The following is a 115,343-nucleotide window of genomic DNA, read 5'->3' as shown; positions in this document are numbered from 1 at the left end:
GGCAGTGCCAATCGACAGTGGGGTATTTCGGTTCAGGCCGGGGCGGTTCAGCTGGTTGAGCTTTTCGAGGGCCAGGATTGCGACAGGTAGCTTTACCAGACTAGCCGGGTTGAAATACTGCCGGGGATTCAGATGGAAAGTATGCTGAGTGAAATGAGGACGGTTCTGCTTGTCCCGGTTGATTTGGGTATAGATAATCTGCACTTCATACTCCTGAGCGCGCCTAATGATGGGTAGCAACTGGGCATCACTACGCAGCAGGCTGTCGAGCAAAGGGCTGTCCGGGGAAGCTTGGCTGCCCTGCGGAAGCTGCGGATACGACAACAGGGCCGCCGCGGACGATAAGAGTAGCGCCAGACTCAGGAGGACGACGGTAGTACGCATGACTAGTCTTGTTTTTGGGGCCGGCTCCGATACCTACTATATATAGAGTGGCGGCTTCACTTTTCTATAACAGAACGGGGCGCCAACCTGAGTTGTTGGCGCCCCGTCGTTGCTTTCGGTAGTGCTTCAGCTTGCTGGCGGTGTGCGCCGCTTGGCCAGCAGAAGATTGGAGTCGTTCTGGCGCCAGTTGTAGCCGGTGCCGAAGGGCAAAGGGCGGGGCTTGTGCACCGAATCGGCGTAGGCCTGGGTGAGAGCGGGCTGATACTGCTTGGCAAACAGGTTGATGGGCCGCTTGTAGGCACCGTAAAAGGTGAACTTCCAGTCGGTGGGGCGGAAATACTTCATGGCAATGCCCGAATCATCCTGCAGAACATAGTTGCTGCGCTCCAGCACCAGGTTGCGGACTTTGGAGAAGTAGCTCTTGTGCATCAGATAAGTGGCCGACTTAACGTAGGTCGTCAGGGGGCCCAGGGAGCGGACGTAGCGCAGGGCAGCTTCCTTGGTCTGGCCCAGCTTCCAGTCGCTGAGGTCGGCGGAGAAGTAGTACACGCTTTTCTCCCGGCCTTTCTGATCGGTAATCTTCATTTCCACGCCGGGCACTACTTTCGGGCCGGGCCGGTGAATAGTAGCCGTATCAGCATCGATAATCTGCCCGGCGGCATCGAGCTGCACGTAGCGAATGGCCGTTACCTGATGGTCGGTGCGGGCGGCAAAAAGCATCATCAGCGGCAAGGCGCCGTCGAGTTCCACCGACTTGAGGTCAACAGCCATGTCGTTGGTGCGAAAAAAGCTGAAGTTGAGCACCGACCACAACGAGGCTTTCAGGGCGCTGTACAGCTTCGGATTGGCCAGGGTGGCCAGGCGGGGCACCGACCCGACGGGCTCCAGCCCCACCAGCACGTAGGCTTGACTGGCCGGGAACATCGTTACAACATTCAGCAGGTCGGGGCCACTGAACGGGTAGAAAATGGTGGGGCTGGCCGCCCGAACGGAATCAAGCTCGGTAGCGGCCCACTGCTGAATCTTACTGGTGCGCGTCTGGTGGTAGTTTACCCAGCTCTTGTCGGCATCGGCGGCAAAAGCCTGCCAGGCGGCCGACGACGTTAAGGAGCGCAGCTCACTTGCGCGGCTCACGCGGCGGCCGGCCATGTAGGCAGCCACGTCCTGCAGTTTGGTGGTGTCGGGGGCGGGCGGGGGCACGGGAGCCGGGGCAACTGAATCGGCGGCAACGGGCGGCGGGGAGGCTACCGGGGCTGCTTGCTCAGCGGCGGGCTTTTTTTGTTCGGAGCATGCGGCCAGCAGTAGCATGAGGGCCGGCAATACTCGGAGACAGGATAAACGCATGTAAGACAAAAAAGGACTACGAAGAATATATGTAAAGGCAAATGTAGCCGGTTCGGGCTTATGGCGACTAGTGGCTCAGACGCGCATCAGGCGGCGCCCCAGAAAGTATACGCCGGCCCCAACGGCCAACGTTGCCAGGCCATAGAGCGACTCAGTGGGTTTGTCGCGCAGAATAAACAGCAGCGTCCAGCCACTAAGGGCCAGGAAAATCAGTGGGGTGATGGGGTAGCCCCAGGCGCGGTACGGGCGGGGCAGTTCCGGTTGGCGCAGGCGTAATACAAACAGGCCCAGCACGGTCAGAAACGTGAACAGGCTCAGGATGAAGCCGGCGTACAGCAGCACCTGCTCGAAAGTGGAGGTCAGGATAAACACCAGCGTGAGAATAGTCTGGAGCAGCAGGGCCCGCACCGGAATGCCGTTTTTGCTAACGACGGCTAGGCTGCGCAGAGCGGGCAGGTCCTCCCCCATCACCTGAATAATGCGGGGGCCGGCAAAAATCATGGAGCTGACCGTGGAAACCAGCAGCACGGCCACAACGGCGCCCATCAGTCGGCCCACTGCCGGGCCGAAAATCTGGCTGGCCGCTACGTAGCCTACCTCCAGCTGCCCGGCCAGGTTGGGAATGGGCGTGCCGTAGAGAAAGACAAAATTGAGCCCGACGTATAACAAGAGTACCACGGCCGTACCCGCCAGCAGAATGCGGGGCAGGTTGCGCTGGGGGTTGGCCACTTCCCCCGTGAGGTAGACGGCAGCATTCCAGCCGGAATAGGCGTAGGAGACATAAATGAGCGACACGGCAAACGCCGGGCTCAGCAGCTGCTGCCAGTCCTGGGAGCCCTGGGGCAGGAAGGCAATGGGCTGCGGAATGGCCAGCAGCCAGCCGGCGCCGATGAAAACTACCAGCACCACCACTTTCACGGCCGTAACGACCACCTGCAACCGGCTACCGGCCCGGCTGCTGGCGGCATGCACCGCCGTCAGGGCCAACACTACCGCCACGGATAACAGCTGGGGCGACACGGCGGGCCACACGCTGGCGGCATATTTGCCCAGCGCCATAGCGGCCAGCGCCGTGGGGGCGGCGAAGCCAACGGTAGCCGAAACCCAGCCGGAAAGAAACCCCAGCGCCGGATGATAAATCTGGGATAAGTAATGGTACTCGCCACCCGAGCGGGGCATAGCCGCCGCCAACTCACCGTAGCACAGAGCCCCGCACAGGGCAATTAGTCCGCCAACGGCCCAGAGCATGAGCAGCGCAAACCCGCTTTGGATACCCAGTACCTGAAACCCCAGACTGGTAAAAACGCCGGTCCCGACCATGTTGGCAATGACGATGGCAGTGCCGGTCAGGAAGCTGATTTTGTAGGGCGAGGCGGAAGTTTGTTCGGGCATGCAGGTCTGGTATCGGGGCTCAAAGATGCATATTCTCCGTACTGCAGCCAGCGCATAAGCACCGCAGCGAAGGTTATAAACGCGAAGAAGCTCATCGGCGGGGGCCAATGAGCTTCGTTCTTTCGGTGGAAATCCGGGCTTAAGCCTACGCCTTGGGCCGCTTATACAACGGCACCGTGCTGCAGGGCTCCCCGTACATAATGCTGGAGGTAACGGGCAGCAGCTTCTGCATAATGGCGACGTAGGCGTAGGTCGGTACCGGAATGGTGCCGCAGCCTTTTACTACCACTTTCGCGTCGCGGAAATCCTCGGCGTTGATGCTGGCAATGGCCTCGTGGAACAGCTCCTGCTCCAGGGCTTCCAGATTGCCGAACACGTAGCGGTGGGCGTGGTTCTGCAGCTTCGAGGCCAGCAGCATGTAGGCCCAGGTGGGCACAATAGCATCGGCCGAGCAGATGATGGCCACGTTCTTGCCGTCGTACTGGCTCCAGTCGTGGGTTTTGATAAACTCGCGGAAGTCCTTTTCCCGTAGCATCAGGCCGTGGAAGAGGTTTTCCTTGATGTCGTAGACCACCCGCTCGCCGGGATGAATAAATTCTTCCAGGTTGAGCGAGGTCAGGGCGCTTTGCGCAACGCGGTTAATGAGGTCTTCCATATCCTGTATGAGTAGCGCGGGCTACTTGGCTTTCGGCGTTGTGGTGTGTACTTCCTTCAGATAAAACGGCTCGTAATAGGCCACGTCCCGGAACTCCTGCCGCTCGAAAGCCAGCTGGGCTAAAGCGCCAACTGCAATTGCGGAGGGCTCGATGCCCGCCAGAAAGCCGGCGTTCGGCGTCTGGAGCAGGGGCGCAAATTTGGCCGCGCCGTTTCCGAAGAATAACAAGCGGTGGTGGGCTAATTGTTCGGCCAGCGTATCAGAATCGAGAATGAGCGGTGCAGGGGCCAGCACTTCCCGGCCCTCACGGGTGTAGAGGGCGCTGTATACTTCCATCCGCCGGGCATCGAGCATGGGGCAAAACAACATTTCCTCGGCCCGGGCGGTATAGGCCGCTACCTGGTGGGCCAAGGCCTGCAGGGTACTCACGGCTATCAGCGGAATATCCAGCGCAAAGCACAGCCCCTTGGCCGCAGCTCCCCCAATGCGCAGCCCGGTATAAGAGCCCGGCCCATCGGAAACAGCCACAGCGGCCAGATCTTTCAGCGTAGCGCCGGTGTTGTCCAGCAGCTGCTGAATCAGCAGGCCCAGGTGGGAGGAGTGCGACTTTTCCAGCCGCAACTCCGACTGGCCCAGCAGCTGCCCATCGCGGTGCAGGGCTACAGAACAGACGGGCGACGAGGTTTCCAGGGAAAGAATGAGCGTGGACATGGGGCAAAGATACTACTCGGTTTCCGCTGTCATTCCAAGTGGGATATCGGTACCCAGATTTTGAATTGCCCGCTGGCTCCACTGCTGCTCTTCCCACAGCTTGTTTAGGCGGGGCTGAATAAGCCACACCCCAATGGGCCAGAAGAAATACAGCAGAAATGCCTTCAAGCCTTGGCTGGCGTCGGTCCGCTCGCCGGTTTCGGTAGCCTTGAGCATGGAGCCCGGAAACCAGTGGACGTGCAGGTAAGCAAAGACAATGTAGAGGAAAGCCAAGCTGCCCATGCCGGAAACCTGCCACTTCGTACCGGAGATGTAGAAGTCCGGGTCTTCCGATATTGAGCTATAGCTCCAGGCCGTTAGCACCACGAAAACGTTGATCAAAAACCAGGTCACGCTGTACCCCTCCAGGTTAGCCCGCAGCTGATTCAGGGCATTAACCTGGAGCACCACCCAAGCCATCAGGACAAAGACGCTGACCAGGTCCAGAATTCTGTCCGTAAACGGGCTAGTGGTATACCAGGAGGCCACATGCGGAGCCAGCAACAGCAAAAATACCTGCCAGTGCTTGGCACGAAGAATTACATCGTTCATATCAGACCTACAAAAGAAAAGCAGCCCCAAGATGAGGCTGCTTTCGTGTTTATCAAACTATTGCTTCTTATTTACCACCCGCCGTCTTGCGGTTGGCTTCGGGCCGGGTCTTGGCCTCCGGCGTGCCGGGCTTCAGCAGAGCCGCGTAGCGCGGGGCATCGTTGATAACCTGCAAAGCCGTGAGAATATTCGGATCATCATCGAAGCTGGCTTCGATGCCGCCCTTCTGGAAGTAGTAGCGCGACACGATTTCCTGCTCCAGCAGTTCCCGGATTTCGGGCTTGAAGCGGGTCAAATCGTTGCTCTTGTTGGTCGACACCTTCTTGCGGATGGCTTCCAACTCCGCCTTCACGTCGTCGTAGTGCTTTTCTTCCTTGGCTTTTTTAGCTACCTCCGTCAGGCTTTTCTCCATATCGGTGCTGTAGTTAATGTCTTTGCCGGACAAGAACTGCACAAACTTCTGGTAGTCGGCGTCAGACAGCTGAAACTCGCGGGCCGAGGCAATAGTCTGGTGCTCGGCGCGGTAGCGGGTGGCAAAGTCGAACACGTAGTTCTTCTGAATGAGCACCCGGGTGATGTCGGCAATTTCCTTTTCCTGCACCTCCACGTCGGGTGCCACACCGCCGCCGTCGTACACGATGCGGCCACTCTGGGTTTTAAACGCCGTGCGCAGGGAGTCCGGAAATTTACCCAGCGTGCCATCGTCGGCACGGTGCGCATAGTCGATTTCCTGGATGCAGCGGCCACTGGGAATATAGTATTTGGCCGTCGTCACCTTCAGCTGCGAGTTGTAGCTCAGCGGCCGGGTGGCCTGCACCAGGCCCTTGCCGAAGGTCCGCTCGCCCACTACCACGGCCCGGTCGTAGTCCTGCAGCACGCCCGACACGATTTCGGAGGCCGAAGCCGAGCGGCTGCTGGTGATGATAACGACCGGAATCTGGGTGTCGAGCGGGGCGTCGAGGGCCTTGTAGGTTTTGTTCCAGTCGGCCACTTTGCCCTTAGTGCTCACCACGTCCACGCCTTTATCCACGAAGACGTTGGAGATGTTCACGGCCTCGTTGAGCAGGCCGCCGGGGTTGTCGCGAATATCAAACACGATTTTCTTAGCCCCCATTTCCTTGAGCTTGGTGACGGCCAGGCGCACTTCCTTGCCGGCATCGACGGTGAAGCTCCCCAATTGGAAATAACCCACTTCCGGGGACAGCATGCCATAGTAGGGCACGTTGTCGACTTGGATTTTGTCGCGGGTAATGTTGACCTCAATCGGCTTTTCCTGGCCGTAGCGCGTCACTTCGAGCTTTACCAGGGAATTGGCCTGGCCTTTCAGCAGCTTGCTGATATCAGAGTTATTCTTCTTCTCAACGTTGACGCCGTTGATGGTCAGAATCTCGTCGCCGGGCAGCAAACCCGCTTTCTGGGCCGGATAGCCTTCGTAGGCGCTCTGCACGATGGTCTTGCCGCTGCGCTTCACCACGACGGCCCCAATGCCGCCGTATTGCCCGGTCGTCAGGGTGCGGAAATCCTCAATGTCGTCCTCCGGAATATAGTTGGTATACGGGTCCAGGGACTTGAGCATGGCGTCGATACCGGTCTTGACCAGCTTGGCCGGCGTCACCTCGTCTACGTAAAACGTGTTTACCTCCTTAAACAGAGTGGCAAAAATGTCGAGGTTCTTGGCAATTTCGAAGTACCGCTCGTTGTCCGAGGCGGTCCGAAACGATGCGAGCAGCGCGGCGCCTCCGAAGAGCAAGCCAGCAACGGTAGTTTTGCGCATATAAATGACTAGAAGCGAGAAAAGTAGCTTAGGAGACTGACTCCGCCGCGGGCGCGGGGGTTGCATCAGCTAACAAACGCTCTAGCCCTGAAATTAATTTTTTTTCTACCAGCGCGAAAGGCTTTTTTTCCTTGCCGGTATAGATAAACGCAATAGTGCCAACGGGGTGCCCGCCGGGTGCTTCTGTCAGCCGGTACTTGTTGAGCCGGTAAGCCTCGCGCATCAGGCGCTTGAGGTAGTTGCGGTCGACGGCGCGCTTGAAGCTGCGCTTGGACACACTGACCAGGACCTGCGGCGGGGCCGAGGTCGGCGCCGGGGCACGCAGCCACACGAGGCGCAGGGGGTATAAACCAAAAGAAGAACCCCGGCCGAAAAGCTCTTCAATGAGCTTTTTACGACACAAGTGTTCTTCTTTCGGAAACGAATACGAACGCGCCCCCGGCGTCTGAGCCGAGGCAGGCGACACGGCAGGAGCCGCCAGCGGGTTAGCGCTTATGTTTTCCTTCGTCGGATACGGTCAGGCGCTTGCGGCCTTTGGCACGACGACGGGCCAGCACGCTGCGGCCGTTAGCGGATTCCATGCGCGTGCGGAAACCGTGCTTGTTGCGGCGCTTGCGCTGCGAGGGCTGAAAAGTACGTTTCATGATATTGTAAGAGACTCAGTGACAGGTAAGGCCGGCAAAGGTACGATCTTGATTTGGAAAAGGCAATGCTTGCGGCTGCTTTTTCCAGTTGATCGATAAAAATACCGACGCCGAAAGGGCAAAGATACGCATCTACCCGCTGGGGTTTCTCCCGTAAAACAGATATTCTTCCGCCTGTCGGTTCCCGCCCGATACCCCGTAGCTTTGTACCCGATTCCGGCCTCTCCCCGCCCCGCCTTCTATGATGCACTACTACATTTCATTTGCCAATCCGCTTACTTTTTACCTGCAGATCCAAATGACCTTCGAGGTGGCCGCCGCGGCTACTGAGGCCCTGGAGCTGCAGTTGCCGGCGTGGCGGCCGGGCCGCTATGAGCTGCAGAACTTCGCCCAGAAAGTACAGGGTGTGGTAGTGGAAGACGCCGCAACGAATGAGCCGCTCGCCTACCGTAAGCTCACCAAAGACCGGTGGCAGGTGACGGGCGCCGCGGGCCGCGCCGTGCGGGTGCGCTACAACTATTACGCTCACCAGATGGACGCGGGCGGCTCCTGGGTGGATGAGTCGCAGCTCTACGTCAACGGGGTGCAGTGCCTGATGTACGTGGAGGGCCGGCAGGCCGAAACGTGCCAGCTGCAGCTGGCCCTGCCCGAAGGTTGGCAGATAGCCTGTGGGCTGCCCCAAAGTGCCCCCAACACGCTACAGGCCCGCAACTTCGACGAGCTGGTGGATGCACCCCTGATTGCCAGCCCCGCACTGGTGCAGCAAACCTACGTGGCCCAGGGTATACCCTTCTCGATTTGGGTGCAAGGCGAATGCGCCCCCGACTGGCCCCGCCTGCTGCGCGACTTTGCCGCCTTCAGTGAGGAGCAACTAACCTTGTTCGGCGGTTTTCCGGTGCAGGACTATCATTTCCTGAACCAGATCCTGCCCTATAAGCACTACCACGGCGTGGAACACCTGAACTCCACGGTGATTGTGCTGGGTCCGGCCGAGCTGCTGATGACCGAAGGCCTGTATAAGGAGCTGCTGGGCGTGAGCTGCCACGAGCTGTTTCACACTTGGAACATCAAGAGCATCCGGCCGGCCGAAATGCAGCCCTACGATTTCACCCGGGAAAATTACTTCCGCACCTGCTTTATTGCCGAGGGCATCACGACTTACTACGGCGAATACCTGCTGGCTCGCGCCGACGTGCGCACCGCCGAGCAGTACTTTGCCGAGCTGAACACGGTGCTGCGCAAGCATTACGACGACTACGGCCGCTATAACCTGTCGTTGGCCGACGCCTCCATGGATCTGTGGCTGGATGGCTACAAGCCCGGTGTGCCCGACCGCAAAGTGTCGGTGTACCACAAGGGGGCCCTGGTGGCCTTGTTGCTCGACCTGACGCTACGCCGCCTGAGCAACCACCAGCGCAGCCTCGACGACGTGATGCGCCGCCTGTACGAGGAATTCGGGCTGACCGGCATCGGCTACACCGAGGAAGATTACATCCGACTCGTCACGGAAGTGGCCGGGCGCGACATGAAGACCTACTTCGACAAGTTTATCTACGGTACCGCCCCGTTGGAGGAGCCCCTCGACAAAGCTATGAGCTTTGTGGGCTGCACGCTGCGCACTGAGCCGAACGTATCGGTGGCCGAGGGCGTGTTTGGCTTCCGGGCCGTGGTCAAGAACGAGCGCACGGAAATAACCGACATCCTGCCCGGCTCCCCGGCCGCGGCAGCCCTGACCGTGGACGACGAAATCGTGGCCGTAAACGGGCGGCGCGTCGATATGAACCTGCAAAGTTTACTGGCCGACAATGCAACCAGCTACGAAATCAGCGTGTTCCGCCAAAACCGGCTGCTGACCGTGACGCTGACCGGCAGCCCGGAGCAGCAGTTCTGGCAGAAGTACACCGTGGAGAAGCTGCCCGAGGCAACTCCCGAGCAGCAAGCCAGCTTCCGCCAGTGGCTCAAGCAGGATTTTTAAAGCGGCGCGTTTTTACAGTCAAGTCCATGTTCCGGCTTCGTGCCCTGCTTCTTTTACTTTCTCCCCCGCTGTTACTGCTGGGGAGCTGTTCTTTCCGTGGCCCGGCCGAACGGATGCAGCCCAGCGTGCCGACTTCGGCCCCGGTAGCCCCGCTGCCCCGCCCCGTACCGCCGCGCATCTACCGCCTGGGTCACCTCGACACCCTGGTGCAGCTGCCCGGCCGGGTGCTGAGCATTCATCAGGGTTCCCGCAACGTGTACGAGCGGCTGCCCTACAAAACATGGCTGCCCCCCGAGCCCCAGACCGAAGCCGAGGCCGAGGAAATTGACCTGGCGGCGGAAGAGCGCCAGCGCCTGCGCACGGCTGGCCCCATGGTAAAACGGGTGGGCAACACGCTGATTCTGCGCCCTACCGCCACCAAACAGCCCCTGCGCCTGACCAATAACCCCGACGAAGACTACGAGAAGAACATAGCGTACGAATACGTGGGCAGCCTGCCCGAAATCAAGCAGTGGCTGCTTTCGGTGCACCTCTACGAAGGCGGCTACTTCCTGCTGGTAGATCAGCGCACCGGGCGGCGTACCCGCGTGTGGAGCCCCCCGGCCGTAGCCCCTGACGGCCGCCATTTCGTGTGCGGCAACTCCGACGTGCTGGCTCGCTACGAACCCAGTGGCCTGCAGGTGTGGAGCGTGGACGGCCCGAAGCTGGAGAAAATCTGGGAGCGACAAACGGAATGGGGCGTCACGGGTCCGCGCTGGCTCGACAACAAAACTATCCTGTTTGAGCAGGACTTCTTCGACAACGGCGACGTGGATACCCGGGTGGTACGCATGAAAGTGGTGCCTTAGGGAGGGTTCGGCTTCGACTGCCAAATTCCTATACTTGCGCATGAAAACTTCTTTTGCTGCCGTCTATGCCGGGCTAGGACTAGCGCTGCTGGCCAGCTGTGGCCACGACCAGCCTGCCGTTACTGAAACCACCCCGACAGCACCCGAAACACCTGCAGCGGGTCCGGCTACCGTAGCTGCTCCGGTCCCGGTGCTGACTTCAGCCGACGTAGTAACCGCCACCGACCACGACACGCTGCGCACTTCGGACGGCCAAACAGTATCAGTACAGCGAACTACCCTAGCCGTTTGGCAAAAAGCGCAGCCCGACCCGCTGCCCGCCCTGCCCGACTCGGTAGACTCTCCAACAATAGCGCAAACCGGCGGCCGGGTGCAACGCCTGGGTCAGGCTCTGACGTTCAAAGCCGCCAACGGCCGCACCGTGACACTGCAGAACGACACGACCGATGGCGAGGATGCTGTGGTTTATATGTACTGGGGAAGCCTGCCCAAGGCCCACCAGTGGGTGGCCAATGCGTGGCTGTATGAGGGCCGGGCCGTCGTGCTGATTGACCAGCGGACCGGGCAGCGGACTAACATTTGGGGGCATCCCAGCACCTCGCCCGACGGCCAGTACATCCTGGCCAGCAGCTCTGATCTGGTGGCCACCTTCGACCCCAACGGCTTCCAGTTACTCCAAATCCGCCCCGGCGGGCCGCAACTGGTCTGGCAACGGGAGCTGGCTAACTGGGGCCCGGCGGCGGTCCGCTGGCGCGCTGATGGCAGCGCCGTAGTGAAGCAGGAATTCGGGCCGACAGAAAGCGGGGCGGACTTGCCCCCGCGCTACGTTTCGCTACGACTGCCCCCGGCCCGGCCATAAAAAAAGCCCCGATTGCGCACGCAACCGGGGCTTTTTCAACTAAAGGTCTAGCCTTACTTGGCGTCGAACTGGGTCGGGTTAGGGTTGCTACGGGGCTTGTTGGCCTGCGAAGTGCGCTGCTCCTCGTTGTTGCCGCTGCCGGGCGTGTTGTTTTTGGTGGGGTTACCGGCCTCGTTCAGCCCGTTCTGGTTCACGTTCTGCATGTGGGTGCCGCCGCTGTTGGATTTGGCCTGGCCTTTAAAATCCATCGACTCCTGGCTCTGGGGGTCCTGAGCGGGCGTATCAGCTGACTTTTTCGACTTTTCCGAATTGGTGGGGGCTTTATCTTGATGCTTGCTCATGGCAGTGGGGGCTTAGGTGAGAAGATTCTTCCTATTGTACCCTCCCGGCGCGCAATTGGTTGTGCTACACGGGGCGTAAAAAAGCCTGCCAACCCTTTTACCGGCTGGCAGGCTTTCGTACAAAATGCTATTCGGAGGCAGCCTAGGCGGGCTGCGCCGAAGTAGCCGGAATAACCTCTACCAGGTCAGCAAACTGCTTTTCGCGGGCTTCCAGCTGCTCTTTGGTCAGGTTCAGCAGCCGCTCGGTGCCGAATTTCTCCACGCAGAACGAAGCCATGGCCGACCCGTGAATCACGGCGCGCTTCATGTTGTCGAAGCTGATGTCGTCGGTGGCGGCCAGGTAGCCGATGAAGCCGCCCGCAAACGTGTCGCCGGCGCCGGTCGGGTCGAATACTTCCTCCAGCGGCAGGGCCGGGGCGAAGAAGATCTTGTTTTTGTGGAACAGCAAGGCGCCGTGCTCCCCCTTCTTGATGATGAGGAACTTCGGCCCGAAGCCCATGATTTTCTTGGCGGCCTTCACCAGCGAGTACTCGCCCGAAAGCTGGCGGGCTTCCTCGTCGTTGATGCTGAGCACGTCCACCATCTCGATGGTCGCCATCAGGTCTTCCAGAGCCACGTCCATCCAGAAGTTCATCGTGTCCATCACAATCAGCTTGGGCCGGTTTACGAGGCGCTGAATCACGAGGCGCTGCACGGCGGGAGCCAGGTTGCCCAGCATCAGGTACTTGCAATCCTGGTAGGAATCCGGAATAATCGGGTCGAAATCGGCCAGCACGTTCAGCTCGGTGGTCAGCGTTTCGCGCGAGTTCAGGTCGGTGGAATACTTGCCCGACCAGAAGAAGGACTTCTCCCCTTCCTTGATCTGCAGTCCTTCCGTGTCAACGCCGTGCTCCTGCAGCAGCAGAATATCGGCTTGCGGGAAATCGTCGCCGACAACGGCAACCAGCTTCACGGGCTTCAGCGAATAGGAAGCCGACAGGCTGATGTAGGTGGCCGCGCCACCAATGATTTTGTCGGTTTTGCCAAAGGGCGTTTCCAGCGCGTCGAACGCTACGGAACCGATTACGACCAGACTCATAGTCAGAGGAATAAGTGGGTTTCAGCGGAATGCCGCCGGGGGTACAACGGTACAAATAACAAAAAAAGTCCCCGGAAATTTCTCTCCGGGGACTTCCGTGTGGGTAAATAATGGGGCTCGAACCCACGACCTTCGGAATCACAATCCGACGCTCTAACCAGCTGAGCTATATCTACCAGGTTGGTATTGCAGTCACAAAAGTAAAGGTTGAGAATCGATTTGCAAATAATTAGCGGCGTTTTTTTGTGTTGCCTTGCCTGCCAGCTAGTTATATAATGAGCCTCAAGCCGTTTGCTGGCTATATTCCCCGTACCTTTGCGCTCCCATTAGGAATTTTTGCCATGTCTGATACGCCGCAGCCGCTCACTTTTGCCGATTTCAAGCTCAATAAACAGCTCCTCAACGCCGTGGCGGAAGCTGGCTTCGAGCAGCCCACCCCCGTGCAGGAGCAGACGATTCCGCTGCTGCTGGCCGGCCACGACGTCCTCGGCATCGCCCAGACCGGCACCGGCAAAACGGCCGCCTTTGGCCTGCCTCTGCTCATGAAGGTGAAGTACGCGCAGGGCACGCACCCGCGCGGCCTGATTCTGGCCCCAACCCGGGAGCTGGCCATGCAGATTGAGAATCACCTCAAGAAGATGGCCGTGTATACCGATCTGCGCATTCTGGCCATCTACGGCGGCCTGGGTCCTAAAACCCAGATCGACACGCTGGCCCAGGGCGTCGACATCCTGATTGCTACGCCTGGCCGCCTGATGGAGCTGTATCTGAAAGGCGCCCTGGTGCTGAAGGAGCTCAAAACGCTGGTGCTGGACGAGGCCGACAAGATGATGGATATGGGCTTTATGCCCCAGATCCGGGCCATTCTGGAGATTATTCCGCGCAAACGCCAGAACGCGCTGTTCTCGGCAACCATGCCCGAGCGCGTGGTGCGGTTGAGCGAGGAATTCCTGGAGTTTCCGATGCGCATCGAGGTGACGCCGGCCGCTACTTCGGCACAGAACGTGTCGCAGACCATCTACCGGGTACCCAACCTGCTGACCAAGATCAACTTGCTGGGCTACCTGCTCAAGGATGCCGAAACCTTCAACCGGGTGATGATTTTTTGCCGCACCAAGGAGCACGCCGACAACGTAGCCCACTTCCTGGGCCGCAAAGTGGCCGGCGAGGTGCGGGCCATTCACGGCAACAAGGGCCAGAACGTGCGCATCAACTCCATGGAAGCCTTCCGCAACGGCGAGCTGCGCTTCCTAGTGGCTACCGACGTAGCAGCTCGCGGCATCGACGTGCCCCAGGTAAGCCACGTTATCAACTTCGACGTGCCGCTGGTGTACGACGACTACGTACACCGCATCGGGCGCACGGGCCGGGCCCAGCACACCGGGGCGGCCATTACCTTCGCCAACGAAGCCGAAATGCACCATATCGGCCGCATTGAGGAGCTCATCAACCAGCCCATTCCGGAGCTGCCCCTGCCGCCCGACGTGAAGGTGATGGATACCATGTTTGACGAGAAGCAAAGCATGGCCCGTGAAATTGACGAGCGGCGCAAAAAGCTGGACCCCGAGTTCCAGGGCGCTTTCCACGAAAAGGTGACCCCGTTGCAGAAAGGCATCGACAAGCGCACAGGCCTGCCCTACGTGGAAGGCCCCAACCGCAGCCAGAAAGGCAAGAAGAAGCGGGCCTCGCCGGGCAAAAGCCAGTCGCCGGCTGCCAAGGGTGCCGCCAAGCTGCGCAACGCCCGCCGCAGCAAGTAGCATTCGGCTTGTTTCAGCCAATAAAAAAGGCCCCGACCATTGCTGGTCGGGGCCTTTTTACGGCCCTAGCATGCCGGGAAGAGCTAGTTGCGCACAACGCGCTTGACAACGGTACCGTCGCCGGTCTGCAGGCGCACGGTGTAGATGCCCGACTGCAGCGTGCTCAGGTCGAGCTGGGTGCTGAGCTTACCACCTTGGGGCCGGGCCGTGAATGACTGCACCAACTGGCCCAGGGCATTGCGCACTTCGCCGCTGGCAGCTTCGGTCTTGGCCAGGCCGGCTACTTCCAGCGTAACCATGCTGCTGGCCGGGTTGGGGTACAACTCACTCTGAGCTTCCAGCGCCGCGTTGCGGGCCGAAGCCAGCGTGATGTTCTGGAAGTTGGAGTAGTTGGAGCGGGAGTTGTTTCGCCACTGCCGGCTGGCGTTGTCGAAGTCTTGATCTACTTTCCGCAGCACTACGTTGCTGGCGTTGTAGAACAGCTGGCTGCGGAAGCCGTACGAAAGTCTCCAGGCGTTGTTGGTCCACTCCTCTTCGGTGTAGCCCAGGTAGTTGCCGAAGTTGTCGTAGTTGTCGGCAAACCGGTAGTCAGGTACCCAGGCCGAGCCCGTGTAGGCTTCCACGGTGGTCGTGCGGCTACCGTTGCTGGCGTAGCTCAGGGTGGAGCGCTCCTCGTCCACGAAGGTGGTACCAATGAGCTCCTGCTCCTTATAAGAGGCTGGTTTCAACGCTGCCCAGTCGTACCAGACGATATCCATGATCCGCCCCTCCGTTACCCAGGCCCCATTCTCCCAGGACTGAAGCAGGACGGCGCTCCACTGCCCATTCACGAGGGTGTATACCTCCCGATCTTCGTTGACGAACACGCCGTCTTCCCAGTCTTTGCTGATGGATTCCGTTATAACTCCGGCCGCGTTGTAGGTGTACACATTCTGGGAGCCCCCGTCGGTTCCCCAGGCGGTGCCGTTCCACATCTGGCTCAGGTATTCCGTTTCATTGCCCCGAGCATCATAGGTCATCAACGACCGGTACTGATTAACCCAGGCGTTGTTGTTCCAGGTCTGGTAGGTGTAGGACGTCTGGTTGCCGCGGGCATCGTAGGTGTAGAGGTAGCGGGTGTCCAGCGCCGAGGTAGCCGAATCCCGGTACACCTCCTGCGTAACGCGGGCGCCGGAATCGTAGGTGTTTTCCTGCTTTCTATAGACAACCCACCGGCTGGTGTTGGTGTCCCAGAAATAGTTGACGCTCTGGCCGGGGCGCACCACGGTTGCCTTGATGCCGCGCATGGCATCCGTCAGCTGGCCTTTGTGCTTGTGCTGGGGCTTGTCGAAGCGGGAAGCAGATTTGCTTTGTTTTTCCGGAGCCACCTGGGCCTGCACGTCGGCAGCTGCCAGCGTCAGCAGACCAAGAATACCTAGAAAGATCTTTTGAGGAGAAGTGGGCATAAGGCAAAATGCGTTAGAAGGATAGGAGGAAAGTAGTAAGGCAATCTGCTGTCAGCAATTGAACATCAGACCTATACCACTGACAAAGCTACCCACGGGCCCGAGCCACCACAATACCTACAAGTGGGTATTTTACCGCCTTCGCCCAAACAAAAAGCCCCTGCCGCGGCTGCAACAAGGGCTTTTCTAAGGCAAAATCGGCCTTAATGATGAAAGAACGGCAGATCACTGAACTTGACGACAAAAAGCGTCATGACGGAGCCCCAGAACAGCGCGCTCCAGAGCATGTGCAGCACAATGCGCAGGCGCGGCACGTGCAACTGGGTGGCAATGACGGTGCCGCCGATGGGACTGAACAGCACCGGCGTCAGGAACGCAATGCCGGGCATCCCAAAACGGCGGAAGATGCCCACGATGCGGCGGCTGCGCTTGGTGAACAGCGGCTTGCCCTTGTCTTCGCGGCGCTGCCGCTGGTGCAGGGCCCACATGCGCCCCACCCCCGACACGACGATGACCGTGGTCATCATGCCCGCCACCGTCAGGGCCAGGGTCTGGAAAAAGGGAATACCCAGAGACACCCCCGCCAGCGGGCCGCCGAAGAACTTGACCATGCTCAGCAGGAAAACGGAAGCGTATTTGGCAAGATGGGGCAACACGGCGTTTTCGGGGCTAATGAAAAGGTACTGGCGTAAAGATAACACGTAAGCGCCAGCCCGTTTAGTTCCGCAGGATCACCAGTAGGTTATAGCTTGCTGCCGTACGACAGGTCGCCGGCGTCGCCCAGGCCGGGCACGATGTAGGCCTGCTCGTTGAGATGGTCGTCGACGGCGGCCACCCAGAGCGTGGCTTCGGGAATCTCGCGCGTCACGTATTCTACGCCCTCGGGCGAGGCAATAACGGCGGCAATGTGCACCTGCCGGGGCTGGCCGAAGCGCAGCATAGCCCGGTAGGTCTGCACCAGCGACTTGCCGCTGGCCAGCATCGGGTCGGCCAGAATCAGCACCCGCTCGTCCAGGTTGGGCGCCGAGAGATAATCGACCTGCACCCGCACCTGGGAAGTACCCTCGATGCGGTAGGCGGCGGCAAAAGCGCTGGGCGACTGGTCGAAGTAGTTCAGGAAACCCTGGTGAAAGGGCAGGCCGGCGCGCAGCACGGTAGCCAGCACCGGAAAGTCGCGCAGCTGCTTGCTGCTGGAGTCGGCCAGGGGCGTTTTCACCACTCTATCGGTGTAGCTGAGCTGGGAGCTGATACGGTAGGCCATAATTTCGCCCAGGCGCTGCAGGTTGCGGCGGAAACGCAGACTGTCGCGCTGCACGTCCACGTCGCGCAGCTCGGCCAGAAAGTGGTTGGCAATCGAGGGCTCGGCGCACACGATATGGACGCGGTCGGATGAACTTGCGGAGGCGGACTTTAGCGTTTCCATGACAGGTACCAGGGCTGACGGGTTTGGGAGAGGGCCGCGTACGGGACGGGCTGCGCCCCGAAGTTGGCAAAAAAACGGGCAATGGACGGAATCATGCCGCCTTCGAAGTCGAGCACGAGGCCGGGTGTGGCGGCATACTCCTGAATCAGGTAGTCGAGCAGCAGCAGCGGAGCCCCGGCTTTTTTGCCGGCCGGCGTGGCGGCGGCAAACAGGTAAATAATGACCCGCGGCGTTACAATAAACAAGGCTCCGGCCAGCAATTCGCCGGTGGCAGGCTCGCGCACTTCCAGAATCCGGACCTGATTCAGGCGCTGCAGATTCGCGATAAGCTGGGCCAACTGCCGGTAATGCCGCGGTTTCAGGCCTGCTACTTCGCTGCCTTTATGCGTTTGAAACAGCGTGAGCAGTTCGTGGGCTGAGTGCGTCTCGCTGACCTGCAACGGCTGTTCCTGCTGCTGGTTGATGCGCAGGCGGCGACGGTAGTCGGCCGTGTAGCCTTTCTGCAGAGCCTCGTAGCTGCCAGCCAACGACAGGCAGTAGGTTTGGCGCGAAGCCACACGGAGGTCCGAAATGTGGTTAGCCGTGTTCAGCTGGGTGTAGAAGCGGCCGAAATGACCGACGGCCAGCGCCAGGTACTCTTCTACGGCGCGGTGCCGGCTGGCGGCGGTGGTCAGCAGGCCCAGCTGCTGGGTGAAAGCGGGCTGATACACTTCCCGGCCCCAGGGCCGCCATTTTGTGGGTAGCGCCAGCACCGATACATACCGGCCCGATGCATCCTCCCGCTCTACCACGGCATCCCAACGGCCGGCGGTGGCTTGCAGCCACGCTGCCTGGGCGTAGGGCACGGCCTGCTCGGCGGCGGCCACGCAAGCGTCCCAGGCGGCGAGGTCGAGAGCAGAAAAGGGCAGGTAGTGCAGCGGCAAGGCAGGCGGAGCGAGCAGGAGACGGAAGCGTAAAAGTAGGGTAATCGGTACGGGTTTTCTGCTTTCTGTCGTTGCGTACGTACTAAGGCTGCCGGGCGCGAATACGGAGCGGGCGGCGTTAGTTTTCGGTCCGGACCCAACTCCCACCGTCGAACTGCGTAGGTTTGCCCCGCCGGGCGCCCTTACCAGCTGCGCGGCCCCCGTTCTTATGAAGAAACCGCTAATCCTTGCACTGTCTGCGCTGAGCCTGCTGGCAAGCCGCGCCCAGGCCCAGACCACGCCCCCGCCCGCCAAAGACCCCGACGCCGTCTGGCTGATTTTCGACCATCCGCTCGACCCCAAACAGCCGGGCAAAGACAAGCAGCCCGCCGCGCCCAAGCCGGCTGAAAAGCCCGCCGAAACCCCGGCCAGCACGGTGACTCCGGCAGCCCCAGCGGCGGTAGCGGCTCCGGCCGCCGCGCCCAGCCCGGGCCTTAATCCGGCCAAGACCACCCAGGGCAGCACTTACGTGCCGCTCGACCCGGACGTGTACCGCCTCATCGACCGGTATGCCATTAAATACGGTCCCGATTCCCTAGGCGACCCTTACACGGCAGTGCGGCCCTACCACCGGGCGGGCGTGGCTCATCTGGCCGAGCGAATTCTGAATGGTAACGCTACGGACGCTTCCTTATCGGCGGCTGACCGGTTTAATGCTGAATATCTGGCGCGCGACAACTGGAACTACTCCGGGCAGGGCACGGCACTCAACGAAAGTAAAAAGAGCTTTCTGACGTATTTCTACCGCAATCAGTCGGATCTGTTCCATGTCGAGACGCCCGACTTCACCCTGCGGGTAAACCCGGTGGTGTATTTCCAGGCCGGCAAAGATTCGGATAGTGACGGCCTGCGCTACACCAACACCCGCGGCGTACAGGTAGAAGGTACCGTGGACGGGCGCCTGGGCTTCTATACCTTTGTGGCCGATAATCAGATGGCCGTGCCCGCCTACGTGCAGAACCGGGTGGTGCGCGACACCATTGTGCCCCACGAGGGCTACTGGAAGTATTTCAAGGGCAAAACCGACCAGTACGACTTCCTCTCGGCCCGCGGCTACCTTACCTACGCAGCCACCAAGCACATCAACGTGCAGCTGGGCCACGACCGGAACTTCATCGGCAACGGCTACCGCTCCCTGATTCTGTCGGACTACTCGGCGCCGTATTTCTTTCTGAAGCTGAACACCCGCATCTGGAAGTTCAACTACCAGAACCTGTTTGCCGAGCTGACGGCCGACCGCCGGGAAGCCGACCAGGTGTATCCCAAGAAGTACATGGCCCTGCACCACCTAAGCCTGGACGTGACGCCAACCTTCAACGTGGGCGTGTTCGAGTCGGTGATGTTCTCGCGCGGCAAGGGCCGCTTCGAGCTGCAATATCTGAACCCGATTATCTTCTACCGCAGCGTAGAGCAGCAGATCGGCTCGGAAGACAACTCCCTGCTGGGGATGGACTTTAAGTGGAACATCCTGCGCCGGGGCCAGATTTACGGGCAGGTGGTACTCGACGAGCTGGTCGTCAGCCAGATTCGCTCGGGCAACGGCTGGTGGGCCAACAAGCAGGCCTTCCAGCTCGGCGGCAAGTATATCGACGTGGCCGGCATTCCAAACCTGGACATTCAGGCCGAGTTCAACTACATCCGCCCCTACACCTACCAGCACGAAGACTCTTACCGCAACTACCAGCACTACCAGCAGCCCCTGGCCCACCCCATGGGTGCCAACCTGTATGAGATTCTGGGTATCGTCAGCTACCAGCCCCTGCCCCGCCTGAACGTGGTGGCCAAAGGCTTCTACACCAAGCAGGGCCTCGACAACGTGCCGGCAGTGGACCCCGAGCTGAACTACGGCGGCAACGTGCTGAAGTCCTACACTACCCGTATTTCGGAGTACGGCAACAGCGTGGGCCAGGGCAACGCCACCCAGCTGCTGCACGGCGACCTGACGGCTAGCTACATGGTGAAGCACAACCTCTGGCTCGACGCCAAACAGATTGTGCGCCGCCAGACCGGGGCTGCTACGGCCATTGGCAACGGTACCGAGGCGTTTTTCTCGGTAGCCCTGCGCTGGAACATTGCCCAGCGCCTGCACGAGTTTTAAGCCCTGCTGACTTCTACCCCACAGCCCGGTGCTGCTTCCTCAGGATAGCGGCACCGGGCTTTTGGTTTGTGGCTGCCTAGCCGGTTACGCGCAGCGAGTTGCCAGTCTGGGTCACGGTGTATTTCTTCAGGGCGCGGGTGGCGGGGCCGGCGGCCACGGTACCGTCGCTGTTGAACATAGAGCCGTGGTTGGGGCACATAAAGCTGTTGGCGCCGGCCTGAAACACGATGGTAAAGCCCTCGTGGGTGCAGGGCGCCTGCACGGCAATGTAGCTGCCGTTCGTCAGCCTAGCCACAATTACGCGCCGGGCCGCCCCGTACACGAAGCCCACGGCCGGGTCGTTCAGGGGCGCGTTGGCCGGGTCGGTCAGGTCGAGGGTGAAGTCGACGCCGGTAGCGCCGGTGCCGCCGGTAGGGGCCGGGGCCGGGTCGTCGTCGGAGCCGCCGGAGCAGCCGCCCAGGCAGCCGGTGGCCAGCACGGCGGCCGCGCCCAGGCCAAAAAGCTGGATAAATTCTTTGCGTTCCATCAGACTAGAGCGGGAAATGGCCGGGGCGGCCGTGGAAGAATAGGAGGTTGTTCTACTCTCCCACTCGGCGGCGGCGGGGCAAAAGGTTGCCTGGGCCGCAACCCGAATCGGGGGTTACCTTTGCGGCGCTTATGAAGACCTACCTCCGCATCCTGCAGTATGCCCGGCCGCTGGCCAATACGGTACCGCTTTACCTGCTCTACACCATCTGCGGCATCTTTTTCAACATCGGCAACCTGGCCCTGGTCATCCCGATGCTGAACGTGCTGTTCGAAACCACCAAGAAACATCAGGCCCCCGACCGGCTGCCCAGGTTCACGCCCACGCTCGACTACATCACCGGCACATTCGACTTCTACTTCACCCAGGTTATAGCCGACCACGGCAAGCTCGGGGCTTTGCTGTTCGTGTGCGTGGTGCTGGTTGTGTCCGTGTTTTTTAGCAACGTATTCCGCTACCTGAGCCTGCGCCTCGCGGCCCGGGTCCGCTCCCGCGTTATCCGCAACCTGCGCCGCGACCTGTACCACCGCGTCATTCAGCTGCAGCTGGGCTACTTCGCCACCGGCCGCAAGGGCGACATGATGTCGCGCTTCACCAACGACGTGCAGGAAGTGGAAATATCCGTGGTCAACACCCTGCAGGCCGTGGTGCGCGACCCGCTCTACATCATCTTCTACTTCGTGGTGCTGTTCTACATGTCCACCAAGCTCACGCTGTTTTCCCTGGTGCTGCTGCCGTTGTCGGGGGGCATTATTGCCATGCTGGCCAAACGCCTACGCACCCAGGCCAAAACCAGCCAGAGCACCCTGGGCTCCATGCTGTCCGTCATCGACGAGACGCTGGGCGGCATTCGGGTTATCAAGGCGTTTAATGCCCAAGACTATATCAAAGGCAAGTTTGAGGCTCAGAACGACCAGTACGCTGCCACCTCGCGCCGCATCGACAACATCCGGGACCTGGCCTCACCCTTTTCCGAGTTTGCGGGCATCATGGTCATTGCCGGCCTGATTTACTTCGGGGGCACGCTGGTGCTGGGGGGCACTGCCGACATGGAAGCCGCAGAGTTTATTGCCTACATCCTCATGTTTTCGCAGGTGCTCACGCCAGCCAAGTCTCTGTCGTCGTCGTTTGGCAACATTCAGCGCGGCCTGGTGGCCGGCGAACGGGTGCTGAGTATCATCGATACAGAGCCGGCCATTCGCGACAAGCCCGACGCGAAGATTCTGCCCGCCTTCCAGCACCAGATTGAGCTGCGCCATCTGCAGTTCGGCTACGGCGACAATCTGGTGCTCCAGGACATCAACCTCATAATTCCCAAAGGTAAAACCATAGCGCTGGTAGGCCCTTCCGGCGGCGGCAAAAGCACCCTGGCCGACCTGTTGCCCCGCTTCTACGACCCCACCGGCGGCCAGATTCTCATCGACGACATCGAGGTGCGCGACTGCACCATTCATTCCGTGCGTGACCAGATGGGCATCGTGACCCAGGAAAGCATCCTGTTCAACGACACGATTTTCAACAACATCCGCTTCAACACCCAGGCCACCGACGAGCAGGTGATTGAAGCCGCCAAAATTGCCAACGCCCACGAGTTCATCATTCAGGCCCCCGACGGCTACCAGACCTTTATCGGCGACCGGGGCAGCCGCCTGTCGGGTGGGCAGCGCCAGCGCCTGAGCATTGCCCGGGCCATCCTGCGCAATCCACCCATCCTGATTCTGGACGAGGCCACCTCGGCCCTCGACACCGAATCGGAGAAGCTGGTGCAGGAAGCCCTGACGCGCCTGATGCAGAACCGCACCTCCCTGGTTATTGCCCACCGCCTGAGCACTATTCAGCACGCCGACGAAATCGTGGTGCTGCAGCAGGGCCGCATCGTGGAGCGCGGCACCCACGAGGAGCTGCTGCGCCGCGAAGGTGGCGTGTACCAGCGCCTGAATTCCATGCAGACCAACGGCGTACTGCCGTAGCAACAAGCCGAAGAGGAACAACTGGAAAACGGGGTAGGCCAACTGTAGGGCCCTTCCCTGCGTTTATGCGCACGTCACCGGACAGATTACGCGGCTCCTAGATTGGCAAAACTCTATATTTAGTGCGCCAACCAGGCTGCCGCGTGGAACTGCCACCGGTGTTTTCCGGAAATCTAGCCTTCTCCCTCCTATGCTTGCTCTCAAACGCCTGGTTACAATTCTGGTCATGGTGTACCTGCTGCTGGCGCTGCTCTTCATCTTCAGCCCCGCCACCCGCGACACCTTCGCCTCGGCCTTCAACCTGAGTGGGCCCGAGGGCCTAGCCACGTTTTATAATACGCTCTTCATCGTCGGGGCGGTGCTGCTGGCCTTGCACCTCATCACCGAAAACATGGACAGCGCCCTGCTGCGCCGCGAAACCACGGCGCTGAACGGCAAAATCAACGAGCTGAAAGCCAAGCTCTACGACCAGCAGATTGACCAACGGGAGCGGGACTTTCAGCAGCGCGCCGCCACTACCGCCGTGCCCGTGACGCCCGTAGCTACCACGCCCGGCGCTACTACCATTTATCAGTCGGGGCCGGTAACGCCCGCCCCCGCTGCCGCAGGCACCGCTACGTCCAGCCACGATGTGGAGCACCCCACCTTTCCGCAGTCGGACCCCGGCCTGATGAATGCGCCCGTGCAGCATCCCAACACGATAATTCCGCCCTCCCCGGCCGGGAACCCCGACAACCGCTCTTCGTTGTAACTTTGCGGCGTGACTGCACCGCTAACTGACCTCATCCGCGCCGAGCTGACCGAAGCGCGCACCGTTCTCGACCGTTTTCTGGCTGACCCCGAAAACCTGTCGCGCATTGAGCAAGCTGCCCGCCTGATGGCGGCCAGCCTCAAGCAAGGCGGCAAAATCCTGAGCTGCGGCAACGGCGGCTCCCTCTGCGACGCCCAGCACTTTGCCGAGGAGCTGAGCGGCCGCTACCGCCTTGACCGGCCCGCCCTCGGCGCCATTGCCCTCACCGAAGCCTCCCACATGAGCTGCGTGGCCAACGACTATGGCTACGAGCATGTGTTCGGCCGCTACGTGCAGGCCCTGGGCCGCCCCGGCGACGTGTTGCTGGCCATCAGCACCAGCGGCAACTCACCGAACGTGCTGCGCGCCGCCGAAGCGGCCAAGGCCATCGGCATGCCGGTGGTCAGCCTCACGGGCAAAGACGGAGGCTTGCTGGCCGGGCTCAGCGACGTGGAAATCCGGGCCCCGCACCACGGCTTTGCCGACCGGGTGCAGGAAATCCACATCAAAGCCATTCACATCCTGATTATGCTCATTGAGCAGCTGGTAGCGGAGGCCTCCGAGTAGCGTTTCTCTTCTTATCGACTGAATTTTAAAGGTCAGCTCTTACCGGGGCTGGCCTTTTTCGTGCTGATGCGCGGTTCTCTTCTATCTTAGCTCCCGGATTCTTATTCTTTATCGACTTATCCGTTATTTCCTATGCTTACCAAAACGTATGGCTCGGCCGTGCAGGGCGTCAACGCTAATACCATTACCATTGAAGTAGTCGTATCCCAGGGCACCAATTTCTATGTGGTGGGCCTCGCCGACAACGCCATTAAAGAAAGCCAGCAGCGCATTGAAGCCGCGCTAAAAATCAGGGGCTACCGCATGCCGCGCACCAAGGTGGTGGTCAACATGGCCCCGGCCGATATCCGCAAGGAAGGCTCGGCCTACGATTTACCCATTGCCCTGGGCATTCTGCATGCCTCGCAGCAGCTGAACACCGAAAAGCTGGGCAACTACATCATCATGGGGGAGCTGGCTCTGGATGGGGAGCTGCGGCCGGTGCGGGGCGTGCTGCCCATCGCCATTCAGGCCCGCAAGGAGGGTTTTAAGGGCTTTATCCTGCCCCGTGCCAACGCCCAGGAGGCCGCCATCGTCAATAACCTCGACGTTATTCCGGTCGAAAACATGCAACAGGCCATCGACTTCTTCGAGGGCCGCCTGCCGATCGAGCCGCTCACGCTGGACACGCGCACCGTTTTCCAAACCACCGCCAACCAGTACGCCGCCGACTTTGCCGACGTGCAGGGTCAGGAAAACATCAAGCGGGCCCTGGAAATTGCGGCGGCCGGTGGCCACAACGTCATCATGATTGGGCCACCCGGCGCGGGCAAAACCATGCTGGCCAAGCGCCTGCCCAGTATTTTGCCCGCTCTTTCCATCAGTGAGGCGCTGGAAACAACCAAGATTCATTCGGTAGCTGGCAAGCTCGGGGCCAACGCCTCCCTGCTCACGACGCGCCCTTTCCGCTCGCCCCACCACACCATTTCCGATGTGGCACTGGTCGGGGGCGGGGGCAATCCGCAGCCGGGCGAAATCTCCCTGGCCCACAACGGCGTGCTGTTTCTGGATGAGCTGCCCGAGTTTAAGCGCACGGTGCTGGAGGTAATGCGCCAACCCCTGGAGGAACGCCGCGTCACGATTTCGCGGGCTAAGGTCAGCATCGATTTCCCCTCAAACTTCATGCTCATCGCCAGCATGAACCCCTGCCCGTGCGGCTACTACAATCACCCGGAGAAAGAGTGCGTGTGCGGCCCCGGCGTGGTGCAGCGCTACCTCAACAAAGTCAGCGGCCCGCTGCTCGACCGCATCGACCTGCACGTGGAAGTAACGCCCGTTACCTTCGACCAGATGACGGAAACCCGCAAAGCCGAAACCAGCGAGCATATTCAGCTGCGGGTAGAGAAGGCCCGCGAGGTACAGACAGCGCGGTTTCGGGAGTTCCCCGAGATTCACTCCAACGCCATGATGCCCTCGCAGATGGTCAAGGAGCTGTGCCAGATCGACGATGCGGGCCGCACCCTACTCAAAACGGCGATGGAGCGCCTGGGTCTCTCGGCCCGTGCCTACGACCGGATTCTGAAAGTGGCTCGCACCATTGCCGATTTGGGCGGCGCCGAGGAAATCTACCTAGAGCATCTGGCAGAGGCTATCCAGTACCGCAGCCTCGACCGGGAAGGCTGGGCGGGCTAAGCGCTCCACCTGAGCATCAAACGCTGCTGGCGGGCCCTACCGGCGGGCAAATAGGAGAAAACAGGTGACAGGAACAGGTGATGATTAAAGCTGATTACATTATGTTTTTCCATCTCCAAAGGTTGGCCCAGCAGTGCTGCCGTTTCCGCTCAGATCGAGCAGCCACCGCGGCGGCGCGGCTTCCAGCGCCAGGGCGGCGAGGTTGAGCCAGCTGCCGGCCTGGTCGAGGACCGCCGAATCGGAGGTCACGACGATATCCGTGGTTTGGGCCAGCTCACGGTCAGGGTTCAGCACGACTTCAGCTGTCCAGGGTAAGCCCAGGCGCGGCCCCAGCTCGCGCAGGCGCGCCGCGAGCCGGCCGCTATTGGACACTGGCTGGTCGAGCAGCCACCGTATGGGACCAGGCGCCAGGGGCCGGAGCGCGGCGGCGGCCAACTCAATGGCCCGGTCGGTTTCCAGCACTGCCCGGTAGGTGCCGTGTACACTCGACAAGTCGCGCAGGGCACCATCCCGTCCTCGCAGCACTACGCCGCCGCTCAGCGCCGTTTCCAGGGTAATCAGCAGGTTGAAGCCATCAATGGACACGAGCCGCCCATCCAGATTGGTGGCCGGTAGCTGCGCGGCCGTGCGCCGTTGGTACTGCTCGTCGGTGCAGGCAGCGCGGCCCACGGCCCAGCGCTGACGCTCAGTTAACGCATATCGGTCGCCAACCAGCTTCAGGGTGGCGCCCGGTGGATAGCCACGCGTCAACAGCCAGGATAGTTCCTGGACGGCGGTGCGCAGGACTGGCACCCACCGGGGCGCAAACAAGTTACTATCGGCTGGGTGAGGGCCACGGTGGCGGGTATCGGCGGAGCGCATAGGGAGTTGCTACTAAGTTACCGGAACGGCAAAGACGCGTAGGCAGATGGAAAAGTAACGCTTACGGCTTTGTCGCCCCCTATTTAGCTGGTAGAGCTGACACGCCAGCCACCGGTGGAAGATGTGCTGCCCTGCAGGCAGGCAGCAGGTACTTTACGGCAGTGGCGTTACCCGGCCGTGTACTACTTCTAGCGGACTGGTAAGGCACCCGCTCCCTGCAACCCACACCTAGTAGCTCTGTCTATGCGACAAATAGCCTACCGAAGCGCTGCGACCAAACGGCCGTGCAGCCATTTTTTTACGCTTGTTTCTGTAACCATTGCTGCTTGCGGCAGTGTCCATCCTTGCCGGTGCTGTCCGGTGATGCTACGGCAGCAAGCAGCCGCCCTCCTGTTTTCTCTACTCCCGCCCCATGAAATACCTCTACCTGCTGCTATATAGCGCCCTGTTGCTGCTGGCTTGCCCAAGCTGGGCGCAGTCTACTGGGGTGCTCACTGGTACAATCAAGGACGAGAAAGGGGCCGCCGTGGGCTTTACCACCGTAGCCGTGGTGCTGGCCGGGGGCAAGACCAGTGTGACGGGCACCGTGGCCGATGAAAATGGCCGCTTCCAGCTGCAGGCGCCCGCGGCCGGCAGCTACGTGCTGCGTGTTAGTGCCGTGGGCTACAAGCTGCTGGAAACTCCCGCCTTCGCGCTCAGTGCCGCCGCGCCCGGCCTCGACTTTGGCCTGCTCGTGCTGCTGGCCGATGCTAAGCAGCTGGCCGAAGTCAACATCGTGGGGCTGCGGCCAACCATTGTGCAGGAGGCCGACCGCATGGTGGTCACGGTGGAGGGCACGGCCATGGCGGCCGGCAACACGGCCTTCGACGTGCTGGCCAAATCGCCGGGCGTGTTCATCGACCAGGAGGGCAATATTCAGCTCAACGGCAAGCCCGGCGTGACGGTCATGCTCGACGGGCGGCTTACGTACCTCTCGGCCCGGGAGCTGCGCAGCATGCTCGAAGGCATGCCCGCGGCCAACCTGAAAAACATCGAAATCATCACCAACCCGCCGGCCAAATACGACGCGGAAGGCACTTCGGGCATTCTCAACCTGAACCTGAAAACCAACACCCAGCGGGGCCTCAACGGCAGCGTGTACGCCAGCGGCAACTACAACTTTCAGCAGTTTGGCCACACCTACGGGGCCAGCCTGAACGCCAAGCAGGAAAAGTGGAACGCTTTTTTGACCCTGGACGGCTCGCGCCGGGTGGGCGGCCGGGATGCCACTTTCACGCGCATCTTCTACGGGGAGCGGAAAACCACCTACTTCGACCAGCAGGCCACCGGCAACTTCGTTTCCACCAGCCCGCCGGTGGTGCGCACCGGCGCCGACTACAGCCTGAGCAAGCGTCACAGCGTGGGCTTTATGGCTGGCTACACCCTACGCCGAGGCGAGTCCGACTTCCTGACCGACACCTACCTGGGCCCGTCGCGGCAGGAGCCCACCCGCTTTATCGACGCGGACAATTTCAGCCGCACCACCTACACAAACTACACCGGCAACCTGCACTACAATGGCAAGCTCGATACCACCGGCACTACGCTGACCGCTGACCTGGATATGGTCAAGATTACTAGCCAGGGGCAGGCCGATTTCTTCAACATCTTCACCGAGCTGGGCCCGGGCACGAGCACCCGCAACGTGGAGTACACCAATACTCTGTCCGATCTGCAGATCTACGCCGGCAAGTTCGACTACACCCGGCCCTTCGCCGGGGGCCACAAGGTAGAAGCCGGCATGAAGGTCAGCCAGGTGAATGCCGACAACGACTCGCGGTTTTACTTCAACAACGGGGCCCTGGAGCTGGATCCACTGCGCACCAACTACTTTGCCTACCGGGAAAGCATCCAGGCCGCCTACCTGAACTGGAGCGGCAAGGCCGGGGAACGACTGAAGCTGCAGGCCGGCCTGCGGGCGGAGAATACCCGGTCGGTGGGCGAGTCCTACACCACCGGGCAGGTTACCCGTCGCCGCTACCTGAACCTGTTTCCCAGCGTGTTTGCCCAGCAGGAAATCAACAAGAACTACGACCTGAGCTTCAGCTACAGCCGCCGCCTGAACCGCCCGAACTACGGCAGCCTGAACCCCTTCCGCTTCTACCGGGACCCGTATACTTACGAGGAAGGCAACCCATTTCTGCGGCCTCAGTACACGCAGGCCTTCCGCCTGGCGCACACCATCCACAAGGTCTACAGCTTGGCCTTCAACTACGACTACCAGACGGCCGTTCTTTCGGAAGTACCCATCCTGGATGTGGAGGCAGCCACCACGAAGTATACTACCGACAACCTCGATACCGGCCACATCATCGGCCTGACCGGGGTGGCGCCCTATAAGCTGGCCAAGTGGTGGGACTCGCAGAATACCGTAGTGGTGTCCTACCGCAAGTTCAGCACCGACGCCACCAACGGCTTTTTGACTAACGAGCAGCTCTACTACATGCTGCAGTCCAACCACACGCTGCTGCTGCCCAACAAGGTACGCCTGGAAGTGGAGGCCCGCTACCTGGGGCCCACCGCTTCGGGCCTCTACCTGATTGAGCCCATGCACTGGTTGGGCGTAGCCGTAAAGCGCACCTTGCTGCGGGAAAAGCTCGACGTGAGCCTCAACGTGAATGATATCTTCAAAGGCTACCGCTACCGATTCAGCACCAACATCAACGGCAATATCAACGACTTCAACCAGTACTTCCGCTTCCGCAGCGTAGGCCTAACGGTGCGCTACAACTTCAGCCGAGGCGCCAAAATCGATGTCAAGCGCCGTAACAGCAACTTGGAAGAAGTCAATCGGGCCGGCTAGGCAAACTGCTGGAACTACTTTACTTGTGTCTGCCAGCCTAGCCAGGCTGTAGCCGAAGCCCCACTTGTGGTCCAAATAACAAAAAACCCTCACTGCTTGCCGCAATGAGGGTTTTGGTGATCCCGCTGGGATTCGAACCCAGGACCCGTACATTAAAAGTGTACTGCTCTACCAGCTGAGCTACAGAATCGGTTCCCGATAGGCAAATGAGATTCGCGTTTCGGGGTTGCAAAAGTGGCAGAAACAGGGCTATTGTCCAAACTTTTCCGGCACAACTTTACTCAATTTCTATCTACCACCACCTATCACACTTATTTTCAAACAGATACTCGCTATAAAAAACTTCTATTCCAGTACCTGACCGGGAAAGCCTTTCTACCGGAATAAAGTAGGAGCTTTGTAGCCGCATACTTCGTGACCTGCCATGTATAAAGCTCTGCTAAAACCCCTGCTTTTTCAACTCGATGCCGAGCAGGCTCACCACTTTGTTTTCGATAACCTGCGGCGCAGCTGCCGCCTGCCTGGCACGAAGGCCTTGCTGCGCAGCCTCTACGACTTCGTGCATCCGGGGCTGGAGCGGGAGGTTTTCGGCCTGAAGTTTCGCAATCCGGTGGGCCTGGCCGCGGGGTTCGACAAGAATGCCGAGCTGACGGATGAGCTGGCGACAATGGGCTTTGGCTTTGTGGAAATCGGGACGGTGACGCCCCGGGCCCAGCCGGGCAACCCAACGCCCCGCCTGTTCCGGCTGCCGCAGGATGAGGCCCTGATCAACCGGATGGGCTTCAACAATGAGGGCGCGGCGGCGGCGGCCCAGCGGCTGCGGCGGCGGCACTCGACTATAATTATCGGGGGCAACATCGGCAAGAACAAGGACACGCCCAACGAGCAGGCCGCCGCCGATTACGTGGCGAGCTTCGAGACCTTGTTTGATACGGTTGATTACTTCGTGGTCAACGTCAGCTCGCCCAACACGCCCAACCTGCGGCAGCTGCAGGAAAAAGAGCCCTTGATCCGGCTGCTACAGCAGGTGCAGGAGCGCAACCTGGCCAAACCCAAACCCAAGCCCCTGCTGCTCAAAATCGCGCCCGACCTCACCGACGGCCAGCTCGACGACATCCTGACCATTGCCGCCGAAACCCGCCTGAGCGGCCTAGTGGCCACCAACACGACCATCGCCCGGGACGGGCTGAACACGGATCCGGGCCAGCTGGCGGCCGTTGGGGCAGGCGGACTGAGCGGCAGGCCCCTGCGGCAGCGCAGCACCGATGTTATTCGTTACCTGCACCGGCATTCGGCTGGCGGCCTGCCCATTATTGGTGTTGGCGGTATAGGCTCGGCGGCCGACGCGCTGGAAAAGCTGGCAGCCGGCGCGTCCCTCGTTCAGCTTTACACGGGCTTTATCTACGAGGGGCCGGCGCTGGTGAAGCGCATCAACCAGGCGGTAGTGGCCGCTCAGCGGTAAGCGCTACCCTAGTTCGGGCTGGATACGTACTTCCACAACTTTCTCGGGGTGGTGGCCTTGGGCAAACTGCTTTTTATAGCGCTGCTGCACCCAGAGCATGGGCGGAATGATGACTAGCGTCGGCCACAGAAAGCTCAGCGGGAAAGGAATAAACGTGAGGCTGGTAGCGGAAAAGGCCGAAACCGCCGCTACATAGGAGCCCACGAAGCCCGATATGTGATTCAGCAGCCACTGCCCGGCCGGCCACGGGCCTGTGCGCCGGAAGGCGCGGGCCTGACGCAGGGTTGTGAAGAGGCCAATGCCGCCGAAAACCACCGGTACCGGGTTCGTTTTCAGGTGAAGCAGGCCGTAAGCCAATGTCCCGGCAAACACGGCGGTACCGATGCCCACTCCCGCCCAGTCGAGCCGATTGGCCCGCTCCTCGCCCCGGCTCAGGTGCTTGTGATAAATCGAGCGGTAGCCAAACCACGCCAGATACAGGCTGAAAATACCCGTTAGCAATAGGAAAGTCAGGCTCTTGAGCACCGCGGCAACCAGAGCCGTAGTGCCGGCTACTATCATGGCCCAGAAGAATATCCGGCCCCAGAAACGGTGCGCTGAGCCGCCTTTACGCACGTACAAAGCTGCCGGCGCCACGAAAAAGCCAATAAAACCGGCCGTAATATGCAGCCAGCGGTTTAGTAGCAGCAAGGTTTCCATGATGGTGAGGGGTAAGTTGGTGAGGAGCTGTTCTGACTGCACGCCCCGAAGGAAGGAGAAAGCGTGGCCGCTTACCAATTTCCCTTACTCAACCGCCGGATAAGGCTTCTGAATCGTCATCTGCCGCCCCCAGACTCAGCGGCCCACCACCGCATAATATCACTACAGCCGCATACCCACTTTCAGCTCGACCACGTCGGCGGCCCCACGGTGAATTTTCAGGTCGGCGGAGCCCCACAGCTGCTGGGTAAACTGATATTTCAGCCCCAGCCGCTCGTAGTAGAACTTGTTGGACTTGTAGGGATTGTAGACGTAAAAGCCCAGGTGCGACACAAACGCCAAGCGCCCAAACAGCAGCTCGTGCCCAAAGAACACGCCGGCCTTTTTCACATCGGGCAGGGTTTCGCCCGCGCGAGACGTGTCGCGCAGCTGCACTAGTAACGACCGGTCGTAGAAGCCCTCGGCGCCCAGCACCAGAGCGCTTTTGCGGTTGACGCGCCGCCCCACCGCCGCCGAAATCGACTGCACCGCGTACTTGCGCCGGTCCGACTCGTTGCGCTGTTTAAAGCCCAGGCTGGTGCTCAGGTCCAGGAAATTGTGGCCCACCTCGTCGGGCTCGGCCGTGGGTCCCGTGCTCAGGGGCCGGAACGGGCGCTGCTGGTGATAGTTGATGCCCAGAAACACCGTGGGCAGGTTGATGCCGAAGTTGGGCTTGGTGGTGGCGCCGTTGGAATAATGATTGAGCCCCAGGCCCAGCAGCAGCCCGTAGTGGGGCGTAACGGTCAGGTCGTATTCCAGCCGGCCCTGGAGCGTGGCATTCAGCCGGGAGCTGACGAAGTTGTTTTTGTGATTGGTTTCCTGGTCGTAGCGCGTGGGAAAGATGCCGATGCCGGTGCCGATGCGGAAGCTCAGTTCCTGCCGGGCCGAGCGAAAAATGGCTTTGTTGAGGTACACCGTGGCCGCGTACGACTTGCCCAGCACCGGATTGTGGTAGTCGTAGTATACCAGCGCCAAGCCCACCTTGGGGTAGTTGTACCAGGCATGCCAGGGCTCCGAGCCGTTGGTTTGGCGCTGCACATTCAGCTCCAGGCCCGTGGGGTGCGACTTTACCAGGTGCTTGACCGAAGGCGTGTGGGCAATGATAAAACTGCCCTGCCCGTACAGGCCCAGCACCAGCGGCGGGCGGGTATCAACGGCGGCTGGTTGCTGCGCCCGGGCGCTGGCCCCACTTAGCAGCATAGTAAGGAGCAACCCGTAACGAATCATCATCAAACGATAGAATCCAAGCTCCTCAAAAATAGCTAAAGCCGCGGAAGCCACCACGGAAACGCCCGGTTATTCTGCCCGCCGCAACCGGCTGACCCTGTTGCTACTTCCGGGAAACCAGCTAATTATCATTTAGTTAAATCCAAGAAAAGTTGGTACTCGTCCGCAACAATTAAGGCCGCCTTTGCGCTATTACCCCCAACAGCAGCTTTTCCGGGTCCTGCTTTTGCCCGTTTCCGACCCGGCTATTTTCCACCTACTTTGCTTTTTCCTATGAAAAAATATGCAGCTCTCGCCCTGGCTCTCGCTACTACTTCCGTTGCTTACGCACAAGATTCGGGCGGCTTTCGGCTTGGTGTAAAAGCCGGTGCTACTTACTCCAACGTTTCCGGCGATAATGTGACTCAGCTCACCGGAACCGGCTACAGCAGTGAGCTGGGCGACTACAAATTCGGCTACAACGCCGGTATCAGCGCCAGCATCCCCGTTAGCGCCGACGGCTTCTTTTCCTTTGCCCCCGAGCTGCTCTACAACCGCAAGGGCTACGAAATCACCTCCACGCAGAAAAACGTTACGGGCAACATTGCCAAGGTAGAAACCGAGCAGCAGCGCGTGCTGCACTACCTGGACGTGCCGCTGCTGGCTAAAATCAACGCCGGCGGCCTGTTTTTCGAGCTGGGCCCCCAGGTTAGCTTCCTGTTTGGCTCAAAGGTGAAGCAGCAAACGACCACCAAGTATACCGACGGCACTAAGGACAAGACAGAAGACAACAGCGGCTTCCGCGACTACACCGGCGCCACGCGCGACGAGGCCGACAAGTCGGACCTCTCGCAGTTTGACCTTAGCGGTGTGGCCGGCGTGGGCTACCAGACCGAAGGCGGCCTGAGCCTGGGACTGCGCTACGCCCGCGGCTTCAACTCGCTGATTGACACGAAAGACGCCGACAACGAGCCCAAGGCTTTCAACAACGCCTTTACCCTGCAGGTAGGCTATTTGCTGCCCTTTGGCAAATAGTTTTTAAGGACCTGATATTCTGGCTGCTCCTCAAGGCAGCCAGTTTTTTTGCTCTTCCGCTGTACCTTCTGCAGCTCAACTACGTTTGAGGGCACATCCTGAAGTTCTCAGGCCCCATTACTATTTCAGCTTACTACACTTCCCTCTCATGAAAAAGACCACTGTCCTGTTGTCCCTCTTAGCTGCCATCGGTCTGACGACCACTGCGCAGGCTCAAGTCCGTTTCGGCGTGAAAGGTGGCGTCAACCTGTCTAGCTATTCAGGCTTGACCAAAGAGCAAAAAGAGATTGACGAGAACCTGGTGAATGCCAACGGTGGCGTCATGATGAACGCGCCCCTGTCCGATGACGGCTTTTTCTCGATTCAGCCCGAGCTGCTCTATTCCGGCAAAGGCATCAAGTTCAAGTTTGATGGCGGTGAAACCGTAGAGCGTACGCATTACGTCGATCTGCCGATTCTGGCTAAAATCAACGCCGACGGCTTTATCTTCGAAGCCGGACCGCAGGTAGGCTACATGGTAACGCGCAAAGGCACGCTCACGGCCGGTGGCGAAACCGCTGAGGACAGCGACTTCAACGGCGTAAACCGCTTCGACTTAGGCTACGTGGCCGGGGTAGGCTACGAGCTGGAAAGCGGCCTGGGCTTCGGCATTCGCTACAACGGCGGCCTGCTGGATGTGGCCAAGGAAGTAGATGGGCAGGAGACGTTCAATACCAAAAACTCGGTCTTCCAGTTTCAGGTAGGCTACCTGTTCGGTGGCAAGTAAACCGCTTGAATTCCATAAAAAAGCCCCTTGTCAATACGACAAGGGGCTTTTTTGCGTTTGTATATTTCCGGGGCCGTAGGATTCTGGCATATTTTTCGCCTCGCTATGGCTACGTGTTCATTGCACCTCAACTCTCCACACGATGAAAAAGACCATAATTGCCCTCGCCTCTTTGGTATCGGTTGCCACCATTAGCGCCTCCCGGGCCCAGGGCATCCGGCTGGGTTTGCGGGCCGGGGCCAACTATTCCAATCTGGCCGGCGACGTGAAAAACGAAAGCACCTACAACAACAAAATCGGCTTTCTGGGCGGTGTGATGCTCAATGCGCCTTTGGTCGGCGACGGATTCCTGTCGGTGCAGCCCGAAATCCTGTTCTCCCAGAAAGGCTTCGAAAACAAGCCGACCGAGTATAAAAACCTGCTAGGCACCACCCAGAAGCGCGAAGGCCAGGTAAACTACAACTACCTCGACGTGCCGGTGCTGTTCAAGGTAAACGCCAGCGGCCTGGTGTTCGAACTCGGGCCGCAGTACTCCTACCTGCTCAGCATCAAGGACGAAACCCGGGTGACTACCACTTCGGGCCTCACCGGCAACACCAGCAGCAGCACAACCCACAACCAGAAAAACCTCGACCAGCTCAACCGCAACGAGCTGGGCTACGTGGCCGGCCTGGGCTACCAGGCTGAGAATGGCCTGAGCCTGAACCTGCGCTACACCGGAGCCTTCAGCGACTTCGTGAAGAGCGACAACGACACCTACTTCGATGGCGACCTGAAAAACGCCCGCAACTCGGCCCTGCAGGTTTCCCTGGGGTATCTGCTTCCCGCTAAATAACGCGCTGCGCCGCACGAAAAAGCCCGGTTTTTCTTCGGAAAGGCCGGGCTTTTTCGTGCCCGGCGCGTACGTTGGGGCTTGAACTCTGCTTAGCTTTACCCTCCCTATCCTATTTCTACTGGTAGCTGCCCGGGCCTATTCGCCGCCTTAAGTACTTCATGAAAAAAACGATTATGCTGCTGGCGGCTCTGCTGCTGGCAGGCGGCTCCAGCCACGCCCAGTTGCTGCGCTTAGGTCTGAAGGCCGGTGGTAATGTATCGAATGTAGTGGGCTACGACGCCGAAAACAGCGGCTGGCTGATAGGCGCCCACGGTGGCGTGCTGGCCCAGCTGCGCCCGGCGGGCCTGCCCCAGTGGGGGCTGCAGGCCGAGGCGCTCTATACCATGAAGGGCGACAACTCGGCGACCTACGGCCCGAGCGTGATGGCGCGCCTGGACTACCTGGATTTCCCGGTGCTGCTGCAGTACCACTGGGACAATATTTTCTTTGAGGCCGGCCCCCAGGCCAGCTACCTGCTCTCGGTGGCATCGGTCAACCCGCTGGTGGTCCTGCCCGGCACCGTGACCTTCCGCCGGTGGGCGTATGGCTTTGCGGCGGGCCTTGGTTACCAGGATCCTTCCGGGGTGCAGATCGGCTGGCGCTACAACGCCGACCTGACCAACATCCGCAAGGCCATCCAGTATGCCGACGACAACGTGCAGCAGGTGCGCCTGCGCAACAGCGTCATGGAGTTTTACCTGGGCTACAACGTGGGTGCCGGGCAGCTGGGTGGTGCCCTGCTCGGGGCCGGCAAGGGCATCGGCCGCGGCACCAAGTTTCTGTTCTTCACCGGCCCCAAGCGGCTGCTATTCGGCAAAAAGCAGCGCCCCGCTCCCACCGAAGCCCCGGCCGCTACTCCGGCCCCGGCTCCCGCGCCGGCACCGGTCACCCCCAAGCCCTGAGCACGGGTGCGTAGGCTTCAAGCCCTGGCAGCAACCTGCGCCTTCCAACCCGACGGGCATTAAAAAAAGCCTCTGCTGTCCGCAGAGGCTTTTTTATGGTCATCTAGCTTCCTACACTACTTGGCCATAGCCGCCGCGTAGTTGCGGTAGAAGTGCGGAATGGTTTCGATGCCCTTCAGGAAGTTAAACACGCCGTAGTGCTCGTTGGGCGAGTGAATGGCATCCGAGTCGAGGCCGAAGCCGAGCAGCACGGAGTCGAGGCCCAGCTCGGTTTTGAACATGGCCACAATCGGGATGGAGCCGCCGCCGCGCGTGGGGATGGGGCGCTTGCCGAAGGTGGTTTCCATGGCATCGGCGGCGGCTTTGTAGGCTACCGAGTCGGTGGGCGTCACCACGGGCTCACCGCCGTGGTGGGGCTTCACCTTCACCGTGACGCTGGCCGGGGCAATGCTTTCGAAGTGCTGCTGGAACAGGGCCGTAATTTCATCGGAGGTCTGGTGGGGCACCAGGCGCATCGAGATTTTAGCGTAGGCCTTGGAGGCAATAACGGTCTTGGCGCCTTCGCCGGTGTAGCCGCCCCAGATGCCGTTCACGTCGAGCGTGGGCCGAATGCTGGTGCGCTCCAGAGTGCTGTAGCCCTTCTCGCCGTGAATGTCGCTCAGGCCGATGCTCTGCTTGAACTCCTCGTCGGAGTGCGGGGCCTTGGCCATTTCGGCGCGCTCCTCGGCGCTCAGTTCGTCCACGTTGTCGTAGAAGCCGGGAATGGTAATGTGGTTGTTCTCGTCGTGCAGCGAGGCAATCATCTTGCACAGGATGTTGATGGGGTTGGCTACCGCGCCGCCGTAGAGGCCCGAGTGCAGGTCACGGTTGGGGCCCGTTACTTCTACTTCGTGGTAGCTCAGGCCGCGCAAGCCCACTTCGATGCTGGGCGTGTCGTTGGCCAGAATGCCGGTGTCGGAAATCAGAATGACGTCGGCCTTGAGCTTCTCCTTGTTTTCGCGCACGAAGACACCCAGGTTGTTGGAGCCGACTTCCTCCTCGCCCTCAATCATGATTTTGATGTTGCAGGGCACGCCGCCGTCCTGCATCAGCAGCTCGAAGGCCTTGACGTGCATATACACCTGGCCTTTGTCGTCGCAGGCGCCGCGGGCGTAGATGTTGCCGTCCTTGATGACGGGCTCGAACGGCGGGGAAGTCCACAGCTCGTAGGGGTCGGCGGGCTGCACGTCGTAGTGGCCGTATACCAGCACCGTGGGCAGGGCGGGGTCCACGATTTTCTCGCCGTAGACGATGGGGTTGCCGGCCGTCTGGCACAGCTCCACATTCTCCACACCTACTTCTTCGAGGCGGGTTTTGAGGTACTCGGCGGCCCGCAGCACGTCGCCGTGAAACTTGGGGTCGGCGGAAACCGACGGAATACGGAGCCAGTCAAGCAGCTCGCTCAGGAAACGTTCTTGGTTACTTTCGAGGTAGGAAGCCATGCAGGATGGGGGTTGGGGAAGTTCGGCGTAAAAGTAACACGCTGCCGGGGTAAAGTAGAAACGGGTTGCCCGGTGCCTCGCATAAAGTCTACTGTCGGGCGCGGCAAGTTGGGAGCCGACGCGGCCAGAACGGGCCTTACAGGCATCAGGAGCTACCCATGCTACGTTCTGCCCCGCTGGCAGCAGCTTCCTATAGCTCCTAGCCTGACCTTACCAAAAGTCCTTTGCCCCCGGCTTTTCGTTTGCTACCGGCACCGGTTCTGTCGTGGTTTGTTTCAACCAACACCACCACACCACTCCCCATGAAACCCCTCGCCCTTGCTGCCCTGCTCAGCCTCACTGCCGCTACCAGCCAGGCCCAGGACTCAACCCGGGTGCGCAACACCATCTGGGCCTCCCCCGCCGAGGCGTTCTACAAGCAGCAGGTAGGCTACGAGCGGCTCCTGAACGACTCCTACAGCCTGGGCATTCAGGGTGCCAACTATTCTGGCTTCAACGGGCGGTACAAAGGCTGGAACGTGACGGTGCTGGGCCGGCGGTACGTGAAGCGGCAGGCTCCCTGGTTACGAAAGCAGGCCCCTTTCGGGCTGTATTACCAAGTGCAGGCGGCCGTATACCAGCACGACCAGCATCTGACCATCTATGCCAAGAATGGCCGGCAGGATGGGTACGCTCCCATCGACTACCGGTGGCGCGGCCTGGGAGTTGGCGGTGGTGCCGGCTTGGGCTACCGCACCCCCATCCTAAGACAGGCCTTCAGCAATCATCTTTCGATGGATATTATGCTCGGAGTGCGCTACTACGCCTGGCCCAAGTCCCAATACAACGAGGCCGAATTTGAGGAAAGAAGCTTTCTGGGCGGCGACTTTGACTGGTATATGGCCGGCCCCGGCTCCTGGTACCACGGCCTGCTGGCGGTGGGCTACAGCTTCTAGCCCACCGCCCTTTTACCAAAACGCCCCGGCCGCCGCAAGGCAACCGGGGCGTTTGGCTTTTCGGCCGCTCAGTTCGGGCGGGCCTCCGTGGGCTCCGCCACCGAAGCATCTACCACGTATTCGCGGGCCTTGGTGGCATCGGTCAGCTTCCAGTAGGAACTGCCGGCGGCGCAGAGCTGCACCAACTGCCGGTAGAGGCCGTTGCCGAACAGCACCCGGGCCCGGGTGGCCCCGCTACGGGTGTTTTCGGCTTCCTTACGCTCGGTGAGGCCCTCCACGAAGGCCGCGTTGTTCTTTTCCACGGTATCGAGCATAGCCGCCGTCAGGCCCTCGGCCTGGTATTCCTCCAGGTACTTGCGGCCCTGCTTCACCAGCATGGTAGCGGCCAGGTGCAGCTTAGCTTCCGGCAGGTTCATCACGTCCGACACGCCAAAACGCTTGTAACGGGCTGTGCGCGGCTCATCCTTCAGCCCGATAATGCTTATCACCTGCTGCATGCTGGTTTGCAGGGCCTCGGCTACCTCATCTTTTTCTTCTGTCACGGCGGCGCCTTCCTGCACCAGCACCGTATCAGGCTCCATTTCGCCAAACTCGGCGGTGTCGGCCTTCAGCTTATTGATGCGGGCCGCCGTCACGCCGCGCCCGGCCAGCACGGCAGCGTCGCGGTCCAGGGAGGGTTGCACGTCGAGGCAGCGCTGCCACAGCTCGGCTTGGGTAAAAGGATACTCGGCCACGGGATTCTTGGCATTCATACAACAACAGATAATAGGGTTAGAAAAAGAATAATCCGGCTACCACACCGATAGTCGGCTGGGTGTAAGCTATTCTTTTTCACCCGCCTATCCTAGCCCCCACACCCCACCCGAAGCCCCGCAAAGACTCACCGAAGTCTCAGCCAGCCCGACCCAAGCCGTAACAAGAATACCCGAAGCCTATGGCAGCCCACCCGAAGGTCCATCAAGCCCGCTCGAAGCCTCATCCAGGATGACCAAAGCGCTGGAAAGGACGACCGAAGAGATAAAAAGAGGTATTTCCGAAGCTTCGGGCGCGGCGAGCGGGGCTTGGGAGGCTACGCGGGTGGTTTCGGGTGGCCTAAGTAGGTGTTGCGCTACAGTGGCTGGTGCTTCAGGAGTTACGGGAGCTGGTTTGGGAGCTGCTGGTGTATCTTTAGCACATGTTTTTCCTTACTCTGATGCTTGGTATAAACCCTTTCTCCTACGGCCACGGGAGTAGTGGTGCTTCACTGGCCGAACGGCAGCGGGGCTACCTGATATTCGCGCTGTTGGTGGTATTTATCTTTGGATACTCGCTCTACGGGTACCAGGCGCGGCGCAAGCGGAAGTAGCCGGTATTGATAAGTTGCAGGGCCGGCACCAGCCCGAGCGGGGCGGCATATCGGTAGAAAGAAAACCTGAAATTGAATGGTAAAAGCCCCAGCGGGGCAACACGTTCGAACCAACGATTTGTGTCGCCCCGCTGGGGCTTTAAATTCTCAGGGTATCGGCGGTGCTACCGATATGTCGCCCCGCTGGGGCTGGGTCAGGAATGCCCAACCAGAACCCGTTCCCCATGTCAGGCAGATCTTTAATTTTAGAAAATAACTCGTCAACCATCCGGCCTCCCTGTTGGCTATCAAGAGGCAAGGGCCATTCGGTCTCCACGTCCAGTATTTTGACCCCGTGGTTCGCCATCAGTTCCTCGACTATGCGTTTCGTCAGTTCCTGCAGTTCATTTTTGGAAGCCTCCGGAAACTCTTTTCTGATATCCGCCACTATAAACCACAGCTCGGTATGATCATCTTCAACGACGATTAGAGCTGCTTCCTTTGCTCTAGTAAATGGCCCTGGTACACTGATCATAGCTTTGCGGCTTGAAATGTATCTGCCCTACTTCCGCCCGAACAGCGGCACGCGGCTTTCGTTGCCGGCGCGTAGGCGGCCGATGTTGGCGCGGTGGGTGTAGATGAGCAGGGCGGCCAGGATGAAGCCGAAGTAGAGCAGCAATACGTTGTCGGGGCGGAAGGCGGGCAGCAGTTGCAGCAGGGCAAAGGCCACGCCCGCCGACATGCTGGCCAAGGACACGTAGCGGAAGATGAACAGCATCACCAGGAACACCAGAATGCAGACACCCACCGTGGCCGGAGCAATGGCCAGCATCATGCCCAGCACCGTGGCCACGCCCTTGCCCCCGCGGAACTGCGCGAAAATCGGATAGATGTGGCCCACAACGGCCAGCACCCCGCAGGCCAGCTGGAAGTACAGGAGCTGGTCGGGCTGGATGGCGCCCTGGTTGAGCATGACGGTGGCCATCATAGTGGCGGCCCAGCCCTTGAGCACGTCGATGGCCATTACTACGGAGCCGGGCTTTTTGCCCAGCACCCGGAAGGTGTTGGTAGCCCCGGCGTTGCCCGAGCCATGCTCCCGAATGTCGAGACCGAAAAAGCGGCGCCCGACCCACAGGGCGGTGGGGATGGAGCCAAGCAGGTAGGCGGCCACGAGCAGGGCAATGACAATAGGAAGGTTCATAGGAACAGGGCGGAACAGAGCGGTGCGGCCAAAGATAAGGGCCTTTGGCAGGCTTGTACGCAAATTTTCCGGGTTGCGCTGTTCCCCTAAGCTGGGCCTTACCGCGCCGCAGCGTGCATTTTACAAACCCCACCCGTCATGCTGAGCTTATCGAAGCATCTCTACTGCAATGGTAAATCTGATTACTACTGCGGTAGAGATGCTTCGACAAGCGGACGACAGATCAAGCATGACGTTCTCATCTATAAGATAAGCTGAACCTAACCCAAACAAACAGCCCCGCACCGGAATCCGGGCGGGGCTGTTCTAACTTGGAGAGCTAAGAAGGTTATGAGTCGCCGAAGGGGTCGTCCTCGTTTTTCTTCTTCTTTTTCTCGGCTTCCTTAGCCTTCTTCTCCTCTTCTTTCTTGAGCTTCTCGGCCTCCTTGGCTTTGGCGGCTTCTTCTTTCTTCATTTCGGCGGCCGTCTTGCCCTGGTCCACGGGTGGGTCGGTGGGGGTGGCGGCTTGCTCGGTGGCGTCCTTCTTTTTCTTCTTGCCGGTGTCTTCGGCCGGAGCGGCAGCGGGGTCGGCAGCAGCATCAGCCGCGGCGGCATCCTTGTCCTTCTTTTTCTTCTTGGACGAAGACTCCTCCACCGGGGCATCGGCGGCGGGCTGGCTGCCGTCGTCGAAGGCGGCATCCTTCTCCTTCTTTTTCTTCTTCTTGTTGTCCTCCATGAAGTCGAAGTTGCCGTTGCTCACGGGACGGGGCGGCGCGGCTTTGGGCTTGCTGTTGTCGCCGAGGTAGTCTTTGCGGAAGTGGCGGGTGAAGAGGTCCTTCTCCTGCTCGTCGCCGAGGTAGAAGCCGTACTCCGTGGCCGTGTTGTAGTCGCCTTTGGCCTTGAAGCCCACGATTTCGTCGTAAGAGCCGTGCTGGGCTTTGGTTAGCAGCACGTTGTTGGAGTAGCGCAGGTGGTACCAGGTCTGGGGCTCGGCCTCCAGGTACATTTCCACCGCGTCGCCGGTGCTTTCCTTTTTGATTTCGATGTAGCCGTCAATCATGGCGTTGATGTCCTTCTTACCAACGCTCACCAGGCCAATCTTACCCACCGAGTACCAGGCCTTGAACTTCTCCGACCAGCGCAGATCAACCTTGCTCAGCACGAGAGTGTGCAGGAACTTGGCCGACACTTTCTGCAGCGGCGTGTAGCCACCTTTGCGGTCCATGTAGCTCTGCACGCCTTTGCTGCCAATGAACTCGCCCATCTTGTACATCAGGGCCGGCGAGCCGTCCAGGGCTTCACTCAGGCCCTTGGTGTTGGTGGCCATATCGGTTCCCATGGCTTCGACGGCCTTTTCGGGCAGGTTGATGTCGAAGGTCATGAAGGTATCGAGGTGGTAGATGCTGCTGTCGGGTTTGGCATAGCCCACCGCCGCCGACTGCACCGTGTAGTCCTTGTTGGAATTGACCAGCTGCACCTTGCCCCGGAAGTCGATGGCGCCGGTTGAGTCGTGCAGGGTCATCACGCTGCCCTCGTACACGTTCGGGTCCGAAAGGTCGTTGCGGGTGATGGTGTAGTCGCCCTTTTTAGAATCGAAGCTCAGAATACCGTCGACCTGATACAGGTTCATATCGGTAATACCGGGCTTGGCGGCCACGAACAGCGGGTACACCTTCGCCGTAGCATCGGAGAGATAGAAGCCCGATACCATGGGCGTACCATCGTCGGTTTTGGGCTCCATGAGCTTGATGCGGATGCCTTTGGGGTCAATGCTGTCCTGCACCGGAAACCACTCCGAGGCCGCCGCGCTCTTGCTGAACTCCAGGCGGCTCTGGCCGTCGAAGGTGAAGCCGCGCTTCTGCGAGTTCAGGTTCACGGCCCCGCGGTAGGCAATGCGGGGCGCCAGGTGGAACTTGTCGGTGGCCTGAATGGTGGCAACGGCCGTGGTAGGCGGCGCGAACGGTGTACCCTCGTCGTCCCTCTTCTTCAGGATGCCTTTGCCCCCTTTGCCGGCCAGGGCCTTGCCCCGGCCACCGAGCACCGCCGCCGAGTCGACGGCGAAGTTGGTGAACTTGATGGCGAAGGAATCGGCCGAGGCGTTCTTGTAGCTGTACAGGGCATTGCCCATAAACGAGGTGCGCGACTGAATCTTGATTTCGCCCTTGTACAGGTTGTGGTACTTAGCCAGGGTGTCCATCGTGATGCGGGCATTCTGGAAGGCGCGCATCTGAGCGCCGGCCAGCACATACACCTTGTTGCTGTCGGGCTCAATCCAGGCGTCGGCGGCGGCAATGTAGGGCACGCCGCCGGCAATGAGGCGGTAGCGGCTCAGGTCATACTGGCCCGTGCTGGCCCGGAACTTCAGGCCTTTCTGCTCGGGCTTGGTGGAGTAGAAGTAGGAGCGCGACGAGTCGGCACCGGCGGCTACGCGCATCTGCACTATTTTCTTCTTGAAGTCCCACTTACCGCCGCTAAGCGTGGTGCGGTACTCCGAGTACGGCAAATCGATGCTGGCCTTGCTGCCCTCCTCGCGGGAGAAGTCGGCGAAACCCTGCTTGATGTCGTACTTGAAGGCAACCTCGTTGGCCGTCAGGGCGGGCTTGTTCGGCTCGGCCGACTTGATGCTCAGCGTCGACTTCTTGCCCGTGTAGCTGCTGGGCTTGAACACGAACTGGCGGGAGCGGATAAACGACTGTGGGCCGTCCATCCGGCCATCGCCGTAGAGGCCGCCGGGGGTCAGAATGGCGGTGCCTTTGTAGTTATGGTCGCCGGCGTAGAACTTCATCGGCTGCCCGTCGCGGGGCGTGCTCAAGTACATCGAATCCGACTTCACTACCCACTTCATTTGGTAGCCGGGCAACAGCGACACCTTGGCAAATTCCACCCCGTTGAGCGGCCCGGCGGCAATAGTCGCGGTTTTACCCACCGTTACTACCGAGTCTTTGTAGAAGATGAACTGGTCACTGAACAGGTCGCCGGTCAGGTATTTCACCTCGCCCACACCCTGAATACCGCGGTTGCTCATCACGACTTTATTGAACAGCTTGGCCTTGCCCCCATACAGCGGGAAGCCCTCCTTGGGCACGTCGTACACGAAGCCCAGGGAGCCATCGTCCTGCAGACTCAGCTTGGTTTTGAACTCGGGCATGATGTTGCCCGACACAAAGGTGCCCTTGAAGCCGACAGCCGAGCGGTTCTTGTTATTGAGTGAGTCAATCTTAAACGGCGGAATGTCGAAGTAGACCGTCGTGTCGTAGGCGCCGCCCAGTACTTCGGGCTTGTTGAAGAACACGTAAGCTCCGGTGCTGGCATCGAACGAGGGGAAGGCCCCCAGCCGCTTGCGGCCCGACTTGTTGTTGGGCGCGTTGATGTAGAGGCGGCCGGCCGAGGTTTTGTTCTTGTTGGTCAGGGCGAAGTCGGTTTCCTTGCGGGCCTTCATTACCGAGCCTTTCGAGCCCTTGCCCTTTACAATAATGGAGTCAATCTTGACCAGATCCACGTAGAAGCCGTCGTAGTCGAACTTGAACTCCTTGCCCTTGAAGATAAAGGCCGAGGCTACCACGGTGCCGTTGAAGAGCACACCCCGGTTTTTCTGAATCCGGATGATGCTGCTGTCGGGCTTCACGAACACCGTAATGGAGTCGTCGGAGAAGTTGAACCGGTCTACGCCCCGCACAATCAGGTCGTTGGTCGCCAGGTTCAGCGTGGCATTCTTGCCCGAGGGCGACAGGGAGCGAATGGCAATGTGGTCGTAGTCCTTCTTGCCCCGCGACGAATTCACGTAGTGCATGGCCTTGGGCAGCAGCACGATTTGCTCGGTCTGGGGGTTCCACTGCACGTAGCCGTCCTTGGCCAGGCCGGCTACGGCCGAGCGCACGTTGGGCTCTTTCACCTTCAGGGCCGTGGCTACGTCCTGCACCGTGAAGGTTTTGGCGTTGCCATTCTGCTGGCTATAGCCCACTACCAGCTGCAGCGGGTGCAGCTTATTAATGCCCTTAATCTGCTGGTAGCGGGTGTTGGTATAGAATTCCTTCGACTCGAAGTTGGCCGTTACCTGATTTTTGGCGGTCAGGATGGCCAGGTTGATGTAGGGCGTCTTGAGCGGCCAGGTCAGCAGCTCCGTCGCAATTTCCATCTGGTGGTAGGAGTCCGTGTAGGGCGTGGTTTTGTAGAGGCCATCCTCACGGGCCAATTGCAGCACCTGCCGGCTCTTGGAGTAGCGCAGCTTCACGCCGGGGTGCGTCAGCGAGTCGCTCTTGTCCTGGAAGATGGTCACGGCGGCGCGGTCGGCCGAAATCAGCGTATCGCCGAGCAGGTAGGCCCGCGACGAAGCCCGGAACTTGGTTTTGCCATCTACGTCCACAATAATGCGCGAGAGGCTGCCGTCGAGCGAGGCCGAGAGCGTGCGGCTGCCGGCCAGCGAAAAGCCCCCGAAGTAGCGGATGTTCTCGCCAATGTTCTTTACGCGGGCATCGTTGGTCAGGGAAATAAAGCGCGGGTAGCCGGTATCGGTGGCTCCGGTCTTTTTCTTCACGCTCTTGTAGGAAAACGCGCCCTGAATCGGGGCTTCCAGTACGGCCGGGTACGTCAGCGTGACGGGCTGGGCCGTGAATTCGGCCTTGCTCATGTCGAAGTCGTAGTTCACCAGGTCGGCCGTCACCAGGTTCTGGTTTACCGACCACACATACTGCCCGCCCTGCCCGATGAAGCGGTTGGTGCCGGGCACCACCACGCCACTGGTTTTGCGCAGGAAAATAGAGTCGCCGGCCGTCGCCATAAACAGGTCCGCGTCCTTAATCAGCATCACCGGGCCGCGCGTAGCCGGGGCTACGTAGGTATCGTAGTAGGCCGGGGCCGAGTCAAAGGCGGGTTCGGGCTCGGGCGCTGCCGCCGGGGCCGTAGTGGCTTTGGCGGGAGCTTTGGCCGTCGTTTTTTTCTTGGGCGTGCCCCAGCCGTCGTCGCTGCCGGTGTTCCACACGTCGCCGGTGTCCCAGCCGTCGCTGCTCTTCTTCTTGGGCGCCGGCTTGGCAGCAGGTTTAGCCGTACCGGTGTTCAAAGGCTGAGTGATGACAGCCGCAGCCGGCGCCGCGGGGCGCGGGGCCGGGGTTGGCTGGGGCATGTCCGTCTCGTTGTAGCTGAAGCTGAACGTGCCGCCGATGACGCGCAGGGTGTTGTAGCGCGACTTATAGAGGGTCTTGGAATTCAGAAACTCGCCGGAGCTGACCAGGAACTTCTCGGCATTGGCCAGAGCCTCCCGGTTCACGGTTTTCACCACGACCTCCAGGAAATCGTCCATCTGCTTGTCGGAGAAGTTGTGCACGGTAGCCCCGGCCGTGATGCCCTGGTAGAAGCCGGCAATGGCGGGCTGCGGCTTGTATTTGCGCACCAGCATCTGCTGCGAAATCTCCACAATGCGCGCCTGCTGGGTAGCTGTGAGCTTGTTGCTGGCCCAGAGCTGCTGCAGCCGGGCCCCAGTGGCCTTGGCCGCCGCGTTGTTGGTTGCCACCATCATCGACTGCACGTCGATGATGAACTGCGCGGGTTCCTTGGAGAGCTTGCCCGTAAACTTGGGCAACGCAGGAGCCACCGGCGCTGCGGGCGCCTGCTTGGCAGGGGTTTTCGTTTGTTGAGCCCACGCGGGGGCACTGAGTCCCAACACCACCGCGCATAGCCACCCAAAAGCAAGTTGCTTCATACTTTTTCCGTCAAGGCCTACTAAGACGGCTACAATTTCGTGAAAATCGCCGAAACCCAGTTATTCTTGGTTCGGTGTGATTGATAGACCAATGCGTGTTTCTTCGCCTCGGCTTCAATCTTGGATAAGTCCTCTTGATAAAAACCGCTGAAAAGAATAGGACGCCCCTGCGGCAGCAAGGCTGCATAGGCGTGCATGTCCTCAAGCAGCACGTTCCGGTTGATGTTAGCCAGGATGATATCGAACGGCGCTTCGCCCTCCAATACTTCCACGCCACCCAAGCGGCACTCAATATTCGTGCAGTTATTTTCGGCGGCGTTGTCGGCCGCATTTTCCACCGTCCAGGGCTCCACGTCCACGGCCAGCACCTCGGCAGCCCCCAGGTGCACGGCCATGATGGCCAGAATGCCCGTGCCGCAACCCATATCCAGCACGCGCTTGCCCTGGTGGTCGATGTCGAGCTGGTTCTCAATCATCAGCGCCGTGGTTTCGTGGTGGCCGGTGCCAAAGGACATGCGCGGCATAATCACGATTTCGTACTCCAGGCCCTCAGGCTTGTCGTGGAACGGGGCCCGCACCGATACCCGGTCGGCAATGATGAGAGGCTGGAAATTCTTTTCCCACTCGGCGTTCCAGTTCTGGCGCGTAATCACGCGGTGCTCGTAGCCCAGCTCGCCCAGGCCCTCGTAGCGCGACATTACCTCGGCCACGGCATCGGAGTTGAAGTCGCCCTCGCCGATGTAGGCGCAGAACCCTTCGTCATTGTCCTCGAAGGTATCATAGCCCACTTCGGCCAGTTCAGCTACCAGAATATCAGCCAGTTCACGGGGGGCTTGTACGCGTACTTCTACAAAATCCATCTTATCAGTTGTTGAGCCAGCAAAAGCGAAAAATGCTTCTGCAATTAAGATGGCAAGTTCGCACGAAAAAATGGGTGCGTCGCAACCAAGCCGCTTATTGCCAGTCTGCGGCAACAGCGGGCGGCCTGCTTCCGGTTCCTTGCGCCCGAGCAAAGGAGGCCGGTGATATAAGCCTGCTAATATTATATAATATAAATACTCGTTTATTTGCAACTCGCCTGCCAGCCAGGCTAGTCACACTCCTTCCAACAATCTTACATGAAACAAACTATCCTTTCCATCGCCAGCCTGACCTTCTTCGGCAGCGTAGCCCTATTGGGCTGCAAAGCCAAAACCGCCGAAACTACCCAAACGGCGGCCGCTCCCGCAGCAACCGCCACCGCCACGGCAGCCCCCGCCCCCCAGGCTGCGCCAGCTACGGCCGCAACCGCCGCCGCTGCTCCCGATGCCACCTTTGATCTGAACAGCGTGCCGGTTTCGGCGGCCAATCTGGGCGCCTTCCCGTACCTGAGCCCGCTGAAAGGCTACGAAACCCGCTACGACAGCGACAGTGTAGGCTTCGACTTCGACCGCACCTACGTCTACGACGGCAAGAATATCATCCCCGTGGAAGGCAAAATCGTGCGCCGCACCTACCGCCCGGCCGATTCAGAGAAGGCCGCTTCGGAGCTGATGGTACAGCGCAACTACGAGAATCTGATCAAGAACCTGGGCGGCGTGAAGGTGTCGGCAGACAAAATTCCTGATGAGACCCTGAAGAAAATGGGCGAGACGGAATACAACAAGCACAGTGGCGGGCTGAGCGTGTACGGCCCAGTCGATACCTATGTCATTCGGCAGAAGGACAAGGAAGTGTGGGTGCAGGTGCAGACGGCCTCCGATAATCAGTATAAGCTGAACGTGACCGAACGTGCCGCCATGCCCCAGCAGGCCGCCGTAGTAGGAGCCGCCGACTTAAAAAAAAACTAGATTCTGAGGGCAAGGCCACGCTCTACATCAACTTCGACACCGATAAGGCCACCATCAAACCCGAATCGGAGGCAACGGTAGCCGAAGTGGTGAAGCTGCTCCAGCAGAATCCGGGGCTGCGGCTGTCCGTGGAAGGCCACACCGATGATACCGGCGCGGCGGCCCACAACCGGCAGCTTTCCGAAGCCCGGGCCCAGGCCGTGGTGGCTAACCTGGCCGGGCACGCCATTGCCGACAGCCGCCTGCGGGCCGCGGGCTTCGGCCCCGACAAGCCCATAGCCAATAACGGCACGGAAGCGGGCAAGGCCAAAAACCGCCGCGTAGAACTGGTAAAGCTGTAAGGCCCTGGCAATCAAAAAGGCCCTTCCGATGCTTCGGAAGGGCCTTTTTGATTGCTATATAACAAGCGCTACTGCTTACGGCAGCCGGCAAAGGAGCGGGACTTGGTGTAGGTAACGGAAAAGTCGGCTAAGGCGCGCTTATCGGTCACGAACAGCACGTAGTCGGCGAAGTCGCGGGTGGGCGTCAGGTACCAGAAGCCGGCTTTGTCGGCGAAGAGCTTATTGTCTTCCTTATACACCAGCAAATCAGCAAACGCTTCCTCGGGCTCCTGATAGATGGTGGCAAAGCAGTAGCTGCGCCGGTACGGGTCGGTTTCCAGGTACACGGAACCGTAAATCCGGCACGCGTCGATAGAGCTAGCCGGGGCCGCTACTGGGGCCACAAAAGGCACGGACGGTGCAGCCCGAAACGGGTTCAGAGCCAGAAAACCGGAGAGCAGCAGGGAAGCCAGCATGAAGGAGCGTAAAATGAAAAGTCGGTAGTGGTCAGCCGTTGGCAAAGACTCTGCCAGCTAAACCCGCAGGAGCGGCCGCTAAGTTCGAAATCTTATAGTACTTGACGCCGGATGCTTTCCGGCCGCCCGTCGCGCAGGTGAGCTACGCTGTCGATAACGCAGCGCCCCTGCTCCTTTTTAGTGTAAAGCAAAAACTGAAAATTAGGGTCGCCCTCGGCGGGCAGCCGATAAGCCACTGCGCCAGGCTTAAGCTGCGCGCTGCGGTAAGCCGACAGCAGGGCAATATCGGCGGGCGCATACAGCTCCATCATCCAGAATATTTCGTCGGCTTCGAAGCCTTCCGGCTCCCCATCTTCCAGGTGGGAGGCATCGAAAGCCTTGCCGCGCCGCTCGATGGAAGCCCTCTTTTCCTGCAGGTAGCTCCGGGAGAAGTAGCCCGACTTTTCCAGGGTCGCCAGGTAGTTGTCAACGCTGGGCCAATCGACTTGCATGTAGTTGGTGGGGCTTACCTGATCTGGAGCAATACTGGCCGCCACTGCCGAGTCAGTTTGGGCATTCACCGGAATTTTGAAGGTAAATCCCAGCCGGTTTGGGTCCGGGTTTTCATAGTCCGTTGTAGCCAGATACCACCGCAGAAACTCCCGCAGTCGTGTGGTACAGGCATCGGTGGCGGCCAATCCGTTGGCGACCTTACCGGAATTCCGGGCCGCTTTAGGAGGCGTGGCAGCAGTATTCCCAGGCGAATCGGTTCCACAAGCCCCCGCCAGCAGACCTAGCGCGGCCATGGTCATGGCAGGAATAAATTTCATAGCTCTCACTAGGATCAGAAATGAAAAAGCTCCGCTGAAGCCACGTACAATGCCTCAGCGGAGCTTGTCAACAGGATCTTATTCCTTAAAACGACTTGATAATCTCGGTGAAGTCGCGCGACTTGAGCGAGGCGCCGCCGATGAGGCCGCCATCCACGTCGGGCTGACCGAACAGCTCCTTGGCATTCTGGGCGTTGGCCGAGCCGCCGTAGAGAATGGTCGTGTTCAGAGCGGCTTCGGCGTCGTAGGCCCGGGCAATCTGCTCCCGGATAAAGGCGTGTACTTCCTGGGCCTGGGCGCTGGTTGCCGTTTTGCCCGTGCCGATGGCCCAGATGGGCTCGTAGGCAATTACGACCTGGTCGAACTCTTCATTGGATAGGTGAAACAGGCCGTTTTTGAGCTGAGCCGCCAGGAAGTCGAAGGTTTCGTCGGCCTCGCGCGTTTCCAGCGTTTCGCCGATGCAGAAGATAGGCTTCAGGCCGGCGGCCAGCACGGCTTTCAGCTTCTGGCTCAGCAGCTCATCATCTTCGTGGAAATACTGGCGCCGCTCGGAGTGGCCCAGAATCACGTACTCCACACCCACCGACTGCAGCTGCTTGGCCGATACCTCGCCGGTGAAAGCCCCGCTTTCCTTCTGGTGGCAGTTTTGCGCGCCCAGATGAATCCGCCCACCTTCGGCCAGCAGCTTGCCAATGGAGTGCAGAAACGGCGCCGGAGGGGCAATAACCACTTCCACGTTGGCGGCCAGCGTCTCGTCGGCTACCATATTCGTGATTTCCGAAACCAGGGCGAGGCCGTCCTGGTAGGTCATGTTCATTTTCCAGTTGCCGGCGACGATGTTCTTGCGCATAAGAGAAAGTTGGGAGGGGAATGAATCGTTTGGGCGCAAAGAAACAATAATTCGCCCGAGCAACGACGCTTCTGCCCTACTTGGAGCCCCGGCGGCGCGACTTGCGCACAGCCAGCCAGATGCTGCCCGCCGCCACTACGCCGGCCCCGGCCAGCGCGGCCCAGCCCAGTTCCGGATACGGGCCCTGCTGCGCCACCCAGATGGCCACCAACGCCCACACCACCACGGCCGGGTACACCAGGTCGCGAAACACCTTGCTGATGGTCAGGGCCAGTCCTACCACCACGGCCAGCATCAGCAGCGTGAGCAGTACCGATACGTTGAGCTCGGTCTGCCAGCCCAACTCGCGCAGGCCAATGGTGACGTTGATGGTCGTGGCCACCGAAATCCAGCCCAGGTACAGGGCAAACGGCACTCCGACCCAGCGTGGCACCTTGTTGGCCTGCACATAGCGCCGCACCCGTCCATAGGTCAGAATCAGGGCTGCCAGGATAATGAGCATCGTCAGCACGCTCAACTCAATCAGCTCGTAGGCAAACAGCACCACCCAGGCGGCCGTGGCTACGCTGGCAACAACAAGTGGCTGGGCAATAGCGCCGGGCAGGGACAAGTGGCGCTGCGCGGGCAGCAGCTGCCAAATGGCGTACACGGTCAGGGCCAGGAAGATAAGGCCCCAGATGCTGAAGGCGTAGCCGGCCGGGGTAAACAGGGTGGGGTACTGCGCCGACACGGCTCCCATCGTTTGCCCATTGAAGGGATGCGTATTGGCCCAGTAGTTCAAACCAATGTTGCCAAGAATACTTAGCGAAGCCAGCCAGCGCCAAACGGATACGGGCGCCTGGGCGCGCACTCGCATGCTATGATCGGTTAATTCCATAAAAGGGAAAAGGGTAGAAAGCTTGGGTTGGAATATATAGGTACTACGAAATAGTAAGCTCCTCAGATTTAAGCTTATTTGAAACGATTCTAAATATTATTTGTAATTTGTCTAAATAATCTTGGATAAGTCAGGATCCGTGCGGAGGTTTGCAGCATTCAATCACTAGTACCCTTATGCGACACTCCTTCTCTTTTCTGTCCCGGCAGCTGCTGCTGGCCGTTTTTACCTTGCTATTTTCAGCTTTGGCGCTGGTGGCGCAGGCCCAGACGGCCACTATTCAGGGTCGGGTTACCAATCCGGCCGGGCAGCCGGTGACGGGCGCGGGCGTCGGCATTAAGGGCACGGCCCTGGGCGCTAACACCGACGCGGACGGCAACTTTCAAATTCCGGGAGTAGCGGCCGGCACTTACACGCTGCACGTGCGGCTGGTGGGCTACGGTACCGAGGAGCGCCGGCTGCGCCTGGCGCCGGGCGAGGCCAGCACCCAGAACTTCGTGCTGACCGAAAGCACCGAGCAGCTGAACGAAGTGGTGGTAGAAGGCAAGAACACCAACAAATTCGTGCGGCGCGAGTCGGAGTACGTGGGTAAGATGCCGCTGAGCAACCTGGAAAATCCGCAGGTGTACAGCTCCATCGGCAAGGAATTGCTGACCGAGCAGCTGGTGTTTTCGGTGGACGATGCCGTGCGCAACGCCCCGGGCGTGCAGCGCATGTGGGACGCCACCGGCCGGGCCGGCGACGGTGGCGGCTTCTACAATAGCCGGGGCTTTATTCTGCAGAGCCGCCTGCGCAACGGCATCGTGGGCGGGGTTTCCAGCGACATCGACGCGGTAAACCTGGAGAAACTGGAAGTCATCAAGGGTCCGTCGGCCACGCTGTTTGGCAGCGCCCTGACCTCCTACGGCGGTCTGATGAACCGCGTCACGAAGAAGCCGCTGGATACGTTCGGGGGAGAAGTGAGCGTGGCGGCCGGCAGCTACGGCTTCCACCGCCTCAGCGCCGACGTGAACCTGATAGACCCCAACGCCCCGTCGGACCGGCCCAAAACCCTGGCTTTCCGCCTGAACACGGCTTATCAGTACGAAGACAACTTCCAGAGCAAGGGCTTCGGCCGCAACCTGGCCGTGGCGCCCAGCCTGGTGTACCGCCCCACCGACCGGCTGACCATTAACCTTGATGCCGAACTGTACCAGAGCCAGAACGTGGGCCGGCAGCTGTTTTTCTTCTACTCGCCGGTGGCCGAGCTGGGCATCTCTAAGGCGCAGGACCTGCCCTTCGACTACACGAACTCCTACACCGGCAACGGCCTGACGCAAAGCTCGCGCAGTGCCAACGTATTCGGGCAGGTGAACTACCGGATTTCTGACCGGTTCACGTCCTCCACCAACCTGACCGTGGGCCACAGCTTCTCCGACGGCTTCGGACCCTACTTCTACCTGATTTCGGACGCGGCTCTGACCAAGAAAGGCGACCCGACGCCCCCGCCCGGCATGAACTCCCTGATTCGGGCCGACCAGTCGACGCGCAACAGCACGGTGTCGACCTACGAGGTGCAGCAGCTGTTCAACGGCGACTTTCAGGTGGGCAACCTGCGCAACCGCGTGGTGCTGGGCCTGGATTTTCTGCGCATCAACAACGACGTGAACTTCTTCGGCGGCATCGTGGACACCGTGCCGCTGAACGTGCCCGGCTACGACTACTCGGCCTTCAGCGGCCCCGGCGTCACGGAGTTTTACGCCAAAAACGGGGCGGCCTCCTACCTCAACACCACTAAGTCGAACACCTACAGCGCCTTCATTTCCGACGTGCTCAATCTAACGGAGCGACTCAGCGTGCTGGCGGCCCTGCGCCTCGACCACTTCGATAACAAGGGCGGCATTCTGTACGGCCCGGCGCCGGCGTACCGCCAAACGACGTTGTCGCCCAAGTTTGGGGTGGTATTTCAGCCGGTGCTGAACCGCGTGTCGCTGTTTGCCAACTACCAGAACAGCTTCAACAACCTGGGCTCGTACTTCGATACCAACGGCCAGCCACGCACAGCCACGCCCGAGCGGGCCAACCAGCTGGAAGGCGGCGTGAAGCTGGACGCGGCCGACGGCAAAGTCAGCGCGACGGTGAGCTACTACGCTATTCAGGTGAAGGACGTGCTGCGCGGCGTAACCGGGGGCTTCCTTGGCGCCCAGAGCCAGGATGGCACCCAGCGCAGCCAGGGTATGGAACTCAGCCTGATTGCCAACCCGTTTGCGGGCTTCAACGCGGTGGCCGGCTTCAGCTACAACGACTCGAAGCTGGTGCGGGCGACGGAAACTGTGAACGGCCTGCGGCCTAACACGGCTTCGTCGCCGTACCTGGCCAACCTGTGGCTGAGCTACCGCCAGCCCACCGGCCTGCTGCAGGGTTTGGGTGCGGGCTTCGGGGGCAACTACGCCAGCGAAAACCTGGTGCAGAACACGACGGCTGGCACCTTTACCCTGCCCGAGTACACGGTGCTGAACGCCTCGGCCTTCTACGACCAGCCCCGCTTCCGGATTTCGGCCAAAGTCGATAACCTGACCAACCAGAAGTACTGGGTAGGCTACACCACCGTGAATCCGCAGAAGCTGCGTAGCGTGGTGGGCAGCGTGGCGTACAAGTTTTAATGCTCTAAAACAGCCGTCATGCTGAGCTTGTAGAAGCATGACGGCTGTTTTCAATCTTCTATCCTTCCCTTTCCTATGACCTTCAAAAAAGCGGTTGGCAAGCTCCACCTCTGGCTCGGACTTTCGTCCGGGCTGGTTGTGTTTATCGTGAGCCTGACGGGGGCCATTTTCACGTTTCAGGACGAAATCCGGGATGCTACCCAGAGCTGGCGCAAGGTGGAGGTGCCGGCTCAGCCGACTCCGATGCTGCTGCCCTCCCGCCTGCAGGCTCTGACCGAGCAGCAGCACCCGGGACTGAAGGCCGCCTTCTTTATGCTGATGGGCCCCGACCGCTCGGCCGTGGTGTACACCACCGATAAGCAGGGCCACTACTTTGCCACCGCCCTGAATCCCTACACGGGTCAGGAATTGGGGCATCTGGATTTGCGGGAGGACTTTTTCTCCATTATTCAGGAGCTGCACATGCACCTGTTGCTGCCCGAGGAAATCGGGGGCAATGTGGTGGGTGTGGCCGTGCTGATTTTTGTGGTGATGCTCGTCACGGGCATTATCATGTGGTGGCCCAAGCGCAAAACCGACCGGAAGCGCAGCTTTACCATCAAGTGGGGCGCGCGGTGGCGGCGCGTCAACTACGACCTGCACAACGTGCTGGGCTTTTACGCCGCCAGCATTGCCCTGCTGCTGGCCCTGACGGGCCTGATGATGAGCTACGAATGGGTGCTGAACTCGGTATACCTGGTCAGCAACGGCGGCCAGAGCTACCCGGCCGAGAAAACGCCGCCCACGGTAGATACCCTGCAAACCGTGACGGCCCCTACCCTGCCCGTGGCCGACAGCTTCTACCAGCAGATTCGGCGCGGCTCTCCCACGGCCAAGATGATTTTCCTGGGTTTGCCGACCTCGCCCAAACAGCCGGTGTATAGCATTGCCTACGAGCGGGCGTTGTATTACTATCACCGCGACGAATACTACTTCCATCCGGTGTCGGGCCAGCTGCTGAAAAGCATTCCGCACGTGAGCAAAAGCAACGGCCAGAAAATAGCCGACGTGAACTACGACCTGCACACGGGCCAGGCATTTGGGCTGGGCGGCAAAATCGTGGCGTTTCTGGGCAGCCTGATTTCGGCCAGCCTGCCCGTGACGGGCTTCATGGTGTGGTGGGGCAAGCGCAACAAGCCCAAGAAGAAAAGGAGCCGGGAGGCGGTGGCTGCGGCTTGAACGATGTAGCGCGAACTGTGTAGTTCGCATGCCCCGCGCCGTTAGGTTGTTCTGGCACGCGAACTACACAGTTCGCGCGGCTACGCGGCGAAGTACTTTTCCACCAGCTCGTCGGTCAGCTCGCGGGAGCCGGACTGGCCGTTTTTGGCCGGCGGGAAGGCATTGCGGCAAAAGCCCATCTGGCGCTGAAAGTCGTATAGGGCGTGGCAGTAGCCCCCGATAATCAGCACCGCCGTGGTTTGGGGCACGTCCCAAAAAATCTGGGCCGTTACGGGCTTTTCGCGGTCCAGCACGTCCTCCACATTATAGATGTGCAGCGCATCGAGGATTTCCAGCTCCGGGCCGTTGCGCAGGGCGTAGAGGTAGCCGGTCGTGCCGTCGTCCTCGAACATAACTTCGAACTCATTGCCGGCGGCTGTGCTGCTGAGCAGCTGGTTTTCTTCTCCCGGCTCGGGCTGGCCCACCGTTATCTGTTCTTCGGCACCTAGTATCATAGTTGTTGCAAGTAAAAAGAGCCGCCTTACGGGCGGCTCTTCAGGTTTTACGGCAAACCCGAGTGGCCGGGCTTACAGCTTTTCGGCCAGGAAGCGGGCCGTGTGGTTGGTATCCTTGTGGGCCAGCATATCCTCAGGCGTACCCTCGAACAGCAGGTGGCCGCCGTTGGTACCGCCCTCGGGGCCGAGGTCAATAATCCAGTCGGCGCACTTGATGATGTCCATGTTGTGCTCGATGATGAGCACTGAGTTGCCTTGCTCAATCAGGGCGTTCAGGGCCTTGAGCAGCTTGGCAATGTCGTGGAAGTGCAGGCCGGTGCTGGGCTCGTCGAAGATGAACAGAATCTTGTCCTGCTGCAGGGTGGCACCTTTGGTCAGGAAGGAAGCCAGCTTCACGCGCTGGGCCTCCCCGCCCGAGAGGGTATTGGCCGACTGCCCCAGGCGGATGTAGCCCAGGCCCACGTCGTCGAGGGGCCGGAGGCGTTCGGCTACCTTGGGCTGGCCCTTGAAGAACTCCACGGCGTCGGCCACGGTCATCTCCAGCACGTCGTCGATGCCCTTGTCCTGGAATTTCACGTCCAGAATATCCTGCTTGAACTTGCGCCCACCACAGCTTTCGCAGGTCAGATAGATATCAGCCATGAACTGCATTTCAATCTTGACCTGACCTTCGCCCTGGCACACCTCGCAACGGCCCCCTTCGATGTTGAAGGAGAAGTGGGAAGGTTTCAGGCCCCGGGCCTTGGCCAGCGGCTGGTCGGAAAATAGCGTCCGGATGGCGTCGTAGGCCTTCACGTAAGTCACCGGGTTGGAACGGCTGCTTTTGCCGATGGGGTTCTGGTCGACGAACTCGACGTGCGACACCTGGCCCTGCACGCCCATCAGGCGGTCAAACTTGCCGGTGGCTTCGCCCGCGCCGCCGCCGAGCTGCTTGGCCACGGCCGGGGCCAGAATGCGCTTCACCAAGGTCGATTTGCCCGAGCCCGACACGCCCGTTACCACGGTCATCACGCCCAGCGGAAACTTGGCATTGACGTTCTTCAGGTTGTTTTCCCGGGCCCCGGTTACCTCCAGCGCGTTGCGCCAAGGCCGACGGATCTGGGGCACTTTCACCTCCATAGCGCCGCTGAGGTACTTACCGGTGTAGGTGGTCGTGTTCTTCAGGATTTCGGGGTAGGTGCCTTGGAACATCAGGTTGCCGCCGCCGCTGCCCGCTTCGGGTCCGATGTCGATAATCTGGTCGGCCTCCTCCATCATCTTTTCCTCGTGCTCCACCACAATGACGGTGTTGCCCAGCTTTTGCAAGGAGCGCAGCACGCCAATGAGCTGCTCGGCGTCCTTGGGGTGCAGGCCGATGCTGGGCTCGTCGAGAATGTACATGGAGCCCACCAGGGCCGAACCGAGCGAGGTAGCCAACGAAATGCGCTGACTCTCGCCGCCGGATAGCGTACTGCTCAGGCGGTTCAGGGTGAGGTAGCCCAGGCCCACGCGGTTGAGGTAGCCCAGGCGGTTGGTGATTTCCGTGCTCAGACGCTCGGCCACCTTCATTTCGTGCTCGGTCAGGGCCAGGTTCTCAAAGAAATCCAGGGCCTTGCTGATGGGCAGCAGCACGATATCCGTAATGCTTTGGTCCTGGATTTTGACGTATTGTGCATCCTTGCGCAGGCGGGTGCCGCGGCAGTCGGGGCAGGTAGTGCGGCCCCGGTAGCGGCTTTGCAGCACGCGGTACTGGATTTTGTGGGTCTGGGTGCTCACCCACTTAAAGTACTCGTCGAGGCCATCGAAGTACTTGTTGCCTTTCCAGAGCAGGGTGCGCTCGGCTTCGCTCAGCTCGTTGTAGGGCCGGTGAATGGGGAAGTCGAAGCGGATGCCGTTTTTGAGCAGGGGCTTGAGCCACTCGCTCTGCTTGTCGGTGCGCCAGGGGGCAATGGCGCCCTCGTACACGGTCAGGCTCTTGTCGGGAATCACCAGGTCCTCGTCAATGCCCAGTACCGAGCCGAATCCTTCGCAGGTCTGGCAGGCGCCATAGGGGTTGTTGAAGGAGAAGAAGTTGACGTTGGGCTCCTCGAACACCATGCCGTCCAGCTCAAACCGGTCGGAGAAGGTGCGGGTTTCGTTGTCGAGGCGCACCAGGCAGGTGCCGTGGCCCTCGAAAAAGGCGGTTTGCACCGAATCGGAGAGCCGGAAATGCAGGTCTTCGTCGCCGGGCCGGATAACGGCGCGGTCAATCATGATGTGCACGTCGCCCTTCACCTCGGGCTTGCCTTCCCCAATAAGATCTTCGATAAAGGCCGTTTCGTCGCCGTTGATGACCACCCGGCTGTAGCCTTTCTGCAGCAGCAGGTCCAGTTCCTTACTCATGGGGCGGCCGTCGGCGGAGGGCAGCAGCGGGGCCAGCAGCGTCACCCGGGTACCGTCGGCGAGGGTAAACAGGTAGTCGACCACGTCGGCCACCGAGTCTTTGCGCACCTGCTCGCCGCTGACGGGCGAAAACGTGCGGCCGACGCGGGCAAAGAGCAGCTTGAGGTAATCGTAAATCTCGGTGCTGGTGCCGACGGTCGAGCGGTTATTCTTGATGCTGACCTTCTGCTCGATGGCAATGGCCGGCGAAATACCGCGGATGTAATCCACGTCGGGCTTGTCCATGCGGCCCAGGAACTGCCGGGCGTAGGAGCTCAGGCTTTCCACGTACATGCGCTGCCCCTCGGCGTAGAGCGTGTCGAACGCCAGGCTCGACTTGCCCGAGCCCGAGAGGCCCGTAACGACGATAAACTTGTTGCGCGGCAGGGCCACGCTGAGGTTTTTGAGGTTATGAACCCGCGCATTCTTGATCAGAATGAACTCGCGGGGGTCAAGCTGATCAATCGGGTCGGCCGCGGGGGCGGCTACTTGTAAAGATTCTTTGGCCATAGAAAGCTTAAACAGCCAAGGCAACCCGGAAGGTTTCCGCCCCAGCAATTAGACCAACGAAGGTACGGCGGAATGAGAGCCCACGGCGAGGCCGCGGCAGAAATTACTTGCCCTTATGTCAATTTGGGCCTTCCCAAACCACGCCTACCGCCGCAGCCGCCGCTGAATATCCGGGGGCAACTTCAGCTCGGCCACCGGAATCCAGTACATATCCTCCCGCACGATGGTGTCGGCGCGGCGCTCGGTGCGGGAAAAATACAGCGTGCGGCCATCGGCTGATAAGGCGGGGCAAAAGTCGCTGCCGGCCGTGTTTACTTGCGGGCCCAAGTTGCGGGGCGAGCTCCAGCCGTTGCCCTGGCGGTAGCTCATGTATATATCGGTGCCACCGAAGCCGCCGGCCCGGTCGGATATAAACAGCAGAACCTGGTTGTTGGCCGAAATAAAGGGGTTGCCGTCTGAGCCGGCGGTGTTGAGAGCCAGCGGCTCGGCAGGCTGGTAAGCGCCGTTTTTGAGCACGGAAGCATAGATATCGGACTTGCCCGGCCCGCCGCGCCGGGTGGAAGTGAAGTAGATGGTACCGTTGCGGGCCACCGAGGCATACGACTCACTGGTCGAATCATGGGAGGCGCCGGCTACGCGCTGCGGCTCGGCCCAGCCGCTGCCGCGGCGCTCTACCACCCAGATATCGAAGTTGGGCCGCTCGGTGGTGGAGCCGTCGTAGGGCCGGGTTGAGTTGAAGTAGAGCCGGCGGCCGTCGGGTGAGAAAATCGGGTCGATGTCGCGGAACCGGCTGGCAAACGGCACCGGCGTGGGCGGCTGCCAGCGCCCGGCCACGCGCCTCGACTGCATCAGCCGCAGGCTGGTCCGGGTGCGGTCCGAATCGGTGAAGTAGGCCTCGGTGCCATCCGCAGATACCGCCAGGCCAAAAACGCCGCCGTCGGAGAGTGTATCGGGCGCGAAAACCCGGGCCTGGGCTGCCGCGGGACGCGCCGTACCCACCCACAGAAAAAACAGCAGCCCACCTGTCAGAACAATGCGCATAGCGTACGGTAGCTTCGGTTGAAAGATATAGACCAAAGACTATACAGGCCGTTTCAGGTTGCTTTCGCCACAAAGCGCCACCCCCGGGTCCAGCCCGAAAGATGCTCTCCAAGCCGGGTCGCAGCCAGGACGGAAATACAGATTTCATTCCTAGCGCTCAGCTTGTGAATCTTCTACAATGAGTCTGCCGTAAGTTTGGTATTTTCGTAGCCTTTTTCGCCCCTACACCGCTTTGAGGCCTCTCCCAAACAGCACTTTATGAAGAATTATTTACACGTTGTTTTAGTCGCAATTCTGCTGCTTGGCATTTCCCTGGCGCCTGCCACCAGCCGGGCGGCCGGTGGTGAGCCGACGCCGCTGAGCGGGCAGTGGAAAGGGCCGCTGAAAGTACCCGGCGGCAGCCTGGAGCTTATCATCACCATCGTCCCGCTGACGGGTGGCACCTACTACGCCGCCCTGGACGTGCCCAAGCAGAAAGTGAGCCGTATGCCCGTGGATATGACCCTCACCGACAACGACGTGCTGCTCAAGATTGAGCAGGCCGGCAGCCGCTTCACCGGCAAGCTGAGCAAGGACCGTAAGTCGATGACCGGTACCTGGGAGCAGCCGGGCCTGAAGGAAGACGTGAAGCTCGTGCAGGACGCCTCGCCGGTGGTCAGTGCGCCCGTTTTCAAACCCGCGCAGCCCTACAAGACCGAGCAGGTTATTATTACCAACGAAAAAACCGACCTCTGCCTGGGCGCAACCATCACCACGCCCAACGGCAACGGTCCGTTCCCGGCCGTTGTGCTCGTATCGGATTCGGGTCCGCAGGACCGGGATGCCGCCCAGCAGGAAGACTACCGGATGTTTGCCATTCTGGCCGACTACCTGGCCCGCCACGGCATGGTGGTGCTGCGCTACGACGACCGGGGCGTGGGCAAATCGGGCGGTAAGTACGCCGCGGCGACTACTGCCGACCAGATGACGGATGCCGAAACGGCTATGAACTACCTGCGCAGCCGCCCCCGCATCGACAAGAAGAACGTGGGCATGATCGGGCACGGCGAAGGCGCCAACATTGCCCTGCTGGCCGCCTCGGAGCTTAAAGGCCCTGATTTCGTGGTTTCCCTGGCTGGTTACGGCTTGCCCGGCCGCGACATTCTGCGTCGGCAGCAGGTGGAGATTATGCGCATGATTGGCGGCAACGCCACCCAGGTGGATGCGGCCCTGAAGCTGCACGACAAGATGATCAACATCATTCGCCAGACGCCCAACAGCAACCAGGCCCGGGGCAAGCTGGCCGCCATGATTCGGATGAACAACGTGGACATTGACCCCAACATGGCCCGGGCCCGCGCCGCCCAGCTCACCTCGCCCTGGTACCGCTACTACCTCGACTTCGACCCCAAGGTGAAGCTGCCCGCCGTGAAATGCCCGGTGCTGGCCCTCAATGGCGTGGAAGACCTACAGGTGGCAGCCACCAAGAACCTGGCTATTCTGAGCAAAGGCCTGAAGGCCGGCGGCAACAAGCGCGTGAAAACCTACAAGCTGGCCGGCGTGAACCACGCTTTCCAGCCCGACGAAGCCGAGTGGCCCCTGGTAAACGGCGAGCAGCAGCCCACTTTCTCGCCCAAGGCCCTGGCCCTGATGCAGACCTGGTTTGATGAGTACGCCAAGCCGAGCGTGAACCGCATGACGCCCCGCTCCAACCCCAAGCCCGACGTGAAGAAGGTGGCGAAGCCCACCAAGCCGACGGCCCAGAAATAGCTTCGGCCCCGGCCGCCCCTACTACGCAGCCCCGCTGGCACGTCCGGAAACGGAACTTGTCGGCGGGGCTGCTGCTTATAGCTCTTCCATGCCCACTCTTCTCACCGACCTTGCTGATCTGCTGGCCTTCGACATGCTGAGCGCCCATACGCTCCACATCGTGCAGCGTAAGTATGGCGTAAGTGAAGGGGAGCTATTTTCGGCCGTGACGCAGGTGGTGCGTCGCCGCCGGGCCCAGGCCGAGCTGCCCGAATTAGTGCGCGAGCTGCAGCAGAAGCGCCAGGCCATGCTCACCGATGCCCGCATCTGTCGGCACTGCGGCGAGGCAGTGGGTGCCCGCGCCGCAGTGCGCCACCTCTGGCAGGTCCACGACATCATTGCCCGCACAACCTGGCCGGCGCACTATTCCGCCTCGGCCTTCGCGGCACCGGCAGGCCCCGACCCGGAAGCGGACGGCTCCTCCGTGCAGCCCGCCAACGCCCGGCGCTACCTGGTGCGCAGCCGCGGCTACACCATTATGATTGTCAGTGAGCGGGGCCTGAACCACCGCTACCGCACCGCCGATCTGAAGCGCGACAACCAGCGCCAGGGGTTTCGGCAGTGCCTGCGCGGTACGTTCATTCTGGTGCCGATGCGGGCCTAGGGATAATAAAAACTACTTGTCGCTCTTCATCTGGCATTCCCCTACTCAGGATGACAGCCCTAGTTTTTACAAACAAAAAGCCCGTCCACAGTTGCGGACGGGCTTTTTTACTTCCGGGTGTCAGAAGTTACTCTTTCACCAGCTTCTGCTGCTGTACCGTGTCACCCATTTTGGTGGTGAGCAGGTACATGCCAACGGGCAGACGCGCCAGCTCGGGCAACGCTACCGTGGTAGCACCGGCGCTGAGCTTCACGGAGCGGGTCAGCACCACGCGGCCGGCCAGGTCTGCCAGGCGCAGCTCGGCAGTGCCAGCTTCCGGCGACTCGATGCTGACTTCCAGCTCCGAGCCACGGAAGGGGTTCGGGTGAGCCTGCACCTGCAGCTTGGCTGGCTCCAGCATCACGGTGGCTACGGGCGAGTAAGCCGTGGTGCCGTCGTAGTCGACCTGCCGCAGGCGGTAGTAGCGCAAACCGCCGACCGTGGGCAGCTCGTAGTCGAGCAACTCGTAGTTACTGGCTGTAGTGCTGGTGCCTTTGCCATTCACGCGCCCGATTTCCCGGAAACCAGCTCGTGGGTCGTTGGTAGCTTCTACCGCGAAGTAGCGGCTGTTGCGCTCCTGGGCCGTATTCCAGCGCACGGCCACCGCTTTGCCTTGCAGCGTGGCAGTGAACCGGGTCAGCTGCACGGGCAGGGGAGCACTCGGGCCATTGAGGTAGAACTCCGAGAAATGGTCGGCCACCGTGACTTCCGTGACGAAGTAGTTCTCCGTATCGCCGGCGGTGGTCGTTGGGGTGAGCAGGCGCACTTCCGAAGTCGGGCCGCTGAGCGTGTTGTTGCTCAGCACGCAGTCCTCGTTGGGGCCACTGTACTGGGTCAGGCGCAGGTCAGAGAGCTTCTGCACGTCGTTGGCGTCGCCGTCGTTGGCCGCTTTGAGACGGTCAAACTCGGTTTTGAGGCCGTAGAAGCGTACATCTACCGCGCCACCCACGAAGGGGTTCTGCGCCACTACGTGCCAGTTACGGTCCAGTACTTCCATGTTGTTCATAGCCCGGGTAGGCGAGCCTTCCAGAATGCTGAACTGCACGGCCACCTTGCCCAGGGCCCGGCCCCGGTCGTTGAGAGCCGCTACCACTTTGCCATCCTTATACAGGCGCTGCCACTGGCCCGAGCCGGTGCTGACGATGGTATCGGTGGTGAGGCACTGGTTGCGTACCAGGTCAAACACTTCCAGCTGATCGTCGATGACGGTGTACGTGTCGCCGACGAGCTTCATGGCCTCACGGTTGTCGGTGCTGTCGGTGGCCAGGGTGAAGAAGTCGTAGCGCACGCCGGGCTCCCCCATGAAGGTGTAGGAGTTGCCGGAGAGGCTGGATTCAACCTGCTCGAAAGCACCTTTGTCGCGGGCCACGTACAGGGCGTAGCTACGCAGGCCCGAGCCGTTGGGGTCGTCGCCGCCGGTCCAGCTAAGCTGCACCGATGTGCTGGCCTGGCGGGCGGCCAGCGTATTCACGCGGCTGCTCGGGGCGGCTCCGTCCAGAATATTCCACCAGCGGTTCGTTTTGATGGCCCCATTGGTATCGAACACGATGCTGGCCTGGGAAGCCAAGGTGTCGCCGGTAAAGGCATTGGCCGAGGCGCTGATGAGGTAGTTGACGAAGCCCTGCCCGCGGCCGGTGGAGTCGTTAATCAGCAGGAAGCCCTTGTTGGGGTCTTCCGGCGCGAGTCCGGTGGCGGGGTCAATGGTTTCGAACTGCCACAGCAGGCGGCGGTTTACCACGTCGATGGTACCCAGCACGCGCACGTCGTAGCCCAGGGAGTCGGGCAGGTCGAGGGTGCGGGTGTAGGTGGAGGTGTTCTGGGGCACGTCGAAGCTGAACTTGCCCCAGCCGAAGGAGCCGACGCGGAACGAGCGGGGCTCGTAGGCGCTGCTCAGCGGCACCTGCACCCGCACGACCTGGGCCGGCGCGGTGGCAATCAGGGGGTCATTCTCAAACTGCACCTGGTAGTTCAGGGTCTGCTGCACGCCCACCATCTTGCGCTTGCCGAGCCCGTCGGGCCCCACAATCAGGTTGGGGTCACTGGAGCCCACTACTTCGGTGCACGAGAGGCCGCGGCCTTTGTAGGTAAACACAATCGAGTCGGCGCAGCCAATCAGCGCCGACGGGTAGCCCACGGCGCTGAACGGATCCGGCCGGAACGAGCGGGGACACTCGGTGATGCCGTAGTCGCCGCAGATGCCGCCGGGGATGCTGACGGTTTCCGACTTGGCCGTGTAGCCCGTGCGGGCGTTGCGGCCAATCCAGTTGCGGTCGAGCAAGCCGGCCTTGGCGTAGTAATTCTGCAGGCTGTCCTGCCAGGCTGTGGCGTTGGTAGCCAAAGTCACCACGCTGGTCTGGTACTTAGCCGGCTCGGCCAGTACGGCCTGCCGGTAGCGGCCGATGTGGTCCAGGGTCTGGCGCGAATACCATTCCTCGGTCATGGCGGCCTGGTTCCAAACCACGGGGTACTGGCCCACGCGCTGGGGCGTCAGGCGGATGTTCACCTGAATTACCTCATCGGGCACCAGATCCTGGGCCACGAAGGGCAGCACCTCGGTCAGGCCGTCTTCCAGGCGGTTGTTGGGCGTATTGGAGCCCGCCCCGGCGTGGAAATCCGACTTCTTGCGCACGTTGGGCGTGTGCGTAATCACTGGGTTAGAGCCGGGCGGCAGGTTGTACTGGAACTCCCAATACGGCACGTCCACGTTGGAGGTGTTCTTCAGGAAGTAGGTCCAGTTGCCGCTGGTACCGGCCCGGATGGTCTTCGGAATGATAGTGGCAAAGTCCACCGACAGGGCGCGGCGGGGCTCCACGGTCAGGCCGTTGGTGAGCTGCACGCGCTTGGTGCCGTTTTCGGCCACCACGTTGTACTGGCCCACGGCCACCGAATCGAGCTGCCAGCGCAGGGTCAGCTCCACGCTGCTGCGGAACTTGAGCACCCGGGCTTCGGCCACGACGGTCGGGCTGCTGCCTTTAGTCAGGAAGAAGCGGGTGATACCCTTGCGGAAACCGGCGCCCAGCACCTGCGTGGTCACGCGGCCCTGGCCCACCCGGTCGGCGGTGATGGAGCGCACCTGGAAGCCGAGGGTATCGGCATACAAAGTGGCCGTTTGCAGACCGGCGTACACGTAGGGCGTCTTCACCAGGATATAGTAGGGTCCGGCCTGGGTGGTCGGAATCAGAAGCTCCTGGTTGGGGCTCACCTGGTCGGTGTAGATAAAGTCGTAGCTGGCCGGCGTGGGCACGCGGTTGTGAGCCACGTACACCTCGTTCTGACCAAACTGCTGGTTGCTGGTCAGCTTAAGCAGCATGTCCTTATCCGCGCCCGGCGTCACCTTGTAATACACCAGCGAGTCGAGGTCGAGCTTGAAGGCGGTATTGGTGCGCAAAGCCAGCTCATCCACGCCGATATTCAGCTGATTGCCGGCGGCCAGCACGTTGTTGTTATTGGCCGGGCCTTCGTAGATATCGTCGAAGAGGTTGGTAGCCATCAGCCCGTTGTAGGTACCGGGCTCAATGGCCTGCACGTGGCTTTTCACCACGCCGGTAATGGTCTGGTTGGGCTGAATGGTCAGGTTGCGGGTGCTGGAGCCGAAGAGCTTATCCACCGCGCCGTCCACTACCAAGTCCTGGGAGAGGAACAGGCCGTCCTTGAGCAAGCCTACGGCGGCGTTGGCCCCCTGGTTTTTCACCGAGTAGTGCACCGTCATGGTTTCACCCAGCTTCTTGTTGCCGGGCACGGCCACGGCAGTTACTACCAGGTCGGCGGGCTGCGGCACCCGAATCAGCAGGCTGCCTTGCTCGATGTTGTTGAGCTCCTGCTCGTGCTCGTATACCGTGCCGTACTGCACCGCCCCGCCCCACAGCGTGGAGGGCGAGTAGCCGTTGCTCTGCGAGTTGTCGGCCACGAGGAAGATGTAGTAGTTGCCCGACAGATAGGCCGGAATCGTCACGTTCAGCAGCGTCGAGTACGACGCGCCACCGGCCAGACTGCCCACGCGGTTGTAGTTGCCGATGCGGGTGGCGCCGTTCACGGTGGGGGCCGTATTCACGTAGATACCGTCGTTCCAGTTGCCTTCCAGCGTAGCGCCGGCGCCCTGGTTTTTGATGGTAAACGGAATCTGCACATGCTGCCCGGCCACCACGTCGGTCGGGAAAGTAACCGACTGCACCACCAAATCGGCGGGCGGCGTGAGCGTGATGGGCATTGCCACCGTACGCACGTTGTTGGCCAGGTTGGTATCCACCAGCACCGGGGAGCTGGTGTAGCCGCAGGTCCAGTAGTTGCGGTTGCCGGTTTTGGCAATGACGTAGAAACTGCCCTGCAAGCCGTGCGGGAGCTTCACCGTGGCCGAAGCCGCGTAGCTGCCGCCCACCGGCAGGTCGCTGTTGCGCTGCACCGTGGAGAGGTTCAAATCCGAGTTGTCCAGCACGTTGTCCCGCGAGAGGAACACCTGGTCGTACCAGCCGGTAGCCAGGGTGCGGAAGGCGCCCTGGTTGTCGACGGTCCAGTTTACCTGCACCGACTGGCCCGAGTAGGCCGTGCCGGTCGTGGTCAGGGCCGTTACGCGCAGGTCGTCGGAGTAGCGGTAGGTGAAGGCTAGGCGCTGCTCGTTGTTGGTCTCGAAGTCGTACTCGTACACGCTGCCGTTGGCGTCGGTTTTGAGCACGAGGTCGTACTCACCCGGGTCCACCCAGCGCGGAATCGTAAGGGTCATCGAGCCGGTGTAAGTCTGGCCCGGTGCCAGCGGGCCGACGTGCGAAACCGTGCCCAGCGTGGTGCAATAGACGTTGCCGCCATTGCGCTGGTGCAGATACACCACGTCGTTCCAGGTGCCGGTGGCGTTGCCCACGGCGTTGCTGGTGTTGCGGATGGTGTAGTTCACCGTGAAGGTTTCGAAGGCATCCACCGTGCTCGGGCCAGTGAAGGCGGCCGGGGCCAGGTCGGCGTAGGTCAGCCCGATGGTAACCGGGCTGGCCGAGCGGATCAGGTTGTTGCCTTCGTAAGTGTACTCAAACACGTTGCCGCCTTCCTTATTCTGCACGAAATCCGCCTTGCCGTACACGTAGTACTGGCCTGACATGCCGTTGGGAATGTTCAGGGCAATGGTGCGCCGGTAGTGGCGCTGCGGAGCCAGCGTGTCGCCGTTGAAGACGTTGTACACCCCGATTTCCGTGGCCGTAGCCGGGTTGAACGTGGCATCCTTGCTCAGCCAGAACTTGTCGGCCCAGTAGGTTTCCACCGGCACATTCAAACCAATATTCCGCACGTCCCAGGTGATGCTCATGCTTGTACCGGCCAGCGTGTTGGTCGGCACCGACAAGCGGAACGGGGCCAGGTCGGCCGGGGGCCGCAGAATGATGTTTACCGCCACCGGGGCGTTGGCGTTATTGGTCGAGGCGGTTTCAAACACGGCGTTGTTGGCATCCGTGTACACGTAGAAGTAGCGTGTACCGTACTCGGAGTGCGGAATCCGCAGGCTCACCGTGCGCTGGTAGTAGCCGCCGGGTAGCAACGTGTCCGTCACGGTCTGGGAGCCAATCAGCAGGGCATTGGGCCCCAGCGCCAGCTCGGCGGTGTTGGCGGCAATGTTCTGAATGGTATCCGGCGAAATGAAGTACTTATCCACGCGGGGTACCGTGCTGGCCACCGTGCCGCGGTTGTACACGCGGTAGCGCAGCTGCACCGTGGTGTTGCCCACCGAGTTGTCGGCCGGCGAGACGAAGTTTTCCACCGCGAAGTCCGGGGTTTCGGGCACTATCACCAGCACCCGGTCGGCGGCGCGGCGGCGGTTGTTGTTCTCGTTCGTTTCCGGCAGCTGATTATAGTCATCGGCTTTCACGAACACGTAGTAGCGGCCGGCCTGCGAATACGGCACCGGGAAAGTAGCCGTGGTAATGTAGGTGCCGTTGGGCTGCAGGAAGCTCGTATTGCCCCGGGCTCCTACCACCGTAGCACTGCTGCTGAAGGCGGAATCCTGGGAAATGTACACCCGGTCACTCCACTGCTGGGCCAGCGTGCTGCCGGCTCCCGCGTTGGTCACGTTCCAAGTCAGCTCCATGGTCTGGCCGGCGTACACGGTATCGGGCACCACGATGGTGGTGACGCGGATATCGGGCAGCTCACGCAGGCGGAAGGTCTGAATCGGGCCTTCGGTGCGGCCGCAGGGCGTTACGCTCACCACGCGCCACTTGTACTGCTGGCCGTAGGGCAACGGGCCGCCGTAGGTATAGGCCAGCGTGTTGATGTTAGCCACCGTGGCCTGGGTAGGCTGGGTGCCCGCAGCGGGCCAGATAAACAGCTCGTACGAAGCCGCGCCCGTACCCGGCGCCCAAGAGAAGGCAATCGGCAGGCTCAGGGCGTTGGAATTGTCTACCGGCTGCATCTGGCTCACCATGCCCGGCGTGGCCGAGTACGGGTTGAGGCGCACTTTTTGGCTGAACGTGTAGGTGCAGCCCGCGCCGTTGGTCACTGTTACCGAGTAGGTCGTCTGGGCCGTTGGCGTGGCCGAAATGCCGCTGGTTGTGGCACCCGTGCTCCAGGCGTAGGTAGCGCCGGCACCCGCGCCCGTCACGCTCAGGGTCACGCTCTGGCCCGCGCACACCAGCGAGTCGCTGGCGGCAAAAACGGGGCGGGGCAGCACCTGAATGCTCTGGGTGGCGGTGCTGGAGCAGCCGCTGGCGTTGGTGTAGGTGTAGGTCAGCGTGTGCAGGCCCGTGCCGGCCGCAGCCGGATTGAACTGCCCACCGGTTACACCCGAACCGCTATACGTACCGCCCGCAGGTGCTCCACCCGTGAGGACAAAGGCAGCCGTTTCGCGGCACACCGGCGCTGGCGCGGCGAAGGTCACGGCCGGCAGCGGGTTTACGGTAATGGTCTGGGTAGCCGAAGCCGGGCAGCCGCTCTGGTTATAGGTGTAGGTAATAGTGTGGGTACCCACGCCGGCCGTAGTTGGGGTGAAGTAGCCGCCACTTACGCCCGGGCCGCTGTAGGTGCCGCCCACCGGCGAGCCGCCGGTCAGCAGCACGCTGCCGGGATTGGCACACACGGCCGCAAAGGGCTGCAGGGCCACCGTCGGGGCGGGCGTCACGGTTATCGTCACTTGGTCGGTGCACACTTTCGAGCCCACTTTCACCGTCACGGTGTAGGTCGTGGTCATCGTCGGCGCTACGGCAATGCTGGCCGTCGTTTCGCCCGTACTCCAGAGAATAGCGCCGTTGATGGGCGTACGCAAGGCTAGGTTTACACTGGTTCCGGCACACACCGTCTGGTTGTTCTGCACGATGTCGGCATTCGGCAGCACCACGTAAGTGCTGTCCGACTGCTGGCAGGCGCCCATTACGGTCACCTTGTACCAGCCCGGCGTGCTGACGCTGATGCTGCGGGCCGTGGAGCCAGTGCTCCAGCGGTAGGACGAAGCGCCGGCGCCGGCATCCAGCGTCACGCTCGCAGCGCCGCAGGCCACGGCCGTCGTGTCGGGTAGGCTCAGGGGCAGTGGCGGAACAATGCTGATGGTCACCTGGTCGGAGCAGGTGTAGGAACCAGCCTTCACCGTAGCGGTGTAGGTCGTGGTTACTGTGGGCGTCACCGAAATGCTGGCCGTGGTTTCGCCCGTGCTCCAGCGGATGCTGCCGTTGGTGGGCCCGGTCAGGGAAAGCGTGACGGGCGTACCCGCGCACACGGTCTGGCTGGCCTGGGCAATATCGGCGTGGGGAATCACGACGTAGGTGCCATCAGTAGCTGAGCAGGAGCCGCTGTTGGCACCCGTTACGGTAACCGAGTAAGCGCCCGGCGTGGCAGTGGTGATGGTGCGCGAGGTAGCGCCCGTGCTCCAGAGGTAGCTGCCGAAGCCCGCGCCGGCGTCCAGCGTTACGCTGGTCGCGCCGCAGGTGGCGGCCGTGGTATCGGCCAGGCTCACTACCGGGCCGGGGGTAAACAGCACGCGGGTCGTGTCGGTGCCCACGCAGCCGCCGGCACTGGTCACGTCCACGAAGTAGCGACCGGCCGCCGTTACGGTTATCGACTGGGTCGTTTCGCCCGTGTTCCAGCGGTAAGTGCTGCCGGCCCCCGCTGCCGCTGAGGTCAGCGTGATGGGTTGGCCCGAGCAGGCCTGCAGGGTGTCGGGCAGGTTGGGCTGGAACTTGGTGGGCGCCGTAATGCTGAACGGGTGGGCGTAGGCCAACGACGGTTTGCCGTTGGCATCCACCGCCGACACGCGCAGCACGTAGCTGCCCGCTTCCGTCAGGCAGAGCTGGGGCGAGAAAGTCACGTCAACCTTGTTGGCGCGGGTAGCCACGGGCAGCACGTAGGTTTCGGGGGCCGTAACGGCCGTGGTGCCGCGCATTACCTGGTAGTGCAGCTTGGTAATAAGCGGGGCCGGGCCGGCTTGGTTGCCCGGAGCCACCTTCAGGAAGCTTTGCGTATGGGTCAGGCTCCAGCGGTTGTTGGCATCTTTTACGCGCACGTTCAGCGTGTGCACGCCCGCCGGTACTGAGCTCAAATCCAGGGGTTGCACCTGGTCGACTTTCTGGCCGGGCGTCACGGCAATGGCGGTACCGCGGCCGAAACCGGGGTCGGCGTCAATGTAGTATTCTGCCCGGGTGATGTTCGGGGCGTTGTTGCCCGAACCGGTTGTAGGGGCCATTTTCAGGAAGCTCTGGGTATGCGTCAGGCTCCAGTGCTTATTAGCATCCATTACGCGCACATTGATGGTGTGCACGCCCGTGGTCAGGGCACTCAGGTCCAGCGTAAAAGCCTGGTCTACTTTCTGGCCCGGCGTAATGGCCAAGGCGATACCCTGACCCAGGCCGGGGTTGTTGTCGATGTAATACTCGGCCCGGGTAATGTTCGGAGCGTTGCTGCCACCACTGGAAGCGGTGCCCATCTTCAGAAAACTCTGCGTGTGGGTCAGGCTCCAGCGCCGGTTTACATCCATCGTGCGCACGCTAATGGTGTGTACGCCGGCCGTCAGCGCGCTCAGGTCGAGCGAGTAGGCCTGGTCGAGCTTCTGGGTGGGCGTCACGGGCAAGGCCGTCGCGCGGCCCAGGCCGGGGTCAGCATCAATATAGTACTCGGCCCGGGTGATGTTGGGCGAGGTTTCGTTGCCGGAAGCGGCGCCCATCTTATAGAAGGAGCGCACCAGCGTCTGACTCCAGCGCCCGCCGCGGGCGTGTACCCGCACATACAGCGTATGAATGCCGGGCGTAGCGGCCGTGAGGTTGGCCGTAAAAATGTGGTCCTGGGTAATAGCCGCCGTGGGGAAAGCCACGCGGGTGCCACGCCCGTAGCCGGGGTCGGTATCCACGTAGTATTCGGCGTAGTCGAGGGGCTGTTGGGCCCGGGCCGCGAAGGCGCACCCCAGCCAGGCCAGCAGCCACAGCAAGGTTGCGCGCCCCAGCCAGCCGGGCACGAACGATTGTCGGAATCTCATTATCCTGCGAGAAATCGGGATAGGACGAAAACCGACCTAGTTGTGCGAGTTGGCCTTGATGCGAATCTGCAGCGTGCCCGAAGCCGGCACGATTGAAGGCTGCGAAAACGACCAGATGGCGGGAATGGCGGGCAGGCCGCTGAGTACGTAGGGCTCGTTGCCGCCAAACATGCCGCAGTCTTCGCCGTTCACGCCCGCGCCCAAGGCCGGCGAGCCGGTTTTGAGCTTCCACTTGCCGTCCGTCGAGCCCGTGCCCAGGAAAACGGTGCTCATCGTCACGTTCTGCACGTTGCCGTTGCCGGCCGGAAACTGCGTGCCGTTGCAGAGGTTGTTGTTGTAGGAATTGCCCGTCCCACTCACCGAACCGCTATTCATAATGTTGTTATACACGTAGGAATTGCTGGTGGAAATGCCGGGGCCGTTGATGACATTGTGGGCCACGTGCACCACAGACGTGCCGGTATAGATACCGCTCGACTGAATGTAGTTGTTCGTGATAAACACGTTGTTGGCCACGTTGTACGTGTACACGTAGTTCAGTATGTTCTGCGAGATGAAGACGTTGCTGATGTTGTTGCTGTAGGCCAGATACACGTTCACATCCTTATTGCGGCGGATAACGACGTTGCTGGCGCTGACGTACCAGGTGCCCCCTTCAAAGCCCATGATTTCCGTGCCGGCGGCGGTAGCATTGAAGAAGATGCTCCCTAGTTTCGCCGTTTGGGTCGCCACCTGGGTTTCGGGGTTTTCAGTCAGGTAATAGCCGGGGCCAATCAGCACCAGCTTCTTGGACAGCGTGGCGCCACCATAGGAATCGGCCGAGCCGTTGAAGTATAGCGTATCGCCGGTCACCACGCTGCTGCTGGTCGAGGCCGCATCCAGGGAGGTAAAGTCGCCGGGCGTGCCGGTGTTGTTGTCCACGCGCCATACTTTGGCTTCGGCGGAAGTAGCGGTAAACAAGGCGGCCGTAAGGCTGGCAAACAGTAGAGTAAGCTGTTTTTTCATGGAGCTTGAAAAGATTGACGAAGAATGCGCAGCTACTGTGAATAGCACAGTTTTGCACGGTCAAAATTAGAGCTGCTCCAAGGCTGGCACAATCGCCAGAAGTGGGTATTTTTTATATCAGATATTTTTATTACAATACGAGCTGAACCAGTTAAAACAGCAGTAAAACACAAAATACTCCAAGATCCTATTCGAATAGCAACGAGTAAGGCAAATATATTAAAACCTTAATCCAATTTGCACGCCGGGCCATAGCCGCACCAGCGTCCGTCCCGACTTCGTATCGACGAGCAACAGCTGGTTCTTGCCAAAGTCCGATTTCGTACCGCCGCCGTCGTTTTCGTACAGGCCCATATTCAGCGTGGGCGACACGACCAAGCCTAGGTGGCCCTGGGGCTCTATCTGCCACACCAGAGAAGGCCGCAGCTGAGTGTACGACAGTAGCGTACCCTCCGAGCCCGGCTGTTTGAGCAGGTACCAGTCCAGCAGATCCAGGTTCCAGGAAAAGCGCCCGTGCTGCCGGCTGGCCGTGCCAATACCCAGACCCGTAGCCCAATGCACCCGGCTGCCAAAAGGCTGGGTGGCGGCCGACAGAATGGTGTAGTAGCGCGTGGTGCCCAGCTTCAGGGCGGCGTTCAGGGGCAGCGTTTCACTGGCCCACACCTCCCCGTGCAGGTAGCCATGCCGCACGATGTTGATAATGCCCAGCGTAGCGCCGTCCACCGAGTCGGCAATGTTGATCAGCCCAAACTGTACTCCGTCTACGTGCTTGGCTACGTTCACCAGCCCAAGCTGCAGGCCGTGCACGCGCCGGGCCATGTTCAGCACCGGCGCCGTTTGCAGCCCCCGGATGTCGGTGCCGGTCAGGTTGACCAGCCCCGCCGCCTGCACCAGCGGCCCGGGCAGCGACAAGGCACTGGGGGCCGCCAGGCGCCGCGCTGCCGAGTCGGTAGCCAGCAGGCGGGGCAGGCCCAGCACTTGCCGGGCCAGGGCCGGACGGCCCGCGTCGCGCCGCGACCGGGCCGCGCCGCCTACGATGTTTACCAGGCCGGCTACCTGAACACCACGGGCATCGTCGCGCACCAGATTAACGATGCCCGCCGCCTGAATGCCGCGCACCGAGCCGCCGGCTACGTTCACGATACCGGCCGCCTGCACGCCCCGCACCTCCGTGCCCGTCAGGTTGACGATACCGGCTGCCTGCACGCCCAGCATCGTGTCGCGCACCACGTTAATAATGCCCCCCACTTCAGCGCCCCGCACCCCGGCCGAGTAGCCAGCCAGCACGTTCAGGGAAAAGTCGTTGATGCTGCGGCCACTCCGCAGCCCGTTGGTTCCCAGCGGCGTTATGAAGCTTGCCTGCCAGGTGTGGTGGTCGTAGATGTTGGCAACGGATGAGGGCGCCACGGGCACCGGGGCCAGCACGGTGTCGCGGGTGGGCAAGCTGCTTTGCACCGCTACGGCGCGGCCGGCCAGCGTGTCCCGCCGAGCGGCTGTCGTCAGACGGCGCGCGCCTTCCCGCAGTGGCTCCCGTAGCTCAGTAGCGGCTACGGCCACGGTATCGAGCACGGCCTTGGCGTCGCCCACCACTTGTTTGGCGCCGATACCCACAGTGCGCCCCGCGCGCTGGGCGGTACGGGCCAGGGCGCCGGTGGCAGCCTGCGCCTTGGCCCGGGCTTTCTGCCGCAACCGCGCCAGTCCCTTTCGGGCCTCTTGGGTGGTCGTATCGGCAGCAACGGAAAGGTGGGTTGTATCAGCAACGGCGGCCGGCAGTGGCAGCGGCGGCATTGGGGCCGTAGCGGGCGGGCGGGCGCCGGTGGGCCGGGGTTCCTCTGCGGGCCGCGTGCTGGCTGTCACGACGCTGGCCGCAGCTGATGCGCCGGTTTTGTAGCCCGCCAGGCCGGGGCGCTTCGGCGTCTTCACGGGGTTGCGGGTCGGGGCTGGCAGCCGGGCGGGCAAAGCGGCCGGCTTGGCTTTCGCCATGCTGGCAGGCTTGGCAGTGCTCGTCGCGGCGGCAGGCTTCGGGGGGCCTGGGGGTGCGAAAGGAGGCTTCTCGCCCGTGCGCCACAGCACAATCTGGCCCCCGATAACCTGGTAGGAAACGCCGCGGCCCTGAAACAGCTGCTGCAGCACCTCGCCTACCGGCCGGGCACCTTTGGTGTGCAAGGTTACGCGCCGCTGCAGGGGAATAAAGGTGCTGCTGTAGCTAAAGGGCACTCCGCTTTGCCGGGCAATATCGCGCAGCACCTGTTGCAGCGGCGCCTCGGTGGCCGCCACCCGCACGCGCCGCGCCAGCAGGGCCGCTGAAGGCTGCGCCCAGCTGCTGCCCGTGAGCAGTCCTACGCATACCAGAACACTGAACAGATGCCGCATAGCCGCGGGAAGAAGAGGTAAAGCGGGGAAAGGAAGAGGTCAGGCGGTCCGGAAAGCTGTTATTCAGGGCCACAACGCAGCCGCGGCAACCAAGCCGCGCTGCCCCGGGGTTACTCGCAGCCGCTGCCGCCGAGGGTGTAGCCCGTCAGGGCGTCGCCGCTCAGGGTGGCATTGGTCGCCACGCTCACGACCTGCAGCACCTGGGCCGGGTTGGGCTGGCGGAAGGTACCAGTGAAGCGGCATTTCAGCAGGGCTTTGTCGGCCACGGTGATGGGCGTGCCGTAGGTGGTGCGCAGCGTGCGGATGACGTGGGCCAGGGAAGCATTGTCGAAGGCCAGCTCCCCGGTTTGCCAGGCCCGGAAGTTGGCATCAGCCGCGGCACTCTGGCGCACCGGGGCCGGAGCCACCGACTTGGGCGCGGCCTGCAGCACCCCGCGCATACCGGGCAGCAGCAGCACCGAATCCTGCTGAGGCTGGGTGCGGCTGGCAAAAGCCACCTTGCCCGTCACGACGGCCACTTCCACGGAGTCTTCGCCCGGGTAGGCCCGCACGTTGAACGAAGTGCCCAGCACGCGGGTGCGCGAGGCAGCGCTAAGCACCGTGAAGGGATGCTGGGGGTCTTTCCGCACCTCGAAAAAGGCTTCACCGGTCAGCTGCACTTCCCGCGCGCCGCCGAAGTCAGCGGCGTATTGCAGTCGGGAGTTCTTATTAAGCCACACCCGGCTGCCGTCGGGCAGAGCAATGACCCGCTTCTGAGCGCCGGCCGCCACCACTACCGGCGCCTGGGGCAGCAGCTCGCGCCGGAAGCTCCGGAAAGCATACACGGCCCCGATTAGCAGCAGAATAACTGCGGCTACGCGCAGCACCGCCGGCATGGCCCGCGGCCGCATCGGCACGACCCGGCCAGTCGGCTCCCCAACAGTTTCCGGAGGCTCGGCTGTTGGGCGGCTTACTTGCATCGGCGGCTCGGCCACGGACTTGGCACCGGTCATTTTTGGGCGGAACCGTTGCCAGGCCGCGTCCACATCGGCCTCGCTGAAGAGCCCGGTGACTGCCGCGGCGCCCGTCCGCTCCCAGGCCCGGGTGGCGTCGGTGAGCAGGCCCAGGCGCTTGGGGTCGGCCGACACCCAGGTGCGCAGCTGCTCCAGCTCGTCGGGCGTGGCTTCGCCTGCCAGGTGCTTGGCCAGCAACTCCCAGGGCGCCTCAGACTCGGGGTGGAGCATTGTCGGGGTGGTTTGTGGGTGGGGGTTTTAGTTTTTGGCGGTTTAGGCGTAAGGTCCGAACAGCAGCCGATAACGCAAAGATGTCATTGATTCCAGAAGAACCCTATACAGTGGTCAGCATCGACGGGCCAAAAGCCAGCACGAACAACCAAAAACTAACCTGCTACTCAATCACCAACGAATCGGTGCGCAGGGTGTGGCCGGCAAAGTAGCCCACGGCCGCCTTTTCCGAGCCGGGCTGCACGTTGCGGACGTTGGTGCGCACGTTGGCCGGTGGAGTCGAAAACAGGCCCACGTTGTTGATCTGCGTGGCCATTTCGTTCAGGAAGTAGAAGTAGTCGCGCGGAATGGACAGGGCCTCCACGCGCACTTTGTCGCCTTTCTTGAACAGCACACCGCCCGCGCCTTCCTCTTCGGTCAGCTCCACGCCGTTGATGTATTTGCCGTCCACCATTTCGTCGTTGGTCACAATCAGGTCGCCGGGCTGGTTGAGCTGCTGGCCGTTGTGGTACACCTTGAACTGGTAGTAGTCGCCCACGCCGGGCAGTTCCTCCCCGTAGTAGAGAATATAGTAGCCCTCGCCGTCGGTCGGTGATTTGGCCCGGTATTCGGCCCGGATACTGTCAATTTCCGGGGTGCGGCGGATTTCGGTTTCGGCCCGGTACTCCTCCCCTTCCGCCCGGATGGTCAGCACGTACTGGTTGCCGATTTTTCCTTGCAGCGTACTGGTAGCATAGCGGCCGGGGCTGACTTCCTTCAGTGTTTCGCGGCGGCCTTCGCTGTCTTCCAGCGTCAGCACGGCGCCGGTTACGCGGGGCAGCTCGGCCTCGTCGAAGTAGGGGGCCGTTTTGGTGAGCGTGACGTAGTAGGGCCCGGGCTGGTCGGTGATGGCGCCTTCCACGGCCAGCAGGGGCTTGCCCTCGGGAATATCGACCTGCACCACGTCGAGGCAGCTGGTGAGCGGGAGCAGGCCGACGGCAAGCAGAAAAGCCAGAATACGGTTCATACGCATGGTATTTTAGGAGCCCGCGGGCTTAGAAGTTGAAGTTGTAGGACACCGAGGGCAGCACCGAGCCAAACACGGCCAGCCGCACGGCTTCGGTTTTGGCCGGATTGTCCTCATTCTGCCGGAAATAGATACTGTAGGCATTGCGGCGGGCGTAGGCATTGTACACCGAGAACGTCCAGCTGCTGTGCCAGCGCTTGGCCGGGTCAATCTTGCCTTCGCGGGTGGCGGCCAGATCGAGGCGGTGGTAGGCGGGCACGCGGTAGTTGTTGCGCACGTCGCCGTTCACGTTGGGCACCACTAGGCCCTGGTACACGTAGCGCGAATCGGGGAAGGTGGTAGCAATGCCGGTGCTGTAGCTGAACGTGCCGGATACCGTCCAGCGCTCCGACAGGCTGTAGATGCCCACCACCGAGAGGTAGTGCGTCTTGTCGTACTTGTTCACGTACCAGTTGTTGTTGTTGATACCATTTATCTGCCGCTCCGAGCGGCTCAGGGTGTAGCTGACCCAGCCCGTGAGCTTGCCCTCGTTCTTTTTCAGGTAGAACTCGGCCCCGTAGGCCCGGCCCCGGCCGTAGAGCAGCTCGGCCTCCAGGTTCTTGTTGAGCAGCGTGTTGGCCCCGTTGATGTAGTCGATCTGGTTGTCCATGCGCTTTCCAAATACCTCCACGCTGGCCTCGTAGGCATTGTCGCGGAAGTTGCGGAAGTAGCCCACCGCAATCTGGTCGGCGTGTTCGGGCTTGATGTTGTTGGTACTCGGCGTCCAGACGTCCAGGGGCGAGGAGGCCGTGGTATTCGACACCAGGTGAATGTACTGCACCATGCGGTTGTAGCTGGCTTTCAACGAGCTGTTGTCATTCAGCACGTAGCGCAGCGAGGCCCGGGGCTCCAGGTTGGGGTAGCGCTTGATGAGCTGGCCGCTGCCGTACTGGCGCGGGTTCACCGGGGTTTTCTGGCGGCCGTTGGGCCCCTCGTAGTCGTAGACGGTGCCGCCGCCGAGGTAGTCGAACATGCTCAGGCGCAGACCGTACTGGGCCGAGAGCCGGGGCGAGAAGGTCTGCTCGTTATCCATGTAGGCGCTGTATTCCACGGCCTGCTGCTCGTCGAGGGCAATGGTGCGGAAGATGGAATTCTCCGCAATGGGCGTCACGCGGCCGGGCAGGAAGGTGTAGTAAATGGCTCCCGCGCCGAAGTTGAGCGTGCTCTGGGGCGTGCGGTAGTAGTTGAAATCGGCCTTGAGGCTGTAGTTCACGATGTTCGACTTCCAGTCGAACGACTGGTTGCCCTCGGGCACGCCCAGGCCGTAGTCGTACTTGCTCACGAGGGCCGTGGCGTTGGCAAACAGCTTGGAGCTGAACACATGGTTCCAGCGCACGGTGCCGGTGCGGTTGCCCAGCGTGTTCTTGAACGCCTTACCAAAGGCAAACACGTCGCGCCCCAGGTAGCCCGACACGTACACCCGGTCTTTCTCGCCGAGGATGTAGTTGGCCTTGGCCGAGAGGTCGTAGAAGTAGGCCTGGTTGTCTTTCTGGTCGGGCACGAACTTGAGGAACAAGTCGCCGTAGGAGCGGCGCCCGGCCACGATAAATGAGCCTTTGTCCTTCACAATCGGCGCTTCCACCGCTAGGCGCGACATAATCAGGCCCACGCCCCCGCTCACCCCGAGGCGCTGGGTGTTGCCTTCCTTCATGCGCACGTCGAGCAGGCTTGAGAGCCGGCCGCCGTACTGGGCCGGAATGCCGCCCTTCACCAGCTTGATGTCCTTCACGGCATCGGGGTTGAAGGTGGAGAACAGGCCGAACAGGTGGGAAGCGTTGTAAATCGGGGCCTCGTCGAGCAGAATCAGGTTCTGGTCGACGCCACCGCCGCGCACATTGAAGCCCGAAGCCCCCTCGCCCACCGTGCTGATACCGGGCAGCAACTGAATGCTACGAATCACATCGACCTCGCCCAGCAGGGCCGGCACCAGCTTCACGGTTTTCATGTCGAGCCGGTTGGTGCCCATTTCCGTGCTTTTCACGTTTTCATCGGGCTTTTTGCCCGTTACCACCACTTCGTCGGTCTGCAGGCCCTGGGTGCCGAGGCGCACCGAGCGGGTCAGGTTTTCGGTGAGCGTGAGCGTCACGTTCTGCGCCTCGTAGCCCAGAAAAGTGTAGGTAATAGTATAGGTACCCTGGGGCAGCGTGAGCGAGTAAAAGCCGTATTCGTTGGCCGTAGCACCCACGCTCAGGCTCTTGACCACCACGCTGGCACCCACCAGGGCCTCCCCGTTGGCGGCGTCCTTGAGGTAGCCACTCACCGTGACTTTGGCAGTTGCCGGCGCCTGGGCCCGGACCGGAGGTTTCAGCCCCAGAAAAAGCAGACAGAAAAGCGGGATAAAACGAAGCATAATAGGGGTTGTTAAGCAATAAGAAAGGCGAAGTGAAGCAGCAGATGCTTGGGCTGAGCCGGCTAAAATCGACGGGACGATTTTGGAAACGGACCCGTCGATTTTCAAAATCGTCCCGTCCGTTTGGGCAAGTCGACGGGTCCGTTTTTAAAAGCCATTACCAGTTTTGTCGCCAGACATAGTTATGTCCGGAGCAAAGCCCCGACGGCGCTAGTTGGCATCGACCACGCGGCCCGAGCCGGAGGTATGCACCGTCAGGGCGGGGCGGCCTTTGTAGTAGACCGCGCCCGAGCCGCTGATAGAGGCGTAGAGGCTTTGCGTGGCCGTAAGGCGGGTACTGCCCGAGCCGCTCATGCGGACTTCCGCGGCCTGCACCGTCAGCGTAAACGCCTCTACCGCGCCCGAGCCGCTCAGGTGCCCGTCGTAGCGGGCGGCGTCGCCGGCCAGCCGCACCCAGCCCGAGCCGGAGATGTCGGTGCCCAGGCTCTGCACCCCGAGCAGGCTCAGCTCCACGCTGCCCGAGCCGGAGAGGCTGATGCTCAGCTTATCAGCCCGCCAGGTGTTCTGCCCGATGATGTGGCCCGAGCCCGACACCGACACGCTGCTCAGGGCCGGCGTGGAAATAAAGATCTTGATGGGCTCGTGGCGGCGCACGTTCACGCGGCCGTAGCCGATGGATAGCCGCTCGCCACTCACGTTGGTTTCCAGCACGTCCAGAATGTTCTGCTGAGCCTCGATGCGCACGGCGCTGGTGGGGCCCTGGGTCAGGTACAGGTCGGCATCCACGGCCAAATCGAGGCGGGAGAAGCCCGACACGGTGCGGTTTTCCGCTACCACCGGGCCCGAGCCGGTTATTTTGTCGGGGAAGATGTCGCCGTGGCAGCCGGCCAGCAGCAGGCTCAGCGCGAGCAGGCAGAGGGAAAGGAGTTTGTTCATAGCCGTAGTAGGTTCAGGTCAGCGAAAGGATGCTTTCATGTCCCTGACCCGCGGCCCGGCCCTTACCCCTACGCTCCCGGAAAATATTTTTTAGCGGCCTGCTTTTGTATGTAGTCAGGACGCTAAAAAGACCGTCATGCTGAGCGAAGCCGAAGCAGCTCTACCGCAATGGTAAAATTGATTTACTACTGCGGTAGAGCTGCTTCGACTTCGCTCAGCATGACGGCATACTTTCTACTTTGCAACGCCCCCTAGGCTCTACAGCAGAAACGAATACAGGTTTTTGAGCAGGCCGCTGAGCTGCTGGCGCATAATGCGCAGGGCCTTGCCCATCTGGTTCTCCACCGTTTTAGGCGAAATTTCGAGCGTATCGGCTATTTCCTGGTAGCTCATCTCCTCGTAGCGGCTCATCGTAAACACCACCCGGCACTGGGGCGGCAGCAACTCCAGCGCCGCCTCCACCGAGTCTTCGGCTTCGCGCTGGTAGAGGGCGTGCAGGGCATTATCCACGCGCGGCGCGGCGGTGGGTGGGGCATCGTCCCAGGCCACCTGCCGCTTGCCCCGCTCCTGGTAGCGCAGGGCCGCGTTCAGGGCCGCCCGGTACAGGTAGGCCCGGTAGGTGGTGCTGATGGTCAGCGTGTCGCGCCCATTCCAGACGCGCAGAAACACATCCTGCAGCAGGTCCTCCGTGGCCTCTTTGTCCTTTATCACGCGCTGAATAACGCTGCCCAGCGGCCGGTAGAACTCCCGGAACAGCAGCTCCATAAAGGCTTCGGCATCGGTACCTTGCAGGTGGGCAAGCCGGGCTTCTAAAGCGTCTGGAGCATCGGAAGTAGCCATAGCGCGGGGTGGCCGCAAAGCCAGTAGCTGCCGGAAAGTGGCATAATTCAGGGGCAAAGCTACACTATATAGCGTTTCCTCTACCCTTTCATCACATACTTATGCGACGCCCACCCGGCTTAGACTACCGGCTCGGGCTTTTTCGGGGTCATATCCAGCCGGCGCAGCTTGTCGGCCCGCCAGGTCGTAATCAGCACCACCACGATGGTCATGATGCCGCCAAACACCACCGAGCGCACCACGCCCATCAGCTTGGCCGCCGCCCCCGATTCGAAGGCCCCGATTTCGTTACTGGAGCCAATAAAGATGTTGTTCACGGCCGATACCCGCCCTTTCATGTACTCCGGGGTAAAGGTGTGAATCAGCGTGGAGCGCACAATAACCGACACCGAGTCGAACACGCCCGTCAGGAACAGCAGCCCCAACGACAGCCAGAAATTGGTCGACAAGGCAAAGGCGATGGTGGCGGCCCCGAAGCCGGCCACGGCCCAGAGCAGCTTGCGGCCGGCGTGGCGCTTTAGGGGGAAATAGGTCAGCACCACGGCCATCAGCACCGAGCCCACGGCCGGCGCGGCCTCCAGGTGGCCCAGTCCGGCCGCTCCCACTTTCAGAATATCGACGGCGAAAACCGGCAGCAGGGCCACGGCTCCGCCAAACAGCACGGCAAACATATCCAGGGCCAGGGCCGCCAGTACCAGCTGGTTGCTGAAGATGAACTTGAGCCCGCTCAGCACGCTCTCCTGCAGGCTCAGCTTCTCGCCTTCCCGCTCGGGCAGGGGCCGCGAGGCAATGCCGGCAAACTGCAGCACCGCCAGCAGCAGCAGCCCGGTGGCTACGGCGTAGGAATTGGCCACGCCCAGGTGGGCCACCAGGTAGCCCCCGATGGCCGGACCCAGCACTGCCGAGGCCTGATACGTGGTGCTGTTCCAGGTAATGGCGTTGGCCAGCTTTTCGCGGCTGGGCAGCAGCTGGGGCATAAAGGAAAACAGGGCCGGCCCCAGAAACCCCCGGGCAATGCCGCTAATAAAAATAACGATGTAGAGCGGCAGCGTGTACAACGAGCCCTTGGCCAGCAGCGGCAGCCCCGCCGGAGAAGCCAGGGCCCACAGCGCCGCCGCACACAGCAGCAGCACCGTCACGGTCACCATGATGATGTTTTTGCGCTTCACCGAGTCGGCCACGTGGCCCGCGTAGAGCGACACGCCGATGCTGGGCAGGGCCTCGGCCAAGCCGATAAAGCCCAAAGCCAGCGGGTCGTTGGTCAGCCGGAATATCTGCCAGGCAACCACCAGGCCCTGCACGCGGGTGGCGACCGTGAAGCACACCCGGGCCGAAACAAGCCGGCGAAAATCAGGAATGCGGAGGGCCGCGTAAGGGTCGTGAGGTGTGAGCGAGGATTCAGCAGACATAAAGCAAGCAACGAATAGAATAGACGGCGGGCAAAGGTAACGCGAATGCCGGGGCATCAGGCACGGCGCAGCTTACGAATCAAGCCGACCAGGAAAAGCGCAGGTCGGTAAACCCGCCGAGGCCGGCCAGGGTTCTGCTCCGGGTGAGCGTGGGCGGGACTGGCGCCTCACCTGTCACCGGAGCCCTTGGAATCAGGCCTAAATTTTCTATCTTACTAGCCTGAGCTACCGCTTTTTATTCGCGCCGCGTACTTGGCTTACCCGTTTTCCTGATGCCCGTACCCACCGTTACCGTTGTTGCCGATTTTGTGGAGCTCACCCTGCGCGAAGACCTGGGTACCCTGCTCGGCCGCTGGCTGCGGCAGGTGAGCTGCCAGGAAGTACAGCAGGGTTATGAAGCTACGCTCCGGGTGGCTGAGCCCAAGCGGGTGCGCTACTGGCTACTCGATTTGCGCCGCCGGGGCACGCTCACCGAAGATTCCACCGAGTGGGTACTATCCACCTTTCTCCCCCGGCTTACCCCGCTGCTCGGCGGCCGCGTCTACCTGGCCTTTCTCCTGTCGCCGGCCCATTTAAGCAGCATCGACCAGGAAAACGGCGCCCCGCTGGTGTCCAACGCCGACTGTCACGTGCGCCTGTTCAGCGACGAAGGCCTGGCGGCTGAGTGGCTGGCCCGCCGCCGCGCCCACGATACCAACGCGTAACCTTGCGCCGGCAAAGCGCGTCAGCAGAAAAAGCGGAAGCAGCCCGCCAGCTCTTCTGCGTTTCTCACTCTTGCTCGTTTCCCGCCATGCCCCACCTTGTCCTCGCCTGTTTTGTCTTCGGCAGCCTCGCGCTGACGGCCGCTCCCGCGCTGGCCCAAACTGCCCCAGCGGCCACTACCCAGGCCGCTTCGCTCAAGGATGGCGTCGTGCGGCGCGGTGGGGTTACCCTGCGGCTGCAGGCGGGCCAGACTACCCGACTGTCGGCCCCGGTTACGATGGACAATGGCCTGGTTGTACGCCCCGACGGCATTATGATAGGCAAAGATGGGTCGCGCCAGATGCTGCCGGAAGGCAAAGCCGTGAACATGCAGGGCGTGGTCGTCAACTTCACCGATGATATGATGTCGGCGCCGGCCATTGAGCAGCATGCGCGCCAGGTAACCGGCCAGCCCACCGAAACCCGTCTGCCCGGCCCTACGCAGGCGCTGGCACCCCAGCGCCTAGCCACCGAGCTGCGCCGTACCGAGCAGCGCCTGGCCCTGCTCCAGCAGCTCTCCGACCGCCTCGCCGAGCGTACTACCGCCGCCGTTGGCTCCAACGCCGCGGCCGCCCCCATTGACAGCAAGTTGCAGCAAATCGATTCCCAACTACGGCGCTGAACCCGGAAGCCAGCCTGTGTACGAAGCCCGCTAATGCGGGCTTTTTTGTCATTTAGGTGCCCGCGCAAACGAATTTCGACGGGGTTAATTTTACTGCTTTGTAGCTCAACACTAAATAGTTGATAGAAACTATTCGATAAATCAGTATAAAAAGCAGAAATTATTTTGCTTTTGACGCAACCATCCATTGCGAATGGTGTAGCCGTTTTCTACATTTGGAAACTTCATCCCTCCTTCCGCAACGTTCTCAATTTCACCGGCAACTGCACTCTATGGCCTAAAGCTCTACGTTCCTCTAACCCGTAGCCTTTATGGACACCATGCAGCCGAGCGATTCCGCTCTCATATCCCTTTACATCGCCGGTAAGGAAGATGCCTTTGCTTTATTGTTAGATCGGCACAAAAGCCGCGTTTTCACCACTATCATGCTGATTGTGCGCGATGAAGACGTTGCCGAAGATTTGCTGCAGGATACGTTTATCAAAGCTATCCACACCATGAAGAGTGGCCGCTACAATGAGGAAGGCAAGTTTTCTTCCTGGATCTGCCGTATCGCTCATAATCTGGCCATTGACTTTTTCCGGCGCGAAAAACGTAGCCCTTTATTGAGCCTCGATACAACAAGTCATGCGTTCAACTCGTTGTCGTTGGCAGAAGAGGGAGCCGAGGCAACCATCACCCGTGAGGAAACCCACGCCCGTCTTCGCGAGCTAATCCAGGACCTGCCCGCCGTGCAGAAAGAAGTGCTCATCATGCGCCACTACGGCGACATGAGCTTTCAGGAAATTGCGGATGCAACCGGAGTGAGCATCAATACAGCGCTGGGGCGTATGCGTTACGCGCTGATCAACCTGCGGAAGAAGATGGCCGCACAACCCGTTTTCTATGATCAAAACCTTTACCCACGAGAAACTGCTCCGGTACGTATACAACGAATTGCCGGCTAACGAGCACCAGGAAGTAGAGCGCGCCCTGCTCCACGATGCCGAACTGGCAACTGTGTGCGCCGACCTCCTACTCGCTCAGCGCTGCCTGGATGGCCTCAAAAGTGCCCCCAGCAAGCGCACCACCGATTCGATCTTACAGTACTCCCGCACCTTTCTCAAGGCTGGGTAAAGATTAAACTAGCTTCCGTCATCCTGAGCCTGCAAGCCTATTGCTCGCCAGCGCACCTCCTACTACCGGGGTTCGTATGGTCGGGCCAGGGTTCTGCCGGGCTCAGGATGACTTTTTTTGCCCTTACTTTGCCGCTCTCATAGTGCTTATTAGCTTTCTGCCATGCGCAAGCCCGAGCGGTTCCGCCACTTCCTCAACTACTTCACCACTCACTTTCCCGAGCCCAAGACGGAGCTGGTGTATGGCAACCCATACGAGTTGATTGTGGCCGTGGTGCTCAGCGCCCAGTGCACCGATAAGCGCGTCAACCAGATTATGCCGGCCCTGCTGGAGCAGTTTCCAACACCAGCTCATTTGGCCTTGGCCTCAGCCGAAGAAATCTTCCCGTTTATCCGCAGCGTTTCTTACCCGAACAACAAAGCCAAGCACCTGGCCGGGTTGGGCCGCCTATTAGTGGAGGAATTCAACTCCGAAGTTCCCAGCACGATTGAGGAGCTGCAGCGGCTGCCGGGGGTGGGCCGCAAAACGGCCAACGTTATTGTCTCGGTGATTTATAATCAGCCCGCCATGGCCGTCGATACCCACGTGTTTCGGGTGTCGCACCGGCTGGGGCTGGTACCGCAGAAAGCAACCACACCGCTGGCCGTGGAGAAGGAGCTAGTGCGTTATATACCCGAAGCACTGATTCCGAAGGCCCACCATTGGCTTATTCTGCACGGCCGCTACGTGTGCGTAGCCCGCTCGCCTAAATGCGGAATCTGCCCGCTTAAGGGCTTTTGCAAGTATTACGCTACGCATTTCGGCAAACCGGCTGCCGAAGACTCAAGGCCAGAAAATACGGTAGAAGTCTGATTATTCTGGCCTAACAGTACAACTTAGTATAAAAGCAGTTCTCTCAGGTTTTAAGAGTAACCGTTTCTAGGATTTCCTGGATAGTGGTAGCTATCTGCAGTCGATCGAACTGGGCAATAGCGACGAGTTGGCCTTTCTGTCCAGCCTGCGCTAGCTTCTCTGGCTGGCTCAGTACTTCTGCCAGCAGCTCCCGCAAAATCGCTGCATTGCCTGCTGGCGCATACCAGCCACAGCTTTGCTGCTCTACCAGCTCTTTGGTCCAGCCCCGGTTAGTGACTACCACGGGCGTACCAACAGACAGGCTGTCGTAGAACTTGGCGGGTGAATTAGCGTCCAGCACCGGGAGGTCCAGAAAGGAAACCACGGATATATCGGCCAGCTTAAACCAGGCGAAAACAGCGTGGCGCGGCTGGGGCGCAATGAGGCGAATACCGGCACAACGCGCGGCGGCGGCCCGCACCAGGGGCTCATGAAAGCCCAGGCCCATGAATAGCCATACCACGTCCGGCTGGCGCAGCACCAGTTGCTCGGCGGCCGCTACCAGCGTGGGAATATCATTGGCCCGGCCGAAAGTGCCGGCATAGAGAACAATCTGCTTGCCGGTCAGCCCGTATTCAGCCCGCAGTGTAGCCACGGCTTCCGGAGTGGCCAAAGCAGCCAAATCCAGGTCCGTACCGTTGAGCACCGTGGTGATTTTGCGGCTGGCAATGCCTTGCTCTTCGACGTAGCGCGTCATATCCGGTGAGAGCGGCAGGATGTGGCTGGCACTTTGGTACAAGCTTTTCTCCAGCGCAAACAGCCGGTTTCGGGCCCAGCGGGTGGGCACGGCGCCCATGGCAATCGGAAAAGACGGCCACAGATCCTGCACCTCAAAAACCCAGGGAATACGGCGCCGCCGGGCCACCTGTGCGGCGGCCCAGGCGGCTGTCAGTGGTGTGGATATGCCCCAGATAACGTCGGGCTGCTCTAGGCGCAGGCCTTCCCGCACGGCGTAAGCGGCATATTGCCCAAACGACAACACCCGCCGGGCCACGCCCATCTTATTCTCGTAGGGTACTTCGGCGGCCCGCATTTCCACTCCTTCCGGCAGCCAGGGGTACTGCCGGGTCAGGCGCTGTGCTTCCCAGGTGCGGGTAGTAATGAGCGTAACGCGGTGGGCCTTCGCCAGGTGCGCCAGCAGGGAATAGTGACGACTTGTTGCCGGGCAGTCAGGATTGGTGTGATACTGGCTGAAAACGGCAATGTGCACGGCAGAAGTGAATAAGGATTGGCAAGCGTTAAAGTGTGCATTGTGGAGCCATACCCTGGGTCACCCAATTGATATTCCCCTGCAACAGCCCGGACTACTTTCTCTTTGGCCGGTAGCGCGACTCGTTCAGGATGCGCTGGGGGTCTTTCTGGGCCATCAGCTGGGCCAGCGTCACGTTGGGGTGCTCGGCCATATACTTGCGCACAATCTGCCAGCCCACCCAGGCACCTACCCGACCAGGGCAGCTTTTGTCGATTTCGGGCACGTTGGGCCGCTCCCCGATATACTTCTGAATCGTGAACGGGCTGGTGTTATAGAGCAGCTTCTTCTCGATAAAGTGCGCCCACACCTTGCCCTCGTTGAACTGCAGATTCGCCAGCTCCTTGTCCGTGAAGCCAATCAGCAGCGTATCGGCGGTGCAGGGCAACACCTTTTCGGCGAAATACAGCGACTTCCCAAACTGCACCATTTCGCTGAGCATGGTCTGGTCGGTCAGCTTCTTCTGGTTGTACTTGCTCGAAATAGCCAGGGCCGCGGTGGGTACCAAATAAGCTGGCTCGTAGCGGCGCAGGATATAATCGGGCACGTTGGGCCGGTAGCTGGCCTTGGCGCCGGCAAAGAAGTCGATACTCAGCACCATCAGACTGTCATTGACGAACAAATCCTGACTTAGCCCGCTCACAAACGTCTTGACCGGCGGCACCGGAAACTTCGGGAAGTAGTAGCGCACGTGCTGAAACAGTTGCTCGAGCTGGTTCTGCAGGGCGTTGGTATCCCTGAATGCCGCTTCCGAGTCCTGACCCAGCTTGCGCAGTCCCGGCTCAGTGGCTAGCCCAACCAGCTGCTTGGCCAGCACGTCTTCGGAAGGGAATTGCTTGCGCCCCAGAAAATAGGTGGTAAACGCTGGTTGCTGCCGCAGAAACTGCTTGGCCTCGGCCACGTTCTTTATCCGAAAGAACGGCTGCTCCAGCCGCTCCAGTCGCACCGTCACGGGCACTTTGGCCACTTCCGGGTCGGCCGAGCAGGTTTCGTTGGACGTGCAGCCGCCGAGCGCCAGGCCGGCACCCAGAAAACAGAACAGTAAACGGCGGAGGTAGGCAGGAATGTAAGTCACGCTTCTATCTTTAGGGCGAAAATAGCCAAAACGAAACGCCGCATGGCTGTCTTTCGTCTAAAGCCTGACTCTTTTCCTATTCTCATGAAAAAATTGCTTCTCGCAGCGTTGGTATTGGGTGCATCGGCTGGCACTGCTTCGGCTCAGGTTGAAATCGGCCTGAAACTGTCTCCTTCCATTGCGTTCCTGCGCGCCGATGGCCCCACAGGATATAGATTCCAGAACGAAAAAAGCAAAGTAACGCTGGGCGGCGGTCTGGTGGTCGACTATTTCTTCGGCCAAAACTACGCCTTCAGCACCGGCGTCTGGCTTACCGGAAAGGGCGGTACTATTTCTTACCTGGATATGAGTGCCCCGGGCAGCACCACAATGGTTACCAAAGAGCAGAAAATCGGCCTGCAGTACCTGGAAGTGCCAATTACTGTCAAGCTGTTCACCAACGATATTGCCACTGATACCAAGCTGTATTTCCAGCTGGGCGGTACTCTGGGTGGCACCATTGCCAACCGCATCAACGGGGAGAAGCGCTACACCGATGATGCCACGGGCAAAGAAACCGAAGCTTCCAAGCACTTCATCGTGCCCGATGCCTCCGCCCTGCTTGGCGCTGGCGTCGAATACCAGCTGGGCCAGAGCACCAAAGTGTTTGGCGGCCTTTCCTACCACCGCGGCCTGCTCAACATCGACAAGTATTTTGACAAAGACCGGGGCTTTAAGGACGTTAACCTCAAGAACAACGAAATTGCCCTGGACTTAGGACTGAAGTTCTAGAGACCAGCTTACCACACGAAAAAGCCCTTGCCGCTCATTCCGAGTAGCAAGGGCTTTCTTCTTATCAGGAAGGTTTTCGCAGAAAAACCGTCAATCAGTAATTTCTTCCACCTCCCGGTCCTGGAGGCGGCTCATGGCGGCGGCGGGGGAATGCAATTCGATTTCCTCGCCCCGCTCATCCTCGATGCGGTAGTCGGTGAGGCCCAATGAAGTGTCCTTCATGATCTTCACCCACTTATAATACTTCAAATACCACTTCATCTGCTTCGACACCAATCCCTTGGTGTAATAAGCGTGCAGGAAGGGGTGCACGTACAGCGTGATGCCCGACTGGTTTTGGGTAACCAGCAGGTCCTCAATGCTGTTGTCGATTTCGTCCGTTACGAGGATAGAGGCCGAAATCTTGCCCGTGCCGCCACAAGTGGGGCACACTTCACCGGTCACGATGTTCTCGGCGGGGCGCACGCGCTGCCGCGTAATCTGCAGCAGCCCGAACTTGGTAATAGGCAGAATCGTGAAGCGCGCTTTGTCGTTCTTCATGATGTCCTTCACGGCATCCTCCACCTTTTTGCGACTATCGGCACTCTTCATGTCGATAAAATCGACGACGATAATGCCGCCCATGTCGCGCAGACGCAGCTGCCGGGCTACCTCCTTAGCCGCCAGCATGTTGATCATGAGAGCCGTAGCCTCCTGGTCACTTTCCTGGTTGCTCTTGTTGCCCGAGTTGACATCGATAACGTGCAGGGCCTCGGTGTGTTCAATCACCAAGTAGCCGCCGCCCGGTACCGTTACGGTTTTGCCAAACAGGGTCTTAAGCTGCTTTTCAATCCCGACGTGCTCAAACACTTTCACCTTGCCGGTGTGAAGCTTGAGCAGGCCGAGCCGGTCGGGGGCAATTTTCTGGAGGTAACTGCGCATCTCCTCATACATCGGCGCCGAATCCACGGTAATGGAGTCGAAGCTTTCGTTGAGCATGTCGCGAATCATCGAGCTGGTGCGGCCCAGCTCACCCAGCACCTTGTCGTTCGGCTTGGCCGTGCGCAAGGCAGTGAAGAGCTGTTCCCAGTTGGCCGTCATGCTCTGCATATCCCGGTCGAGCTCAGCCACCTCCCGGCCTTCGGCCACGGTGCGGATAATCACGCCAAAATTGTCGGGCTTGATAGAGGCAATGAGCCGCTTGAGCCGCTCCCGCTCCGTCTTGCTGACGATTTTCTTGGATACGCTAATCGTATTCGAAAAAGGAACCAGCACTAAGTAGCGGCCCGCCATGGAAATATCCATAGACAAGCGCGGCCCCTTGGTGGAAATCGGCTCCTTCACAATCTGAACCAGCAGCTGCTGGCCCTTCTTAAAAACGTCGGCGGCCTTGCCGACTTTGTCGAGCTGCCCTTCGAACTGGAAGTTCTTGAGCGCCCCGACGGTAATTTTCTGCGATTGTACGCCTCTGCTCCACTTTAGCAGCGAAGGAAAGTTCTCCCCCAGGTCGCCGTAGTGCAGAAACGCGTCTTTTTGATACCCAATGTCAATGAACGCGGCGTTCAGACCGGGCATAACTTTCTTGACCGTGCCCAGGAAGATGTCACCAACGGAATAGTTGGTGTCGTTGCGGTCAAAGTGGTATTCAATGAGCCGCTTATCCTGGAGCAGGGCAATCCGTTCTCCTTCCTGAGTAGAATTAATGACTAATTCGTTACTCAATGGGTCAGATAAGTTAAGAGAGCACCGAAACCAGCCCCAGCCCTATCCCCCGAAACCGTCAAAGGGAAGCCAGTGCGCAAGGCACCAGCTTCCCTTTTTAGCCACGGGAAAAGCGAACTTTTAGCCACTCTCGAGATACTCTACGTGAGAGATAGACGGCCTAAGGTTAAAGCGTTTAACCGGCCGCCAGCAAACCCGAACAGGGCTTACTTCTTCTTGTGACGGTTCTTGCGCAGACGCTTCTTCCGCTTGTGAGTGGCAATCTTATGACGCTTTCTCTTTTTACCGCAGGGCATGTTGATGAGGTTAGGGTTGTAAAAAAACTTAATTCAATTTCTGCAATTGCTCGTCCACCGAGGCCGTGAAGCCGGGGTCCGTGCTCAAGCTTTTGGCCTTGGTAAAGGCCTTGCGGGCATCTTCCTTGGCACCGGTCAGGGCCAAAGATACGCCCAAGTAGAACTGCCCGTTGGCGTTTTCCGGATTTACCACCGTCAACTCCCGGAACCGCTCCACTGCTTTGTCGTTCTGATTGCTCCGCAACGAGAGAATACCCAGGTTATAGATAGCCTCTTCGTTTTTGGGGTCAGCGGCCAGCACTTCGCGCAACAGAGTTACGCCCGCCACCGGATTATCGCTGGCCATCAGGGCCATACCCAGGTTGGTTTTCGCCTTGAGGTTATCGGGATTGTTTTTCAACACCCGCTCATAGAGCTCCTTGGTTTTGGCACCTAGCAGCTTGGCGCGCTCTTCTGTCGTAGCAAAGCTGAAGGCTTCGTAGTAGGCATCAGCGGCGCGCTGCAGGGTCTGCTCGCCGGGGCGGGCCATAGCAATCTGCTCGAAATAGTAGCCGGCGCTGTCGAATTTCTCAACGGCCCGGTACTTATCCGCCAGATCCGAGGCCAACCGCAGCTTGGCAGCGGGGTCGCGCTCCGCCGAATACTTAGCCAGCAAGGCTCCAATTTCGCGGCGCTGCTCCGGAGCTACCGCCATGTGCGGCTGCTCTGGGGTAGCACCGGCGGGTGCGCCGCCTTCTACGGATGACGTAGAGGGAGTTGCTGCGCCGTTGTCACGGTTGGCCGTGCGGGCCGCATCCTGCTGGTTCAGCTCCTTTTTACCCTCCTTGGGTTTCACAATTCCCTTCGGCAGCAGAAACAGACCGGCCACCAGCGCGAGGGCGACGGCCAAAATAAGGAGCTGATGCGAGGAAGGACGTGAAGCCATGAGGAAAAAGCAGGCCGCCGGGCTCCCAAACTTGGAATCCCCGGCGGCTCGGCCGGCAATGTTACGAAGAAAGAAAATTAGGCCTGAGCCGTCTCTTTGATCTTCTTGCTGTTTTTGATCTTACCGATGAACGTCTTCGAGGGCTTGAAGCTCGGGATGAAGTGCTCGTCGATGATGATCGAAGTGTTTTTAGAGATGTTACGAGCGACTTTCTTTGCCCGCTTTTTGTTTACGAAGCTGCCAAAGCCACGCACGTAAATGTTGTTGCCGTCGGCCATCGAATCCTTTACCACTTTGAAAAATGCTTCAACGGTAGCCGATACGTCGGTCTTCTCAATGCCGGTCTTGTCGGCGATTTCGGCGATTACTTCTGCTTTAGTCACGCTGGTATGTGTACTAAGGTGTGAAAAATGTATGCTGGGCAAAAACTCCCGAATCAAAACGTAAGCCCTTGCCCGGTAGGCTTTTCGCTTGAGAATTCGGGCCACAAAGGTAGTCTGCTTTTTTGGTTTTGCAATACTTTTTCCGCAATCCACTTAGCGTCCCATTTCTTCTTCAAACATCTATATATCAAACATTTGCATCTTTCCGTTCTTGCTCCTGCCCATCCCTATTTTGCCCAGGCACTCTTGGAATGGTACCCGCGGCACCGCCGCGACCTGCCCTGGCGCCATACCCGCAACCCGTATGTCATTTGGCTTTCGGAAGTTATTCTGCAACAAACCCGCGTGAAGCAGGGCCTGCCCTACTACCTCGACTTCATCTCGACTTACCCCACGGTGCACGACCTGGCGGCTGCTCCCGAGGATGAGGTGCTGCGCCATTGGCAGGGGCTGGGCTATTATTCCCGGGCCCGCAACATGCACCACACGGCCCAGCAGGTTGTCCGGGAGTATCAGGGAGTTTTTCCTACTACCTATACCGAATTACTCAGACTCCGCGGCGTGGGCCAGTACACGGCGGCGGCCATTGCTTCCTTTGCCTTCGGTGAAAAAGTGGCCGTGCTGGATGGCAACGTGTATCGGGTCTTGGCCCGCGTGTTCGGCATTGCATCCGATATAGCGGTGCCGGCTACCCGCAAGGAGTTTCAGGCCCTAGCCGACACGCTGATACCCGCCGCCGCTCCTGATGAGTTCAACCAGGCTATTATGGAGTTTGGCGCCATTCAGTGCACGCCCCTAAAGCCGGACTGCCTGTTTTGCCCCTTGCAAAGCCAGTGCTATGCCTTTCAGCACGGTATGGTGCAGGAACTGCCCGTGAAGAGCAAAGCCAAAGCCAGCCGCACCCGTTACCTCCATTACATAGTATTGCGCCACGGCGACACGCTGTATTTGAAGAAACGTGCTGCCAAGGATATCTGGCAAGGTTTGTACGATTTCGCGCTGGAGGAAAATGACGCCGCCGAGTTGCCGGCCGTTGACTTGGTTGGTGCTGTATCCAGGCTGGGCGGGCAGATGGCTACAGACAGGGCCGAGGAGCCGGTTTTGGCTCTGCGCCACGTGCTTAGTCACCAGAAAGTGGAGGCCCGTTTTCACGTGGTCTGGCTGGCGCAGCCGCTTCCGCCCGAGGCCTTGGCAGCCTCTGGCTTGGCACCATTCACTCCCGAGGAAGCGCACGACTTGCCAAAGCCGGTACTAATTGCTAATTATATTGACAAATCATGGAAATAAAAGCTAAAATATTTGGTTATATAATCAGCATTAGCTATTTTTATAAGAGGTAAATATATTTTATCGACAACGTTCAACTACTTAACAACCAAGCAATGGCTGGCATCAACAAAGTAATTCTGGTAGGCAATCTGGGTAAAGACCCTGAGGTTCGTCATTTGGAAGGTGGCTCAAGCGTAGCGCACTTCACACTAGCTACCAATGACTACTACAAAGACAAATCCGGCAACCGTGTGGAGCGGACCGAATGGCATAATATTACGGCCTGGCGCGGCTTAGCCGAAATGGCCGAGAAGTACCTCAAAAAGGGGCAGCAGATCTATGTCGAGGGTAAGCTGCGCACCCGCCAGTACCAGGACAAGGACAACCAGACGCGCTACATCACCGAAATAGTGGCCGATGAGATTTCCATGCTGGGTGGCCGCCCGCAGAACGACACTCAGGCCAGCAACGGTCAGCAGGGTAACGAACATCCGGCAGAAGCCCAAACCTTCCGGCAGGAACCCGAAATCGACCAATTGCCTTTTTAAGGTCTTTTCCTTGCTGTGTAAAGCCCTGGCACATTGCCGGGGCTTTTTGCGTTCAGCTACAGCAGTCCGGAAGGCTGCTTTTTTCATCCCTCTTGCTGCCACTGGCTGCCTACCTGATTCTGGTTACCTTTGAGTAGTCAACCCGCATTGCCCTAATGCCCATATTCTCACTTTCGCGCGGTCTGAGCGCCGTTCTGGCCATTGGCCTGCTGCTGAGCAGTTGCTCATCACCCGCCGATTATACGCCCAAGCCCAAAGGCTACAACCGCATCGACCTGCCGGTGGCCAGCTACCAGCAGTTGGCCGCTGGGCGCCCCTATACGTTTGAGTATTCCCGGCAGGCAAAAGTGCTGCGCGACTCGTCGTATCTGGCTCAGCCGCATTGGATCAATATTTATTATCCCAAACTGCAGGCCAACGTGCAGATTACTTACATGCCCATCAACCACGACAGGAAGTACTTTAACAAGCTGCTGGAAGATGCGCGCAAGCTCACGGCCAAGCACCAGATTAAGGCTTCCGCTATTGATGAGAGCGTGATAAAAACGCCTAGTGGACTACGGGCAGCGGTTTTTGAGCTGTCGGGAGAGGTACCCAGCCAGTTTCAGTTTTATACCACCGACAGCACCACGCACTTCTTCCGCGGCGCCCTGTATTTCCGCACGGCTACGGCCAACGACTCGCTGGCGCCGGTTATCGACTACGTGAAGAAGGACGTGGTCCATATGCTCAACACCCTGAAATTCCGCTAGCTTACTGGCCGCCTGTTCGCGCAGGCACAGACGCCTTATCAAGCCGGCAGCTTTTGCATGAGTAGCTTTTTCAATACCAAAATCGAGAGCCTGCGGGGCGTGGGTACCCAGCGGGCCACGCTGCTGCAGAAGGAGCTGAACATCTTCACCTACGGCGACCTGATTCAGCGCTACCCCTTCCGCTACCTCGACCGGACGCAGTTTTACCAGATTGTTGACCTGCACGAGGACCTTCCTTACGTGCAGGTGAAAGGCGTATTGCGCAACCGTGAGGTTATCGGCGAGGGGCCCAAGAAGCGTATCGTCGCTAAGGTTTCGGATGGCAGCGCCGAGCTGGACCTGGTGTGGTTCAAGGGCGTGAATTACCTGGAAAAGGTGATTAAGAACCACCAGGAGTACATCGTCTTTGGCAAGCCGACCGTGTTCAACGGCCGGCCCCAGATGGCGCACCCCGACCTGGAAGAGGTAACCGAGGCCAAAGCCGGGCAGAGCTACCTGCAGCCGGTGTACAATACCACCGAGAAGCTCAAGAACTACCACCGCATCGATAGTAAGGCCATTGCGCGAATGACGAGCGACCTGCTCAAAATCGCGCTGCCCCACGTGCAGGAGTCCTTGTCGCCCGATCTGATTCGGCACTACAACCTGATGGGCAAGGCCGAAGCCTACCAGCAGATTCACTTTCCGCAGAGCACCGAACTGCTGCAGGCGGCCCGGTTCCGGCTCAAATTTGAGGAGCTGTTTTACGTGCAGCTCAAGCTGCTGCGCCAGCGCGACCAGCGCAAAGTGACCCTGGCGGGCCAGATTTTCAAGGAAGTACCCACGCTGGTCGACTTCTACAAAAACCACCTCACCTTCGATCTGACCGGTGCCCAGAAGCGGGTAATCCACGACATTTACAAGGATTTCTGCGCCGGCAAGCAGATGAACCGCCTGCTGCAGGGCGACGTGGGCTCGGGCAAAACCATTGTAGCTTTCATCTCCATGCTCATGGCCGCCGACAACGGGGCGCAGAGCTGCCTGATGGCGCCCACCGAAATCCTGGCCGACCAGCACTACGTGGGCCTGAAAGCCTACGCCGACCAGCTGGGCATCAAGCTGGGCAAGCTCACGGGCAGCACCCGCACCTCGGAGCGGCGCGTGCTGCACGAGCAGCTGCGCGACGGCACCATGCACATGCTGGTCGGCACGCATGCGCTGCTGGAAGACGTGGTGCAGTTTCGCAACCTGGGCCTGACGATTATGGATGAGCAGCACCGCTTTGGCGTGGCCCAACGCTCGAAGCTGTGGCAGAAAAACCCGCACGTAATTCCGCACGTGCTGGTCATGACGGCCACACCCATACCGCGTACCTTGGCCATGACGCTGTATGGCGACCTGGATGTATCCGTTATTGATGAGTTGCCCGCCGGCCGCAAGCCCATTGTGACCGTGCACCGCTACGACGCTAACCGGCTGAAGGTATTCCAGTTTATCCGCGACCAGATCAACCTGGGACGGCAGGTCTATATCGTGTACCCGCTGATTGAAGAGTCGGAAACGCTGGACTATAAAGACCTCACCGACGGCTACGAGAGCGTGGCGCGGGCCTTCCCGGAGTTTGAAATCAGCATTGTGCACGGCCGCATGAAGGCTGAGGAGAAAGACTACGAGATGCAGCGCTTCGTGAAGCGCGAAACCCAGATTATGGTGGCTACCACCGTTATTGAAGTGGGCGTAAACGTGCCGAATGCCTCGGTAATGGTCATCGAAAGTGCCGAGCGGTTTGGCCTCTCACAGCTGCACCAGCTGCGGGGCCGCGTGGGCCGGGGCGCCGACCAGAGCTACTGCATCCTGATGACGGGCTACAAGCTCAGCAAAGACAGCCGCACGCGCATCGAGACAATGGTACGAACCAATAACGGCTTCGAAATTGCCGACATCGACCTGAAGCTGCGCGGCCCCGGCGACCTGATGGGCACCCAGCAAAGCGGCGTGCTGGATCTACTGATTGCGGACCTGGCCAAGGATGGCCGCATCCTGACCGAATCGAGGGCGGCGGCCCAGCAGCTGCTCATGGAAGACCCCGGCCTGAGCCTGCCACAAAACCAGAACATTCGCCGCCACATCGAGTCCTTACCCCCCACGGCCGTCAACTGGAGCCGAATCAGCTAGCCCCCGGGCAGGCTACCGAAACGTTTGCGCATAAAAAAGGCGACTTAAATAAAGTCGCCTGCCGGTTTATTCGAATGCTTCTGCGGAACGAGAAGTAGTAGTGGGGGCCGTGGCCTGCCACAATCGGCTGCCGCCGCCATGTGAGACATTCTCTAACCTTACCTGTCGGGTAAAGAAGGATGCGGCCCGCACGGGCGTTTGCTGGGGCTCTACCTTGGCCGCCGCAACTGGAGCAGCAGGGCCTTTAGCCAACTTACCAACTACAATCAGGGCGAAAAGCAGAACGAATTTTAGTAAAAACTTCATAGGTCAGGGTACTTAATAACAAGCTGCGCGGCCGTCACAAAGTTTGGGCCAGAAGCTGGATTTACAGCGAAAAAACAAAATTTTGATCATCAGTCGTGTACGATCTACACGAGGCCAACAACCAGGCAAAGTATTCGAGCTGTTCAGATGAGAAGACCATTGTATTCAAAATCTACAATACTTCCTCTCGAGCTAAGTGCGTAGTACCAGTCGTTACTTTTGGCAAAGTAACGCACGAATACCCTTAGTTTGGGCTATCGAAACGTTATGATAGCATGAACAAATCGTGATACCTCAGGCCGGTTGCCATCGGGGAGCGTGGCCTTTACGGGCGGCGGCCAGAGATGGATACCTTTGGAGAGTACATTTTTTTGTTGTTTGCACTTTTTTCAACCTAACTACCTTTTTACGTGCGCTTTAAATTTCTTCTTCCGATTTGTGCGCTGCTGGCCGGTCTGCTGGCGGAGCCCGCAGGAGCCTTGGCCCAAAAGGTAAAATCCGTACCGTTCAGCTACCTCCCCGAAAGCACAGAAGACCGTTACAATCAGCGGGTAACGCGCAAAATGCTACCCGTAGCCAGCGGCGGTTTTGTCATTCTGGCCCATAAGTCGGCCACGCAGTATGCCGTGGAGCGCTACGATGCCGAACTGAAGCAATTGTGGACCACACCCGTGCCGGTGGCCGAGGGAGAAAGCGTGGAGGCGTTTGGCCGCGGCTCGGAACAGGCTTTCGTGGTAATTCACCAAAAAGACAATGCCAGCCAGAACCTTTCGGCCGTACTCGTCGACCTGCGCAATGGGCAGAAGGCCGCGCCGAAGAAGCTGATTGACGCCTCGGCGCGCGACCGGCGCCCCGGCGTGGCCATTTCCCCCGACGGCTCGAAGCTGGTGGCTTTCCGCTACCTCACCCGCGACGTGCAGATCCGGGCCATCAGCGCCACGGTGTACGACCAGAAGCTCACCAAACTTAAAGACCGCACCTACGACTTCCACGACGTGGGCGACTTCTTCTCCCCTACCGTGCACATCGGCAACGACGGCGCCCAGTACGTAGCCCTCATCAGCGACCAGATGAAGAAGCTCACCGTACGCCGCTACCTCAACGACAAGCCCGAAACCAAAATCATGTCGGTGGCCGTGGGCGGCAGCTTCGGCGGCAAGGCCGTGACGGTGTTCGACGCCAAGTTTGGCCTGCAGCCCGATAATACGCTGTATGCCGCCGCCATCTGCACCGAGCGGGAAAGTGGTCAGTACTACAGCCTCAAAGTGGTCAAGTTTGACTTCGCGGGAGAAGGCGACATGAAGTTTGCCCCCGAATTCCGCTTCACGCCTGAATACCTGGCCGAAGTAAACAAAGCCGGCCAGACCAGCGCCAAGCGCCTCGAAGACGTGTACCTCGCGGAGTTGCTGCTGACCGCGGAGAAGCAGCTAGTTGTTATTGCCGAGAAGAAGTTTGAGGAAGGCGGCGACGAGTCGCCGGTACACGCCCGGGAGCTGCACGTGTTTGGCTACAACGAGTTTCAGAGCCCGACATGGCACACGATTATTGCCAAAGATCAGGTAGCGTCGCCGGCCGAGTCGTTCACCGGTATCGGGTTCCGCGCCGCGGTATTCGGTCCGGAAATCCAGATTCTGACCCAGGAGAAAATCAAGGGCAAGTCTGATCTGTACGTGCGGCGCGTGAATGCCCAAACCGGGGTAGTAACACCCGCCAAAGGCCTGGGGCTGAGCGTAGCCAGTGACCAAAACCTGGCCTACGTGAAAGACTTCACCGGCTGGCTCGATGCCAAAACCATTATCGGTGTGAGTCGTCCCAGCAAGAAGTCGGCGGCTCTGCAGCTGAACAAGATTATCAGCAAATAGATGCTAAGCCTGTACCTGCTGGCCGATGAGGCCCCAACTCCTCGCCCATCTGACTTGTCCCGGCTTACGCCGGTAGGCACGCTGCCGGAGGAAAGCTTCCGGCTACTACAGGCCCAACGCCTGCTGGAAAGCCGGCTGGAGTATGCTGCCGGTTTCCGCTGGTCCAGCAGCCAGGCAGCAGCCAAGCTCCAGTTGCTGGCTCGGCAATTCCCGGAATTGCGTCCTACCACTTCCAGCAATGCCACGCCCGAGCAGGATTTATTCCTGGCCTTGTTGGCAGCACAGGCCCAGCAGATGGGCTTATTAGCTACTACGGGGTAAGGCGCTTGCTCTTACCAAACAACTTATTGGCACATCTAGGCAAATAATTATTATTTTTCCTAGGTGTGCCTTTATATCTTTCCGGCCTGATGCCACGTAGTACGGGGCCATACAAGTCACTCTCTTATTCTAATTACCTATGCGCATTCTTACTCCTGCGGCCAGCACCTTGCTTCTGGGCCTGATTAACACGGTTTCTTACGGGCAGGTATACTCCCTGGACCCCGGATTTGGTACGGCCGGCAAAGCCACCATTGCCTTCCCGGCAGCCGCAGCTACCGATGTTGCCACCAGCCTCGTGCTACAGCCTGATGGCAAAATCGTTGTGGCAGGCCAAAACAATGATTCTTTTGGCGTGGCGCGGCTCACCGCCACAGGTCTGCCCGATGCCACTTTTGGTACCGCCGGAACTGCCAACACGACGTTTGCGCCCCCGCTTGGTGCTTCGCCCACCATTACCATTCAATATGCCCAAGCTACAACGCTGCTGTTGCAGGCCGATGGTAAACTGGTAGCCGCGGGCCTGGTACGCTCCTCGGGCCCCAGCTACCGGGGTTATGCCCGCTATTTGCCCTCCGGTGTCCTCGATACCTCATTTGATGGGGACGGTAAGGTAATTCCATACAACAGTGAAGGTAGCCTGGGGTCCTCCGTGACTGGTCTGAAGCAGCAAGCCGACGGCAAGCTGCTGAGCATTGGCCGGCAGATGGGCCTGACTGGCTCGGTCTCCAGCCCACTATACCGCCTGGAAACCAATGGGGCCGCTGATAATACCTATACCTGGACGTATCCGTCGGCCGGACCAAACTCCAGCAATCCAATCTTCGATAAGACGGTTTCGGCTTCGGCAGTTGATGCAACTGGCCGGCTGATTACGGCCGGCGCACATTTCGTGTCCAACCAGAATTACACCGGTCCCCAAGGTCCTGCCCTGGTGCGCTACACCAACACGGGCCAGCCCGACGCAACTTTTGGCACCGACGGACTGGCTATTCTGACGGCGGCTAACGGCGGCAGCGGACTGGAATGGAAAAAAATGGCGCTGCTGCCCGACGGAAAGATTCTTGTTGGCTCCCTCAAAGTGCGTGGCGTAGGCGCCCAGCAACGAGTCGACTCCGTCAGCATTGCCCGCTACACTGCCAACGGTACACTAGACCTCGCCTTTGGTCGGCGGGGCCTGGCTACTACCAACTTCTCGGGCGTAGCTGCTACCAATGGGCAAGCCCTGAGCGGCCTGCACGTACTGCCCGGCGGCGACATCACCTACGGCGTCCTGACCGATGCTGGTACCTTCAACGTGGTTCAGGTTTCCGGTAACGGGCGGCAGGTGACGCTGCCCAGCGTTATTGCCTTGCCGGGCCTGCAGGTAGCCGACATGATTCTGCAGCCCGATGGCAAAGCCCTGCTCGTGGGTACGCAGACGGACGGCGCCGCCAAGCGCTTCACCGTGGTTCGGCTGACTACTACTGCCCTGCTGGGCACGCGCGGCCGGCTTTCGGACGCCCAGGTGCAGCTCTTCCCCAACCCGGCGGCCCAGAGCATCACCCTGCGCCTGGCCGGCATAGCCGAAAGCCAATCGTTCAAGCTCCAGGTATTCGACGTGCTGGGCCGTGAAGTACTGGCGCAGGCAGCAGCCCGGCTGGTAGGCGGCGCCGTGCAGCTTCCTTTGCAGACCCTGCGTCCCGGTAGCTACACCCTGCGCGCGCAAGGCACTGACTTTACTGTCACGCGCCAGTTCGTGCGGACGGAGTAACACTGGTAACACTGATTATGAGGCACAAAAAAGCCGCTCCTAGCTTAGGAGCGGCTTTTTTTATCTAACCAAACCAATTATTGCTTTCTAGAAGCTGTACTCGTTGGCCGCAATCAGCTGATCGGCAATGCGACGACGGGCTTCTTTGGCGTTGTACAGGTCCGCTTTGGTGAAGCGCTTCAGGCCCATGGCCAGCAGCTTCTGCTCGTCGCCTTCGGTCATGGTAGCAATGGCATCCTTACCGAATTTGTTGACCAGGTCCACCGTGTCGTAGAGGTACACGCGAGCAATGTCGATCTGCTGGGCCAGGGCTTCTTCGCCCTTCACGCCGGCTTCTTTCTCCACGCGCAGAATGGTGCTTTCGGCGGTATACACCTTGATGGCCATGTCGGCAATGTTCATCAGTACTTCCTGCTCTTTGGCGAGCGAGTTCATGTACTTCTGCACGGCCGTACCAGCCACCATCAGAATAGCCTTCTTCAGCTTGGCAATGGTCTTCTTCTCGGCGGCAAACAGGCCGGTTTCTTCTTCCGTGTTGAAATCCGGAATAGCCATCAGCTCCTGCTGCACAGCCTGGGCGGGGCCCATTAGGTCCAGCTCGCCTTTCATGGCCTTCTTCAGGATCATGTCAACGGCCAGCATGCGGTTGATTTCGTTCGTGCCCTCGAAGATGCGGTTGATGCGCGAATCCCGATAGGCGCGGTCCATGGGGTAGTCGGCCGAGAAGCCGTAGCCGCCATATACCTGCACGCCTTCGTCCACCACATAGTCCAGCACTTCCGAGCCTTCTACTTTCAAAATGGCGCACTCCACGGCAAACTCGCGGGCGGCGCCCAACAGTGCTTCGTTGTGGCTCTGACCTTTGGCCAGCAATTCCTGCTCCATGCGGGCAATGTCCATGCCGGCACGGTAGATGGCCGATTCCACGGCGTAAATCCGCACGGCCTGCTGGGCCAGCTTGTGCTTGATAGCGCCAAACTTGCTGATCGGCATTTTGAACTGCACCCGCTCGTTGGCATACTTCACACTCAGCGTCGAAGCCATTTTGGTAGCGCCCAAGCAAGCAGCAGCCAGCTTGATGCGGCCAATATTCAGAATGTTAAAGGCAATCAGGTGGCCTTTGCCAATCTCGCCCAGCACGGCCGACTTCGGCACCTTCGCATCCGACAGGAACACCTGGCGGGTCGAAGAACCCCGGATACCCATCTTGTGCTCTTCGTTGCCGAGGCTCAGGCCGGGCGTGTTTTTCTCCACGATGAAGCCAGTGAACTTGTCACCATCCACCTGGGCAAACACCACGAATACGTCGGCAAAGCCAGCGTTGGTAATCCACATCTTCTGCCCGTTCAGCACGTAATGCTCGCCGTCTTCGGTCAGGATGGCTTTGGTCTTGGCGCCCAGTGCATCCGAGCCCGAGCCGGGCTCGGTGAGGCAGTAGGCACCCATCAGCTCACCGTTGGTCAGGCCGGGCAGGTACTTGGCTTTCTGCTCATCGTTGCCGAAGTACAGAATGGGCAACATGGCAATACCGGTGTGGGCCGCAAAGGCCACCGGGAATGAGTGGCCGCCACCCACGCCTTCCGTCACGCGCAGCGAGGTCGGGAAGTCCATGTCCAGGCCGCCGTACTGCTCGGGGATGCTCACGCCGAACAGGCCCAGCTCGCCAGCTTTTTCCATCAGGCCGCGCATCAGGCCCTCCTCGTGGTTGTCGAGGCGTTCCAGCAGGGGCTGCACTTCTTTATCCACGAAGTCCAGCGCAGTCTGGTGCATCATGTTCTGCTCCTCCGAGAATTCGGCGGGGGTGAATACGTCTTGGGCGTCAGTTTCTTTGATGATGAACTCGCCGCCTTTTACAAGCTTGTTGGATACTTCCATGGCCAGGGTGAGAGGTTGGGTGAAGGAATTTTAAAGTCGAAAGTCAAAGGCTAAGTACTCGGCTTGCCTACTATTTATAACGCAAAGCAGGCCGAATACATTCGTACCGAAATATACGAAATTATGTTATGCTTGCCGAGTACTTTGCCCGAAAAAAGAAGCCCCATGGTCCTGAGGCTTCTATAATCAGTTTATTGGTCGCGAAACGGGCCGTAGTAGGCATCGGTCAGTTCCGAGCTGGTAGCCTCGGCTACTTCGGGCTGGGCCGTCAGCCACTGCTGGAGCTGGTCGCGCTTTTCCCGGGCCTGCTCCTCCGTCAGCCGCTTCACCGGCGTAGCGGCAAAATCGTCGAGGGCTCCGCCGATAATCAGCTCGAAGGTTTCGATCTGTTCGAGCAGCGTGTCGGAGAAATCCAGGTAAGCGTCGGGCTTATCCTCTTTCAACCGGTACGACACGTTCCAGCTGAATTCCTTGAATTCCTGGCGGTGAGTTTTCTTACGCAGGCGCTTTTTCATGACCTAAGCTAACAAAAGAACTTCGACTTGGGCCGGGCGCGGCCTGAGTATTCCAGTGGAGAAGCGCTGCCACGCTTTCCGGCCAGCCCCCGGCCCGAGTCGAAGCGTGAGAGTTACTTCAGCAGCTCATAAATGCCGGCTACGCCCTGGCCGCCGCCCACGCAGGCGGTTACCATACCGTACTTCTGGCCGCGGGCCCGCAGTTCGTGAAACAGCTGGATGCTGAGCTTGGCGCCCGAGCAGCCCAGCGGGTGACCCAGGGCAATAGCGCCGCCGTTCACGTTCAGCTTGCTTTCGTCGATGCCCAGCTCCCGCACCACGGCAATAGACTGGGATGCAAAGGCCTCGTTCAGTTCAAACAGGTCAATATCCTCGAGCTTCATACCGGCTTGCTTCAGCGCCTTCGGCACAGCCTTGATCGGGCCCATACCCATGATGCGCGGATCAATGCCTTCGGTGGCGTAGGTTACCATGCGGGCAATGGGCTCCAGATTCAGCTCCTTCACCATGCGCTCCGACATCACGATAACGAAAGCCGCGCCGTCGGAGGTCTGGGACGAATTGCCAGCCGTGACGGTGCCATTGGCGGCAAATACCGGCCGCAGCTTGGCCAAGGCCTCTACCGACGTGTCAGCGCGGGGGCCTTCGTCGGTATCCACCACGTACGAGCGGGTTTTCTTCTTGCCCGAAGCCTGGTCGATGTAGGTTTCCTCGACCGTAATGGGCACAATCTGCTCCTTGAACTTGCCGGCCTCAATGGCCTTAATGGCCTTCTGGTGGGAGTTGTAGGAGAAAACGTCCTGGTCTTCGCGCGAAATTTTGTAGTCGTTAGCTACGGCCTCAGCGGTCAGGCCCATACCCAGGTAGTAGTCGGGGTGCTTTTTGGAGAGGTTATAGTTCGGAACCGTTTTCCAGCCCACGGTGGGCACCATGCTCATGCTTTCGGTACCACCGGCCACGATGCAGTCGGCCATGCCGGCGGCAATTTTACCAGCAGCCATGGCAATGGTTTCCACGCCCGAGCCGCAGTAGCGGTTCACGATGAGTCCCGACACGTTCATGGGCAAAGCCAGCAAGGAAATCAGGCGGCCCATCTGCAGGCCCTGCTCAGCTTCCGGCACGGCATTGCCTACAATCACGTCGTCGATGCGCGTGGGGTCCAGGGCGGGCACGGAGGCCACGAGGTGTTTGATGACGTCCGCGGCCAGGTCGTCGGGACGGGTGAAGCGGAAACCGCCACGGGTGGCTTTGCCAACGGCAGTGCGGTAACCGGCTACGATATATGCGTTCATTGTAGTGAAGTCTTTAAAAGTGGGATTTGCAAACCCGATTGTTATGATGAGTAGCTCAGCTTTGGTTTGTTACTGCAAAGCGGCATTGCTCACATACTCCTTCTGTGTCAAGAGCCAATGGAGGAAACATACTCCTGATGTTATGGGAAGCAAATGAACCGTTCCCAATAACGTCTGGCATCTCAGGGTTATAGCCTTCTATTTGGCAGAAACGACACTGCTGAATCCACTTCCGCAGTTTTGGATACATGTCTATGTAATCCTTGCCGCCTCGGTGCTTATTAGTGCCCATGTTGCTTTTGCCGAATAGCTAAAGAACAATTACTAGTTCCGTAGCGGCTTGCCGGTGGTCAGGATGCTCTGGATACGCTCCAGCGTTTTCCGCTCGCCGGTCAGGCTCAGGAAGGCTTCGCGCTCCAGATCCAGCAGGTACTGCTCGCTCACGTTGGTCGGCGACGACAAATCCCCACCAGTCATGACGTAGGCCAGCTTGTTGGCAATTTTCACATCGTGGTCGGAAATGTAGTTGCCTACGCGCATGGCGTGCACACCGGTTAGGAACATGCCCAGCGCCCCGCGGCCGTGTACTTTGATGTCGGATTTCTGCACGGGCTGGGTGTAGCCGGCATCGGCCAGGGCAATGGCCTCGGCTTTGGCCTGGGCAATGAGGCGGTTGTTATTCACTACCACTTCGTCGCCGCGGCGCAGGAAGCCCAGGTCGAAAGCCTCAGCTGCCGAGGTCGACACCTTGGCGGTGCTGATGGTCACGAAGGCGTTGCGGAGCAGGTTGAACTCGGGCTCCCCTTCCTCATACTTGGCGGCCGTGCGCAGGGTCATTTCCTTGGTACCGCCCCCGGCCGGAATCAGGCCCACACCGAATTCTACCAGACCCATGTAGGTTTCGGCGGCGGCTACTACTTTATCGGCGTGCAGGTTCAGCTCGCAGCCGCCGCCCAGAGCTAGGCCGTGGGGCGTACCCACCACCGGAATGCTGCTGTAGCGCATGCGCATCATGGCATTCTGGAACTGGGCAATCATCATGTTAATCTCGTCATACTCCTGGTCCAAGGCGTACATGTACACCAGGCCCAGGTTGGCACCGGCCGAGAAGTTGGGTGCGTCGTTGCCGACCACCAGGCCGCGGTAGCCTTGCTCAGCCATGTCCACGCCCTTCATCAGGCCCTGAATAACATCAGAGCCCAGGGTGTTCATCTTGGAGTGGAATTCCACGTTCAGGATACCGTCGCCGAGGTCGATAACCGAAGCACCGGCGTTTTTCCACAGGACTTTGCCCGTGGCGCGCAGGTTGTCGAGGATGATGAAGTTCTCCACGCCGGGAATGGCCTGGTAGGACTTCGACTCCAGGTCGTAGAACTGCTTTACACCCTGCTCATTCACCTGGTAGAAGGTGGTGTTGCCAGCGGCCAGCATTTCTTCAATCCAGGGGGCTACGGTCTTGCCGTGGGCCTGCGCCAGTTCCAAACCTTTCTGCACGCCCAGGGCGTCCCAGGTTTCGAACGGACCCAGCTCCCAGCCGAAGCCGGCGCGCAGCGCGTCGTCAATCTTGTAGAGCTGGTCGGTGATTTCTGGAATCCGGTTCGAGACGTAGGCAAACAAACTGCCGAAGCTCTGCCGGTAGAAGTCGGCGGCTTTGTCTTTGCCGGCCACCAGCACCTTAAATCGGTCGGCGACCTTGTCGATGGCCTTGGTGGCTTCCAGCGAAGCAAACTTCACTTTCTGGCTGGGTTTGTACTCCAGCGTGTTCAAATCCAGGGCGTGGATTTCGGACTTGCCGCCCGCGCCCTTCACTTTCTTGTAGAAGCCCTGGCCGGTTTTGTCGCCGAGCCACTTGTTCTCGCCCATTTTCTTCACGAAGTCGGGCAGCACGAACACGTCCTTGGCTTCGTCGTTGGGCAGGCCCTGGGCCAGGCCGTTGGTTACGTTGATGGTCGTGTCCAGGCCCACCACGTCCGAAGTGCGCAGGGTGGCCGACTTCGCGTGACCGATAACCGGGCCGGTCAGCTTGTCCACTTCTTCCACCGTCAGGCCCAGGCGCTGCATGGTCTGCATCACGTCGAGCATCGCGAATACGCCCACGCGGTTGGCAATGAAGCCGGGCGTATCCTTGGCCAGCACTGTGGTTTTGCCCAGGTACAAGTCGCCGTAGTGCATCAGGAAATCTACTACCGACTGGTCCGTTTCGGGCGTCGGGATGATTTCGAGCAGCTTCAGGTAGCGGGGCGGGTTGAAGAAGTGCGTGCCGGCGAAGTGCTTGCGGAAGTCTTCCGAGCGACCTTCGGCCATCAAATGAATCGGAATACCGGAGGTATTCGAAGTAATCAGCGTGCCGGGCTTGCGGAACTGCTCGATGCGCTCAAACAGGCTCTTCTTGATATCCAGACGCTCTACCACGACCTCAATCGTCCAGTCGCAGGTAGCAATATCCTTGAGGTTATCGTCGAAGTTGCCGGTCTTGATGCGCGAGACGTCGGCCTTGCGGTAGAGCGGCGAGGGGTTCGACGTAATAGCGGCCTGCAGCGAGGCATTCACGATGCGGTTTTTCACCGCCGCCGCGTCGAGCTTCAGGCCCTTCTTTTCCTCGTCGGGAGTCAGCTCCTTGGGAGCAATATCGAGCAATAACACCTGCACGCCGATGTTGGCGAAGTGCAGCGCAATGCGCGAGCCCATCACACCGGAGCCGAGCACGGCTACTTTTTTGATAATACGATTCATTCGGGAAGGAATGAGTGGGTGAGAAATGAAAGATTCAGAGAGGAAACTTCGCGTCAAACTACTCGTCATGCCGAGCTTATCCAAACGCGAAGGCACTGCAAATGTTTGGTACTCAGAAAGCAGAGCACTTCGAGGCCGAGCCGCTAGGCCGCCGGTTCGGAGCGCAGGGGTTTCAGCTTAAAGTCGTCGAACAGGGTTTTGCCCTCAATCATGCCGGTAATCTGGCCCACGACTTTAAACATGACGTCGAGCTGAGCCTGGGGGATTTTCTCCCGCACTTTCTGGTTGAAATGCCGCACCGTCTGGCGCGAGACTTCCTTTTTACGCAGGCCTTCCTCGGTCAGGAAAATGCGGACCGAGCGTTTGTCCTGGGTGTCGGCTTGCTTGTAGATCAGGCCCTTTTCCTCCATCGAGCGGAGGATGCGGGTCAGGCTGCGGGTTTCGAGGCCCAGCAAGGGCGCAATCTTGGTAGCCGGAGTACCGCTTTCCTGGTCTATATTGAGCAGGACAAAGCCGATGCTGGTGGTGATGTCGTGCTTGGCGGCCTGCGTATTATACATGCGCGAAATGGCGTGCCAGGCTACTTTGATGTTATAATCGACGGTTTCTTCCGGTGTCATGGGGGTGCTGAAGTCGGGTAAACATACAAAGAATATGTTATGCTTGCATACTAAATAGACAGAAAAAAGTTTGGGCCGGCACTCAGTTTCTCGGGCGAAACCGCGCACCAGCCCCAAACACTTTTACCGCGTTGCCAGCAGACTTACCGCCGGTCGTCCTGCTGGTACATCCGCTCGATAATATCCTTGTTGTTCTCGGTGATGATCTTGCGCTTTACCTTCATGGTGGGTGTCATTTCCCCGGTTTCCACCGTCCACTGGCTGGGCAGCAGCTCGATTTTCTTGACCTGCTCCCACTGGGCAAAGCTCTGGTTGTACTTCTTCACCAGTTCGTCGTACATCTGCACGACTTTTTCGTTGCGAATGAGTTCCTCGTTGGAGCAGTTGCAGTCTACGCCGTTGCGCTTGCACCAGCCCTTCAGGTCGTCGAAGGACGGAATAACCAGCGCGGCGGGGAATTTCTGGTCGGCGCCCACCACCATGGCCTGCTCGATTAGCGGCGACTCCTTGAGCTTGCCCTCGATAACCTGCGGGGCAATGTACTTGCCGCCCGAAGTCTTGAACATCTCCTTTTTGCGGTCCGTGATTTTGAGAAACTTGCCGTTGACAAACTCGCCAATGTCTCCGGTGTGGAACCAGCCGTCGGCGTCGATTTCCTTAGCCGTCAGCTCGGGCTTGTTGTAGTAGCCCTTCATTACGGACGCCGACTTAGTCAGAATCTCACCGTCGGGGGCAATTTTCACCTCCATGTTGTCGATGAGCGGGCCCACGGTGCCAATCATGTTGTTTTCGGGCTCGAAGCCGCCCACGGCAATAACCGGCGAGGTTTCCGTCAGGCCGTAGCCTTCCATTACCCGGATGCCGGCCGCCCAGAACACGCGGGCCAGGCGGGGCTGCAGGGCGCCGCCGCCGCTCACGATGCACTTGAGGTTGCCGCCCAAGGCTTCGCGCCACTTATTGAAAATAAGCTTGTTGGCCAGGGCCAGCTGGGTATTGTAGAAAAAGCCGTGGTTTTTCTGGTTGTCGTATTTCAGGCCCAGGTCGAGGGCCCAGAAGAACAGGTTCTTCTTAACGCCTTCCAGCGTGTGGCCTTTCGCCACGATTTTGTCATAGACCTTCTCCAGCAGGCGGGGCACGGTGGTGAAAATCTGAGGCTTCACCTCGCGCAGGTTGTCGGCAATGACCTCCATGCTCTCGGCGTAGTAGATACTCACGCTGTTGATCATGTAGAGGTAGGTTACCATCCGCTCGAAGATGTGACAGAGCGGCAGAAAGCTCAAGGCTTTGTCGTCCTTGGTGACGGGCACGAAGGGCTGGGAGTTGCGGCAGTTGCTCAGGATGTTGTCGTGGCTGAGCATCACGCCTTTGGGGTTGCCGGTGGTGCCGGACGTGTAAATCAGGGTCAGCAGGTCATCGGGCTGCACGGCGGCTTTCAGGGGCTCAAGCGTAGCGGCGTCGCCTTGCTTGCCCAGTTCCAGCAGCTCGCTGAAGTGGCGGGCTCCGGCTACCTTATCAAAGGTGAAAACGTGCTTTACCTCGGGCAAATCGGCGGTGGCGGCCTTTACCTTTTCGTAGAGCTTGTCGTCGGCCACGAATACGGCTTTCACACCGGCATCGGTGAAGATGTACTTGTAGTCCTCCACCGTGATGCTGGGGTACATCGGCACGCTGGTGGCGCCAATCTGGGCAATGCCGAAGTCGGCAAACATCCACTCGGGTCGGTTCATCGAAATGATGGCGACCTTATCATCTTTCTTAATGCCGAGCTGCAACAGGCCCAGGCTGACCTGATTTACGTGCTCAACAAGTTGCTGGGTGCTGATTTTTTGCCAGTCCCCATTGATTTTGGCCGCCAGGGCGTCGGCTTTGGGGGCAGTGGCAAGTTGGTGCGTCAGAATATCAAACGAGCGGCGGACTTCCATTGTAGAGTGGGATACTGGTGGTGGGAAACGCGGAGAGGTGGAGCGAAATGCCCGGTTCCATAACGTTAGGCGGGGCAAAACCGTCGGGGACAAAGCGCCAAGACAGCTTAAATAAATAGATTTTTTGGCATAATGCCTATTACGCCCCAGCTTGGCAGGCTGATTGAGGGCGAAAAACTGGAAGGGCTGGCTGGTTTTACGTAGTTTTGTCTGCCTGCACTCTCCGCGCCCGATGAATCTGGCCATCTTCTTTGATCCGCTCCGCGAGGAGCTTACCGCCGCCACGGCAGCCTCTACGACGCTCGCCAATTATGCTTCCCGCTTTCTGGATTCGTTTCCGGATTGGCGCACTGCTGACTTGGCCCTTATCGGGCTGAACGAGTGGCGGGGCAGCGCGGGCGGCGCCCCCGACGTGCACGGCGCCGATGAGGTGCGGCGCCGCTTCTACCAGCTGCAGAAAGGCTCGGGCAGCCTGCGCATTGCCGACCTGGGCAACTTGCGCCCCGGCCTCACCCTGGAAGACACCTACCTACGGCTGCGCGAAATTGTAGCCGCGCTGCTCGAGCACAACACCGTCCCGATTCTGCTCGGTGGCAGCCAAGACCTGGACTACGGCCAATTCCTGGCCTACGAAACTCTGGAGCGGCCCGTCAGCTTTGCTATGGTCGACTCGCGGGTAGACATGGCCGAGCACGATACGGCGCCGGCCGAGGATTCGCACCTGCGCCGCATTCTGATGCACGAGCCCAACTTCGTCTTCAACTTTGCCCAGCTGGCTCATCAGCAGTATCTGGTGGCCCCCGACGTGCTGGCCGCTCTGGAGAAGCTGCACTTCGAAACCCTGCGTCTGGGCCAAGTGCGCGACGATATCCGGCAGGCCGAGCCCCTGCTGCGCCAAGCCGATTTTGTGAGCTTCGACGTAGCCGCCCTCCGTTGGAACGATGCCCCGGCTTATGCGCCGGCCAACCCCTTTGGCCTTACCAACGAGGAAGCCGCCAAGCTGGCCTGGTACGCGGGCCACAACGACCAGCTCAGCTCCTTCGGCCTCTACGGCTACCGCCCCGACCACGACACCCACGGCCTGGCCGCCAGCGCCCTGGCCACTATGCTGTGGTATTTCATCGAAGGCTTCTACCACCGCCGCAACGAAACCGACTTCCAGAGCCGCCGCTTTATCCGCTACGCCGTGGGCTTGCCCGGCTCGCCGGCCAAGCTGGTTTTCTATAAGGCCAAGCGCACCGAAAAGTGGTGGCTGGAAGTGGAAAGCCTGGCCGATAGCGCCGTGAAGCGTATTGTGCCCTGCAGCTACGAAGACTACTTCAAGGCTGCCCAGGGCGACTTGCCCAACCGCTGGATTCTGACGCAGGCGCTGCTGGGTTGATTGGTTATTGGTTGTTCGTTTATGGCTTTTGGTTCTTGCAGCAATGTCTTCTGTTTCGCCCCTGCTCCACGGCAGTCTTAATTCTGTAGTCAGCTGATGAACCTGTCGTTACCAGAACCAAACCAGAACTCTCAGGAGCCAAAAGCCATAAACGAACAACCAATAGCCAACTCACTACCCGAGTACTCGCTGGCCCAGCTGGCCTTGCGCAACGGGCAGGACCGGGACGAAATCTGGGTGGGCTACAAGGGTCTGATTTACGACGTGACCCGTTCGCGTCTGTGGCGGCGCGGCAACCACTATGAGCACTGGGCCGGTCAGGATCTGACCCGGGAGCTGCAAAAGGACGCGCCCCACACCGAGCACGTTTTCGACAAGTTCCACGCCATCGGCCGCCTGAAAATGCCTACTTCTTCCGCCTCCTAACGTTACAGTGGGTTCAGAATACCACCTCACCATTTCGCCCTTTCGCCTTGAGTACGACTGAAAGCCCTTCCCACTTCAACAACCTGGAAACCCTCTCGACCCGCGAATTGCTGGCCGGCATCAACAGCGTGGACCAGACGGTGCCGCAGGTGGTAGCTCAGGCCCTGCCGCAGATTGAGGCGCTAGTGGAGGCCACAGTAGAGCGGATGCAGCGCGGCGGTCGGTTGTTCTATATTGGGGCAGGCACCAGCGGGCGGCTGGGTATTCTGGATGCCTCGGAGTGCCCGCCCACTTTCGGCGTGCCCCAGGGCCTGGTTATCGGTATCATTGCCGGCGGCGACACGGCTATTCGCAAGGCCGTGGAAAATGCCGAGGACGACCCGCAACAGGCCTGGCGCGACCTGACAGCCCACGATATCAACGAAAACGACATGCTGGTGGGTATTGCTGCTTCTGGCCGCACGCCCTACGTCATCGGCGGCATGGCCATTGCCCGCCGCCACGGCATTGCCACGGGCTGCATCGTCTGCAACGCCGGCTCCACCGTGGCCGCTCTGGCCGATTTCCCGGTGGAAGTCGTCACCGGGCCCGAGTTCGTGACGGGTAGCACCCGTATGAAGGCCGGTACTGCCCAGAAGCTGGTGCTCAACATGCTTACCACCGCCACCATGATTCGCCTGGGCAAGGTGAAGGGCAACAAGATGGTCGACATGCAGCTCAGCAACCTCAAGCTCGTGGACCGGGGCGAAAAGATGATTATGGAGGAGCTGGGCATTGAGCAAGCAGAGGCCGCTGAGCTGCTGAAACAGCACGGCTCGGTGCGGGCCGCTATTGAGGCGCACAAACGCTAGGCCGTATTTCTGCCGCTTATTACGGCGGGCAGAAGTAGTTGGTAAGAGGTTCGCGCAGCCAAGCGGAAATAAAATAGCACGCGCAGGCTTCCGACGTGTCGTCCCCGAACCCGGCGGGGCCGTATCTGTATTTGGTGCCCGGGGCCACGTACTGGAAGATTCCCACAGGCCACGGAGCTTTTCGCGCCGACCGTTTTTGCACTATCTGTTCCACTACACCCGCGCCTGCCGTGCATACCATTGAGCCGCATTACAACTGGATTGACCAGTATTCCGCTTCCGAGGATCCTCGCTCCCCGCTATTTGAAGCCGAGAATAGCCTCGACTCGTTCACCAACACTATCTACGGGTACTACATTCATCCCCAGTGGGACAGCCTTGATTCGGACACGCTGTTTCTCAAAATTCTCTTCGTCGACTACGACGAGGGCATTGGCATCATCGAGTTCATCGGGGAATGGAACGATGCCATTGAAAACGACATCATGAGTCTGAAGCGCAACATCATCGATCTGATGGTGCATGAGGGCATCCGCAAGTTTATTCTGGTGGGCGAAAACGTCTTCAACTTCCACGGCTCCGACGACTCGTACTACGAAGAGTGGTTCGAGGACGTGGAGGACGGCTGGATTGCGGGCATCAACTTCCAGGAGCACGTTATCCGGGAAATGCACCAGTTCAATGTGGATAACTACGTGAACTTCGGTGGACAACTCGACGAGCTACCCTGGCGCACCTACGAGCCACGCAAACTCTTTAAGATGGTGGATAAGCTTATCCGCTACCGGCTAGGCTAAGCAAAAGGCTCACTACACGCACAAAAAAAGAGGCTCCCCAATTCGGGGAGCCTCTTTTTTGCCTTTTCAGGCAGAGCAATTACTGCTGGGTCGTGGTAGCACCACCAGCGGGAGCTGGCGTAGCCTGGCTTGGGTTAGCGTCAGCTGCATCTTCCATTTTGTCAGCCTGAGCTTCGGTAGCGTTTTCTACCGAGTCAGCACCGGCTTCGTTGCCAGCATCTTCCATAGCGTCAGCTTTGGCTTCGCCAGCTTCTTCTACTTGGTCAGCAGCGTTTTCTTGAGCATTTTCCTGCTTGCTGTCGCACGAAGCGAAGGTGAACGAAGCAGCGGCCAGGGCAAGGAACAGAACCTTTTTCATGGTGAGAGGAATTAGAGGGGGTTGTTGAAAATTCAAGTCAGTTAAAGCTGAATCCGGCGCCGGATGCTAGGCAACCCGACCGTAGATTCGGGGCTTTATACTTGTCCCCTCATAAGGTAACCCGACAGTAGAAAAAAATTATTCTGCTTTTTGCCAGTCCGCCGTTTTCCTGCCTACTTCTTGCGGAAGATGATGCCAATAGGCACGCCAATGAAGCCGAAATG

At 60.0% G+C, this 115,343-nt stretch carries 93 protein-coding genes and 2 tRNA genes (2 of these 95 running past the window's edge); 39 read left to right on the top strand and 56 right to left on the bottom strand.

Annotated features, from left to right (window positions below):
- From LGH70_RS15140 to rpmH, 9 genes are all read right to left on the bottom strand, one after another.
- A protein-coding gene (locus LGH70_RS15140) for a serine hydrolase (protein WP_226187196.1) crosses the window boundary here: on the bottom strand, positions 1–384 show its start. The gene continues 894 nt to the left of window position 1, outside the view; only the first 384 of its 1,278 coding nucleotides appear in the window; it begins with the start codon at positions 382–384; the stop codon falls past the left edge of the window.
- Positions 385–510: 126 nt separating this feature from the next.
- Positions 511–1,728 carry a hypothetical protein gene (locus LGH70_RS15135; protein ID WP_226187194.1) on the bottom strand — a complete coding sequence of 406 codons (1,218 nt, stop codon included), beginning with the start codon at positions 1,726–1,728 and terminating at the stop codon, positions 511–513.
- Positions 1,729–1,803: 75 nt separating this feature from the next.
- Positions 1,804–3,120 (bottom strand): APC family permease, encoded by a 1,317-nt coding sequence (locus LGH70_RS15130; RefSeq protein ID WP_226187191.1) that lies wholly within the window; start codon positions 3,118–3,120, stop codon positions 1,804–1,806.
- 145 nt (positions 3,121–3,265) lie between these two features.
- A complete protein-coding gene (locus LGH70_RS15125) occupies positions 3,266–3,775 on the bottom strand; it encodes a DUF2480 family protein (RefSeq protein WP_226187190.1) in 510 nt (169 codons plus the stop codon).
- 21 nt (positions 3,776–3,796) lie between these two features.
- Entirely contained in the window at positions 3,797–4,486 is a 690-nt protein-coding gene (tsaB, locus tag LGH70_RS15120) for a tRNA (adenosine(37)-N6)-threonylcarbamoyltransferase complex dimerization subunit type 1 TsaB (protein WP_226187188.1), read from the bottom strand.
- A 12-nt stretch (positions 4,487–4,498) separates the two neighbouring features.
- On the bottom strand, positions 4,499–5,077 hold the full coding sequence (locus LGH70_RS15115) for a hypothetical protein (RefSeq protein ID WP_226187187.1): 579 nt from the start codon (positions 5,075–5,077) through the stop codon (positions 4,499–4,501).
- A gap of 67 nt (positions 5,078–5,144) precedes the next feature.
- Complete coding sequence (locus LGH70_RS15110; protein ID WP_226187186.1) at positions 5,145–6,851, bottom strand: S41 family peptidase; 1,707 nt, start codon at positions 6,849–6,851, stop codon at positions 5,145–5,147.
- A 28-nt stretch (positions 6,852–6,879) separates the two neighbouring features.
- The gene (locus LGH70_RS15105) at positions 6,880–7,317 is read right to left on the bottom strand and encodes a ribonuclease P protein component (protein ID WP_226187185.1); all 438 of its coding nucleotides are present in this window, start codon (positions 7,315–7,317) and stop codon (positions 6,880–6,882) included.
- 19 nt (positions 7,318–7,336) lie between these two features.
- Positions 7,337–7,495: a 50S ribosomal protein L34 gene (rpmH, locus tag LGH70_RS15100; RefSeq protein ID WP_226177288.1), complete on the bottom strand. Its 159-nt coding sequence runs from the start codon at positions 7,493–7,495 to the stop codon at positions 7,337–7,339.
- A 241-nt stretch (positions 7,496–7,736) separates the two neighbouring features.
- On the opposite strand from rpmH, the gene LGH70_RS15095 reads away from it, so the two are divergent.
- From LGH70_RS15095 to LGH70_RS15085, 3 genes are all read left to right on the top strand, one after another.
- Positions 7,737–9,470, top strand: coding sequence for a M61 family metallopeptidase (locus LGH70_RS15095; protein ID WP_226187184.1), 1,734 nt, complete (start codon positions 7,737–7,739; stop codon positions 9,468–9,470).
- Positions 9,471–9,583: 113 nt separating this feature from the next.
- Positions 9,584–10,318, top strand: a complete 735-nt coding sequence (locus tag LGH70_RS15090) for a hypothetical protein (protein WP_226187183.1) — start codon at positions 9,584–9,586, stop codon at positions 10,316–10,318.
- A 40-nt stretch (positions 10,319–10,358) separates the two neighbouring features.
- On the top strand, positions 10,359–11,177 hold the full coding sequence (locus LGH70_RS15085; protein WP_226187182.1) for a hypothetical protein: 819 nt from the start codon (positions 10,359–10,361) through the stop codon (positions 11,175–11,177).
- 53 nt (positions 11,178–11,230) lie between these two features.
- Here LGH70_RS15085 and LGH70_RS15080 read toward each other — a convergent pair whose 3' ends face one another.
- The 3 genes from LGH70_RS15080 to LGH70_RS15070 form a co-directional block, all read right to left on the bottom strand.
- Positions 11,231–11,518, bottom strand: a complete 288-nt coding sequence (locus LGH70_RS15080; RefSeq protein ID WP_226187181.1) for a hypothetical protein — start codon at positions 11,516–11,518, stop codon at positions 11,231–11,233.
- A 142-nt stretch (positions 11,519–11,660) separates the two neighbouring features.
- On the bottom strand, positions 11,661–12,596 hold the full coding sequence (locus LGH70_RS15075; protein ID WP_226187180.1) for a PfkB family carbohydrate kinase: 936 nt from the start codon (positions 12,594–12,596) through the stop codon (positions 11,661–11,663).
- A gap of 102 nt (positions 12,597–12,698) precedes the next feature.
- Positions 12,699–12,772 (bottom strand) — tRNA-His (locus LGH70_RS15070).
- A 165-nt stretch (positions 12,773–12,937) separates the two neighbouring features.
- Here LGH70_RS15070 and LGH70_RS15065 point away from each other — a divergent pair.
- On the top strand, positions 12,938–14,353 hold the full coding sequence (locus tag LGH70_RS15065) for a DEAD/DEAH box helicase (RefSeq protein ID WP_226187179.1): 1,416 nt from the start codon (positions 12,938–12,940) through the stop codon (positions 14,351–14,353).
- Between the two features lie 83 nt (positions 14,354–14,436).
- Here LGH70_RS15065 and LGH70_RS15060 read toward each other — a convergent pair whose 3' ends face one another.
- The 4 genes from LGH70_RS15060 to LGH70_RS15045 all read right to left on the bottom strand — a co-directional run bounded on the left by LGH70_RS15060 (position 14,437) and on the right by LGH70_RS15045 (position 18,144).
- Positions 14,437–15,798, bottom strand: a complete 1,362-nt coding sequence (locus tag LGH70_RS15060) for a T9SS type A sorting domain-containing protein (protein ID WP_226187178.1) — start codon at positions 15,796–15,798, stop codon at positions 14,437–14,439.
- A 203-nt stretch (positions 15,799–16,001) separates the two neighbouring features.
- Positions 16,002–16,409, bottom strand: a complete 408-nt coding sequence (locus LGH70_RS15055; protein WP_226187177.1) for a hypothetical protein — start codon at positions 16,407–16,409, stop codon at positions 16,002–16,004.
- A gap of 131 nt (positions 16,410–16,540) precedes the next feature.
- Complete coding sequence (gene upp / locus LGH70_RS15050) at positions 16,541–17,221, bottom strand: uracil phosphoribosyltransferase (protein WP_226187175.1); 681 nt, start codon at positions 17,219–17,221, stop codon at positions 16,541–16,543.
- A complete protein-coding gene (locus LGH70_RS15045) occupies positions 17,209–18,144 on the bottom strand; it encodes a GNAT family N-acetyltransferase (RefSeq protein ID WP_226187173.1) in 936 nt (311 codons plus the stop codon). Before LGH70_RS15045 ends, upp begins: the two co-directional genes overlap by 13 nt.
- A gap of 208 nt (positions 18,145–18,352) precedes the next feature.
- Between LGH70_RS15045 and LGH70_RS15040 the strand changes: the two genes are divergently transcribed.
- Positions 18,353–20,281 (top strand): hypothetical protein, encoded by a 1,929-nt coding sequence (locus tag LGH70_RS15040; protein WP_226187171.1) that lies wholly within the window; start codon positions 18,353–18,355, stop codon positions 20,279–20,281.
- A gap of 76 nt (positions 20,282–20,357) precedes the next feature.
- On the opposite strand, the gene LGH70_RS15035 is transcribed toward LGH70_RS15040, so the two are convergent.
- Entirely contained in the window at positions 20,358–20,807 is a 450-nt protein-coding gene (locus LGH70_RS15035; protein WP_226187169.1) for a QcrA and Rieske domain-containing protein, read from the bottom strand.
- Positions 20,808–20,938: 131 nt separating this feature from the next.
- Between LGH70_RS15035 and LGH70_RS15030 the strand changes: the two genes are divergently transcribed.
- From LGH70_RS15030 to LGH70_RS15015, 4 genes are all read left to right on the top strand, one after another.
- A complete protein-coding gene (locus tag LGH70_RS15030) occupies positions 20,939–22,777 on the top strand; it encodes an ABC transporter ATP-binding protein (RefSeq protein ID WP_226187167.1) in 1,839 nt (612 codons plus the stop codon).
- Between the two features lie 190 nt (positions 22,778–22,967).
- Positions 22,968–23,528 (top strand): hypothetical protein, encoded by a 561-nt coding sequence (locus LGH70_RS15025; RefSeq protein ID WP_226187165.1) that lies wholly within the window; start codon positions 22,968–22,970, stop codon positions 23,526–23,528.
- Between the two features lie 9 nt (positions 23,529–23,537).
- Positions 23,538–24,134: a D-sedoheptulose 7-phosphate isomerase gene (gene lpcA / locus LGH70_RS15020; protein WP_226187163.1), complete on the top strand. Its 597-nt coding sequence runs from the start codon at positions 23,538–23,540 to the stop codon at positions 24,132–24,134.
- Between the two features lie 132 nt (positions 24,135–24,266).
- Positions 24,267–25,805, top strand: a complete 1,539-nt coding sequence (locus LGH70_RS15015) for a YifB family Mg chelatase-like AAA ATPase (protein WP_226187161.1) — start codon at positions 24,267–24,269, stop codon at positions 25,803–25,805.
- A 99-nt stretch (positions 25,806–25,904) separates the two neighbouring features.
- Here LGH70_RS15015 and LGH70_RS15010 read toward each other — a convergent pair whose 3' ends face one another.
- Positions 25,905–26,666: a DUF434 domain-containing protein gene (locus LGH70_RS15010; protein ID WP_226187159.1), complete on the bottom strand. Its 762-nt coding sequence runs from the start codon at positions 26,664–26,666 to the stop codon at positions 25,905–25,907.
- 412 nt (positions 26,667–27,078) lie between these two features.
- On the opposite strand from LGH70_RS15010, the gene LGH70_RS15005 reads away from it, so the two are divergent.
- Positions 27,079–29,508, top strand: a complete 2,430-nt coding sequence (locus LGH70_RS15005) for an outer membrane beta-barrel family protein (protein ID WP_226187157.1) — start codon at positions 27,079–27,081, stop codon at positions 29,506–29,508.
- A gap of 114 nt (positions 29,509–29,622) precedes the next feature.
- Here LGH70_RS15005 and LGH70_RS15000 read toward each other — a convergent pair.
- Positions 29,623–29,698: transfer RNA gene (locus tag LGH70_RS15000), tRNA-Lys, on the bottom strand.
- Positions 29,699–29,932: 234 nt separating this feature from the next.
- Here LGH70_RS15000 and LGH70_RS14995 point away from each other — a divergent pair.
- Positions 29,933–30,970: a quinone-dependent dihydroorotate dehydrogenase gene (locus LGH70_RS14995; RefSeq protein WP_226187155.1), complete on the top strand. Its 1,038-nt coding sequence runs from the start codon at positions 29,933–29,935 to the stop codon at positions 30,968–30,970.
- Between the two features lie 3 nt (positions 30,971–30,973).
- Here LGH70_RS14995 and LGH70_RS14990 read toward each other — a convergent pair whose 3' ends face one another.
- Entirely contained in the window at positions 30,974–31,669 is a 696-nt protein-coding gene (locus LGH70_RS14990; RefSeq protein WP_226187153.1) for a DUF2306 domain-containing protein, read from the bottom strand.
- 162 nt (positions 31,670–31,831) lie between these two features.
- On the bottom strand, positions 31,832–32,938 hold the full coding sequence (locus tag LGH70_RS14985; protein ID WP_226187150.1) for an acyloxyacyl hydrolase: 1,107 nt from the start codon (positions 32,936–32,938) through the stop codon (positions 31,832–31,834).
- Between the two features lie 270 nt (positions 32,939–33,208).
- Here LGH70_RS14985 and LGH70_RS14980 point away from each other — a divergent pair, with 270 nt between their 5' ends.
- From LGH70_RS14980 to LGH70_RS14965, 4 genes are all read left to right on the top strand, one after another.
- Positions 33,209–33,949 carry a porin family protein gene (locus LGH70_RS14980; RefSeq protein ID WP_226187149.1) on the top strand — a complete coding sequence of 247 codons (741 nt, stop codon included), beginning with the start codon at positions 33,209–33,211 and terminating at the stop codon, positions 33,947–33,949.
- Between the two features lie 148 nt (positions 33,950–34,097).
- The gene (locus tag LGH70_RS14975; RefSeq protein ID WP_226187147.1) at positions 34,098–34,715 is read left to right on the top strand and encodes a porin family protein; all 618 of its coding nucleotides are present in this window, start codon (positions 34,098–34,100) and stop codon (positions 34,713–34,715) included.
- A gap of 142 nt (positions 34,716–34,857) precedes the next feature.
- The gene (locus LGH70_RS14970) at positions 34,858–35,550 is read left to right on the top strand and encodes a porin family protein (protein ID WP_226187145.1); all 693 of its coding nucleotides are present in this window, start codon (positions 34,858–34,860) and stop codon (positions 35,548–35,550) included.
- Positions 35,551–35,708: 158 nt separating this feature from the next.
- Positions 35,709–36,491 carry a porin family protein gene (locus tag LGH70_RS14965; RefSeq protein WP_226187143.1) on the top strand — a complete coding sequence of 261 codons (783 nt, stop codon included), beginning with the start codon at positions 35,709–35,711 and terminating at the stop codon, positions 36,489–36,491.
- Between the two features lie 116 nt (positions 36,492–36,607).
- On the opposite strand, the gene LGH70_RS14960 is transcribed toward LGH70_RS14965, so the two are convergent.
- Entirely contained in the window at positions 36,608–37,972 is a 1,365-nt protein-coding gene (locus tag LGH70_RS14960; RefSeq protein ID WP_226187141.1) for a dipeptidase, read from the bottom strand.
- A 302-nt stretch (positions 37,973–38,274) separates the two neighbouring features.
- Between LGH70_RS14960 and LGH70_RS14955 the strand changes: the two genes are divergently transcribed.
- On the top strand, positions 38,275–38,907 hold the full coding sequence (locus LGH70_RS14955; RefSeq protein ID WP_226187139.1) for a hypothetical protein: 633 nt from the start codon (positions 38,275–38,277) through the stop codon (positions 38,905–38,907).
- 68 nt (positions 38,908–38,975) lie between these two features.
- Here the strand turns inward: LGH70_RS14955 and LGH70_RS14950 are convergent, their stop codons facing one another.
- The 5 genes from LGH70_RS14950 to prmA form a co-directional block, all read right to left on the bottom strand.
- On the bottom strand, positions 38,976–39,659 hold the full coding sequence (locus LGH70_RS14950) for a hypothetical protein (RefSeq protein WP_226187137.1): 684 nt from the start codon (positions 39,657–39,659) through the stop codon (positions 38,976–38,978).
- Between the two features lie 732 nt (positions 39,660–40,391).
- Positions 40,392–40,766 (bottom strand): hypothetical protein, encoded by a 375-nt coding sequence (locus LGH70_RS14945; RefSeq protein ID WP_226187134.1) that lies wholly within the window; start codon positions 40,764–40,766, stop codon positions 40,392–40,394.
- A 27-nt stretch (positions 40,767–40,793) separates the two neighbouring features.
- A complete protein-coding gene (gene plsY / locus LGH70_RS14940) occupies positions 40,794–41,432 on the bottom strand; it encodes a glycerol-3-phosphate 1-O-acyltransferase PlsY (protein WP_226187130.1) in 639 nt (212 codons plus the stop codon).
- Between the two features lie 328 nt (positions 41,433–41,760).
- Entirely contained in the window at positions 41,761–47,106 is a 5,346-nt protein-coding gene (locus LGH70_RS14935) for a hypothetical protein (RefSeq protein WP_226187127.1), read from the bottom strand.
- Positions 47,107–47,135: 29 nt separating this feature from the next.
- On the bottom strand, positions 47,136–47,966 hold the full coding sequence (prmA, locus tag LGH70_RS14930) for a 50S ribosomal protein L11 methyltransferase (protein WP_226187125.1): 831 nt from the start codon (positions 47,964–47,966) through the stop codon (positions 47,136–47,138).
- Positions 47,967–48,224: 258 nt separating this feature from the next.
- Here prmA and LGH70_RS14925 point away from each other — a divergent pair, with 258 nt between their 5' ends.
- Both LGH70_RS14925 and LGH70_RS14920 read left to right on the top strand, forming a co-directional pair.
- On the top strand, positions 48,225–48,935 hold the full coding sequence (locus LGH70_RS14925; protein WP_226187123.1) for a hypothetical protein: 711 nt from the start codon (positions 48,225–48,227) through the stop codon (positions 48,933–48,935).
- Positions 48,936–48,961: 26 nt separating this feature from the next.
- Positions 48,962–49,276 (top strand): OmpA family protein, encoded by a 315-nt coding sequence (locus LGH70_RS14920; protein ID WP_226187207.1) that lies wholly within the window; start codon positions 48,962–48,964, stop codon positions 49,274–49,276.
- Between the two features lie 68 nt (positions 49,277–49,344).
- Here the strand turns inward: LGH70_RS14920 and LGH70_RS14915 are convergent, their stop codons facing one another.
- From LGH70_RS14915 to LGH70_RS14900, 4 genes are all read right to left on the bottom strand, one after another.
- Positions 49,345–49,731, bottom strand: a complete 387-nt coding sequence (locus tag LGH70_RS14915) for a 7(1) septoil knot domain-containing protein (RefSeq protein ID WP_226187121.1) — start codon at positions 49,729–49,731, stop codon at positions 49,345–49,347.
- A gap of 92 nt (positions 49,732–49,823) precedes the next feature.
- Positions 49,824–50,540, bottom strand: coding sequence for a hypothetical protein (locus LGH70_RS14910; protein WP_226187120.1), 717 nt, complete (start codon positions 50,538–50,540; stop codon positions 49,824–49,826).
- An 85-nt stretch (positions 50,541–50,625) separates the two neighbouring features.
- On the bottom strand, positions 50,626–51,390 hold the full coding sequence (tpiA, locus tag LGH70_RS14905) for a triose-phosphate isomerase (protein ID WP_226187119.1): 765 nt from the start codon (positions 51,388–51,390) through the stop codon (positions 50,626–50,628).
- Positions 51,391–51,466: 76 nt separating this feature from the next.
- Complete coding sequence (locus LGH70_RS14900; protein ID WP_226187118.1) at positions 51,467–52,267, bottom strand: tryptophan-rich sensory protein; 801 nt, start codon at positions 52,265–52,267, stop codon at positions 51,467–51,469.
- A 176-nt stretch (positions 52,268–52,443) separates the two neighbouring features.
- Between LGH70_RS14900 and LGH70_RS14895 the strand changes: the two genes are divergently transcribed.
- On the top strand, positions 52,444–54,909 hold the full coding sequence (locus LGH70_RS14895) for a TonB-dependent receptor (protein WP_226187116.1): 2,466 nt from the start codon (positions 52,444–52,446) through the stop codon (positions 54,907–54,909).
- A 75-nt stretch (positions 54,910–54,984) separates the two neighbouring features.
- Positions 54,985–56,127 (top strand): PepSY-associated TM helix domain-containing protein, encoded by a 1,143-nt coding sequence (locus tag LGH70_RS14890; protein ID WP_226187114.1) that lies wholly within the window; start codon positions 54,985–54,987, stop codon positions 56,125–56,127.
- An 80-nt stretch (positions 56,128–56,207) separates the two neighbouring features.
- On the opposite strand, the gene LGH70_RS14885 is transcribed toward LGH70_RS14890, so the two are convergent.
- The 3 genes from LGH70_RS14885 to LGH70_RS14875 all read right to left on the bottom strand — a co-directional run bounded on the left by LGH70_RS14885 (position 56,208) and on the right by LGH70_RS14875 (position 60,572).
- On the bottom strand, positions 56,208–56,621 hold the full coding sequence (locus LGH70_RS14885) for a DUF2251 domain-containing protein (protein WP_226187112.1): 414 nt from the start codon (positions 56,619–56,621) through the stop codon (positions 56,208–56,210).
- A gap of 72 nt (positions 56,622–56,693) precedes the next feature.
- Positions 56,694–59,531, bottom strand: coding sequence for an excinuclease ABC subunit UvrA (gene uvrA / locus LGH70_RS14880; protein WP_226187110.1), 2,838 nt, complete (start codon positions 59,529–59,531; stop codon positions 56,694–56,696).
- 144 nt (positions 59,532–59,675) lie between these two features.
- The gene (locus LGH70_RS14875) at positions 59,676–60,572 is read right to left on the bottom strand and encodes a TolB-like translocation protein (RefSeq protein ID WP_226187108.1); all 897 of its coding nucleotides are present in this window, start codon (positions 60,570–60,572) and stop codon (positions 59,676–59,678) included.
- A 258-nt stretch (positions 60,573–60,830) separates the two neighbouring features.
- Between LGH70_RS14875 and LGH70_RS14870 the strand changes: the two genes are divergently transcribed.
- Together LGH70_RS14870 and LGH70_RS14865 are read left to right on the top strand one after the other, a co-directional pair.
- Positions 60,831–62,321 carry an alpha/beta hydrolase family protein gene (locus tag LGH70_RS14870; protein WP_226187107.1) on the top strand — a complete coding sequence of 497 codons (1,491 nt, stop codon included), beginning with the start codon at positions 60,831–60,833 and terminating at the stop codon, positions 62,319–62,321.
- An 88-nt stretch (positions 62,322–62,409) separates the two neighbouring features.
- On the top strand, positions 62,410–62,964 hold the full coding sequence (locus LGH70_RS14865) for a hypothetical protein (RefSeq protein ID WP_226187106.1): 555 nt from the start codon (positions 62,410–62,412) through the stop codon (positions 62,962–62,964).
- Between the two features lie 127 nt (positions 62,965–63,091).
- On the opposite strand, the gene LGH70_RS14860 is transcribed toward LGH70_RS14865, so the two are convergent.
- From LGH70_RS14860 to LGH70_RS14820, 9 genes are all read right to left on the bottom strand, one after another.
- Positions 63,092–72,433, bottom strand: coding sequence for a CARDB domain-containing protein (locus LGH70_RS14860; protein ID WP_226187105.1), 9,342 nt, complete (start codon positions 72,431–72,433; stop codon positions 63,092–63,094).
- A gap of 36 nt (positions 72,434–72,469) precedes the next feature.
- Positions 72,470–73,438: a hypothetical protein gene (locus tag LGH70_RS14855; protein WP_226187103.1), complete on the bottom strand. Its 969-nt coding sequence runs from the start codon at positions 73,436–73,438 to the stop codon at positions 72,470–72,472.
- A gap of 219 nt (positions 73,439–73,657) precedes the next feature.
- Complete coding sequence (locus tag LGH70_RS14850) at positions 73,658–75,811, bottom strand: STN domain-containing protein (RefSeq protein WP_226187100.1); 2,154 nt, start codon at positions 75,809–75,811, stop codon at positions 73,658–73,660.
- Positions 75,812–75,921: 110 nt separating this feature from the next.
- Positions 75,922–77,034, bottom strand: coding sequence for a FecR family protein (locus tag LGH70_RS14845; RefSeq protein WP_226187097.1), 1,113 nt, complete (start codon positions 77,032–77,034; stop codon positions 75,922–75,924).
- 163 nt (positions 77,035–77,197) lie between these two features.
- Positions 77,198–78,040, bottom strand: a complete 843-nt coding sequence (locus LGH70_RS14840) for a DUF4249 domain-containing protein (RefSeq protein ID WP_226187094.1) — start codon at positions 78,038–78,040, stop codon at positions 77,198–77,200.
- Positions 78,041–78,068: 28 nt separating this feature from the next.
- Positions 78,069–80,429: a TonB-dependent receptor gene (locus LGH70_RS14835; RefSeq protein ID WP_226187091.1), complete on the bottom strand. Its 2,361-nt coding sequence runs from the start codon at positions 80,427–80,429 to the stop codon at positions 78,069–78,071.
- Between the two features lie 210 nt (positions 80,430–80,639).
- Positions 80,640–81,365, bottom strand: coding sequence for a head GIN domain-containing protein (locus LGH70_RS14830; protein ID WP_226187088.1), 726 nt, complete (start codon positions 81,363–81,365; stop codon positions 80,640–80,642).
- Positions 81,366–81,623: 258 nt separating this feature from the next.
- Positions 81,624–82,205 carry an RNA polymerase sigma-70 factor gene (locus tag LGH70_RS14825; protein ID WP_226187085.1) on the bottom strand — a complete coding sequence of 194 codons (582 nt, stop codon included), beginning with the start codon at positions 82,203–82,205 and terminating at the stop codon, positions 81,624–81,626.
- 119 nt (positions 82,206–82,324) lie between these two features.
- Positions 82,325–83,614, bottom strand: coding sequence for an MFS transporter (locus LGH70_RS14820; protein WP_226187083.1), 1,290 nt, complete (start codon positions 83,612–83,614; stop codon positions 82,325–82,327).
- Positions 83,615–83,886: 272 nt separating this feature from the next.
- Between LGH70_RS14820 and LGH70_RS14815 the strand changes: the two genes are divergently transcribed.
- The 5 genes from LGH70_RS14815 (at position 83,887) to nth (ending at position 86,945) form a co-directional block, all read left to right on the top strand.
- Entirely contained in the window at positions 83,887–84,318 is a 432-nt protein-coding gene (locus LGH70_RS14815; RefSeq protein ID WP_226187080.1) for a hypothetical protein, read from the top strand.
- A gap of 86 nt (positions 84,319–84,404) precedes the next feature.
- A complete protein-coding gene (locus LGH70_RS14810) occupies positions 84,405–84,977 on the top strand; it encodes a DUF6799 domain-containing protein (protein WP_226187077.1) in 573 nt (190 codons plus the stop codon).
- Positions 84,978–85,288: 311 nt separating this feature from the next.
- Entirely contained in the window at positions 85,289–85,924 is a 636-nt protein-coding gene (locus LGH70_RS14805) for an RNA polymerase sigma factor (protein ID WP_226187074.1), read from the top strand.
- Positions 85,863–86,093, top strand: coding sequence for an anti-sigma factor (locus tag LGH70_RS14800; protein ID WP_226187072.1), 231 nt, complete (start codon positions 85,863–85,865; stop codon positions 86,091–86,093). The genes LGH70_RS14805 and LGH70_RS14800 overlap by 62 nt, the downstream gene beginning before the upstream one ends.
- Positions 86,094–86,255: 162 nt before the next feature.
- Positions 86,256–86,945 (top strand): endonuclease III, encoded by a 690-nt coding sequence (gene nth, locus LGH70_RS14795; RefSeq protein WP_226187070.1) that lies wholly within the window; start codon positions 86,256–86,258, stop codon positions 86,943–86,945.
- A 43-nt stretch (positions 86,946–86,988) separates the two neighbouring features.
- Here the strand turns inward: nth and LGH70_RS14790 are convergent, their stop codons facing one another.
- Together LGH70_RS14790 and gldB are read right to left on the bottom strand one after the other, a co-directional pair.
- Entirely contained in the window at positions 86,989–88,194 is a 1,206-nt protein-coding gene (locus LGH70_RS14790) for a glycosyltransferase family 4 protein (RefSeq protein ID WP_226187068.1), read from the bottom strand.
- Positions 88,195–88,288: 94 nt separating this feature from the next.
- Positions 88,289–89,308, bottom strand: a complete 1,020-nt coding sequence (gldB, locus tag LGH70_RS14785) for a gliding motility lipoprotein GldB (RefSeq protein ID WP_226187067.1) — start codon at positions 89,306–89,308, stop codon at positions 88,289–88,291.
- Positions 89,309–89,392: 84 nt separating this feature from the next.
- Here gldB and LGH70_RS14780 point away from each other — a divergent pair, with 84 nt between their 5' ends.
- Positions 89,393–90,079 carry a porin family protein gene (locus tag LGH70_RS14780; RefSeq protein WP_226187065.1) on the top strand — a complete coding sequence of 229 codons (687 nt, stop codon included), beginning with the start codon at positions 89,393–89,395 and terminating at the stop codon, positions 90,077–90,079.
- Between the two features lie 90 nt (positions 90,080–90,169).
- Here the strand turns inward: LGH70_RS14780 and LGH70_RS14775 are convergent, their stop codons facing one another.
- From LGH70_RS14775 to LGH70_RS14765, 3 genes are all read right to left on the bottom strand, one after another.
- The gene (locus tag LGH70_RS14775; protein ID WP_226187062.1) at positions 90,170–91,780 is read right to left on the bottom strand and encodes an Rne/Rng family ribonuclease; all 1,611 of its coding nucleotides are present in this window, start codon (positions 91,778–91,780) and stop codon (positions 90,170–90,172) included.
- Between the two features lie 324 nt (positions 91,781–92,104).
- Positions 92,105–93,001, bottom strand: coding sequence for a tetratricopeptide repeat protein (locus tag LGH70_RS14770; RefSeq protein WP_226187059.1), 897 nt, complete (start codon positions 92,999–93,001; stop codon positions 92,105–92,107).
- Positions 93,002–93,078: 77 nt separating this feature from the next.
- The gene (locus LGH70_RS14765) at positions 93,079–93,384 is read right to left on the bottom strand and encodes an HU family DNA-binding protein (RefSeq protein WP_100338688.1); all 306 of its coding nucleotides are present in this window, start codon (positions 93,382–93,384) and stop codon (positions 93,079–93,081) included.
- Positions 93,385–93,630: 246 nt separating this feature from the next.
- On the opposite strand from LGH70_RS14765, the gene mutY reads away from it, so the two are divergent.
- The 7 genes from mutY (at position 93,631) to LGH70_RS14730 (ending at position 102,349) form a co-directional block, all read left to right on the top strand.
- The gene (gene mutY, locus LGH70_RS14760) at positions 93,631–94,671 is read left to right on the top strand and encodes an A/G-specific adenine glycosylase (RefSeq protein WP_431357425.1); all 1,041 of its coding nucleotides are present in this window, start codon (positions 93,631–93,633) and stop codon (positions 94,669–94,671) included.
- A 95-nt stretch (positions 94,672–94,766) separates the two neighbouring features.
- Positions 94,767–95,201: a single-stranded DNA-binding protein gene (locus tag LGH70_RS14755; RefSeq protein ID WP_226187053.1), complete on the top strand. Its 435-nt coding sequence runs from the start codon at positions 94,767–94,769 to the stop codon at positions 95,199–95,201.
- A 155-nt stretch (positions 95,202–95,356) separates the two neighbouring features.
- The gene (gene gldD, locus LGH70_RS14750; protein WP_226187050.1) at positions 95,357–95,953 is read left to right on the top strand and encodes a gliding motility lipoprotein GldD; all 597 of its coding nucleotides are present in this window, start codon (positions 95,357–95,359) and stop codon (positions 95,951–95,953) included.
- A 57-nt stretch (positions 95,954–96,010) separates the two neighbouring features.
- Positions 96,011–98,107, top strand: a complete 2,097-nt coding sequence (gene recG / locus LGH70_RS14745) for an ATP-dependent DNA helicase RecG (protein ID WP_226187047.1) — start codon at positions 96,011–96,013, stop codon at positions 98,105–98,107.
- Between the two features lie 716 nt (positions 98,108–98,823).
- A complete protein-coding gene (locus LGH70_RS14740) occupies positions 98,824–100,275 on the top strand; it encodes a hypothetical protein (RefSeq protein WP_226187046.1) in 1,452 nt (483 codons plus the stop codon).
- On the top strand, positions 100,276–100,596 hold the full coding sequence (locus LGH70_RS14735) for a hypothetical protein (protein ID WP_226187044.1): 321 nt from the start codon (positions 100,276–100,278) through the stop codon (positions 100,594–100,596).
- A 139-nt stretch (positions 100,597–100,735) separates the two neighbouring features.
- Complete coding sequence (locus LGH70_RS14730; protein ID WP_226187041.1) at positions 100,736–102,349, top strand: T9SS type A sorting domain-containing protein; 1,614 nt, start codon at positions 100,736–100,738, stop codon at positions 102,347–102,349.
- Positions 102,350–102,436: 87 nt separating this feature from the next.
- On the opposite strand, the gene LGH70_RS14725 is transcribed toward LGH70_RS14730, so the two are convergent.
- From LGH70_RS14725 to LGH70_RS14700, 6 genes are all read right to left on the bottom strand, one after another.
- Complete coding sequence (locus LGH70_RS14725; protein WP_226187039.1) at positions 102,437–104,224, bottom strand: acyl-CoA dehydrogenase FadE; 1,788 nt, start codon at positions 104,222–104,224, stop codon at positions 102,437–102,439.
- A 191-nt stretch (positions 104,225–104,415) separates the two neighbouring features.
- Positions 104,416–104,739, bottom strand: a complete 324-nt coding sequence (locus tag LGH70_RS14720) for a 50S ribosome-binding protein YggL (protein WP_226187037.1) — start codon at positions 104,737–104,739, stop codon at positions 104,416–104,418.
- Between the two features lie 113 nt (positions 104,740–104,852).
- Positions 104,853–106,031, bottom strand: coding sequence for an acetyl-CoA C-acyltransferase (locus LGH70_RS14715; protein ID WP_226187035.1), 1,179 nt, complete (start codon positions 106,029–106,031; stop codon positions 104,853–104,855).
- 324 nt (positions 106,032–106,355) lie between these two features.
- Positions 106,356–108,764, bottom strand: a complete 2,409-nt coding sequence (locus tag LGH70_RS14710) for a 3-hydroxyacyl-CoA dehydrogenase/enoyl-CoA hydratase family protein (protein WP_226187033.1) — start codon at positions 108,762–108,764, stop codon at positions 106,356–106,358.
- 143 nt (positions 108,765–108,907) lie between these two features.
- On the bottom strand, positions 108,908–109,384 hold the full coding sequence (locus LGH70_RS14705; protein ID WP_226187031.1) for a MarR family winged helix-turn-helix transcriptional regulator: 477 nt from the start codon (positions 109,382–109,384) through the stop codon (positions 108,908–108,910).
- A 143-nt stretch (positions 109,385–109,527) separates the two neighbouring features.
- A complete protein-coding gene (locus LGH70_RS14700; protein WP_226187029.1) occupies positions 109,528–111,306 on the bottom strand; it encodes an AMP-dependent synthetase/ligase in 1,779 nt (592 codons plus the stop codon).
- A 232-nt stretch (positions 111,307–111,538) separates the two neighbouring features.
- Here LGH70_RS14700 and LGH70_RS14695 point away from each other — a divergent pair, with 232 nt between their 5' ends.
- From LGH70_RS14695 to LGH70_RS14680, 4 genes are all read left to right on the top strand, one after another.
- Complete coding sequence (locus LGH70_RS14695; protein WP_226187027.1) at positions 111,539–112,687, top strand: formimidoylglutamase; 1,149 nt, start codon at positions 111,539–111,541, stop codon at positions 112,685–112,687.
- Between the two features lie 162 nt (positions 112,688–112,849).
- Positions 112,850–113,113: a cytochrome b5 domain-containing protein gene (locus LGH70_RS14690; protein WP_226187206.1), complete on the top strand. Its 264-nt coding sequence runs from the start codon at positions 112,850–112,852 to the stop codon at positions 113,111–113,113.
- A gap of 47 nt (positions 113,114–113,160) precedes the next feature.
- Positions 113,161–113,964, top strand: coding sequence for an N-acetylmuramic acid 6-phosphate etherase (murQ, locus tag LGH70_RS14685; RefSeq protein WP_226187026.1), 804 nt, complete (start codon positions 113,161–113,163; stop codon positions 113,962–113,964).
- A 230-nt stretch (positions 113,965–114,194) separates the two neighbouring features.
- Positions 114,195–114,761, top strand: coding sequence for a hypothetical protein (locus LGH70_RS14680; RefSeq protein WP_226187024.1), 567 nt, complete (start codon positions 114,195–114,197; stop codon positions 114,759–114,761).
- Between the two features lie 79 nt (positions 114,762–114,840).
- Here LGH70_RS14680 and LGH70_RS14675 read toward each other — a convergent pair whose 3' ends face one another.
- Both LGH70_RS14675 and der read right to left on the bottom strand, forming a co-directional pair.
- Positions 114,841–115,119 carry a hypothetical protein gene (locus LGH70_RS14675; RefSeq protein WP_226187022.1) on the bottom strand — a complete coding sequence of 93 codons (279 nt, stop codon included), beginning with the start codon at positions 115,117–115,119 and terminating at the stop codon, positions 114,841–114,843.
- A 173-nt stretch (positions 115,120–115,292) separates the two neighbouring features.
- On the bottom strand, positions 115,293–115,343 hold the 3' portion of the coding sequence (der, locus tag LGH70_RS14670) for a ribosome biogenesis GTPase Der (protein WP_226187019.1). Its footprint extends 1,272 nt past the window's final position; the window shows 51 of its 1,323 coding nt (coding positions 1,273–1,323); its start codon lies beyond the right edge, outside the window; it ends in the stop codon at positions 115,293–115,295.

Origin of the sequence: Hymenobacter nitidus, from assembly GCF_020447315.1 — a bacterium.
Taxonomy (GTDB): domain Bacteria; phylum Bacteroidota; class Bacteroidia; order Cytophagales; family Hymenobacteraceae; genus Hymenobacter; species Hymenobacter nitidus.
The sequence above is the reverse complement of the archived record's forward strand: the minus strand, read 5'-3'. Positions and strand labels throughout refer to the sequence as shown.

What these genes read in the sequence shown, in the direction of transcription:
- LGH70_RS15135 (WP_226187194.1), bottom strand. Translation starts at nt 1,728, where the DNA reads ATGCGTTTATCCTGTCTCCGAGTATTGCCGGCCCTCATGCTACTGCTG.
- LGH70_RS15130 (WP_226187191.1), bottom strand. Translation starts at nt 3,120, where the DNA reads ATGCCCGAACAAACTTCCGCCTCGCCCTACAAAATCAGCTTCCTGACC.
- LGH70_RS15125 (WP_226187190.1), bottom strand. Translation starts at nt 3,775, where the DNA reads ATGGAAGACCTCATTAACCGCGTTGCGCAAAGCGCCCTGACCTCGCTC.
- tsaB (WP_226187188.1), bottom strand. Translation starts at nt 4,486, where the DNA reads ATGTCCACGCTCATTCTTTCCCTGGAAACCTCGTCGCCCGTCTGTTCT.
- LGH70_RS15115 (WP_226187187.1), bottom strand. Translation starts at nt 5,077, where the DNA reads ATGAACGATGTAATTCTTCGTGCCAAGCACTGGCAGGTATTTTTGCTG.
- LGH70_RS15110 (WP_226187186.1), bottom strand. Translation starts at nt 6,851, where the DNA reads ATGCGCAAAACTACCGTTGCTGGCTTGCTCTTCGGAGGCGCCGCGCTG.
- rpmH (WP_226177288.1), bottom strand. Translation starts at nt 7,495, where the DNA reads ATGAAACGTACTTTTCAGCCCTCGCAGCGCAAGCGCCGCAACAAGCAC.
- LGH70_RS15095 (WP_226187184.1), top strand. Translation starts at nt 7,737, where the DNA reads ATGATGCACTACTACATTTCATTTGCCAATCCGCTTACTTTTTACCTG.
- LGH70_RS15090 (WP_226187183.1), top strand. Translation starts at nt 9,584, where the DNA reads ATGCAGCCCAGCGTGCCGACTTCGGCCCCGGTAGCCCCGCTGCCCCGC.
- LGH70_RS15085 (WP_226187182.1), top strand. Translation starts at nt 10,359, where the DNA reads ATGAAAACTTCTTTTGCTGCCGTCTATGCCGGGCTAGGACTAGCGCTG.
- LGH70_RS15080 (WP_226187181.1), bottom strand. Translation starts at nt 11,518, where the DNA reads ATGAGCAAGCATCAAGATAAAGCCCCCACCAATTCGGAAAAGTCGAAA.
- LGH70_RS15075 (WP_226187180.1), bottom strand. Translation starts at nt 12,596, where the DNA reads ATGAGTCTGGTCGTAATCGGTTCCGTAGCGTTCGACGCGCTGGAAACG.
- LGH70_RS15065 (WP_226187179.1), top strand. Translation starts at nt 12,938, where the DNA reads ATGTCTGATACGCCGCAGCCGCTCACTTTTGCCGATTTCAAGCTCAAT.
- LGH70_RS15060 (WP_226187178.1), bottom strand. Translation starts at nt 15,798, where the DNA reads ATGCCCACTTCTCCTCAAAAGATCTTTCTAGGTATTCTTGGTCTGCTG.
- LGH70_RS15055 (WP_226187177.1), bottom strand. Translation starts at nt 16,409, where the DNA reads ATGGTCAAGTTCTTCGGCGGCCCGCTGGCGGGGGTGTCTCTGGGTATT.
- upp (WP_226187175.1), bottom strand. Translation starts at nt 17,221, where the DNA reads ATGGAAACGCTAAAGTCCGCCTCCGCAAGTTCATCCGACCGCGTCCAT.
- LGH70_RS15040 (WP_226187171.1), top strand. Translation starts at nt 18,353, where the DNA reads ATGAAGAAACCGCTAATCCTTGCACTGTCTGCGCTGAGCCTGCTGGCA.
- LGH70_RS15035 (WP_226187169.1), bottom strand. Translation starts at nt 20,807, where the DNA reads ATGGAACGCAAAGAATTTATCCAGCTTTTTGGCCTGGGCGCGGCCGCC.
- LGH70_RS15030 (WP_226187167.1), top strand. Translation starts at nt 20,939, where the DNA reads ATGAAGACCTACCTCCGCATCCTGCAGTATGCCCGGCCGCTGGCCAAT.
- LGH70_RS15025 (WP_226187165.1), top strand. Translation starts at nt 22,968, where the DNA reads ATGCTTGCTCTCAAACGCCTGGTTACAATTCTGGTCATGGTGTACCTG.
- LGH70_RS15015 (WP_226187161.1), top strand. Translation starts at nt 24,267, where the DNA reads ATGCTTACCAAAACGTATGGCTCGGCCGTGCAGGGCGTCAACGCTAAT.
- LGH70_RS15010 (WP_226187159.1), bottom strand. Translation starts at nt 26,666, where the DNA reads ATGCGCTCCGCCGATACCCGCCACCGTGGCCCTCACCCAGCCGATAGT.
- LGH70_RS15005 (WP_226187157.1), top strand. Translation starts at nt 27,079, where the DNA reads ATGAAATACCTCTACCTGCTGCTATATAGCGCCCTGTTGCTGCTGGCT.
- LGH70_RS14995 (WP_226187155.1), top strand. Translation starts at nt 29,933, where the DNA reads ATGTATAAAGCTCTGCTAAAACCCCTGCTTTTTCAACTCGATGCCGAG.
- LGH70_RS14990 (WP_226187153.1), bottom strand. Translation starts at nt 31,669, where the DNA reads ATGGAAACCTTGCTGCTACTAAACCGCTGGCTGCATATTACGGCCGGT.
- LGH70_RS14985 (WP_226187150.1), bottom strand. Translation starts at nt 32,938, where the DNA reads ATGATGATTCGTTACGGGTTGCTCCTTACTATGCTGCTAAGTGGGGCC.
- LGH70_RS14980 (WP_226187149.1), top strand. Translation starts at nt 33,209, where the DNA reads ATGAAAAAATATGCAGCTCTCGCCCTGGCTCTCGCTACTACTTCCGTT.
- LGH70_RS14975 (WP_226187147.1), top strand. Translation starts at nt 34,098, where the DNA reads ATGAAAAAGACCACTGTCCTGTTGTCCCTCTTAGCTGCCATCGGTCTG.
- LGH70_RS14970 (WP_226187145.1), top strand. Translation starts at nt 34,858, where the DNA reads ATGAAAAAGACCATAATTGCCCTCGCCTCTTTGGTATCGGTTGCCACC.
- LGH70_RS14965 (WP_226187143.1), top strand. Translation starts at nt 35,709, where the DNA reads ATGAAAAAAACGATTATGCTGCTGGCGGCTCTGCTGCTGGCAGGCGGC.
- LGH70_RS14960 (WP_226187141.1), bottom strand. Translation starts at nt 37,972, where the DNA reads ATGGCTTCCTACCTCGAAAGTAACCAAGAACGTTTCCTGAGCGAGCTG.
- LGH70_RS14955 (WP_226187139.1), top strand. Translation starts at nt 38,275, where the DNA reads ATGAAACCCCTCGCCCTTGCTGCCCTGCTCAGCCTCACTGCCGCTACC.
- LGH70_RS14950 (WP_226187137.1), bottom strand. Translation starts at nt 39,659, where the DNA reads ATGAATGCCAAGAATCCCGTGGCCGAGTATCCTTTTACCCAAGCCGAG.
- LGH70_RS14945 (WP_226187134.1), bottom strand. Translation starts at nt 40,766, where the DNA reads ATGATCAGTGTACCAGGGCCATTTACTAGAGCAAAGGAAGCAGCTCTA.
- plsY (WP_226187130.1), bottom strand. Translation starts at nt 41,432, where the DNA reads ATGAACCTTCCTATTGTCATTGCCCTGCTCGTGGCCGCCTACCTGCTT.
- LGH70_RS14935 (WP_226187127.1), bottom strand. Translation starts at nt 47,106, where the DNA reads ATGAAGCAACTTGCTTTTGGGTGGCTATGCGCGGTGGTGTTGGGACTC.
- prmA (WP_226187125.1), bottom strand. Translation starts at nt 47,966, where the DNA reads ATGGATTTTGTAGAAGTACGCGTACAAGCCCCCCGTGAACTGGCTGAT.
- LGH70_RS14925 (WP_226187123.1), top strand. Translation starts at nt 48,225, where the DNA reads ATGAAACAAACTATCCTTTCCATCGCCAGCCTGACCTTCTTCGGCAGC.
- LGH70_RS14915 (WP_226187121.1), bottom strand. Translation starts at nt 49,731, where the DNA reads ATGCTGGCTTCCCTGCTGCTCTCCGGTTTTCTGGCTCTGAACCCGTTT.
- LGH70_RS14910 (WP_226187120.1), bottom strand. Translation starts at nt 50,540, where the DNA reads ATGAAATTTATTCCTGCCATGACCATGGCCGCGCTAGGTCTGCTGGCG.
- tpiA (WP_226187119.1), bottom strand. Translation starts at nt 51,390, where the DNA reads ATGCGCAAGAACATCGTCGCCGGCAACTGGAAAATGAACATGACCTAC.
- LGH70_RS14900 (WP_226187118.1), bottom strand. Translation starts at nt 52,267, where the DNA reads ATGGAATTAACCGATCATAGCATGCGAGTGCGCGCCCAGGCGCCCGTA.
- LGH70_RS14895 (WP_226187116.1), top strand. Translation starts at nt 52,444, where the DNA reads ATGCGACACTCCTTCTCTTTTCTGTCCCGGCAGCTGCTGCTGGCCGTT.
- LGH70_RS14890 (WP_226187114.1), top strand. Translation starts at nt 54,985, where the DNA reads ATGACCTTCAAAAAAGCGGTTGGCAAGCTCCACCTCTGGCTCGGACTT.
- LGH70_RS14885 (WP_226187112.1), bottom strand. Translation starts at nt 56,621, where the DNA reads ATGATACTAGGTGCCGAAGAACAGATAACGGTGGGCCAGCCCGAGCCG.
- uvrA (WP_226187110.1), bottom strand. Translation starts at nt 59,531, where the DNA reads ATGGCCAAAGAATCTTTACAAGTAGCCGCCCCCGCGGCCGACCCGATT.
- LGH70_RS14875 (WP_226187108.1), bottom strand. Translation starts at nt 60,572, where the DNA reads ATGCGCATTGTTCTGACAGGTGGGCTGCTGTTTTTTCTGTGGGTGGGT.
- LGH70_RS14870 (WP_226187107.1), top strand. Translation starts at nt 60,831, where the DNA reads ATGAAGAATTATTTACACGTTGTTTTAGTCGCAATTCTGCTGCTTGGC.
- LGH70_RS14865 (WP_226187106.1), top strand. Translation starts at nt 62,410, where the DNA reads ATGCCCACTCTTCTCACCGACCTTGCTGATCTGCTGGCCTTCGACATG.
- LGH70_RS14860 (WP_226187105.1), bottom strand. Translation starts at nt 72,433, where the DNA reads ATGAGATTCCGACAATCGTTCGTGCCCGGCTGGCTGGGGCGCGCAACC.
- LGH70_RS14855 (WP_226187103.1), bottom strand. Translation starts at nt 73,438, where the DNA reads ATGAAAAAACAGCTTACTCTACTGTTTGCCAGCCTTACGGCCGCCTTG.
- LGH70_RS14850 (WP_226187100.1), bottom strand. Translation starts at nt 75,811, where the DNA reads ATGCGGCATCTGTTCAGTGTTCTGGTATGCGTAGGACTGCTCACGGGC.
- LGH70_RS14845 (WP_226187097.1), bottom strand. Translation starts at nt 77,034, where the DNA reads ATGCTCCACCCCGAGTCTGAGGCGCCCTGGGAGTTGCTGGCCAAGCAC.
- LGH70_RS14840 (WP_226187094.1), bottom strand. Translation starts at nt 78,040, where the DNA reads ATGAACCGTATTCTGGCTTTTCTGCTTGCCGTCGGCCTGCTCCCGCTC.
- LGH70_RS14835 (WP_226187091.1), bottom strand. Translation starts at nt 80,429, where the DNA reads ATGCTTCGTTTTATCCCGCTTTTCTGTCTGCTTTTTCTGGGGCTGAAA.
- LGH70_RS14830 (WP_226187088.1), bottom strand. Translation starts at nt 81,365, where the DNA reads ATGAACAAACTCCTTTCCCTCTGCCTGCTCGCGCTGAGCCTGCTGCTG.
- LGH70_RS14825 (WP_226187085.1), bottom strand. Translation starts at nt 82,205, where the DNA reads ATGGCTACTTCCGATGCTCCAGACGCTTTAGAAGCCCGGCTTGCCCAC.
- LGH70_RS14820 (WP_226187083.1), bottom strand. Translation starts at nt 83,614, where the DNA reads ATGTCTGCTGAATCCTCGCTCACACCTCACGACCCTTACGCGGCCCTC.
- LGH70_RS14815 (WP_226187080.1), top strand. Translation starts at nt 83,887, where the DNA reads ATGCCCGTACCCACCGTTACCGTTGTTGCCGATTTTGTGGAGCTCACC.
- LGH70_RS14810 (WP_226187077.1), top strand. Translation starts at nt 84,405, where the DNA reads ATGCCCCACCTTGTCCTCGCCTGTTTTGTCTTCGGCAGCCTCGCGCTG.
- LGH70_RS14805 (WP_226187074.1), top strand. Translation starts at nt 85,289, where the DNA reads ATGGACACCATGCAGCCGAGCGATTCCGCTCTCATATCCCTTTACATC.
- LGH70_RS14800 (WP_226187072.1), top strand. Translation starts at nt 85,863, where the DNA reads ATGATCAAAACCTTTACCCACGAGAAACTGCTCCGGTACGTATACAAC.
- nth (WP_226187070.1), top strand. Translation starts at nt 86,256, where the DNA reads ATGCGCAAGCCCGAGCGGTTCCGCCACTTCCTCAACTACTTCACCACT.
- LGH70_RS14780 (WP_226187065.1), top strand. Translation starts at nt 89,393, where the DNA reads ATGAAAAAATTGCTTCTCGCAGCGTTGGTATTGGGTGCATCGGCTGGC.
- LGH70_RS14770 (WP_226187059.1), bottom strand. Translation starts at nt 93,001, where the DNA reads ATGGCTTCACGTCCTTCCTCGCATCAGCTCCTTATTTTGGCCGTCGCC.
- LGH70_RS14755 (WP_226187053.1), top strand. Translation starts at nt 94,767, where the DNA reads ATGGCTGGCATCAACAAAGTAATTCTGGTAGGCAATCTGGGTAAAGAC.
- gldD (WP_226187050.1), top strand. Translation starts at nt 95,357, where the DNA reads ATGCCCATATTCTCACTTTCGCGCGGTCTGAGCGCCGTTCTGGCCATT.
- recG (WP_226187047.1), top strand. Translation starts at nt 96,011, where the DNA reads ATGAGTAGCTTTTTCAATACCAAAATCGAGAGCCTGCGGGGCGTGGGT.
- LGH70_RS14735 (WP_226187044.1), top strand. Translation starts at nt 100,276, where the DNA reads ATGCTAAGCCTGTACCTGCTGGCCGATGAGGCCCCAACTCCTCGCCCA.
- LGH70_RS14730 (WP_226187041.1), top strand. Translation starts at nt 100,736, where the DNA reads ATGCGCATTCTTACTCCTGCGGCCAGCACCTTGCTTCTGGGCCTGATT.
- LGH70_RS14725 (WP_226187039.1), bottom strand. Translation starts at nt 104,224, where the DNA reads ATGGAAGTATCCAACAAGCTTGTAAAAGGCGGCGAGTTCATCATCAAA.
- LGH70_RS14720 (WP_226187037.1), bottom strand. Translation starts at nt 104,739, where the DNA reads ATGAAAAAGCGCCTGCGTAAGAAAACTCACCGCCAGGAATTCAAGGAA.
- LGH70_RS14715 (WP_226187035.1), bottom strand. Translation starts at nt 106,031, where the DNA reads ATGAACGCATATATCGTAGCCGGTTACCGCACTGCCGTTGGCAAAGCC.
- LGH70_RS14710 (WP_226187033.1), bottom strand. Translation starts at nt 108,764, where the DNA reads ATGAATCGTATTATCAAAAAAGTAGCCGTGCTCGGCTCCGGTGTGATG.
- LGH70_RS14705 (WP_226187031.1), bottom strand. Translation starts at nt 109,384, where the DNA reads ATGACACCGGAAGAAACCGTCGATTATAACATCAAAGTAGCCTGGCAC.
- LGH70_RS14700 (WP_226187029.1), bottom strand. Translation starts at nt 111,306, where the DNA reads ATGGAAGTCCGCCGCTCGTTTGATATTCTGACGCACCAACTTGCCACT.
- LGH70_RS14695 (WP_226187027.1), top strand. Translation starts at nt 111,539, where the DNA reads ATGAATCTGGCCATCTTCTTTGATCCGCTCCGCGAGGAGCTTACCGCC.
- LGH70_RS14675 (WP_226187022.1), bottom strand. Translation starts at nt 115,119, where the DNA reads ATGAAAAAGGTTCTGTTCCTTGCCCTGGCCGCTGCTTCGTTCACCTTC.